85 protein-coding genes and 1 pseudogene (2 of these 86 cut by a window edge) are annotated in these 115,343 nt (G+C 67.9%); 35 read left to right on the top strand and 51 right to left on the bottom strand.

The window, feature by feature from the left end:
* From F4Y45_17820 to F4Y45_17830, 3 genes are all read right to left on the bottom strand, one after another.
* Nucleotides 1-3,063, bottom strand: the 5' portion of a protein-coding gene (locus F4Y45_17820; protein ID MXY26363.1) for a tandem-95 repeat protein. The gene continues 972 nt to the left of window position 1, outside the view; only the first 3,063 of its 4,035 coding nucleotides appear in the window; the start codon lies at nt 3,061-3,063; its stop codon lies off the left edge, out of view.
* 694 nt (nt 3,064-3,757) lie between these two features.
* Nucleotides 3,758-5,530 (bottom strand): PQQ-binding-like beta-propeller repeat protein, encoded by a 1,773-nt coding sequence (locus tag F4Y45_17825; GenBank protein ID MXY26364.1) that lies wholly within the window; start codon nt 5,528-5,530, stop codon nt 3,758-3,760.
* An 83-nt stretch (nt 5,531-5,613) separates the two neighbouring features.
* A complete protein-coding gene (locus F4Y45_17830; GenBank protein MXY26365.1) occupies nt 5,614-5,964 on the bottom strand; it encodes a type II toxin-antitoxin system PemK/MazF family toxin in 351 nt (116 codons plus the stop codon).
* Between the two features lie 350 nt (nt 5,965-6,314).
* Here F4Y45_17830 and F4Y45_17835 point away from each other — a divergent pair, with 350 nt between their 5' ends.
* The 3 genes from F4Y45_17835 (at nt 6,315) to F4Y45_17845 (ending at nt 10,204) form a co-directional block, all read left to right on the top strand.
* The gene (locus F4Y45_17835) at nt 6,315-8,726 is read left to right on the top strand and encodes a DUF305 domain-containing protein (GenBank protein MXY26366.1); all 2,412 of its coding nucleotides are present in this window, start codon (nt 6,315-6,317) and stop codon (nt 8,724-8,726) included.
* Between the two features lie 70 nt (nt 8,727-8,796).
* Nucleotides 8,797-9,735, top strand: coding sequence for a hypothetical protein (locus tag F4Y45_17840; GenBank protein ID MXY26367.1), 939 nt, complete (start codon nt 8,797-8,799; stop codon nt 9,733-9,735).
* Between the two features lie 19 nt (nt 9,736-9,754).
* Nucleotides 9,755-10,204 (top strand): hypothetical protein, encoded by a 450-nt coding sequence (locus F4Y45_17845; GenBank protein MXY26368.1) that lies wholly within the window; start codon nt 9,755-9,757, stop codon nt 10,202-10,204.
* On the opposite strand, the gene F4Y45_17850 is transcribed toward F4Y45_17845, so the two are convergent.
* From F4Y45_17850 to F4Y45_17880, 7 genes are read right to left on the bottom strand one after another with little or no spacing between them, the layout of a single operon-like run.
* A complete protein-coding gene (locus F4Y45_17850) occupies nt 10,205-12,085 on the bottom strand; it encodes a tetratricopeptide repeat protein (GenBank protein ID MXY26369.1) in 1,881 nt (626 codons plus the stop codon).
* Entirely contained in the window at nt 12,019-13,830 is a 1,812-nt protein-coding gene (locus tag F4Y45_17855) for a CRTAC1 family protein (protein ID MXY26370.1), read from the bottom strand. Before F4Y45_17855 ends, F4Y45_17850 begins: the two co-directional genes overlap by 67 nt.
* A gap of 10 nt (nt 13,831-13,840) precedes the next feature.
* The gene (locus F4Y45_17860; protein MXY26371.1) at nt 13,841-16,159 is read right to left on the bottom strand and encodes a CRTAC1 family protein; all 2,319 of its coding nucleotides are present in this window, start codon (nt 16,157-16,159) and stop codon (nt 13,841-13,843) included.
* A gap of 15 nt (nt 16,160-16,174) precedes the next feature.
* Complete coding sequence (locus F4Y45_17865; protein MXY26372.1) at nt 16,175-16,810, bottom strand: carboxypeptidase regulatory-like domain-containing protein; 636 nt, start codon at nt 16,808-16,810, stop codon at nt 16,175-16,177.
* A 24-nt stretch (nt 16,811-16,834) separates the two neighbouring features.
* Entirely contained in the window at nt 16,835-17,773 is a 939-nt protein-coding gene (locus F4Y45_17870; protein MXY26373.1) for a hypothetical protein, read from the bottom strand.
* Nucleotides 17,774-17,824: 51 nt separating this feature from the next.
* The gene (locus tag F4Y45_17875) at nt 17,825-19,030 is read right to left on the bottom strand and encodes a tetratricopeptide repeat protein (GenBank protein ID MXY26374.1); all 1,206 of its coding nucleotides are present in this window, start codon (nt 19,028-19,030) and stop codon (nt 17,825-17,827) included.
* A complete protein-coding gene (locus tag F4Y45_17880) occupies nt 18,934-21,882 on the bottom strand; it encodes a TonB-dependent receptor (GenBank protein MXY26375.1) in 2,949 nt (982 codons plus the stop codon). Before F4Y45_17880 ends, F4Y45_17875 begins: the two co-directional genes overlap by 97 nt.
* A gap of 220 nt (nt 21,883-22,102) precedes the next feature.
* Here F4Y45_17880 and F4Y45_17885 point away from each other — a divergent pair, with 220 nt between their 5' ends.
* Together F4Y45_17885 and F4Y45_17890 are read left to right on the top strand one after the other, a co-directional pair.
* Nucleotides 22,103-22,351, top strand: a complete 249-nt coding sequence (locus F4Y45_17885; GenBank protein ID MXY26376.1) for a CopG family transcriptional regulator — start codon at nt 22,103-22,105, stop codon at nt 22,349-22,351.
* Nucleotides 22,329-22,793, top strand: coding sequence for a PIN domain-containing protein (locus tag F4Y45_17890; GenBank protein MXY26377.1), 465 nt, complete (start codon nt 22,329-22,331; stop codon nt 22,791-22,793). Before F4Y45_17885 ends, F4Y45_17890 begins: the two co-directional genes overlap by 23 nt.
* 48 nt (nt 22,794-22,841) lie before the next feature.
* On the opposite strand, the gene F4Y45_17895 is transcribed toward F4Y45_17890, so the two are convergent.
* A complete protein-coding gene (locus F4Y45_17895) occupies nt 22,842-24,860 on the bottom strand; it encodes a hypothetical protein (GenBank protein MXY26378.1) in 2,019 nt (672 codons plus the stop codon).
* Between F4Y45_17895 and F4Y45_17900 the strand changes: the two genes are divergently transcribed.
* Entirely contained in the window at nt 24,835-25,596 is a 762-nt protein-coding gene (locus F4Y45_17900; GenBank protein ID MXY26379.1) for a hypothetical protein, read from the top strand. The genes F4Y45_17895 and F4Y45_17900 overlap by 26 nt on opposite strands.
* A 43-nt stretch (nt 25,597-25,639) precedes the next feature.
* Here the strand turns inward: F4Y45_17900 and F4Y45_17905 are convergent, their stop codons facing one another.
* Nucleotides 25,640-27,568 (bottom strand): hypothetical protein, encoded by a 1,929-nt coding sequence (locus F4Y45_17905; GenBank protein ID MXY26380.1) that lies wholly within the window; start codon nt 27,566-27,568, stop codon nt 25,640-25,642.
* A 185-nt stretch (nt 27,569-27,753) separates the two neighbouring features.
* Here F4Y45_17905 and F4Y45_17910 point away from each other — a divergent pair, with 185 nt between their 5' ends.
* The 4 genes from F4Y45_17910 to F4Y45_17925 all read left to right on the top strand — a co-directional run bounded on the left by F4Y45_17910 (nt 27,754) and on the right by F4Y45_17925 (nt 31,330).
* On the top strand, nt 27,754-28,251 hold the full coding sequence (locus F4Y45_17910) for a heme-binding protein (protein MXY26381.1): 498 nt from the start codon (nt 27,754-27,756) through the stop codon (nt 28,249-28,251).
* A gap of 88 nt (nt 28,252-28,339) precedes the next feature.
* Entirely contained in the window at nt 28,340-29,278 is a 939-nt protein-coding gene (locus F4Y45_17915) for an alpha/beta hydrolase (protein ID MXY26382.1), read from the top strand.
* Entirely contained in the window at nt 29,275-30,960 is a 1,686-nt protein-coding gene (locus F4Y45_17920) for a PDZ domain-containing protein (GenBank protein ID MXY26383.1), read from the top strand. Before F4Y45_17915 ends, F4Y45_17920 begins: the two co-directional genes overlap by 4 nt.
* Entirely contained in the window at nt 30,866-31,330 is a 465-nt protein-coding gene (locus tag F4Y45_17925) for a DUF2007 domain-containing protein (GenBank protein MXY26384.1), read from the top strand. The genes F4Y45_17920 and F4Y45_17925 overlap by 95 nt, the downstream gene beginning before the upstream one ends.
* A 62-nt stretch (nt 31,331-31,392) precedes the next feature.
* Here F4Y45_17925 and F4Y45_17930 read toward each other — a convergent pair whose 3' ends face one another.
* Together F4Y45_17930 and F4Y45_17935 are read right to left on the bottom strand one after the other, a co-directional pair.
* Nucleotides 31,393-32,433, bottom strand: coding sequence for a calcium/sodium antiporter (locus F4Y45_17930; protein MXY26385.1), 1,041 nt, complete (start codon nt 32,431-32,433; stop codon nt 31,393-31,395).
* A complete protein-coding gene (locus F4Y45_17935; protein ID MXY26386.1) occupies nt 32,372-33,058 on the bottom strand; it encodes a hypothetical protein in 687 nt (228 codons plus the stop codon). Before F4Y45_17935 ends, F4Y45_17930 begins: the two co-directional genes overlap by 62 nt.
* 98 nt (nt 33,059-33,156) lie before the next feature.
* Here F4Y45_17935 and larE point away from each other — a divergent pair, with 98 nt between their 5' ends.
* Entirely contained in the window at nt 33,157-34,071 is a 915-nt protein-coding gene (gene larE / locus F4Y45_17940) for an ATP-dependent sacrificial sulfur transferase LarE (GenBank protein MXY26387.1), read from the top strand.
* Between the two features lie 7 nt (nt 34,072-34,078).
* Here the strand turns inward: larE and F4Y45_17945 are convergent, their stop codons facing one another.
* From F4Y45_17945 to F4Y45_17960, 4 genes are all read right to left on the bottom strand, one after another.
* Nucleotides 34,079-35,698, bottom strand: a complete 1,620-nt coding sequence (locus F4Y45_17945; protein MXY26388.1) for an insulinase family protein — start codon at nt 35,696-35,698, stop codon at nt 34,079-34,081.
* Nucleotides 35,695-37,062 (bottom strand): insulinase family protein, encoded by a 1,368-nt coding sequence (locus F4Y45_17950; protein MXY26389.1) that lies wholly within the window; start codon nt 37,060-37,062, stop codon nt 35,695-35,697. Before F4Y45_17950 ends, F4Y45_17945 begins: the two co-directional genes overlap by 4 nt.
* A gap of 94 nt (nt 37,063-37,156) precedes the next feature.
* Nucleotides 37,157-38,512 (bottom strand): beta-lactamase family protein, encoded by a 1,356-nt coding sequence (locus F4Y45_17955; GenBank protein MXY26390.1) that lies wholly within the window; start codon nt 38,510-38,512, stop codon nt 37,157-37,159.
* Between the two features lie 51 nt (nt 38,513-38,563).
* A complete protein-coding gene (locus tag F4Y45_17960) occupies nt 38,564-40,144 on the bottom strand; it encodes a PQQ-binding-like beta-propeller repeat protein (GenBank protein ID MXY26391.1) in 1,581 nt (526 codons plus the stop codon).
* A 732-nt stretch (nt 40,145-40,876) separates the two neighbouring features.
* On the opposite strand from F4Y45_17960, the gene F4Y45_17965 reads away from it, so the two are divergent.
* The 5 genes from F4Y45_17965 (at nt 40,877) to F4Y45_17985 (ending at nt 47,655) form a co-directional block, all read left to right on the top strand.
* A complete protein-coding gene (locus F4Y45_17965) occupies nt 40,877-41,707 on the top strand; it encodes a PEGA domain-containing protein (protein ID MXY26392.1) in 831 nt (276 codons plus the stop codon).
* A gap of 48 nt (nt 41,708-41,755) precedes the next feature.
* Nucleotides 41,756-43,249: a hypothetical protein gene (locus tag F4Y45_17970; protein MXY26393.1), complete on the top strand. Its 1,494-nt coding sequence runs from the start codon at nt 41,756-41,758 to the stop codon at nt 43,247-43,249.
* A complete protein-coding gene (locus tag F4Y45_17975) occupies nt 43,246-44,520 on the top strand; it encodes a BamA/TamA family outer membrane protein (protein MXY26394.1) in 1,275 nt (424 codons plus the stop codon). Before F4Y45_17970 ends, F4Y45_17975 begins: the two co-directional genes overlap by 4 nt.
* 107 nt (nt 44,521-44,627) lie before the next feature.
* A complete protein-coding gene (locus F4Y45_17980; GenBank protein MXY26395.1) occupies nt 44,628-47,111 on the top strand; it encodes a DUF1592 domain-containing protein in 2,484 nt (827 codons plus the stop codon).
* Nucleotides 47,112-47,202: 91 nt separating this feature from the next.
* Complete coding sequence (locus tag F4Y45_17985) at nt 47,203-47,655, top strand: methylated-DNA--[protein]-cysteine S-methyltransferase (protein MXY26396.1); 453 nt, start codon at nt 47,203-47,205, stop codon at nt 47,653-47,655.
* A 189-nt stretch (nt 47,656-47,844) separates the two neighbouring features.
* Here F4Y45_17985 and F4Y45_17990 read toward each other — a convergent pair whose 3' ends face one another.
* The 8 genes from F4Y45_17990 to F4Y45_18025 form a co-directional block, all read right to left on the bottom strand.
* Complete coding sequence (locus F4Y45_17990; GenBank protein ID MXY26397.1) at nt 47,845-48,030, bottom strand: hypothetical protein; 186 nt, start codon at nt 48,028-48,030, stop codon at nt 47,845-47,847.
* A 158-nt stretch (nt 48,031-48,188) separates the two neighbouring features.
* Complete coding sequence (locus F4Y45_17995; protein MXY26398.1) at nt 48,189-48,620, bottom strand: helix-turn-helix domain-containing protein; 432 nt, start codon at nt 48,618-48,620, stop codon at nt 48,189-48,191.
* Nucleotides 48,621-49,014: 394 nt separating this feature from the next.
* Nucleotides 49,015-51,567 (bottom strand): ABC transporter permease, encoded by a 2,553-nt coding sequence (locus F4Y45_18000; protein MXY26399.1) that lies wholly within the window; start codon nt 51,565-51,567, stop codon nt 49,015-49,017.
* A 108-nt stretch (nt 51,568-51,675) separates the two neighbouring features.
* Complete coding sequence (locus F4Y45_18005) at nt 51,676-52,194, bottom strand: hypothetical protein (protein MXY26400.1); 519 nt, start codon at nt 52,192-52,194, stop codon at nt 51,676-51,678.
* Complete coding sequence (locus F4Y45_18010; GenBank protein ID MXY26401.1) at nt 52,181-52,393, bottom strand: hypothetical protein; 213 nt, start codon at nt 52,391-52,393, stop codon at nt 52,181-52,183. Before F4Y45_18010 ends, F4Y45_18005 begins: the two co-directional genes overlap by 14 nt.
* Nucleotides 52,394-52,410: 17 nt before the next feature.
* Nucleotides 52,411-54,390: a PQQ-binding-like beta-propeller repeat protein gene (locus tag F4Y45_18015; GenBank protein ID MXY26402.1), complete on the bottom strand. Its 1,980-nt coding sequence runs from the start codon at nt 54,388-54,390 to the stop codon at nt 52,411-52,413.
* Between the two features lie 37 nt (nt 54,391-54,427).
* A complete protein-coding gene (locus F4Y45_18020) occupies nt 54,428-55,096 on the bottom strand; it encodes a PaaI family thioesterase (GenBank protein ID MXY26403.1) in 669 nt (222 codons plus the stop codon).
* An 84-nt stretch (nt 55,097-55,180) separates the two neighbouring features.
* Nucleotides 55,181-56,842 carry a DUF222 domain-containing protein gene (locus F4Y45_18025; GenBank protein MXY26404.1) on the bottom strand — a complete coding sequence of 554 codons (1,662 nt, stop codon included), beginning with the start codon at nt 56,840-56,842 and terminating at the stop codon, nt 55,181-55,183.
* A gap of 291 nt (nt 56,843-57,133) precedes the next feature.
* On the opposite strand from F4Y45_18025, the gene F4Y45_18030 reads away from it, so the two are divergent.
* Complete coding sequence (locus F4Y45_18030; GenBank protein MXY26405.1) at nt 57,134-59,407, top strand: hypothetical protein; 2,274 nt, start codon at nt 57,134-57,136, stop codon at nt 59,405-59,407.
* Between the two features lie 18 nt (nt 59,408-59,425).
* Complete coding sequence (locus F4Y45_18035; GenBank protein ID MXY26406.1) at nt 59,426-63,247, top strand: AAA family ATPase; 3,822 nt, start codon at nt 59,426-59,428, stop codon at nt 63,245-63,247.
* A gap of 216 nt (nt 63,248-63,463) precedes the next feature.
* Here the strand turns inward: F4Y45_18035 and F4Y45_18040 are convergent, their stop codons facing one another.
* Entirely contained in the window at nt 63,464-64,669 is a 1,206-nt protein-coding gene (locus tag F4Y45_18040; GenBank protein ID MXY26407.1) for a patatin, read from the bottom strand.
* A 38-nt stretch (nt 64,670-64,707) separates the two neighbouring features.
* Here F4Y45_18040 and F4Y45_18045 point away from each other — a divergent pair, with 38 nt between their 5' ends.
* Complete coding sequence (locus F4Y45_18045) at nt 64,708-65,709, top strand: hypothetical protein (protein ID MXY26408.1); 1,002 nt, start codon at nt 64,708-64,710, stop codon at nt 65,707-65,709.
* Here the strand turns inward: F4Y45_18045 and F4Y45_18050 are convergent.
* From F4Y45_18050 to F4Y45_18060, 3 genes are read right to left on the bottom strand one after another with little or no spacing between them, the layout of a single operon-like run.
* Nucleotides 65,702-67,237: a hypothetical protein gene (locus F4Y45_18050; protein ID MXY26409.1), complete on the bottom strand. Its 1,536-nt coding sequence runs from the start codon at nt 67,235-67,237 to the stop codon at nt 65,702-65,704. The two genes, F4Y45_18045 and F4Y45_18050, sit on opposite strands and share 8 nt — an antisense overlap.
* A gap of 9 nt (nt 67,238-67,246) precedes the next feature.
* Entirely contained in the window at nt 67,247-68,272 is a 1,026-nt protein-coding gene (locus F4Y45_18055; protein MXY26410.1) for a cyclase family protein, read from the bottom strand.
* Nucleotide 68,273: 1 nt separating this feature from the next.
* Nucleotides 68,274-70,682, bottom strand: coding sequence for a hypothetical protein (locus F4Y45_18060; protein ID MXY26411.1), 2,409 nt, complete (start codon nt 70,680-70,682; stop codon nt 68,274-68,276).
* Between the two features lie 135 nt (nt 70,683-70,817).
* Between F4Y45_18060 and F4Y45_18065 the strand changes: the two genes are divergently transcribed.
* Genes F4Y45_18065 through F4Y45_18075 form a run of 3 tightly spaced genes read left to right on the top strand, consistent with a single transcriptional unit; the run spans nt 70,818 to nt 72,358 of the window.
* Nucleotides 70,818-71,051: a ribbon-helix-helix protein, CopG family gene (locus tag F4Y45_18065; protein MXY26412.1), complete on the top strand. Its 234-nt coding sequence runs from the start codon at nt 70,818-70,820 to the stop codon at nt 71,049-71,051.
* A gap of 3 nt (nt 71,052-71,054) precedes the next feature.
* Nucleotides 71,055-71,447, top strand: a complete 393-nt coding sequence (locus tag F4Y45_18070) for a type II toxin-antitoxin system VapC family toxin (protein MXY26413.1) — start codon at nt 71,055-71,057, stop codon at nt 71,445-71,447.
* Complete coding sequence (locus tag F4Y45_18075) at nt 71,444-72,358, top strand: SDR family NAD(P)-dependent oxidoreductase (GenBank protein MXY26414.1); 915 nt, start codon at nt 71,444-71,446, stop codon at nt 72,356-72,358. Before F4Y45_18070 ends, F4Y45_18075 begins: the two co-directional genes overlap by 4 nt.
* Here F4Y45_18075 and F4Y45_18080 read toward each other — a convergent pair.
* Complete coding sequence (locus F4Y45_18080; protein MXY26415.1) at nt 72,346-72,546, bottom strand: hypothetical protein; 201 nt, start codon at nt 72,544-72,546, stop codon at nt 72,346-72,348. The two genes, F4Y45_18075 and F4Y45_18080, sit on opposite strands and share 13 nt — an antisense overlap.
* A gap of 75 nt (nt 72,547-72,621) precedes the next feature.
* Here F4Y45_18080 and F4Y45_18085 point away from each other — a divergent pair, with 75 nt between their 5' ends.
* Together F4Y45_18085 and F4Y45_18090 are read left to right on the top strand one after the other, a co-directional pair.
* On the top strand, nt 72,622-72,825 hold the full coding sequence (locus F4Y45_18085; GenBank protein MXY26416.1) for a DUF2191 domain-containing protein: 204 nt from the start codon (nt 72,622-72,624) through the stop codon (nt 72,823-72,825).
* 6 nt (nt 72,826-72,831) lie between these two features.
* Entirely contained in the window at nt 72,832-73,206 is a 375-nt protein-coding gene (locus F4Y45_18090) for a PIN domain nuclease (protein ID MXY26417.1), read from the top strand.
* A 44-nt stretch (nt 73,207-73,250) separates the two neighbouring features.
* On the opposite strand, the gene F4Y45_18095 is transcribed toward F4Y45_18090, so the two are convergent.
* Together F4Y45_18095 and F4Y45_18100 are read right to left on the bottom strand one after the other, a co-directional pair.
* A complete protein-coding gene (locus F4Y45_18095) occupies nt 73,251-74,615 on the bottom strand; it encodes a DUF1552 domain-containing protein (GenBank protein MXY26418.1) in 1,365 nt (454 codons plus the stop codon).
* A 41-nt stretch (nt 74,616-74,656) separates the two neighbouring features.
* A complete protein-coding gene (locus F4Y45_18100) occupies nt 74,657-76,645 on the bottom strand; it encodes a DUF1592 domain-containing protein (GenBank protein ID MXY26419.1) in 1,989 nt (662 codons plus the stop codon).
* A gap of 208 nt (nt 76,646-76,853) precedes the next feature.
* Here F4Y45_18100 and F4Y45_18105 point away from each other — a divergent pair, with 208 nt between their 5' ends.
* The 3 genes from F4Y45_18105 (at nt 76,854) to F4Y45_18115 (ending at nt 82,170) form a co-directional block, all read left to right on the top strand.
* Nucleotides 76,854-79,253: a DUF1592 domain-containing protein gene (locus tag F4Y45_18105; GenBank protein MXY26420.1), complete on the top strand. Its 2,400-nt coding sequence runs from the start codon at nt 76,854-76,856 to the stop codon at nt 79,251-79,253.
* Nucleotides 79,250-80,596, top strand: coding sequence for a DUF1552 domain-containing protein (locus F4Y45_18110; GenBank protein ID MXY26421.1), 1,347 nt, complete (start codon nt 79,250-79,252; stop codon nt 80,594-80,596). The genes F4Y45_18105 and F4Y45_18110 overlap by 4 nt, the downstream gene beginning before the upstream one ends.
* Before the next feature lie 74 nt (nt 80,597-80,670).
* Nucleotides 80,671-82,170: a hypothetical protein gene (locus tag F4Y45_18115; GenBank protein MXY26422.1), complete on the top strand. Its 1,500-nt coding sequence runs from the start codon at nt 80,671-80,673 to the stop codon at nt 82,168-82,170.
* 50 nt (nt 82,171-82,220) lie between these two features.
* On the opposite strand, the gene F4Y45_18120 is transcribed toward F4Y45_18115, so the two are convergent.
* The 4 genes from F4Y45_18120 to F4Y45_18135 all read right to left on the bottom strand — a co-directional run bounded on the left by F4Y45_18120 (nt 82,221) and on the right by F4Y45_18135 (nt 85,799).
* Nucleotides 82,221-83,354, bottom strand: a complete 1,134-nt coding sequence (locus tag F4Y45_18120; protein MXY26423.1) for a lipocalin-like domain-containing protein — start codon at nt 83,352-83,354, stop codon at nt 82,221-82,223.
* Complete coding sequence (locus tag F4Y45_18125) at nt 83,281-84,060, bottom strand: cytochrome c (GenBank protein ID MXY26424.1); 780 nt, start codon at nt 84,058-84,060, stop codon at nt 83,281-83,283. The genes F4Y45_18120 and F4Y45_18125 overlap by 74 nt, the downstream gene beginning before the upstream one ends.
* The gene (locus F4Y45_18130; protein MXY26425.1) at nt 84,035-84,472 is read right to left on the bottom strand and encodes a cupin domain-containing protein; all 438 of its coding nucleotides are present in this window, start codon (nt 84,470-84,472) and stop codon (nt 84,035-84,037) included. The genes F4Y45_18125 and F4Y45_18130 overlap by 26 nt, the downstream gene beginning before the upstream one ends.
* Before the next feature lie 61 nt (nt 84,473-84,533).
* Nucleotides 84,534-85,799, bottom strand: coding sequence for a PQQ-like beta-propeller repeat protein (locus F4Y45_18135; protein ID MXY26426.1), 1,266 nt, complete (start codon nt 85,797-85,799; stop codon nt 84,534-84,536).
* Between the two features lie 217 nt (nt 85,800-86,016).
* Between F4Y45_18135 and F4Y45_18140 the strand changes: the two genes are divergently transcribed.
* The 5 genes from F4Y45_18140 to F4Y45_18160 all read left to right on the top strand — a co-directional run bounded on the left by F4Y45_18140 (nt 86,017) and on the right by F4Y45_18160 (nt 92,440).
* Nucleotides 86,017-88,215 (top strand): carboxypeptidase regulatory-like domain-containing protein, encoded by a 2,199-nt coding sequence (locus tag F4Y45_18140; protein ID MXY26427.1) that lies wholly within the window; start codon nt 86,017-86,019, stop codon nt 88,213-88,215.
* Nucleotides 88,216-88,247: 32 nt separating this feature from the next.
* Entirely contained in the window at nt 88,248-89,237 is a 990-nt protein-coding gene (locus tag F4Y45_18145; protein ID MXY26428.1) for a hypothetical protein, read from the top strand.
* Nucleotides 89,238-89,243: 6 nt separating this feature from the next.
* The gene (locus F4Y45_18150; protein MXY26429.1) at nt 89,244-90,587 is read left to right on the top strand and encodes an amidohydrolase family protein; all 1,344 of its coding nucleotides are present in this window, start codon (nt 89,244-89,246) and stop codon (nt 90,585-90,587) included.
* A 146-nt stretch (nt 90,588-90,733) separates the two neighbouring features.
* A complete protein-coding gene (locus F4Y45_18155; GenBank protein MXY26430.1) occupies nt 90,734-91,852 on the top strand; it encodes an amidohydrolase family protein in 1,119 nt (372 codons plus the stop codon).
* Between the two features lie 33 nt (nt 91,853-91,885).
* Complete coding sequence (locus F4Y45_18160) at nt 91,886-92,440, top strand: Uma2 family endonuclease (protein MXY26431.1); 555 nt, start codon at nt 91,886-91,888, stop codon at nt 92,438-92,440.
* Between the two features lie 72 nt (nt 92,441-92,512).
* Here the strand turns inward: F4Y45_18160 and F4Y45_18165 are convergent, their stop codons facing one another.
* Nucleotides 92,513-94,501 (bottom strand): PQQ-binding-like beta-propeller repeat protein, encoded by a 1,989-nt coding sequence (locus F4Y45_18165; protein MXY26432.1) that lies wholly within the window; start codon nt 94,499-94,501, stop codon nt 92,513-92,515.
* A 107-nt stretch (nt 94,502-94,608) separates the two neighbouring features.
* On the opposite strand from F4Y45_18165, the gene F4Y45_18170 reads away from it, so the two are divergent.
* Nucleotides 94,609-95,580: a cyclase family protein gene (locus tag F4Y45_18170; GenBank protein ID MXY26433.1), complete on the top strand. Its 972-nt coding sequence runs from the start codon at nt 94,609-94,611 to the stop codon at nt 95,578-95,580.
* 138 nt (nt 95,581-95,718) lie between these two features.
* Here F4Y45_18170 and F4Y45_18175 read toward each other — a convergent pair whose 3' ends face one another.
* From F4Y45_18175 to F4Y45_18225, 11 genes and pseudogenes are all read right to left on the bottom strand, one after another.
* Entirely contained in the window at nt 95,719-96,375 is a 657-nt protein-coding gene (locus tag F4Y45_18175; GenBank protein MXY26434.1) for a carboxymuconolactone decarboxylase family protein, read from the bottom strand.
* Between the two features lie 86 nt (nt 96,376-96,461).
* Complete coding sequence (locus tag F4Y45_18180) at nt 96,462-97,823, bottom strand: amidohydrolase (GenBank protein MXY26435.1); 1,362 nt, start codon at nt 97,821-97,823, stop codon at nt 96,462-96,464.
* The gene (locus F4Y45_18185; protein ID MXY26436.1) at nt 97,823-101,821 is read right to left on the bottom strand and encodes a hypothetical protein; all 3,999 of its coding nucleotides are present in this window, start codon (nt 101,819-101,821) and stop codon (nt 97,823-97,825) included. Before F4Y45_18185 ends, F4Y45_18180 begins: the two co-directional genes overlap by 1 nt.
* 185 nt (nt 101,822-102,006) lie before the next feature.
* Nucleotides 102,007-103,257 carry an ATP-binding protein gene (locus F4Y45_18190; protein MXY26437.1) on the bottom strand — a complete coding sequence of 417 codons (1,251 nt, stop codon included), beginning with the start codon at nt 103,255-103,257 and terminating at the stop codon, nt 102,007-102,009.
* A 70-nt stretch (nt 103,258-103,327) separates the two neighbouring features.
* Nucleotides 103,328-104,179, bottom strand: coding sequence for a methyltransferase domain-containing protein (locus F4Y45_18195; protein ID MXY26438.1), 852 nt, complete (start codon nt 104,177-104,179; stop codon nt 103,328-103,330).
* Nucleotides 104,180-104,242: 63 nt separating this feature from the next.
* Nucleotides 104,243-105,232: a hypothetical protein gene (locus F4Y45_18200; protein ID MXY26439.1), complete on the bottom strand. Its 990-nt coding sequence runs from the start codon at nt 105,230-105,232 to the stop codon at nt 104,243-104,245.
* Between the two features lie 115 nt (nt 105,233-105,347).
* A pseudogene (locus tag F4Y45_18205) lies at nt 105,348-105,704 on the bottom strand (hypothetical protein).
* 179 nt (nt 105,705-105,883) lie between these two features.
* The gene (locus tag F4Y45_18210) at nt 105,884-106,960 is read right to left on the bottom strand and encodes a hypothetical protein (protein MXY26440.1); all 1,077 of its coding nucleotides are present in this window, start codon (nt 106,958-106,960) and stop codon (nt 105,884-105,886) included.
* Nucleotides 106,961-107,014: 54 nt separating this feature from the next.
* On the bottom strand, nt 107,015-108,103 hold the full coding sequence (locus tag F4Y45_18215) for a hypothetical protein (protein ID MXY26441.1): 1,089 nt from the start codon (nt 108,101-108,103) through the stop codon (nt 107,015-107,017).
* A gap of 28 nt (nt 108,104-108,131) precedes the next feature.
* Nucleotides 108,132-108,998: a hypothetical protein gene (locus tag F4Y45_18220; GenBank protein ID MXY26442.1), complete on the bottom strand. Its 867-nt coding sequence runs from the start codon at nt 108,996-108,998 to the stop codon at nt 108,132-108,134.
* 88 nt (nt 108,999-109,086) lie between these two features.
* A complete protein-coding gene (locus tag F4Y45_18225; GenBank protein MXY26443.1) occupies nt 109,087-110,187 on the bottom strand; it encodes a hypothetical protein in 1,101 nt (366 codons plus the stop codon).
* A 214-nt stretch (nt 110,188-110,401) separates the two neighbouring features.
* On the opposite strand from F4Y45_18225, the gene F4Y45_18230 reads away from it, so the two are divergent.
* Nucleotides 110,402-111,295: an NAD(P)-dependent oxidoreductase gene (locus F4Y45_18230; GenBank protein ID MXY26444.1), complete on the top strand. Its 894-nt coding sequence runs from the start codon at nt 110,402-110,404 to the stop codon at nt 111,293-111,295.
* Nucleotides 111,296-111,331: 36 nt separating this feature from the next.
* On the opposite strand, the gene F4Y45_18235 is transcribed toward F4Y45_18230, so the two are convergent.
* Nucleotides 111,332-112,306, bottom strand: coding sequence for a hypothetical protein (locus F4Y45_18235; GenBank protein MXY26445.1), 975 nt, complete (start codon nt 112,304-112,306; stop codon nt 111,332-111,334).
* Between F4Y45_18235 and F4Y45_18240 the strand changes: the two genes are divergently transcribed.
* Complete coding sequence (locus tag F4Y45_18240; protein MXY26446.1) at nt 112,209-113,711, top strand: fumarylacetoacetate hydrolase family protein; 1,503 nt, start codon at nt 112,209-112,211, stop codon at nt 113,709-113,711. The genes F4Y45_18235 and F4Y45_18240 overlap by 98 nt on opposite strands.
* Before the next feature lie 66 nt (nt 113,712-113,777).
* Here F4Y45_18240 and F4Y45_18245 read toward each other — a convergent pair whose 3' ends face one another.
* Nucleotides 113,778-115,343: the 3' portion of a carbohydrate binding family 9 domain-containing protein gene (locus F4Y45_18245; GenBank protein ID MXY26447.1), read on the bottom strand. It continues 978 nt past the right edge of the window; 1,566 of the gene's 2,544 nt are visible here — the last part of the coding sequence; the start codon falls outside the window, past its right edge — the gene reads right to left on this strand; it ends in the stop codon at nt 113,778-113,780.

A 115,343-nucleotide genomic window follows, 5' to 3' on the forward strand; every position in this document is an offset into this window, starting at 1 on the left:
CCCGACAGCCACTTCCGCGCCAATGCCCGTCTCGCCCGCGCCGCCGTCCAGCCGCAGGTGCGCCTCGCCGAACGGTTCTATGGACAGCCCGCCAATCCACACCGGCCGCGACACCTCCACCCCGACTCGCTGCTGGTTCACCGCCGCCGCGAGACGGTCGACGGACTCCAGGCCGTCCCCGGTCCGAAGGCGCGCCCACGCCGCGTCTGCCCGGAACCTGAAGGCCGTGCCGCCCGCCCCCACGCCGGCTCTACGCCGCATGTCGACCAGACCGATACCCAGACCGAGGTCGGCGCCGCCCACCAGCCCCGTCGCATCCCGGACGTTCTCGGCAACCCCCCAGCCGCCGCCAGCCATCATCCACACCGACGTCGTCCCGTCCGACCACTGCAGGTACGGTTGCAGCGCCGTCAGCGTCGTCCGGAGCCGTCCGCTCGATGAGCCTACCCGCCAAGCGCCACGGCCGCCGCTGCGCGCCACCGCCACGCCAGCCAGCCAGCGCTCAGATAACCGCGCGTCTACACCCAGGTAACTGGTCCACACGTCGCCGTCGTACCCCGCGTCGTGCCCGAACACCGTCGGCGTGCCATCGAACGCCTGGACATCCCCCTGGCCCCACACGCCCCAGCGTCGACCCTTCCGGGCCTCGCCGGCTCCATCGCCGCCCAGAGCCAAGTGGAACTCCGTGCCGCGCAACAGCGCGTCGGGACCGACCCCGGAACCTCCGAAGCCGTACAAGCCACGGGCCATGCCGGACAGCCCACCTGCCAGCATCCGCTCGGCCGCCGCACGCGCCGCCGTCTTCCCTAGCGGCACCGGTCGGCCCATCACCGTCAGCCGCGAGCGTCCATCGACGCCCGCCGTCACCCGCCGGCCCATCGTCATCCGCGCGCTCGCCAGATGCGACCGCGCCATCGCCGCCAGCGTGTCACCCAGCACCGCCCGCACTAGCCGGTCGTCGACTCCCACCGCGAACGTCTGCGTCGCCGTCAACCCGCCTGGGTCCTCGGCAGTGACCGCCACGGCCGCCGACCCATACACCACTGGCGTCAGCGTCAGCAATGTCCCGGCGACCGACACCGTCACCACGTCCGCGTCGGACGACGCCGCGTGGTAAGTCAGCGCGTCCCCGTCGATATCGTCGAAGTACGGCGTCAGGTCCACTTCAGCCGTGCCGCCCCCCTCGTCGAGCACCTGGTCCGGGATCACACCGACCGCCACCGGCGCATCGTTGACCGGCAGCACCGTCACCTGCACGGTCGCACTGGCCGTCTCGCCGTCCGGGTTCGCGACCACGTAGGTGAATCGGTCGCGCCCGTGGTAGTCCGCCTCCGGCGTGTAGGTCACGCCACCGCCCGAGGCGACGACCACCGCCCCGTGCGCCGCCCCCGATGCCGTCTCCACCCGCAGCTCGGCGCCGCCCGGATCCGTGTCGTTCGCCAGCACGTCCACCGTCACCGCCTCGTCTTCCAGCGTCACAACCTCGTCGTCCGCCGCAGCCGGCAGCCGATTGGCGACTTCCACCGCGCAGGTGGCCGACGCCGAGCCGCCCCGCCCATCGGTTACTCGGACGCGGAACGTCACGCGCCCAGCTTCATCGGGCGCCGTCCACCTCGCGGCTGCGCCGTTGGTCGCGCCGCCGAAGCGGCCGGCCGGCGCGCTCCAGACGTGGGTCAGCGGGTCACCGTCCGGGTCCGACGCGGTCGCTGTCAGCCGCACCTCCCCGCCCTGAGACACTACGCGCGGATCGCATGAAGCCGACACCGTGGGCGCCTGGTTCGCTGGCGGATCTTCTTCATCGTCGGTAATGGTCAGCGCGACATCGGCGGGGCCCGCCACACCGACGGAATTGGTCGTCGTGCCGGACACCATCACCGCCTTGTCGGCCGCATACACCGCGTTGTCCACCGCGGTGATGGTCACCTCGCCCGTGCTCGCGGTGCTTCCCGCCGTGATGGTCAGCGTGCGGTTGGCCGAGAGCGTGGAGTCGTCAGCGACGGCTGGAGCCATCGGCGTCACGGCCACTTCGATCGTCGTCACCGCGTCCGATGCGATGTCCAGCGTCGCCGTCACCGTGGTGACGCCACCGTTCTCCGAGATGGTGGTTGAAGACAGGTCCAGCGCCACGACCGGCAGAACCGGCGTCGTTGCCGAGACCGGCGGCGGAGCCTTGCCCACGCCGCCGTTCAGCTTGCCGCTCCACACGCCACTCGGTGTCGTGGCCGCAACCAGTACTCCATCCGGAGTGGTGTCCGTTCCGCCCCACAGGTGGAATCCTTCCCGGTTCATTGACGCCGCTTCTATCTGGTAGGTCCTGCCGGGCGTTAGCCCGGTGAAGGTCAAATCCGTTGTGGAGCCGACGTTTCGCACCACGTAGTACCGATAGCCGCCGCTGGTCCCCTCCCGAATGCCCAGCCGCACCCACGGATGGGTTCCGCCCGATACCCGCACCGTGACTGCGTTGAATGTTGTTCCTTGCACAACCAACGGGTGCATCGGACGTGGCTGCCGCGGGGCGCGAATGTACAGATCGAATGGCTGATCCTCGGACACCGTCCCTTGCGTCGCCGTCACCGTGCACTGCGTGCGCTCCGTGGTGGAGTGCACGTGCCCCTCGGAGTTGGCGGTGACAACCAGCTTCCCGGCATCCTCCGTGCCGGCGGCGCCGACGGTCACCGACTCGTAGTAGTCGAGGTAATCCGCATCGCACGCCTTCAAGGCGAAGGTGACGCCGGTCCCGTCTCCAGACAGGTAATCAGTTAGCGTGAACTTCGTCCACGTGGCGTAGTACGTGACGAGGGGGAGATCGTCGTCGTCCACGTCCCAGATGGCGGTTTGGGCCGTTGCGTGCGCGCCGCCACCCAAGGCCACTGCGATAGCCGCTGCGCACCCCCACCCCACGGGGGCCGGGGGAGGCGACAAGTGATCTCGGAGGAACCGTCGCCGCTCTCGCATTCTCTCTACCAACGACGTCAAGTTGGCAACCAGAGCCATCAGCGCCTCTAACTCTGTCTTGCCAGTCTGGTGCCGTCTCGCCTTCGGGGGTGTAGAAGACGACGACATCGATCACCGACGCCGCGCTTGCGTCTGAGCCGGCGTCGGGATTGGAGTCGACACGGGCGATCCGAGGCGACCCGCCGTCCCGCTCCGCGCTGGGGTGGCTGGCTGGTTCTCCAGACGTGACGCCGCTCGGATAGCCGACGTGACCAGGCTGGATTCGGGCCGAGGCGCGTCCTTCGCCTGCAACCCCAGCAGCATGCGGCCCGGGCACGCGGCGCCATCGTGCTCGACGCGCCGGGTGTTCTCCGATCCGCGGGCGCCTCCTGGGCATGAATCGGTGTGCTGAATGCCAGGACACGCAACCATATAGAGGGCCAGTGGCCCTCTCATCGTGCCTTGCTCCTGCCGCAGCCTGTGACTTAGCATCCCGCGAAGGGAATGTTAGCCAACTTAGTGTGATTATTGGGTGATATAAAGCTTTGTGATAGTGATAAGATCGAGGTTATCGAGTCATGGCCCTTAAGTTGTTCCTCTGGAAGGGGGAGAGCCGCACTACTGCCCTCCGGCCGGCCTGGATCGCCGCCGCGGGGCGGGCAGTGATGCCGCAGCGATCAGCGCTGCGCCGGGCCGGCCGCGTGTCCGTCGAGATACGCCGCCCAGTCGTGCATGAGCCGCCGTGGGCGGTCGAACAGGTCCGACCGCCCTAGGCCGCTTCGACCTTGTTCTGCACCGCGTGACCCTGGTGGAACCACCCTGGTCATTCAGGAAGCGCGAATACGAAGATGTTGTTCCCTGCGCTGGGCCGAAGCTCCGGCGTCAGCCGGGCGAAGCCGGAGGCAGTGGCCGCCCAGCCGGTGCTGGCCACGACGTACTGCCGGCCATCGACAGCGTAACTGATGGGGAAGCCGGTGATCGGCGAACCAAGATTGATCTCCCACAGCACGTCGCCGGTTTCCTGATCGAACGCCCGGAACCGGCCGTTGACGTCGCCGCCGAAGACCAGGCCGCCTCCCGTGGTGACGAGCGACATGGTGCCGGCGCGCTGCTCGTGAATCCAGGCGGTCCGGCCGGTCTCGGCGGAGATCGCCTGGACGGTTCCCACCATCTCGGTTCCCGGTGCGATTTGCGTGCGGACGCCGAGGGCATAGGCCCGCTGGTTTCCCTCGTGCGTCGTCAGCATCCGCGCGCACGCGTTGCGGAGCGGCATGTACATCATGTTCGTCAGCGGGCTGTAGGCGCCCGCTTCCCAGTCCTTGCCGCCGATCAGCGTCGGACAGGCCAGTACTTCCTGACCCATCGCGCTGAAGACGACCTCGGCGTTCTCGGTGACGTCGCCGGTGGCGCCGTCGATGGCGCTGATGACGTTCTGGGCGACGGTGGGCGTGGCCCAAAGGAACTCGCCGGTCTCGCGGTCGAGGGTGTAGACGAGGCCCGTCTTGCCGGGGACACCGGTTATCACCTTGCGCACCTCGCCGCGCTCGATCCGCGGGTTGATCCAACTCACCGCATCCGGATCGGGAGCGACCGCGGTGTCGACGAGCAGCCGCTCGAAGGGGTGGTCGAGATCCCAGTGATCGTTCAGGTGCTGGTAGTACCAGACGATCTCGCCGGTGTCGGCGTCGAGGGCGAGCGTCGAGTTGTGGTAGAGGTGGGCCAGCTCGGCGCCCCCGAGCAGGAACTTCGGTGCGGGCGCGGTGACCGAGGTTCCTATGTAGATCAGGTTCAACTCGGGATCGTAGCTCGGCACCATCCAGGCGCCGACGTGCTTGCGATCCTCGAACGGCACGTCGCCCCAGGTCTCGTCGCCCGGTTCCCCGGGAGCTGGAATCGTGCGACGGCGCCAGAGTTCCTCGCCCGTCGTCGCGTCGTGGGCGACGATGACGCAGGCTTCCGGGCCGCCCCGCGGCGAGCAACTCCGTCCCGAGATCACCTTCCCGTTGGCAATGATCGGCCCCGAGCTCTGCAGCGCCGGGTTTGTCTCGTAGTCGAGGATCCGGGTTTCCCAGACCTGCTCGCCGGTTGCCGCGTCAAGCGCGAAGACATAGCCGTCCGCGCTGGTGTCGATGATGCGGTCGCCATAGATGGCGAGGTTCCGGTTCGTGGTGGCAAGTCCGCGCGTGGCGGTGTCCTCCGGCAGATTTCGGCGGTACTCCCAGAGGAGATCGCCGGTGGCGGCGTCGATCGCCTGAATGACGTCCCGCGGGTTCGGCAGATACATCACCCCGTCGTAGGCGAGCGGGGTCGCCTGCTGGCTGCCCTCTCCCATGCCGCGCGACCAGACCATGCGCAACGCGCCGACGTTCTCCCGGTCGATCTGGTCCAGCGGGCTGTAGCCCCAGCCGTCGAGCGTGCGGCGCCACATGAGCCAGTCCGCCGGCGCCGGATCCTGAAGCACCGCGTCGGTGACCGGCACGAAGTCGCTGCCCGACTGCGCCTCGACGCCTGGGAACGCCGGCGTAAGGAAGAGGGCGGCAAGTGCCGCAAAGGAGCGGCGTAGCGTGGATCGCTCGACGCGGGTCCGGTGCAACATGCGGGGCCTCCTCGCCAGACGGGCGCCGCCCGTAACCTGCCTGGACGACGCGCTCTACGGTATCAGCTTGCGCGCTCCCAGATTCAGACGGGGTCGAAGCCGAGTGTCACGCGGACTGCCGTTTCGACATCGCGAAGCTCCTCGACCGCGAGACGCGCGATACGAGTACGAAGCCGGCGCCGATCGAGCGAGCGGATCTGATCGCCGAGCGCCCGGGCCTCCCGGCCCTCGACCGACACGATTGCCTCTCCCGGGTACAACGACGCGACGTTGCTCGTCAGTGGTACGACTACCACTCGGGAACCGAAGCGGTTACACGCGTCGTTGGAGAGAACGACGGCCGGTCGCGTCTTGCGGATCTCGGTGCCCTGCGCCGGATCCAGCGACACCCAATAAACGTCGCCCCGGCGCGGGTGCCCTTCTACTGCGGCCAGTCTTCGACCTCCGTGGTCTTCCAAGTGTCCGCCAGCTCCGTTCGCCACGCTTCCCGAGACGCCGCCTTGTACCCGGCTTCGAGTGCCTTACGGTCGGGATGAAGCCGAGCGCGCACGGCTTCACTGATGAAGCGGCTGATGCCCTTGGGGGGGCAAGAGTCCTTCAACTGCTGATAGAGAGCTTCGTCCATGGTGATATTGAGCCTTACAGGCATGGCAATGCTCCTACCTCGCGCCCCGCGTGTATTACGTATTATATACAGGATCCAGTGGGTGCGAGACGGTCTTCAGGAGTTACCTCCGTTAGAATGCACCGGAACACGCGTGCCCAGTTCGGCGGGAGGCCATCCATGAATTGCCAGTATCTCCACAAGCCGTTCCCGGCCGCCGTCGCGGTGGCCGGCGTAGCGTTCCTGTCGCTCGGCGCGGCAGCGAGCCAGGCGCAACAGCCACCCATCGTGCAGCCCGGCGCGCCAGGTGAGCCGAGCCGCTCGATCTCGGCGGCCGAGGCTTCCGATCTCGCTGCCATTCGCTATAGCGAGGCCGACGTGAGGTTCATGCAGGGGATGATTCCCCACCACGCGCAGGCGCTGGAGATGACCGCGTTGCTCGAGACCCGCACCACGAGTGACGCGATGCGTCAGATGGCGCAGCGCATCGAGCTTTCCCAGGAAGACGAGATCGAGATGATGCAGGAGTGGCTGCGCGAGCGCGGCCAGACGGTTACGGCGACGGATGCGCATCACGCACCCGACTGGATGCCGATGCCGGGAATGCTGACGCCGGAGGAGATGGACCAGCTCGAGGCGGCGGAGGGAGTCGCGTTCGACCGTCTCTTCCTCGAACTGATGATCAAGCACCATCGCGGCGCTCTGACGATGGTCGAGAACCTTCTGGATCAGCGTGGCACGGCGCAGGACTCGCAGCTCTTCGCGTTCACCTCCGACGTAGAGGCGGACCAGAGCATGGAGATCGACCGAATGGACGCCATGCTCGCGCAGTTGACCGTCGATCCGCGGGTTGGTCTCGCGGCCGGCTTCGATGACGCCGGCGAAGCCATCTGGAACATGGCGCTCGTGGCGACGCGCCCGAAGCCAGACGGCTTCTTCGATCGCAACGCGGAGGCGGAGAGAGAAGAGGAAGACGAGGAAGACGACGCCGAAGAGGCGGAAGAGGAGGAGACGCCTCGGCGGCGCGGAATGCTCAACTTCGGCAACACCGACCTCGCCTTCGCCGGCGACCAGGTGTTCGTGGGGAGCCACCACGGGTTCAACACGTATCGCGTCGAGGTTCCCGCCTCGCCCCAACTCGTTACCTCCGTCGTCTGCCCCGGCGGTCAGGGCGACGTCTCGGTGGTGGGCAACCTGCTGATCATGTCGGTCGAGCAGACGCGCGGACGCGTCGACTGCGGCTTGCAGGGCGTCGCGGAGCCGGTGAGCGAAGAGCGCTTCCGTGGTATCCGGGTCTTCGACATCAGCGACATGCGGATGCCCCGGCAGGTGGCGGCGGTGCAGACGTGCCGCGGATCGCATACCCACACCGTGGTGACCGACCCGGACGACGAGGGTAACCTCTACGTCTACGGATCCGGCGCCGCGTCCGTTCGCTCCGGGGAGGAACTGGAGGGTTGCTCCGACGAGTTGCCGGCCGAGAACCCGGAGACCGCGCTATTCCGGATCGACGTCATCCGGATCCCGGTGGCGCGGCCGGAGGAGGCGGACGTTGTCAATCGGCCGTTCGTGTTCCGGGATCCCGAGACCGGCCGCGCCGCTGGCCTGTGGCGCGGCGGCGACCACGGGCCGGGCACGCAGAGCACCCGCGAAAGCAACCACTGCCACGACATCACGACCTTCCCGGAGTTGGGTCTGGCGGCCGGGGCCTGTGCCGGGAACGGCATCCTGCTGGACATCTCCGATCCGGTCAATCCGGTCCGGCTCGACGATGTCGTCGACCCCGGCTTCGCCTACTGGCACTCGGCAACGTTCAACAACGACGCCACCAAGGTGATCTTCACGGACGAATGGGGTGGTGGCGGGCGCCCGCGCTGCCGCGCGTCGGATCCCCGGAACTGGGGTGCGAACGCCATCTACGACGTGGTCGACGGCCGTCTGGAATACCGCAGCCACTACAAGCTGCCGGCGCCGCAGACCGAGCGTGAGAACTGCGTGGCGCACAATGGCTCCCTCGTCCCGGTGCCGGGGCGCGACATCATGGTGCAGGCCTGGTACCAGGGCGGCATCTCGGTCTTCGACTTCACAGACTCCGTGAATCCGGTCGAGATCGCCTACTTCGACCGTGGTCCGATCAACAGCGAGCGGCTCGCGATGGGTGGCTACTGGTCGTCGTACTGGTATCGCGGCTACATCTACGGCACGGAGATCGCCCGCGGGCTCGACGTGCTGGAGCTGTTGCCGAGCGAGTACCTGACGGAGAACGAGCTCGCGGCGGCCGCGTCGGTCGCGCCGGCCGAGTTCAACGCCCAGCAGCAGCGCGGCATCGACTGGTCGCCGCGGCCCGTGGTCGCCCGCGCCTACCTCGATCAGCTCGATCGCACCGACACGCTCTCCGCGGCGCGCCGCGCGGAGCTGTCGGGCCTCCTCGACCGCGCGGACGGAACGGACGCCGACGCAGGCCTGGCCGCAGAGCTGGTTGCCGCGGCAGACGAGGTCGACGGCGAGAGCGCCGGCGTGTCCGACCGCAGCCAGGAGCGGATCCGCGCCCTGGCCGAGACCCTGCGGGGCATCGCGGATCGCCTGCGATAGAGATCATCCACCGGCGGCTGGACCTGACGCCACTCTCGGTGACGTGCGGCCGCCGCGTTAAACTGGAGCTATGGTCACCCGGCCGCCGCGTACCGTGTTCTTCGGGGCGGCGCTTGCGTTCAGCCTGGTCGTGAGTGGCGCACCGTGGGGCATGCTCCAGGTAGCGTGGGCTCAGGACCAGACGCTCTTCATGGCGTTCACCGATGCCGACGGCGCGCCGGTCAGCGACATGACGCCCGAAGAGATCATCATTCGGTGGGACGAGATGCCGTCCGAGGTCCGCGAGATCGAGCCGATCAACTGGCCCGCCCGGGTGACCGTGTTCGTCGACAACGCGACGGAGAGTCAGACCGTTCTGTCGGACATGCGCGAGGGATTGACGCGTTTTCTGGGGGCGCTTCCCCCGGATATCGAAGTGGCGATCGCGACGATCGCGGGACGCCCCCAGTTTCGGGTCGAGCACACCACTGACCGCGGAGCCCTGGCCGACGCGGTCGGCGCGCTCGCGAGCGAGGGTGGCGCCGCGACGTTCTTTGACGCGTTGTATGAGGAAGCCGAGCGGCTGGATGACGATGACGACCGGGAGTATCTTCCGGTCATCGTGATGGTTGCTGTCGCTGGGTCCGAGGGGAGCGGCCGGGCTCGAGGGCAGAACCTTGAGCGAATGATGGACCGGCTGTACGACAACGCGGCCGTCGTTCATACGCTGTTGTTGCCGTCTCCGGTGAGTGGCGTTGCGGGCACCCAGGGGAGACCCCAGACGCGATGGGGAACCGACATCGCAGCCGCGACTCGGGGCTCGTTCGCGGACCTCGGCGTCGCGACCGACTATCGGACGCGGCTGCCGGAGCTTGTTGGCGACATTTCCCGCCGGCACAAGCTGACCAGTCATCAGTTCCGGGTGACCTACCGGCCGCCGGATGACGCATCCGACCAGCCTCGCGTTCAGGTGGGATCGGCGCGCCCCGGCATCACGGTGTGGCCGACCGATAACGGCAACATACCGTAGGCTCTGAGAGGAGGAGCCAATGAACGGCCGACACATCGCGCTCGTCGCGCTGGCCCTGCTGGTTGCGCCGGCCGTCTTTGCTGCCGACGTGCTGGAGTTCCGGAAGGTGGACGTGTTCATTGCCGACCAGAACGGTAACGAGCGCAAGCGGGATGCGCGGCTGGAGATAGACGCCGATGCCGGCGAGATCCGGCTTGTCGACGAGAGGCGGGGGGCTTCGCGCGCCACCTACGCGGTCATCCCCATCGACCAGCTTGCCGGCCTGTTCTACGAGGCCGAACTCGGCTCGCGCTGGGGCGGCGTCATCGGCGTCCGCCCCGCCAGACACTGGCTGGTCATCACGTCCGACGTGCTTCCGTCGGGGCAGATGCGGGTCCGGCTCGATGAGGACAACCAGCGGGAACTTCGCTTCGCCCTGCGGGCGGCCACCGGGATCATCGACGACCTGGGTCCGCAGCGGGCGCGGTGATCAGCGGTCGAGCAAACCCGGCTCGACCGGCGGCCCGGGCCGGTGCTCCGGGTCATCGTCTCGCCACGGCGTCCGGGAGGGCGTGGAACTCCGGTACAGTGCCAGGTTGGCCGCCATCCGCTGCGCGACGTCGGCTCGTCCTGCCGCCGCCGCGCCCGCCATCGCCCGGCGCTGCCACTCCATGGCTTCCGTGTAGCGACCCAGCTCCGCCAGCGCCATGGCCATCGTCTCGGCCAACGCCGTCGTGTCGTGCTGTTCCACGAGCGCCTGGGTCAGGTCGAGGGCTTCCTGGCCGCTGCGCACGCCGGGGTCGGAAGATGCCGCGAGCAGGCGCGCGGCGGCGAGCGGAAACGCCGGCTCGTCGGGGTAGAGGCCCGCAGCCGAACGCAAGCGCTCCAGCGCCTCTTGATGGCGCGCCAGACGTACGAGCGCCATCGCTTCGCCGAAGTGTGCTTCCCTGGACCTCGGTTCGAGGGCGAGCACCTGTTCGTACGACGCCAGCGCCGCATCGAGCCGGTCGGTGCGCCGCAGCACGTCGGCCAGCCTGAGGTGCGCCTCGCTGAGGTTGGGGTCGTGCGTCACGGCGGCGGTGTACCGGTCGATGGCTTCCTCGTAGCGGCCACTCCGCTCCAAGAGGGTGCCCATCGCAAAGTGCGCCCGCGCAAGTCCGGGATCCAGGCGGACGGCCTCCTCGAACTCGTCCATGGCGGCGCGCGCGTCCGCCGTGCGGTTCAGGGCCAGACCGAGGTTCAGGCGCATGGTCGGATCGCCGGGCGCCATCTCGACCGCGCTCCGGAACTGGCGGACGGCCTCGGGCCAGTCGCCGTTCGCTCCGGCGTAGAGTCCGAGATCCCAATAGACCTGCGGGCTCCGGAGCGCGGTTCCGACCTCCGCCATCAAGGGGTCGGGCACGGCGACGCCCGCCCCGTCGCCCGCGCCGCCCCCGCTCCGTTCCAGGTGGAATTGCGCTTGATCGAGGTCGCCGAGTCCGCGGTACGCGATGGCGAGAGGGTAGTGGACCGTAGTCGCGGCGGGGTTCAGGCTCAACGTCTCCTCAAGCAGTTCCACCGCGGTCGCGTAGTCCCGCTGGGCGACGGCGGCTCGGCCCAACTGGAACAGGATCGCCTGGGTGCCGGGGTGGAGCGAGCGGGCTCTCTCCAGAACCGGGACGGCCGCTTCCGGATGGCCGTCGTCGATGTAGACCAGAGCGAGCCACGTGAGGGTCGCGAGATCGTTGGGTTGCAGGCGGAGCGCCTGCTCGAAGTACTCGACCGCGGCCGGCAGCCGGCCCTTGCTCCGAGCCAGGTGCCCCAGATAATAGGGCCAGCGGAAGTCGTCCGGGGCGAGCCGTTGGGCGTTCCGAAAGCAGCGCTCCGCCTCGTCCAGATATTCGCTCGCCATCAGGAGCCGGCCCAGGTCGCCGTAGGTCCCGACAAGAGCTCCACTCCGAACTGCATCCGTTGTCCCGGCCGCGCCCTCCAACGCCAGCGCCGTCAGCGACGCGTGCGCCTCCCGCAACTGTTCCCGGACGGTCTCGTGAACGCGGCTCAGGTCGGGGAGCACCACTGGCAATAGAGCCCCCTCGGCTTCGGTGCCCTGTGATGCGGCGGCTGCTCCGATCGGGCCGCCAGCGGCCCACCCATCGCCGGCTCCGAAGAGCAGGCACACCGCCGCGACCCTGCCCACTAGCGCGCCAGCGGTGCGCCGGCGTCCACGCCGGCATTTGCTGTTCTCCTGCCGGCCTGGAGGCCGGCGGACCCCTGGCGCACCCTTGCGGGCGCGCCGGGCACGGCGCGCCCGACTTGCCGCGGCAGTCATTCCCGGCGCCGCCCGCGGCCCTCTTCGAGCGTCAGCCACTGGTTCACGGGGACGTCCGTCCATTCCTCCTCGCGACCGCTCGGCCAGATGACGCGAACACGCTCCACCGCGGACGCCGCGCCCAGGCCGACCAGGACTCTCGGATCGTTGGCCGACGCGTAGCTGCCGTCGCTTCTCGCGCGGCGCCACAACGCGGGGCCGGAGTCGCGGAAGACGCCGACTCTCGCGCCCAGCATGTCACGGGGGCCGTCGCCTCCGACCAGCCGCAGGCCGAGCCATCGGTTGCGGTGGCCCAGGTTGTTGATCAGCAGCCGCGCCGGCCCGTTGTTGTTGGTGATCAGCACGTCGTAGTCGCCGTCGTTGTCCACGTCCCCGAAGGCGGCCCCTCGGCTCACTTCGGACAGTGCGAAGACGGCGCCGGCCTGCTCGCCGACCTCCTCGAATCTCCCGTTACCCAGGTTGCGGAACAACTGGTTGGGTTGATCCAGCCGTAGCGGTTCCCCCGCTCCCGCCGGTGCGTCCGCGGTCCTGCCGGCGTAGCGCTGATGGCTGGCCTGGACCGCCCCGTTGACCGCCAGCAGGTCCAGCCAGCCATCGTTGTCGTAGTCGAACCACGCCGTGCCGAATCCCGTGTAGGCCACGCTGGGCGCCCCGAGCCCGGTCGTCGCGCTCCGATCCTCGAACAGGCCCGTACCGTCGTTGAGGTAGAGCGTATTGGTTTCCCGGGTGAGGTGGGTCATGAAGAGGTCGTCGTCGCCATCGCCGTCGAAGTCGCCGGCGTCGACGCCCATGCTCCCTTCGGTCCGGCCGTCGCCGTTGAGCGCCGCGCCCGCGAGCAGGGCGCCGTTCGCGAAGGTCCCGTCGTGCCGGTTCATCCACAACTGGTTCGGCTCGCCGTCGTTCGCAACGTAGATGTCCGGCCACCCGTCCGCGTCCAGGTCGGCGGCCACGATGCCGAGTGTTGCGCCGTAATCGGTCGCCACCTGCGCCTCGGCCGTGACGTCGACGAACGTTCCGTCTCCCCGATTGCGATAGAGGCGGTCAGGAACCGATGCAAACGCGCTCGGTCCGCAATAGTCCCGTTCCCCGGTTCGCGTGAAGCACTCAGGTTGCCGCGCATCGAGGCGGTGGTCGAGGTAGTTGCCGACGTAGAGGTCGAGCCAGCCGTCGCGGTCGACGTCAGCGAACGCGGCCGACACGCTCCACCGGGAGTCCCCCGTGCCGGTTTCGTGGGTGGCGTCGGTGAACGTCCCGTCGCCGTTGTTGAGGAACAACTGGTTCGCTCCCAGGCTGGTGCGGTACAGGTCCACCCAGCCGTCGTTGTTCACGTCGCCGGCCGCGACGCCCATGCCGTAGGAACTCGGCTCGAGGCCGCTTCCGTCGGTGACGTTCGTGAAACGGAGCGTGCGCGTGCCGTCCGGGTGTACCTCGAGGTCGTTCCGGTACAGGCGATCCGTTAGCGGTCCGGCTTCGGGCGGGGTCGTGGCGCCGCCCTGCGTATCGTCCGGGCCGAGCGCGCCGCCCTGCACGAGGTAGACGTCGAGGTCACCGTCATTGTCGAAGTCGAACAGCGCGGCGCCGGGACCCAGGATCTCGCTCACATAGAGCTTGCCGGAGCTCCCGTTGACGTGCACGAAGTCGATCCCCACCGCCTCCGCCCGATCCGTGAACCACGCCTCTTCAGCCGGAAGCGTCGAGGACTGGGGCGCCGCGTGGACGCCGTCGGAGGTCGCGGGGAGGGAACCAAGGCCCACAAGGAGCAGGCTGGCGGTTGCCCCGCAGCCGAGGTAGTGACGCCTCACGCGCACCCGGCGATTATCACACGCCGCCGAGTGTCAACATCCTCAATGGCAGGGTCGAGTAGGCCTCCTCGCCCTCCACGATGCGGATGGTCCGGTCAACCGGCAGATCGTCGAACGTCTGCGTGAGGCCGGTCGTGGGCCAGAGGACCTCGAGACGTTCGATGCGCGCCGCCGTCCCGAGCCCGATGGTCTGCCGGAGGGGATTGGCGCCGAAACTGCCGCCGCTGTTGACGTGGCGGTAGACCGAGCGCGTGACGCCAGTGTCCCCGTCGACGATGACGACGCGGATGCGCGCGCCGATCGCCGAACGGTTGGACCGGACGCCCTCGAGCTGCACCGTGATCCAGTGGTTCCCGAAGCCCGGATTCTCGTAGAGAGCGTTGCCGAACCGGTCGCCCGGGAACGCTCCGCCCATCTGCTGGAAGATGTCCTGATCGCCGTCGTTGTCGAGATCCGCGAACGCCACGCCGTGGCCCTTCTGGAGATGGCCGAAGCCCCCCGAATAGGTCACGTCGGCGAAAGCGCGCCCGCCCCGGTTCCGGTACATCACGTTCGGCATCACGCTTTGGTACGGCGGATAGCCGGTGCCCAGGTAGAAGTCCGGATAGCCGTCGCTGTCCAGGTCTCCGAAATTGGATCCCATGGGCGCGCTGGGTTCGGTCAGGCCGTATCGCCCAGAAACCTCTTCGAATGCGCCGCCGCCGGCGCCCCGATAGAGTTGCGCCGTCTCGATGTTCAGCGGCAGGCCCAGCGCGCTGGCCGCCAGGTGCTCGATGCGCGCGGTATACGCCGAGACGTACAGATCGAGGAAGCCGTCGTTGTCCACGTCCCAGAACCAGGCGGGAAAGCTCCAGGTCGGCCGTGCAACCCCAAGGCGCGGTGCTTCGTCGACGAACGTCCCGCGACCGGTATTCCGGTAGAGGCGATTCTCCGCGCCGAAGTTGGACACGTACAGGTCAGGCAGGCCGTCGGCGTCGTAGTCACCCCAGACCACCGCCTTGGCATACGCGTGGTTGGCCACCCCAGCCGCGTCGGCCACGTCGGTGAACGTGCCGTCGCCGTTGTTCCGAAAGAGCTGGCTCGGGGCGGGAAGGGACTCGGATGCCTCGTTGCCGACATACAGGTCGAGATCGCCGTCGTTGTCGTAATCACCCCAGGCCGCCGTCTGGCTCGGGTAGTGCGTTTCCCCGAGACCGGCCTCGAACGTCACATCCGCGAACGTGCCGTCGCCGCGGTTCCTGAGCAGCGAGTTCGGGTGGCGGCCGTCTGTGCCCAGCCACGCGCCGCGCAGTACCAGCAGGTCCAAATAGCCGTCGTTGTCATAGTCGGCCTGGACCATGTTCAGCCCACCGTACAGCCCGACGAGGCCCGCCTCTGCGGTGCGGTCCGTGAAGGTGCCATCCTGGTTGTTCCGGAAGAACCGGAGTTGTCCCTGTGCGTCCCACGTCGAGACGACGACGTCCAGGTAGCCGTCGTTGTCGAAGTCGTCGGCGATCACCCCGCCGCAAATGTCGAACGTGTCGAGGCCAAGGCCGGGCGCGATGTTGTCGAACCGGGGAATCTCCTCCGCCGACTGGAACGTCTCCGGCGGAAGCCGATACGGTTCGGGAACCTCGTCCGGGTAGCCGCCCACCGTCATGTAGGCGATGTTGAGCAGCCAGCGCGCCGCCAGGTGCTGCTGTGCGGGGCTGTCCAGGGTAGCCGGCGATGACCGGTCCGCCGTCCAGTTGCGGGCGCCCACCGCGGTCGGCGCGTCCTCCGGGATGGGCGAGCGTTCCAGCGCCTCGGTCAAGGCAGCGATCGCTTGCCGTGACGGGGCTTGTTGGGTGTGTACCGCACCTTCGCGAAGCGGCAGGATGCAGGCGTCCGGGTTAGGATGCTGTGCGCAATTCCGGGTCTCGGCGAGCCGCAGCCAGGCGATGCCGAGCCGGTAGGCGTTGTAGCCGAGAATGATCCGGTTCGCTTCGATTTCCGGCACCATGTCGCGGGCGTCGGTCAGGAGACGGATCGCCTCGGCTTCGTTCCCGAGGCGCAGCTCCTCATCGGCCAACCGCACCATCAGCCGCCAGCGGTTGGTGCTCAGTTCCGCCGGTGGAATGGCAGCCAGCCGTTCCCGGAGTTCCCGTGCCATCCGGTCGCCCAGGTAGGTGTTCGTCTCGGGAGTCTCGTCCGCCAGCCGTTCGAGCAGGTCCAGCATGCGCTGGTGGCCGGGGGACGGGGCCGGACGCGCCTCGCCGGTCGATGAGGCCGGCTGAGTCGCGGCGAGATCGGTCAGGTCGGGCACGGCCAGCGCCGCACCCGCGACGACGATGCCGAGCACGGCCCGAAGACGCATCCCGCGACGTTCCTGCTACTTCTTGTTCAGCGTCGTCTCGCCCCAGGCGAGAGTGAGGAACTGGTTGGTCTGCGCCGTGAGCGTAAGCGGCTCTCGGATCGTGTACTTGTCGTCGGGTCCGTCGTAGTCGCGCACGGTCAGGACGGCGTCGAGATCCTGAACGTAGTAGGTGCCTTCCCCTTCACCGTCCGCGTCCTCGAACTCGAACATGCCGTCCGGCGTGAGCGTGAGGCTGAAGACTCCGCCCTCGTCTTCGTACTCGAACTCGTCGTTCAGGACCTGCCCGAGGGGAAGCACGGCGAGCTCGATGGGCTCCTGGCGGCGGCCCAAGCGGCCGGGGGCGCCCCTTTGCGTGCGCATCTCGCGAAGCTGGCGGACGCCCTGGTAGCCCGCGAGGGTGTAGGTGAACTCGTACGCCGTCGTCTCGAGACCAAGGATCAGGTACTCGCCGTCCTCGTCGGTGACGGCCGAGAACGTGCTGCCGCCGCCGTCGGCCTGCCGGGCCTCTACCTGGACGCCTTCGAGGGCGTTGCCCCAGGCGTCGACGAGCCTGCCTTCCGCCCGTACCATCTGCGCATGTGCGTGAGGTGCGATGAGCGTGGCCAGAGCAACCGTCGCCGTTGCCGTCGCGAGTGCGCGAAACCGCATCATCTGTTTTCTTCCGGCGAGGGTACGCTACGGGACGTTACCGTCGCGGGTCGCCATCATGTTGACGTCCTGGCGCGATGTCAGCACCTGAATGGCCGACTGTTCGCTAGCTCCCTCCGGCGGCTCGTAGGTTATGCGGTACTGGTTGCTTACAAGCCGGTGCTTCCGGGCGACTTCCTCCGCCAACTCCGGCAGTTGCGTGCGGAAGCCGAGAGCGGAGCTCAGCCCTTCGTAGCTCCCTCCCGTTATCTGTCCTATGTCCATGCCCCAACGCATCTGGTCGCCGCCCTGCTTGACCCCGGTGACCGACGTGAAGGTGTACATCCGCGTGTGGAGCGTGGCGCTGTTGTCCATTAGACGCTCCATCATCTCGCGAAACGGTCTCTCGCGAACCCGCGAGCTCCCCTCGGGGCCGTTGGTTGCGACCATCACGATGACCGGAAAGTACTCCCCCTCCTCGTCCTCGTGCATCCGCTCCGCTTCTTCGTACAGCGCATCGAGAAAGCTGGCCGCGCCGTCCATTTCAGGCGCTATCACGCCGATCGCGTTTTCCAGCTCCGTCCGGTCGGTGGTGTGCTCGGACCAGAACTGCGGCCGACCGCCGATGGTCGCAATCGCCACCTCGATGTCCTGCGGAAGCGCCTCGAGGAAGAGCCGCAGGCCCTCGCGCATGTGGTCCAGAACCGGTGGACTCGCCAGTCCGTTGTCGACGAACACGGTTACCCGCACCGGCCAGTTGATCGGCTCCAGGCTGAGAGTCTCGCTCCGCTCGCCGTCGGTCTCCACGATCACCTCCTCCCGGGTCACGTCGGTAACCGGGACGCCGTTGGCGTCGGTGAAGCTGATGAAGAACGACTGGGTCTGGGCCGACGCGACCTGGCCGGTCCAGGGCGCGGCGACTGCGACTACGACGAGGGCGGCGAGTATGCCGGCGAAGGGCCGGCGCCGCGTGGATTCGGCAGCCATGTCAGGAACCTCCGTTGAGAACCGCCAACGCGTACCGATGCCCGATAGGCATCAGGGGAGCGCTGCGAGCATCCCCTGGGCCTGCGCCCCTTCCGCTGAGTCCGGGGCAAGGTCGACGACCTTCTGGAATAGTACCTTGGCGCCCTCGATGTCCCCCCGGTTCAACGCCAGCATGCCCAGCTTGAGCACGGGGGCCGGCCACTCGGGATCGGCGGCGGCGGACTTTTCGTACCAGCCGGCGGCGGCGTCGACGTCACCGGCCTCGAACGCCACTTCCCCCAGGTTGTATAGATCCTCACGCGACGCGTCACCCTCCGCCGCGGCAAGGTCTCCGGCGGCGTCGAGGTCGCCCATCAACAGCCTGGTCCGGGCGATCTTTCTCTCGATCGCCTCGTCGTCCGGTGTCGCCGCTTGATACCGCTCGTAGGCGGCGACCGCCGCGCCGAACTCCGCCATGGCCCGATGCGCGTCGCCGATGTCCTGATGCAGCGTGGTTATCTGCGGCCATCTCTCAAGCAGTTTCGTATAACCGTCGATGGCGGTCCGGTAGTCCTCGTTGTTGTAGGCGGCGTCGGCCGCGATGAGATCGGCCTTGGCCTGTTCGATTTCCGGATTCGCGGCATCCGCCAAACCGGCCAGGGCGCCCTCGACTTCCACCTCCGCGTCCACCTTGAGGGGCGCCATGTAGAACTCGATGGGCTGGAGGCAGTTCTGCATCTTGGTCGCCGTGCATGCGGCCGACCCGCGTTGCGTCACCTCGATCCGCATCAGGGAATCCTCGTAGCCCTCGGCCGACACCATCGTGTTCCAGATGCCGCTCTGCATCCAGGTCAGCGCGAAGCGTCCGTTCTCGTCCGTAAGCGTTTCGAGGGGATCGGCGGTCGTGAGCCGACTGCCGTCGGGCGAGAAGATCGGAGGGTCGGCCCGGACAAGGGCCCCCACGACCGGATCCCGCGTGCCTTCGATGTACACGCGGCCCTGAATCCGGCCCTCCTCCTGGGTAAGACCCTCTGACGGACCCAGCAGGAGGATCGCTGCGGCGGCGAGAAGGCAACGGCGCCGTCGGGAGACGCTCATGGCAGCTTCGACGGGAATGCGGCGGGGGCGGTCACGCGCACGAACTGAATGCGCTTGACCGCCCCCAACCGAAAAGCTCCGCCCTAGAAGTACATCTGGACGCCCCACGTCAACTGGCGGCCATCGATGATGCTGATGATGCGGTTGAAGTCGGGATTCTTGATGCCTCCGCCGCCCCATCCCCGGTTGCGGTCCGTGACCCGGGCCCGGTTGAAGAGGTTGCTGGCGTCCATGTAGACGCGCGTCCGAATATCGCCGGTGGTGAAGGTCTTCGAGAACCGGATGAGCAATTCCGTCGTGTAGTCCTCGAAAACGGTCCCCGGCTCGATCAACTCCACACCCAGGGTGGGATTCGCGTCGTCGACGTCACCGACAATGAGACCGGGGAAGTCAGTCGTGTTGATGGTGTAGCTGGCGCTGATGGGCCTCCCCGGGAATATCTGGAGGAGTCCCGAGACCATGAAGTCGCCCGGCAGCGGCAGGGCTCCCGACAACTTGCCCATCGGCCGGTACGGCATCCGCGTCTCACAGAATCGCATCCGGTTGGGATTCTCGAGTATCCCGTGCGCGCACCGGTGGTCTGTGGTCGTGCCCGCCGTGATGCTGCCGGTCATGAAGCCGCCGCGGGGAAGCTCCCCGTCGACAATCACCTCGAAACCGTTCCACGTTCGCCAGCGATGCGGATCGTTGGTCAGGCGGTCGTTGCCGGTCTGGATGTCGATGCCGGGGCGGGTGACATAGATCGGAATCCGGACGCCCTGGGCGTTCGGCGGCAGATCGGGGTCGGTCGGCCCGGTCCACGTTCCCGCCATCATCCAGTCGGCCACCGACGTGTTCAGGTTGTCCTCCCAATTGAAGTTGGCGTAGCTCCGGCGGTGGAACATCGCGCTCAGCGCCCAGCCGGCGCCCAGTTGGCGCTCGAGGCCGGCGGAGTACTCCCAGTTGGTGCCGCGCCGCAGCGTGTCGTCGTACTGGGTCTGGATGATCGACGTTCCATAGTTAGGGTTGTTCGAGGGGCCGACCTCGTTGACCTGCGGCGTTCCGTCAGGATTCAGCGCCGTGCCGTCGCCGTTGAGGTCCGTCCAGGGCCGCCAGTCCAGCATGTCGTAGGGGTAGATCGGATTGAACCCCTGGGTCAGGCCGGTCCCCTCGTTCGCCACGTAGCGCCCCGCAGAGGCCTTCACCGCCGTCGAGCCGTCACCGAACAGGTCGAACGCGAAGCCGAACCGCCCGCTGTAGTTCCGCCAGTTCGGGATGTTCTCCACGACGGGATCCGGCGTCGTGAGCTCCGGCGCGAAAAAGCCCGCTGCCCGGGTCCCTCCCGGCACCGAGTTCTGGAACCAGTCGAAGCGGAAGCCCGCGTTCACGGTCAGCCGCTCCATCGTCCAGGCATCCTGCACGTATACCCCGCAGTCGCAGTCCTGAATGATCCCCTGGCGCTCCGCCCCGTTGCCGCCCACGAGGATTCCGATGGGCCACCCGTTGAAGAAATAGCCCGCGAAGATGTCGCCCGGCGGCGAGTACGCAAGGGCCGTCCGGTTGTTCGCGAAGTTGATGCCCGCCTTGAAGTTATGCGAACCGGTCACGTACGAGATGGACGCGTTGATGCGCCGGTGGAAGTCGTGGTTGTGGTGGTTCTGGAACGAGCTGTTGTACTCGGTGTTCTGTGCGACATCGATTTTCGCCATGCGAGGCTCGCCATGATCCACCGGAGTGGTGTTGACGTCGGCCTGCATGAACGAACCATGCACCTCCACGAGCAGCCGGTTGGTTATCGGCGCCGTCCAGCGGCCGGTGGCCATTACTGTCGGATGCCCGTTGAAGGTGTACCAGGCCTCCGGACCGATCCGCCGCCCGCCTGTGTTGAACGCGGCGACCGACGACTTCGGCTCCTGGAAGTAGCTCCACGTCAGCTTGTTGCGCTGGGTGAGCTGGTGCGTTATCCGCACGTTGTAGTTGCCGTTGGCGCTCCCGGACCACGCCCGCAACTGCTCCGGCGAGCAGCTTCCGTCGCCGCACATCTCCCGGATGCTGTCCGGCGTAGACGGCTGGGCCGGATCCCAGAACTGGTCGAGGACGAAGCTCTTGTTCCGGTTTTCGATCATCGAGGCGAAGAACCAGAGCTTGTCCCGGATGATGGGACCGCCGGCCGCGGGGTTGAAGCTGTAGCGGTAGTCAACCGGCGCGAACTCGAAGCCGAGGTCCTTCAGCGCCTGGTTCTGGTTGTCCCATTCGAATCTCCCCGTCGTGCCCTGCAGGAAGAGGTTGTAGGCGTACTCGTTGCCGCCCGCCTTCGGAACGATGTTCGTCCGCACGCCGCTCTGGGCATATTCCGCAGACTGCGAAGAAGTGTCGAAGACGATCTCCGTAACCATCGCCTCGTTCGTGACCGTTCCGACGCCGGCCGACCACTCGTTCCGCCCCTGGAGCTGTCCTCCGGTCTTGATGCCGTCGACGGCGGGCTGGCCGTCCAGCGGGTCGGATCCGTGCAGGCTCGGCAGGTTGCTGCGGTTGTTGTCGCCCTCGCCAAGAACCGTTCCCGGCACGTAGGCGGCGGCGCTCCGGATGCCCGCCGCTCCCGGCAGCACGTTCACGCGCTCGGACGGCATCACCGATTGCTGCCGCGTGGTCCTCACGTCGACGAGCGGCGCCGTCCCGGCCACGGTCACGGTCTCTTCAACGCCGCCGACGTTCATCGAGGCGTCGACCTCGGCCACGAACGCGCCCGACAGGACAACGCCCTCGCGCACTATGGTGGAGAAGCCGGGAAGGGTGAAGGTCACCGAATAGGTGCCCGACGGCAGATTGATGAACTGGTAGTTCCCGGCGCCGTCCGAGAACACCGTGCGTACCTGCTCGATCAGCGCCGGGCTGCGCGCCTCGACGGTCACGCCGGGCAGGATGCCCCCGGTGTCGTCCTGGACGTTGCCGGCGATGCCCGCCTCGTCCTGCGCCAGGGCGACGGACGGGGCAAGCGCAAGGCTGACCAGGCAGACAAGAGTCAATGAAAGTAGCGATGCGCGGCTCTGCATGCTGTGCTCCCCCTCTAGTCGAAACTGAGCCGATGTAAGCAACTGCTCACTGCGACACTACGCCGACTATTCACGGGAGTCAAGCCCGTTGGAACCCGCCTTTACCACGCCGGGCCGGGCCGTGACGCTCACCCCGCGCACCTGGAGGCATCGCCGCGTCGCTGAGGCTGCTGGGTTGGTATCTCTTGGCACGAGCTTCGTGTTACACTGTTTTCGTGTCATGAAGAACGTCACGGTGACCCTGCCGGAAGATGTCGCGCTCTGGCTCAGGATCCAGGCGGCCAAGCATGACCGCAGTGTCTCCAGCTGGCTGGCCGACCTGCTTGAAGGGATGAGGCGTCAGGAAGACGAGTACGACGTGGCGATGGAGCGCTTCCTGACGAGAGCGAGACAGCCGCGCACGCTCAAGCGACCCGGCGACCGCTACCCGACACGGGACGAACTCCATGACCGCACCGGTCTTCGTTGACACCAACGTCTTCGTCTACCAGCACGACGACTCGGAGCCGGACAAGAAGCCCCGCGCCGATGACTGGATCGCGCTTCTCGTGCGCCACCGTGCCGGTCGGCTGAGCTTCCAGGTGTTGCAGGAGCTCTATGTAACGCTCACCCGCAAGCTGAAACCGGGCACACCCGCGGCGGAAGCTCAACTGATTGTCCGCGACCTCTACCTGTGGGAACCGGTCACCATCGATCGCGCCATCCTCGAGCGGGGCTGGCACTTGCAGGAGCGACACGCGCTGTCATGGTGGGACGCACTCATCGTGGCTGCCGCGCAATGGTCGGAGTGCCGTGTGCTTCTCAGCGAGGACATGCAGCACGGCCAGGTCTTCGGCTCCCTCCAGGTGATCGATCCGTTTGAGTCGCCGGACCGATCGCCGGCGGACATTCTCACCTTGCCGGATCGCTGACCACAGATACGGCTCCCAGCGTCCGGCCGGTTTACCGCACGGCCCGGGCTACCAGGCCGGCAGTTCCGGCGCCGCGATCCCGGTCGGGCTGAACTCGAGGGGTTCGCCGCTCTCGGAGGCGAGCACGCTCACGAGGAACGGATAGATGGCTTCCATCCGGAATTCCGTCGTCGCGGCCGCATCCCACGGCGCGTCCGCCCCTGGCGTAAAGCCGGCCCACGCCAGCGGTTCGGGAAGCGCGGCAACGTCGGTGACGACGTGCAGGGCGACGTCATTGTCGCCCCTGCCTCCGGCGATGAACGGCGGTTGGTGATCGCCAAGAATCAGCGCGATGAACCCCGGTTCGATCCGGTTCCGGAACGTGTCGAGCAGCAGTTCCCATTCGTAGGCCACGGTTACGAAGAAGTCGCGCTTCTGACCCTGCGGAACGGTCAGCGCCAGTTCGACGTAGTCCGGCCGGGTCTCGAGAAAGGCCGGTTGCGGCTTTGCCAGGTCTGCGACGTCCTCCGTAATGCGCGGTGGCGCCTCCCAGGCATAGTGGGTGGCGGTGGCGACGAAGTGAAAGAGCCGGGGACGCGGGTGCCGGCTCCAGTAGTTGTTGAATGCGTAATCGAGCGCCCACTGATCCGGCACGTGGCCGAATCCGTAGTCGAAAGCGTCGTAAGAGAAATCTTCCCGGATGATCACGTCGTCGTAGCCGTACAAGTCCTCGTTCCATGTCGCGCCCGGCTGAACGGACAGTGTGTAGTAGCCGTGCCGCTCCAGATAGGCGATCAGGTGGGGGTACCGGTGCGCGATGCGCTTCCAGGCCCAGTACGTCGAGTGGTTCTCGATGCGGATCCCGCTCAGCGCCGACGCCGTGCTCATCCACGATCCGCCGCCATAGACCGGCGACGTAACGAAGCGCGTGAATGTGGGCAGTTCAAGTTCGTCCAGCCCGTCCTGCACGCGACGCATCAGGCCCTGTCTCGCGGAGCGGTAGTCGTCGTCCGCCCACAGCGCCGCGCCGTACGACTCGATCGAGAACAGATAGACGTCGGGTTGTCGCACGGGAGCGGTGTCGTCGAGGCGGGCCGCGTCCGGCACGACGCTGCCGCTCAGCGCGTCAACGGTTTCCAGTACCGCCTGTGACCGCTGCAGGTTGAAAACTGCGTGTTTCGCCTGAAGCTGGACGAGCGGATCGTCCCGCTCCACCCCGAACCACGTGAGCGACAGCAGGCAGTACGCGTTGACGAGCACCCAGCCCGCCGCCACGTGCCGTGGTGGAAGGGTAGCTCCCCAGTGCCACGCCGCCTGGAGATAGCGCGCGACGAGCAGGCCCAGTCCGGTTGCCGCGGCCAGCAGGACGGCGGCATACAGGAAGTCCGTCAACCCCCAGGCGTCGCGCACGACAATCCAGGCGCTTTCGAGCATGAGGACATCGTCGAGCAACGTGCCGGGTCGGTCGAACAGGTAGTGGACAAAGCCGCTGTACGCCATGAACGCCAGGAGCCCCGCGTACGCGATTCCCGCGAGCGGTACCACCGCCCTGCGCCAGTTGCTCGCGAACCGGCTCACGAGAACGAGCGACGACACGATGAATACCCAGTCCGCGCTCACTCGGAAGATGTCCTTGTTGTGGCGTCGGACGAAGAGCTGCATGACGTACTCGTAGGTGCTGCGCCCGATGCCGGGCCATCCCCAGTCGTAGTCGCCCCGAGGATGTCCCAGGGGGAAAAAGGGCCAGAAGTTGTTTTCCTGGGAAAGGAGGAGATAGATCGGGACGAACAGCAGCAGATTGAACGCTGCGAACCCCGCCGCAAGGTAAGCGCCGGTAGGGAGTGACCGCGGGTCCAGCCACGCCGGAACCCGGAGCGTCAGGCGGACTTCAGGAATGATGGGCCTCCCGAGGGTGCAGCGTCGGACGGGGCCGACGCACTTCCGATGATCATAGACCGGCGAGGCGCGGCGAGCGGGGAACGCGCTGATCGCAAGGAGGATCGAGTTGGACGATAATGGGAGACGCCCAGTGTCTGTCCGGACGTCAACGGAGGTGGGACAGATGACACGTATTCTCGCCGTCGTCACCGGGTGGTCGGTCCTGGCGTGCGCGACGGCCGCCGCCCAGCCGCCAGCGACCACTGCCTCCGATTCTGCTCCGCCTTCCGTTCAGGCCGGTCCCCCTGATGCCCCGACAGCGCCCGTCACCGGACCGCTACGCTTCGAGGTCGGCCCGAAGTTCCTGACGGGGATTCCGGTAGGCACTTTCGGCGACCGGGTAGGCACTAGCCCGGGCGCTGCCGTCGACGTGACGGCCAGGGTCGGGCAGACTCCCTTCTTCGTGGGCGTGGCCGTCGACTACCTGCTCTACGGCACGGAGACTCGCCGCCTGGCGTTTACACCGTCCGTACCCGAGGTGCTGACCGACGTCGACACCACGAACAACGTCTTCCGGACGCACGCGATCGTGCGTGTCCGTCCGTCCGGCGGCCGGGTCAGGCCGTACGCCGAGGGCCTCCTCGGGTTCAGCTACGTGTTCACGCGAACGTCGATCGACCTGGGCTACGACAGTGGCGCGGCCACCACGCATCTCGGCGATTTCGCGCCGAGCGCCGGCGCGGGCGGCGGAGTCACGATCGAACTGCTCTCGCGACCCGAGGGCCGCCTGGGTCTCGACATCGGGTTGCGGTATCTCACGAGTGGAAACGTCGACTACCTGACGCGGGGGGATCTCCAGCGCAACGAGACCGGCGTGACATTCGAGCCGACGCGTTCGCCGGCCAGCCTGTTGGGGCTGCAGATCGGGATCGCGGTTGATTTCTAGCCGCCCGTGAGCGCGTGGCCCGGGGAAGCCAGTCGACGGGCTGCTAGTTGCTTCCCGCGGCCCGCGCCCGCTCGACGATGGCCTCCGCGTCATCCGGTAGCAGCAGCCGGCTCTCCACGAGCGCCCGGGCCGCCGCGGAAACGGCATCCACGTAAGCCGCGTGATCGGCGTACCGCGCTTCGAGCGACGGTCGTGGATCGCCCGCCGTCTCCCGGTCCGCTTCGGTGGCCGCGAACGGGATGAACGAGCCGGTCCCGCCGCACTGCGCCCCTTCCGCGAACCCGTCGCGCCGCAGGTTCCAGCCGGTGAAGGTTCCGACCGGCGCGGCCAGGCTGGGGTGTCGCACGCCGTCCACCATGTTGCCGTCCGCGTCGACGCGTCCGACGAGCACGGTGTAGGCGTCGCCGTACATCGGCGGCAGTGAGCGGTGGTCCGCCAGTCGTAGCGGATTGTAGGACCCGGAGTAGGTTACCCCGGGGATCTCGGGAAATCCGAGGCCGTCCGCCGGCACCAGGCCGCCGCCGCGAAGGGTTGGGAACTGGCTCGGCGGCGGCTCGACCCCGTTAGCCACCCACTCGTACAGGGCCACGCTCAGGGCGGCCCGAGTCTGCGCCATGGCCAGGGGATTGCTCAGGTTCTGGCACATTCCGCGGCTCGGCGGACGGGTGTGGACGCCCGGCCCGCCGCCGTGCTGGGTGCCGGACAGCAGATAGACGCGGACGTTATCGGGCAGTTCGATGTGATTGCCCTTCGGGTCCGTGACGATCAGCGACGCGCGCGCCTGCCACAGTTCGGCCTCACCATCGCTGTGCACGATCCTGGGACAGGTGTTCGAGGCGCGGCACCGCTCCTGGAGGCCGTCCGTCCGTCCGCTCAGCGGATCGGTCAGCGTGGCGTAGGTAAAGGGGAACTGATCGCCGGGGTACACGTGGTCTTCGTGCTGTTTCTGCCAGCGCCCGGGCTGACCGAACGGATAGTTGGTGAACGTCTTGCGCGATCCGGCGATGTTCGGGTGGATCCCGTCGAAGACGATCCGGCCCGAGACGTCCTCGTTGAACCCCTGGTAGAGGAAGTCCCGCAGCATCCGGCCGCTCTGGGAGATGCCGAGCGAGAGGGTGGTCGTCGCCAGCCCGCTCTCCGGGCCGAGGGGGTTCGCGTTGCCTGCCGCGTCGGCGGTCTCGTAGCGGAGGAACGAGATGGCGTCGCGCATCGCGACGAATCCGAGCCCGAGCACCAACGGGTCCTTCGCCTGGTAGATGAATTCGTAGATCGCCCCGCCGTCGAAGCCGGCCGGGCGTTCGATCGCGATTTCCCGGTCGCTGACGTAGCGCCACCGCAGGTCCGGCGGCGCCTCGCGCTTGCCGTTCTGCATCGCGCGGACCGAGAGCATCCCGCCGGCGGAGTCGAGTGAGGCGGCCGGATAGGTCAGCCGGCCCGACGACCGGGTCTCCCCATCGTTGAAGATGAACTCCTCGAGGGCCGGCCCGGCGATCGGCGAGCCGTCGGGTTCCGTCGCGACCGGCAGGTAGGCAACGATGTTGGAGTCGGTCGGTGTCAGGTCGCCCTGCCATCCCACCCGGACAAAGGCGAACCCGCGCTCCAGCAGCGCCGGTTCGGCTGCGCCCGCGCCGCCCCGGTTCGAGACGGTGTGGAAGATCGCCCGGTTCCACCGGCTCATGTCGACCGGGCGGTAGATCTCCACCGTGGCGCGATACGCCACGCGGCCCGCCGCGTTGCGCGGTGCGCGATCGAGGTTGACGATGTGCAGGTGCCGCCGGTCGGCGGGGTCGACCTCGCCCGCAACGATGCCCCGGAGCAGCTCGTACTGGCCGACGTCGCCAAAGCGCCGGCCGTCGAGGGCCGGCGACTCGACCACCGCCAGGTCGAATTCGGTGATCTGCGCCAGCCCGGGCGACGCCGCGAACAGGGCGATGGCTGCCGCAAGGAAGAATGTGCGAAATCGTCTATCCATGGCGTCTCCGGAAAGTGGCCATGATAGCCCGCCCGGGGGGGCGTTACAGCTATAATTGGCCCAGCCCGCCATGGCCCGGCCAGTTCGTGAAGAGCCGGCCGACTCGTGACGGGTCTGGCTAGTGCCGAGCCGCACGCACGATGTGCCGCGCTCGCGACGTACCGCGTTAACCTGGGAGGTTGATCATGTTCGTTCGATGTCTGCTCGCCGCCGTCACCGTTGTCGCTCTGACCGTTGCGCTCGCCCCGGGAGCCGAGGCGGCGGAAGATCGGCCAATCCTGACTGCTTCAGCCGCCATGAAGATGGTGCACGGCTGCCTCGCCAGGGCGGAGGCGGAAGGATGGCTGATGCATATCGCGATCATGGACAATCACGGCAACCTGAAGGCCTACCACCGGATGGACGATGCGCAGTTCCTGTCGCAGGAGATTGCGATGGGAAAGGCGCGCAGTTCCGCCGTCAGCCCGCGCTCGACGAAGCAGTGGGGCGATATGGCGTTTGCGGGCGGCAACCCCGGCGCGGCGGCGTTCGTCCCCGGCATCATCTACTTTGAGGGCGGCCTGCCGATCATGACGGCTGACGGCTATCACGTCGGCGGCATCGGGGTCAGCGGCGACACCGGCGCGAACGACGCGATCTGTGGGCAGGCGGGCATCGACGCCGCCGCGGAAGACCTGCAGTAGAGTTGACGGCGCGCCCCGGCGGGCGTGGGATCGGCGCTAGCTGTTCTATACTCTGCGGACAATCCGTCCGCAGAGAAAGGGAAGGGCCATGACCAGTCGATCTCTCGTCGTCGCCTGCGTGCTTGCCGTCGTCGCCCTGGCGGGAGCGCCATCCGACGCGGACGCCCAGCTCGGGCAGACCGAAACCTGGGCATCTCACGTTTCCAACGAGTACCGGGTGGTGCCGAACGTGACGTACCACGTCGCGAACGGCTTCGAGAACCGCGTCGATCTCTACCTCCCGCGCAACAGCCCGGGCCCGTCGCCGGTCCTGATGTACATCCATGGCGGCGGCTGGGTGGGCGGCAGCAAGGAGGCGAACGTGCTCCGGCTGCTTCCCTGGCTCGAGATGGGCTGGGCGGTGGTCAACGTGCAGTACCGCCTCGGCCGGGTCTCGCGCGCGCCGGCTGCCGTGGAGGACTGCCTCTGCGCCCTCCACTGGGTGAAGGCGAACGCTGACGACTACGGCTTCGACGCCAACCGCATCGTCGTCACCGGCAACTCGGCCGGCGGACACCTGGCGCTCACCACCGGGATGATTCCCGGTTCATCGGGTCTCGACCTGGAGTGCCAGCCGCGCGGCGAACTCGGCGTGGCCGCCATCATCAACTGGTATGGCATCACCGACGTGGGCGACCTCCTGGCCGGCGCCAACGAGAAGTCGTACGCCGTGCGCTGGATGGGAAGCCTCGCCGACCGGATGGACGTGGCGGAACGGGTTTCGCCGCTCTCCTATGTCCGTTCCGGCCTTCCGCCAACGCTGACGATCCACGGGGACGCCGACGGGATCGTTCCGCACCAGCATGCGGTTCGGCTGCACGAGGCACTGTCGGGCGCCGGCGTCTCGAACGAGCTGCATACCGTTCCGGGCGGCGGGCACGGCGGATTCAGCCGTGACGAGACTATCGCCATCTTCGAGACGATCCATCGCTTCCTGGGCCAGCATGGCCTGGGTGGCGCGCAGGCAACGACTGAAGGCCAGCCGTGACCCGGGTGACGCGCGTCGCGGTTGCGACGCGCGTGCGGCCTGCGCTCACTGTCGGGCGCGCCGGCGCCAGGCTTCTGGCGCTGGTCACCGGCGCGGCGGCAGTGTTCTGGCTGGCTGCCGTTCCCGTCGCGCTGGCCGGACAGTCGTCGAACGACAATGAGGCCCTGGACGCCGCGGTAGAGCGGTTCTGGGCGTCAGCGACCGACGCGGAGTTCGCTGCCGCGTCGTCCGGCATCTTTGCCCTCGATCCGGACATCGAGTCGGTCTGGCCCCGCCTCCGCGCCGGCCGCACCTACCGCGACGATGTCCCGACCGGCCGGCAACTGCTGGCCCGCGCCAACCGCGATGGGGTGGAGCACCCGTACATCGTCCGCGTGCCGGACAGCTACGACCCGGCGGTCCGCTACCCGCTGGTCGTCTACCTCCATGGAGGTGTGTCACGGCCGAAGCGGGACGACGGAAGCTGGTGGCGCCGGGAGGAGCGCCTGGCGCGCGACGACGCCATCGTCGTGGCGCCGCTCTCATGGGCGGAGTCGCTCTGGTGGGAGGGGAGCCAGGTCGAGAACCTGATCGGCGTCGTGCACGACCTGAAGCGGACCTACAACATCGACGAGAACCGGGTCCATATGATCGGCGTCTCGGACGGGGCGACGGGCGGCTACTACCAGGCGATGACGGCGACCACGCCATGGGCCGGCTTCATCCTGCTGATTGGCCATCCGGTAGTTCTCGCCAACCCCGCCTCCGAGGTGGATGCGGACCTGCACGTCACGAACCTCCGCAACAAGCCGCTCTTCGTCGTCAACGGCGGCCGCGACCGCCTCTATCCGGCGGCGACGGTCATTCCCTTCATGCGGCTTTTTCAGGATGCGGGAGTTTTTCTGGACTTCCGCGCCCGGCCAGAGGCAGGCCACAACACCGACTGGTGGGACGACGAGGCGGAGGCCATGACGGCGTTCATGGCCGAGCAGACGCGCCGCTCGCTGCCGCCACGGGTCTCCTGGGAGACGGGCTCGACGGACCGTTTCAACCGGGCCCACTGGCTGGTGATCGACGAGCTGGGCGGGGTAGACGGGGAGCCGGAACTCGACCCGTACAACACGATCCTGGATCCGAACCAGGGGATGCAGCTCGGCATCAACATGATCGGCGAGTTGCAGGACGGCACTGGCCTGCGCGTCCTGGAGGTGGGCGAGGATTCCATCGCGTCGGCCGGCGGGATGGTGGACAACGACACCATCGTCGCCGTCGACGGCCAGTTCAACCCGTCGGTCGACGACCTGAAGGAGGCGCTCATCGGCTTCGCGCCAGGGCAGCGGATCCCTCTCGTCATCGAGCGGTCGGGGGAGCGGCTCGACGTCGCGCTGGTCTATCCCGCCGATGCCGCTCCGCAGGGCCGGCAGGCGTTCCCGAGACGCAACCCGGCCGGCCGCGTCGAGCTGGATCAGCGCGGTAACCGGGTCAACGTCTACACCCGCGGCGTTCGCCGCTTCACCCTGCTGCTGTCGCCCGAGCAGTTCGACTTCACGCAGCCGATCATGGTCAGCGTCAATGGCGTGACCGCGTTCGACGGCATGGTCGAGCCGGATGTGGAGGCCCTGCTGCGCTGGGCCGCCATCGATCAGGATCGGACCGCCATGTTCGGCGCCGAGTTGCCGATCGACGTGCCGCCGGCGCCGTAGTCTCGGGGGGGGCGCGCACACCGGATCCTGGATGTCGGACCTCCGGAAGATCTACGTCGCCGATGATCAGGGCGACGCCCACCTGCTGCGCGGTCTGCTCGAGCGCGAGGGGATTGACGTCGTGATTCGCGGCGCCGACTTCGTGCCGCTCCAGGGCGGAACCCTCTTCGGCATGGAGACCCGTCCCTCGCTCTGGGTGCTCGCGGACGATGCGGTGCTCTACGCCCGCGCCGTCGAGATCGCCGAGGAGTACGCCGCCTCCAAGGGCGCGCCCGCCCCCACGGAGGCTGAGACGTGGCGTTGCCGCAGGTGCGGCGAGGAGATAGAAGCGCAGTTCACCGCGTGCTGGAGCTGCGGGGCGGAACGCTAGCTCTGGCCGGTGCGCCGGCCTCCAGGCCGGCAAGAACGGTGCGCCGTGTCTGGCGCGCGGCCTCAGCCGGCCGGAATCGACACCATCCCGAGCGCGATGCCGACGCCTATGCCGACCGCGTAGAGCGTGTAGAGGGAGAGCAGCACGATTCCCGCCGGCCGCCGAACGACGCCGTACTTCAGCACCACGGCGATCACCGTCAGGAAAAAGAGCGCCATCCAGGGCAGGCCGTAGCGCTGACTGAAGAGGTCGAGGTTGAGCGGCTCGATCGCGCCCGACATGCCGACGATCAGGAACAGGTTCAGGACATTCGCGCCGATGATGTTGCCGAGCGACAGGTCGGGCACGCCCTTGCGGGCCGCCGTCACGCCCGTGACCAGCTCAGGCACCGACGTGCCTATCGCGATGACCGTGAAGCCGATCACCGACGACGGAATGCCCGCCGCCAACGCAAGGTTCTGCCCGGAGGTAACAAGGAAGTAGCTGCCGGCGAGGACGCACCCGCCACCGATCGAGAACCAGCCGACAGCCCCGGACAGCCCCGCCCGGTCCTCGGCCGTGGCTTCCGACGCCCCGCCGTTGCGCTGCGACCGCAGGATGCCGAGCAGGTCCCAGCCGAGGTAGCCGAATGCTCCGGCCAGCAACAGGCCGCCGAAGACCCGTTCCATCGACAGGTCCCAGGAGAAAGCGATCACCAGCAGACCGCCCGACACCATCCACGTCGCCCGCCGGATGAAGTCGGATCGGTCGACGTCGACCGGCATGATCAGCGCCACCGCGCCGACAATCAGGCCGATGTTGCAGATGCAGGAGCCGACGGCGTTTCCGAGAGCCATTCCCGGATCGCCGCGCAACGCGGCGGTCGCCGATACGACCAGCTCCGGCGCCGTGGTCGCCAGGCTTACGAGGGTGCCGCCGATGACGATCCGCGGAACCCTGAGCGCCTTGCCGATCTTGATGCTCGAATCGACGAAAAGGTCGCCTCCCTTGGCGACCAGCGCAAACCCGACAGCGATGAGCAGGAGGTCAATCAGCATGGAACTAGATGCCGAGCACCAGCACCGCGGCGCCGCTGGCGGCAACGACCAGGCCGGCGGCCACATCCGCGTGGCGTTGAAGCAGACCGATCCCGCCCCGTCCCGGCCCGACGAGTGGCGCGGCGGCGAGCCAGCGGGCGCCGGAGTAGCCCGCCGCCACCGCGGCCAGCATCACCGCCACCGTGAGCAGGCCGAACACCGCCACGACGGCCAGCAGCGCGGCCCAGTCAGCGGCCATTCCGGGGACCATCATCAGCGGGATCAGCGGCTCGCAGGGACCGAGGAGGAAGACGACGAACAAAGCGCCCGGCGTGACCTGGCCGTCCGCGCCGGCGTGCCGGTGAGCGCCGCCCACGCCCCGGAAGCGGCGCCAGACGGCCCATGCCGCGTAAGCCAGGCCGAAACCGATCAGCAGGGCGGCGGCCAACTCGCCGCGCGCCGACTCGATCCACAGCAGGCGGTCGGTCGCCACGCCCAGGCCGACGCCGAACGCGCCGATGACGACCGAAGAAGCGACATGCCCGGCGCCGCATAGCGCGGTGATCGTGAGGGTCCGGCCGAGCGTCCAGCCCCGGGCGCGGGCCAGTGCCACGAACGGCAGCGAATGATCGATGCCGAGCAGGGTGTGGAGAATCGCCAGCGACGCGGCAGTGCCGAGCAGCAGCGTCGTGGTCTGAATCGGTTCGGGCATGGTAGAGCCGTGCGGTGGATTCCCGGGCCGGGAGCTTGGCGCCGGCGCGTCCGACATGGCGCGCGGCCGCCGCAAACGTGAAACGCTACACTATTTTCATGGCGCTGGTTGAGAATGCGGTACCCCGAGACACCTCCCGGAACGCCGGTCAGACCGCCGGTGCGGGTGCCGATTGGTGCGCCGGTCTCCAGACCGGCACCCTCGACGATCGCGTTGCCAGCCTCCGGCGGCTTCTGCGCGAGTTGAACCGTGTCGTCGTCTGCTTCTCCGGCGGCGTCGACTCCGGCTACCTGCTCGCCGAAGCGGTCGGCGTGCTGGGTGACCGGGCGGTTGCACTTACGGCCGTTTCCCCCAGCCTCGCCCCGGAGGAAGGCGCCGCCGCCCGCGAGCTGGCTGAGCAGCTCGGCGCGCGCCACCTGCTGATCGAGACGGCGGAGGTGGACGACCCCCGGTACGCGGCCAACCCCGTGAATCGCTGCTACTTCTGCAAAACCGAGGTGTACGGCCACGCGGTGGAGGAAGCGCAACGCCTGGGCATCCCCCGTGTCATCGACGGATTTAATGTCGACGACCGGGGCGACGTCCGTCCGGGGCGCCGCGCCGCGCAGGAGCTGGGCGTCCGCTCTCCTCTCGACGAGACCGGTTTCACCAAGGCGGATATCCGTGAGGCGGCACGGCGGATCGGCCTGCCGGTCTGGGACAAACCGGCCCTCGCGTGTCTGTCCAGCCGCTTTCCGTACGGAACGGAGATAACGCCCGAGCGCCTGACGCGCGTCGCCGAATGCGAACGCGTGCTGCGCGAGCACGGGTTCCGCGTTTGCCGGGTGCGCTACTTCGGCGAGCTGGCGCGCGTCGAGGTGGCGCCCGAAGAGGTGGCAAGACTCACCGAAGACGCGGCCCTGCTGCGCGACGTCACGGCCGGGTTCCGCGCCGCCGGGTTCGCGCGGGTGGAAGTCGACCCTGACGGCTACCGCTCCGGCGCCATGAACGAGCTACTGCAGTTGGCCCGCTAGTCTGGCGTCAGAGCGCGCCGACGGTGCGGAACATCTCGTCGACGGGAACGATGCGTGTGCGCTCCGTCGTGAACGGCAGCTCGAAGACCTCGATTTCGGCGTCCTCGGCGCGGATTGCCTCGGTCACGTCGGCGTTGTAGGTCGGAGGCGACGGCGTGTTCGAGAGCACGGCGTCCCGGAACGTCTCGGCGTCACGCGTGACGACGGCAACGGCCAGGTTGTCCGCCTGCAGGTGGCGGCTGATGGCGCCGTTGACGTCCTCCAGGGTCAGCGCCGGTAGTCGCGCGGCGATTTCCTCGATGAAGTCGCCGATGCCGTAGGCGGCGGAGTCCATCCGGTAGCCGAGCCGCCGGCCGGTGGTCTGGACGTAGAGGCGTGAGTAGTTCAGCAGGAACTCCCGCGTCGCCTCGAAGTCTTCCTGGCTGAGCCCGTCGTCCACCAGGCGGCGTAGCTCGCGAATCGCCTGGCGGAGCGCGAAGTGTGCGTTGTGGTGCGGCACGGGGCGGATCCAGATGCTGAAGAACTGGCGGCTGCGCGGGATGTTCGGGACCGGCAGGCGCGAGCCGCCGTCCTGGATGAAGTTCTCGATGTAGGAATAGTCGCCGTAGTTCAGCCCGCGAGCGCCGCGCATCACGTTCATCAACAGGCCGTTGAACGTCCGGTGCTCGCCGAAGTAGGAGTTCGCCACCATCAGCGCGAAGAAGTCGTCATCGGCGCGCGTGATGTCGATCGGAAAGCCGATCGATATGGCGGTGGCGATGGCCTCCTTCTCGACGATGAGTAGCTCGTAGCCGTTCGGGGTGGCGGGTGCGGCGATGGCCGCGCGCGGCCCCTCTCCCACCGGCAGTGCGTCGAGAATCTCCTCCCGCACGCGATCGGCAAACCCGTCGGGATAGCCGCCGCCGATGCCGACCAGCGCCCGGTCACGGGTGTAGTGCGACGCATGAAACGCGCGAACGTCATCAAGGGTGAGTGAGCCGAGCCCTTCCTCGGTGCCGATGGAGGGCGCCTCGTAGGCGTGCCCGGCATGCATCAGGGCGTTCAGCGCCTGTTTTCCCAGTTCCTCGTCGTTGCTGCCGCGGAGGCCGGCGGTGACGCTGTTCACGAGGAAGTCGCGGTTCCGGTCGAAGTCGGCCTGATCGAAGCGCGGGGCCGTCGCGAGGTCGCGCACGATGGCAAAGAACGGCTCCAGGTGATCGACGTGCACTTCACCGACGAGCACGGTCATTTCCTTGTCGGACTGCGCGCGGATGGCCGCGGACCAGGGGTACAGCGCCTCGGTGATTTCCTCGAAGGTCATCGACGAGGTGCCGCCGCGGCCGATCATGAGCGCGGTGAGGGCATTCAGCCCGTTCTTGCCGGGCGGGTCGTCCACCGAGCCGGTCTGGAACCCGATCCGGAAGGTGACGAGGGGCGAGTTCGCCACCGGCAGCTCGACGATGGCGGGGTCGCCGCCGGTGGAGTCGCTGCCGCTACCGGGGTCCGACGGACCGCACGCGGCAAGGGCGCCGGTCAGGAAGAGCGCCGCGACGATCGCCAGCGCCGGATGCCGGTCTGGAGACCGGCGCACCGGCCGGCGCACCGGCCGGCGTAGCATATGCTGCCGTGCCGTCCGGGCCGCGGTCACGGCCGTTCCTCCTGCGTCATGACGACGACAGTGCGGTTCGTCGGGGCGAAGTACTCGGTCGCCACCTGCTGCACGTCCTCCGCCGTCACCGCGTCGTAGAGCCGGTAGACGCGGTTGACGGTTTCCGGATCCTCCGTCAACTGCAGGTAATGCCCCAGCGTCCGGGCGATGCCGCCGGGGTTGTTGAGCCCCATCGCGAAGCCGTAGCGCATGTGCGACTTGGTCGCCGCGAGCACGTCCGCGTCGACCGGCTCGGTCTTCATCCGTTCGATCTCGGCGATGATCGCGTCGCGGACGAAATCGATCCGTTCGGGGTCCGTGATCCGCGCGATGATCGTGAACAGCGGCGGATCACGGCTGTCGAGCGCGCTCCCCTGGACGACGTCGACCACCTGCTCCTCCAGGTAGAGCTTCCGGAAGAGGGGAGAGGTCTCCGAGAAGAGCAACTGCGACAGGACGTCGAGGGCCGGCATGTCGATCCGCTCGTCCGAGAAGGCGGGCGCGTGGTAGCCCATCATCAGCCACGGCAACGTCGGGTTGGGCCAGGTGAGGCGGTCCTCGCGCGCCTCGGTCTGCGTCGGCTCCTGCGGAATCTCCGGCACGAAGCTGCCCCGCTCCCAGCCGCCGTAGTACTGCTGCACCAGCCGCACCAGCTCCGCCGTGTCGACGTCCCCCACGACCACGATGATGCAGTGCTCCGGCCGGTAGTACCGGTCGTAGAACTGCAGGCTGTAGTCGTAGTGGTTCGGCATGTTCCGGATGTCCTCCAGCAGGCCGATCGTCGTGTGCTTGTAGGGATGCGTCGTGTAGGCGAGGTCGAGGAGCCGCTCCCGCAGCAGGGCCACCGGGTTGGAGAAGTTGAGGTTGTACTCGCCCATGATGGCGCCCGCCTCGGTCCGGAAGTCCTCCTCGGTGTAGCGCAGGTTCATGAAGCGGTCCGACTCGAGATCGATGATGGTCTCGAGCGCGTCGGCCGCCGCGACGTAGTGGTAGGCCGTCCAGTCGCTCGTCGTGAAGGCGTTCGAGTCGGCCCCCATCACCTTCACCGCCTCGTTGTAGGCGGCGGTCGGATACTTCTCCGTGCCGCGGAACATCATGTGCTCGAAGAAGTGGGCGTAGCCGGAGAAGCCCGGCTCCACCTCGTTCCGCGAGCCGGTCCGGACCACCGTGTAGTAGGCGATGACGCCGGGGCTGTCGTAGTCGACGGCCACCACCTTCAGGCCGTTGTCCAACTCGAAGGTGGTGACCGGGAACGGAAATACGTCGCCGCGATCCTGACCGGCGGCCGGCGGCGCGGAAAGGACGGCCGCCAGAGCGACGGCCGCCGCCGCGGCGAGCACGCGCGCGCTCCGTCTGATCCCCATCACCTGCTCCCTCCGTGCGCTGCGCGTTCCGGAAATGCCGGCCTGGAGGCCGGCGGACCAAGCTCCGTGCGCGCGCGGCGCGATCCGCCTCGCGTCAGTGCGGTGTCGGTCGCCCCATGATCTTCGGCTTCTGATCCGCCAGGCTGTCGATGACCGCCTGCGACACCACGTTCGAGAACATCGGGCGGATGTTCAGGTGGTTGTAGGGCCGGATCTGGATCATCAACAGGCCGATCAGGTCCTCCACCGGGTCGGCCCAGTAGAGCGTCCCGTAGGCGCCGCCCCAAGTGTAGCTGCCGATCGACAGCGCGTCGGTCGCCCGCGCCGAATCGGTGAGGACGCCGAAGCCGAGTCCGAACCCGTAGCCGGGGCCGCGGACGTAGACGTCCTTGCCGGAACCGATGTGGTTGCTGATCATGTTGTCGACGGTCATCCGGCCGAGCAGCCGCACGCCGTTCAACTCGCCACCGTTCGCGATCATCTGCGCGAACTGGTAGTAGTCCGTGGTGGTGCCGGCAAGCCCCGCCACGCCCCGGAACATCGGCCGCGGCTCGACGTACTCCGGCTGCACCATCAGCTCGATCTTGCCGTCGGCGTCCGGCCGGTAGACCGAAGGCATGCGTTCCACCTTCTCCTGCGGCACGTAGTAGTAGGTGTCCGTCATGCCGAGCGGCTCGAAGATCCGCTCGCGCAGGAATTGATCGAGCGTCTGCCCGGAGATCTTCTCGACGAGAACGCCGACATAGTCGGTGGAGTCGCCGTACTGCCACTCGTCGCCCGGATGGAACGCGCCCGGGATGATGGCGGCCGCGGCGACCCGCTCGGCGAGCGTCGGCCAACCCTTGCCGTCGTTCGTCACCTTCGCGATCTGCGCGTCGGTCAGCCCCTTGCCGGCCGGGTTCATCGTCAGGCCCGACGTGTGGGTCAGGACATGCCGTATCGTGACGGGCCGTGTCTCCGGCACGGTGACCGGGCGGACGCCGTCGGCGTTGATCCGGACGCTATGGTTCTCGTACTCCGGGATCCACTTGGCGATCGGATCATCGAGCAGGAACTTTCCTTCCTCGAACAGCATCATCAGCGCCGACGAGACAACGGGCTTCGTCATCGACATCAGCACGAAGATGTCGTCCGTCGTCATCGGGATCTGGTTCGCCGCGTCGCGCCAGCCCTGCGCCTCGAAGTGGACCACCCTTCCCTTGCGCGCCACCAGGGTCACCGCCCCCGCGATCTGGTCGCTGTCGATGTACTCCTGAATGAATGTGTTGATCCGCTTCAGCCGCTCGGACGACATGCCGACCGACTCCGCCTCGGCCACGACGATGTCTTCCGCCGCGCCTGCGGCGAACGGCGCGGCCCCGTACCCGCCCGATGCCAGCAACGCCGCCGCCAGTACGCCCGCCGCCGCCATGGCCGGCCAGCGCCGGCCCCAGATCGTTCTGCTCTTCATCGCATTGCCCTCCGCGAATTGCCCGCGTTCCTGCCCTCGCTCCTGCCCGCGTTACTGGTAATCCTCAGCCGCCAGCGAGACGCGGATGATCTCCTCGTCGTTCCGCGTCACGAGATGGCGATTGGCATACGCCGGGTGCGTCCAGTTGACTCCCCGATCCTCGAAGCGCCGTGGCCCGTAGCCGGCCTGCGAGGTCGCCTCAATCAGCCTCGTCCGATCGATCTCGACGTAGCCCTCCGGCGTGAACTGCGCGATGATCAGGTCGCCGGCGTCGTTGTTCACGAAGTACCGGTCGCCGTGGCGCACCATGAAGGCGGCGCCCCACCGGCGCTGCACGGTCATCTCGTCCGACGTCCAGAGCCGGTCCCCGGTCCGCGCGTCGAGGCCGCGCAGCTCGCCGTAGCTGTCGACCCCGTAGATGTAGTCGCCATCGACAATCGGTGTCGTGATGAGCGAATGGAGGGCCAGGGTGTCCTCCGGCATCTCGCTCGTGCCGTTGATCTGCCAGGCGAGCTCGGCGGCGGGGCGGTCCGTGGCCAGGCGGAGCATCATCGAACCGCCGTAGAACTGCGTCACGAAGAGCTGGTTGCCGCTACGCACCGGCGTCGTCACCGTCATGCTGGAGCGGACGTCCCACGGCTCGGACCAGTAGATCGCACCGGTCTCCGGATTGAGCGAGCTGAGCGCGGTGGGGTGCCAGACGATCAACTGGCGGACGCCGCCGGCCTCGTAGATGACCGGCTGGCCGTAGCCCATCTCGTTCGTCACGTTGATGGCGCGCCAGACTTCCTCGCCGGTCATCTTGTCGAACGCCATCACCAGGCCGTCCGGCTCGGCGCCGACGACGTGGATCAGCAGATCGCCGTCGACGAGAGGCGAGCTGGCCGTCCCCCAGACCGGTACGGTCGTGTCGTACTCGTTCACCGTGTCGTGCTGCCAGACCACTTCGCCCGTCTCGGCCTGCAGGCAGAGCAGCATGCCGGCTCCGCCGGCGACGTAGACCCGGTCGTCGTCGACGGTCGGTGTCGCGCGCGGTCCCGTCGCGTACGAAAGCTGCAGATTGCGGTACGCCGTCGGCCACTCGTACGTCCACAGGATGTCGCCCGTTTCCTCATCGAGGGCGAGCACGCGCTCCGTGCCATCCATCACCCGAGTTTCCGGCAGGAACTCGAAGTCGACGACGAACACGCGTCCGTCGGCCACCGCCGGCCCGGCGAAACCCCCGTTGATCGGCCTGCGCCAGGTGACATCCAGCCCGTCGGCCGGGAAGCGGTCGATGATGCCATCTTCGGTCCAGACCGCCTGACGGCCGGAGCCGCGCCATTCCGGCCAGTCGACCGCGTTGAGTCCCGGCGCCACGAGCGCCAGCCCGAGCGCGGTTGCAATCCATCCCCCTACCGTCCGTTCACTCCGTCGCTGTGCAGTTCGCATCAAGAATCTCTCCGTTATCGGGAAGCGGTCCGACTGCCGCCCGCGCGGCCTGGATGTGCAGCGCCTATTGTCGCGTAATTCCGGCAGCGGGCAAAGCGCGCACGGCTGACATCGACGGAATAACTGCCCGTACCCTGTCGAGGACAGGTTCGTCCGCTCCAGAGGCAGATGGTTACGCCGTCGGCAGATCGACATCTTCACGGAAGCCCCGTTTCCAGCGCTCCAAGGCTTGGCAGTTAAGTTGGCATGCCGTATGCATGCATCTCGATCGTGCGTGCTCGATTCCCGGATTGGGACTACGGTAATCAAAGAGCACGGAGGAGATGGACCATGTCACGCCTCATGCCGCGCTTCACGTCGTCCTTGTCGACGGCGCTTCTGGTGTTAGTGCTCGGCGCGCCCGTCGTCGCGATTTCGGCCGAGACAGCGGAGGCGCAGCGGGCGCGTCCCCGCGGCGGCCGGCAGGCGTCGCCTCCTGCCCGGTCCGCGCCGCCGCCCCGCGCTCAGGCGCCGCGCCGGAGTGCGCCCAGCGCGCAGGCTCCATCCCGACGCGCACCCCGCGCCCAGGCGCCGTCTCGACGCGCACCGGCGGCACGGCCCTCGGCGCCACGCGCCCAGGCGCCCCGTACCCGTGCGCCACGGCCTCGTGCCCAGGCGCCACGCGCGCAGGCTCCGTCGCAGCGCACGCCGCGTGCGCAGGCGCCGTCCCGGCGGGCGCCGGCCGCCCGTCCTTCAGCGCCGCGAGCACAGGCCCCGTCGCGGCGCGCACCGGAGGCTGCCGCACCGTCGGCGCCACCGCCGAGCCGTCCCGGCCGGACGGGTGAGGCGCGGCCGAACCGTCCGTCTGCGCCTGCTCCCGGGGTAGATGCCCCTCGCCCTGGTCGCCCCGATGGCGGAACGCGCACCGCGCAGCCGCGCCAGCGCGCGCCGGAGGTGGCCGGCCGGGGCCGCGCGACGCCACGCCGTGCTCCGGGGGCGGCACCCGCGCCTGACCGTCCCGGCCGAACCGGCGGTGTTCGGTCCGGTCGTCCGGCGGCGCCCTCCCCGGGGATCGACACCAGCCGTACCGGTCGCCGCGGCGGAGGCTCACGCACCGCCACGCCGCGGCAGCGCGCGCCGCAGGTCGTCGACCGGGGCCGCGCCGTACCACGGGTTGGTGGCGGCCGGGGCCGCGGCGGCGGTCGCGGCGTCATCGACACGAGCCGGCCCCGACTCCGGGGCGACCGCCACGACAATCGAGGCGGCCGACGCGGCTACCGCTACGGCTACAACTACAGGACCGGCTACGGCTATTACCGTCCGTGGCGGTCCCCCGTGCGGTACCGCTACGTGCCGCTTCACGGTTACCGGTGGCCGCGGGTCCATGGCTCCTGGTTCTACTTCCCCGGCTTCCACCTTGGCGTGCACGTCGGCCACCGTCCCTACGGCGGTGGCGTCTGGTCCACCGTCTACGATCCGTACGGGGGTTGGTACGACCCCTACGGGTACGGCGGATACGGTTACGGCTATCGCTACAACTACAGCGACTTCTACACCGGCTTCCTGCGTCTGAAAGTGCGGCCACGCGACGCGCAGGTATACGTTGACGGTTACTTCGTCGGTCTCGTCGACGACTTCGACGGGTTCTTCCAGCGGGTGCGTCTCGAGGAAGGGCCACACACGGTCGAAGTGCGCCACCCGTACTACGAGACGCTCACGCTCGACGTGCTGATCGTTGCGGGTGAGAAGGTAACCTACGAGGGCGACCTGATCCCCCGGCCATGACCGTGCGCTCCATGGCCGGGGGCAGCAAGGCTGGATGAACCGCTTCCGATGAACCTGACGCGTGCGACGCGAGGCCGGTCCGCCGCCGCGGCCGGCATGGCGCTGGCGATTGCGCTGTGGCTGGGGTCCGTCGCCGCGCCACGCGCCGGCCAGCAGGAGACCGACAACGAGCTCGACCGCTTCATGGAGCGGGTCCTGGAGAAGCGGGAGGAGAACGCCGCGGCGCGCCTGCAGTACATCCTCGACGAGACGGCCGAGGGCCAGTTGAGCGGACCCGGCGGCGTTTCGCTCTGGGGGAGGCGCGGCGATTACACGTGGTACGAGCGCGATGGCATCTTCGTCCGCAGCCCGGTTCGGATCGATGGCGTCACTATCGGTGAGGCCGCGCGGCGTGAGTACGAGGCGGACTGGTTGCGGCAGGAGGAGCGGCGCTCGCGGCGCCGGCTGCGCGAACGGGAGTCCCCGGCGCGCTGGTCGCGCCGGACGGCGCGCGAGAATGTCCGCATCGCGATCGAAAGGGAGTGGGGCGGCAGCGTCGACTTCGAGTTGCTCGACACGATCGCGCGACAGGCGCGTGACTGGAACGACGGCCAGGCCGCGATGATCGGCGCGGCGGATTGGATCCTGGAGGAGCGCGGGGGCGTTGACTCGGTCGGATTCGGCCGCGCGGTCGCCAAGGTTCGGGACGGCTTTTCGATGCTGGAAGCGGACCGCCTGATGCGCGACGAGCTGCGGGCGATGCTCGACGGGGCGCTTCCGCAGATCGCGCCCGCCGCGGGGTCGGCCACCGACGAGGAGTTCGCACAGTTTCTCGAGTTGTTCGAGCTGGCGGTGCGTGACGGCGTGCGGATCGCGCCGGTGGATGCCGCGGTGGTGGACGGGGTCGAAGCGGCGCCGGCGGACGGCGTAGACGGTCGCCAGCGGGCCGAGAGGTTGCGGGAGGCGAACCGCGCGCTGCTCGCCCTGCCTGAGGTGTCCGACACCGGTGGCCCGGCAGCCGGTTCGGATCGTGTCATGGACGGGTTGGAGCCGGGCTTCGTCTCCGACTCCTTCTTCCTTGACTTCCAGTTCGAACCGGGGCGCTACTACCTGGTGGGGCGCGAGACGCTCGACGGCCATGAGGTCGTCCGAATCGAGTACTACCCGGAACAGATGTTCAGCGACGACGACGCCGGCCCGTCCGATGCCGAGGACCGGGACGATGACGAAAGGGCGCGCGAGATCGAGAGCGACCTCGACAAGACGGCGCTGGTCACCCTCTGGATCGATCCCAACGAGCATCAGATCGTCCGGTACACGTTCGACAATCTCGGCTTCGAGTTCCTGCCTGGACGCTGGCTGTTCCGGGTCGAAGAGCTCACGGCCTCGATGACCATGCAGCAGCCGTTCGCCGGCGTCTGGTTGCCGTCGGAGGTGGAGATGCGGGCCGCGTTCTCACTCGCCACCGGCCGGTACGAGGCGCACAACATCCGCCGGTACACCAACTACCGCGAGGCGGAGAGCGGCGGCCGGATCCGTTCGTTCGGTCCACCCGTGCGATGAGTTCGCGCCGCCTTGGGGGCATCCTCGTCGCGCTAGCGGCGGCCCTGGCTCTCCCGCCAGCAGTGGCGGCGCAGCCGCAGTCGCCACCGACCACAGAGACGGTCGCCGAAGTGCGCGTCCACGGCAACCACTCGATTCCGGATGCCGAAATGCTGGAGTTGGTGGGAGTCGCTCTCGGTGACGCGGTCACGCCAGACCTGCTCGAGACGGTGACGGATCGCCTGCTCGCCAGTGGCCGGTTCGCCACGGTGGAAGTGCGGAAGCGGTACCGATCGCTAACCGCCACGGACCGCGTCGCGCTGGTCATCGTCGTCCGCGAAGAGCCGGCTGCATCGGTGCGGAACGACCTGCTGCGCGCCCTGACCCGTCTCGCCGGTCAGCCGATGTTCATGCCGGTCCTGCGCTACGAGGAAGGCTACGGCCTGACCTACGGTGCGCGGTTCAGCCTGCTGGACGTCGCGGGGGAGGGGAGCCGCGTGTCGGTCCCGGCCACCTGGGGCGGTGAGCGGGGGGTAGAGATGGAGCTGGACGTTCCACTGCCCGGTCGCATCGTCGATCGCCTGCTGGCTGGCGGGTCGCGCGCCCGTCGGCAGCATCCCGCGCTCGGACTGGTGGACGACCGCACCCGCGTCCGCGTGGGCGCCGACCGCCGCTTCTCGTCCGGTGTGCGGTTTCACGCCGCACTGACGCGGGACGAGGTGCGGTTCGGGGGTGGCGTCGACCGGCTGACGCGCACCGAGGTGGGAGTGGATTACCGCCCGGCCGCGGCCGCGAGCTTCCCGCGCAACACGGCGGGGCTGGCGGCGTCGGTCGAACGGATCGCCATTGATGGCCGTGGGCCAATTGTGCGGCCGCGGCTCGACGCGCGGGCATTCGTCGGCGTGACCGGGCAGTCCGTCGTTGCCGCGCGGCTGTCGTACGAAGGCGCGTCCGGCCCCCTTCCGCTCTACGAACAGCCACTTCTGGGGGGCGGCGCGACACTTCGCGGCTGGCCGGTCGGCGTGCGGATGGGCGACCGCCTGCTCGCCGGCTCGCTCGAATGGCGGGTGCCGGTGACCTCACCGCTGTCGGTCGGCAGTGCCGGCTTGCGCTTCTTCTATGACCGCGCCGCGGTCTGGGACGCCGGCCAACCGCTCCGGGGCGCGGAGTTCCTCGACGGGGCCGGCGTCGGCGTCTTCTTCGCCCCGCAGTTCTTCCAGGTCCATGTCGATGTCGCGCACGATCTCGTCGGGTCGGTGCGCGTCCACGTTGGCGCTGGGATTCAGTTCTGATTGCCGGCGCACCCATGTCCGCCCCCGCCCGGCATGGCGCCGGGCATGTCGGTTGAGGGAAATCCAGAGGCGCTAAACTACCGGGAGACACGAGGCGAAGAACTCCGATGCTCACGCTCTCGACCACGCGGCTGGCAACGCTGATTCTCGTGCTCGCGACGCTAACCGCGCCCGGCGCCGCGGCCGCCCAGACGTTCGCAGCCGACGTCGCGCCGCTCGTCGAGTCGTCCTGCCTTCAGTGTCACAGCGCGCGCACCGTCACGCCGCTCAATCTCGAACGCCTCGGGTTTGACCTGACCGACCCGGAGACCCTCAAGGTCTGGGAGCGGGTCTACGAGCGGCTAGAGAAAGGCGAGATGCCGCCGGCCGCGGCCCCACGACCCGACGCGGCCGTGGTCGCGACCGCCCTCGGGTCGTTGAAGCAGGCGCTGGTCGACGCGAGCCGGGCCGCCCGCGGCGAGCAGCGGACCCCGCTTCGCCGGCTCACGCGACTCGAGTACGCGTACACGATGCAGGACCTGCTGGGAATCGACGAGGTGGTCGCCTCCAACCTGATTCCGCTGCTGCCGGCGGAGGCCGATTCCGGGGGATTCGACACGGTCGCGGCGTACCAGAGCATGTCGCCCATTCACGTGCGGAGCTACCTGGAGGCGGCCGACCGGGCGCTCGATGGGGTTCTTCTTGTCGGGCCCGCTCCCGAGACCGACACCTACGTCATCGAGTACGCGAAGTCGGAGTATCTCCACCGCGTCGCCAACAACACGGGACTGGGGCAGGGGATCGTCAAGCAACTCGACGATGCCTACGTTGCCTTCATCGACGCCGCATCCACCTACACCGTCAACAGCCAGAGCGAGGGGCACCGGGTTACCGTCCCCGGCCGGTACCGGGTCGCGGTGGAGGCCTATCCCCACCAGGCGGTCAGCCCCGTGACGCTGTCCCTTTACCGGGGGCACCGGTCGGGGGGCGGAGTCCCGGCGCTGGAAGAGCTGCTGGGCGAGTTCGACCTGATTGGCGAGGGGATCCGGACCGTTGAGGTCACGCCGTATCTCCGCCCCGGTGACCTCATCGCGCCCGTGCCCGCGGATCTCGACGGCCCGCGACCCACGCACGCGGTTCCTGGGGACCCGCACAGCGGGTTCGGTGGGCTGAAGCACCATCCGGGTGAAGGCGTCGCGCTCAAGACGATGACGATCGAGGGGCCGCTCCTGACGGATGGCGTATGGCCTCCCCGGAGCACGCGGCGGCTGTTGACCGGCGTCGAGTTCGACGCGGACGGCGAGATCCGGCTGACGAAGGACCCCTACGGTCACATCGTCGACATCGTCGCGGCCCTTGCCCCGCGCGCGTTCCGGCGACCGCTGGCCGACGGGGAGATCGAGGCTTACGCGAGTCTGGCCCGTCCGCTGCTCGACGACGGCCAGCCGTTTCTGGACGCGGTCCGTCTGCCGCTTCGGGCGATCCTGAGCGCGCCGGCGTTTCTGTATCACGCCAGTTCGTCCGATCCCAACGTCGCCGCTTCCACCCTGGATGGCTTCGGCCTGGCCACGCGCCTGTCGTACTTCCTCTGGCGCAGCATGCCGGACGCCGAGCTTCTCGACCTTGCGGGCGAAGGAAGGCTGTCCGCCCCCGACGTGCTCGCACGGCAGGTCGACCGGCTGCTCGACGATCCGAAGCGCGAGCGCTTCGTCAAGGACTTCGTCGGGCAGGCGTTCCGGCTCAACGAGCTGAAGGCGACCACTCCCGATCGGGGCATGTACCCCGAGTTCGACGATCGGCTGGGGCAGGCGATGGTGCGAGAGACCGAGCTCTTCCTGGCCGAGTTGATCGCCGGGGACCTCAGCGCGGGGTCGCTCGTCGACGCCGACTTCACCTTCGTGAACCGCCAGCTCGCCGGGCACTACGGCATCCCCGGCATTACGGGCGAACACATGCGAAAGGTGATGCTGCCGGCCGACAGCCCGCGCGGCGGGCTGCTCACGCAGGCCAGCATTCACAAGGTCACGGCGAACGGGACGACGACGTCGCCGATTCCCCGGGGGAACTTCGTGCTCGCGAACCTCCTGGGCCGGCCGGCGCCACCGCCGCCCGCCGAAGTCGGCGCTCTCGAGCCCGACACCCGCGGCACGACGACCGTTCGGGAACAACTCGAGGCGCATCGCTCCAGCCCCGTGTGCGCCAATTGCCACCGTGTGATCGATCCACCGGGATTCGCGATGGAGTCGTTCGATCCCATCGGCGGCTTCCGGACGCGGTACCGCCTGTCGGGCGGCGAGATCGACGTCGGCGGCGGCCTGCGCTACCCGGCCCCGTACACCGAGGGACCGGCGGTCGACCCGAGCGGGGTGACGCCGGAGGGCGAGGCGTTTGCCGACATCCGGGACTACAAGCGGCTTCTGCTCGAGCAGGAGCTCGACCAGGTCGCGCGTCACCTCGCGTCGAACCTGCTGGTCTTCTCGACCGGCGCCGAGATCGAGTTCGCGGATCGTGACGCGGTCGAGCAGATTGTCGAACGAGGACGAAGCGACGGACATCCCGTCCGCCAGATGATTCACCGGGTCGTGCAGAGCGACCTGTTCAGAACGCGCTAGCAACAGGACGAAGGAGGATCACACGTTGCCGAACGCCAGCACGCCACCTGCCGCCAAGCTGTACCACGACTTCCCGACGCCGATCGGCACGATGCGCATCGTTGGAGACGACACGCAGATCGATCAGGTGAACCTCCCGAAGGAGGCGTCAAACGCGCCCGACCCGGCCTGGTGCTGCTGTAACGACGATCTGCCGGCCCCCATCGCCCAGGCGAAGGAGCAGTTGGCGGAGTACTTCGCCGGCGCCCGTTCGACGTTCGACCTGCCCCTCGGACTGAATGTCGGCACGCCGTTCCGGCGCCGGGTGTGGCGGGAGCTGCAGCGGATCCCGTACGGCGAGACCATCTCCTACGGCGAGCTGGCGCGTCGTATCGGAAAGCCCACTGCGTCACGCGCCGTCGGCGGCGCCAACCACCACAACCCGATTGCCATCATCGTCCCGTGCCACCGCGTGATCGGGGCCGACGGAACGCTCGTGGGGTACGGGGGCGGCCTGCCGACCAAGGAACGGCTGCTGGCGCACGAACGGAGCCACGCAACCTAGACCGGCATTCGAGCGACCACCGGCCAGTCGCTCTTGGGGACAAGCTCGCTCGCAACAGTTGTTCACGCTCCCGTGTCTGTGGTTTCGAGGCCGTTGCACGGAAAGTGATTGCACGCAATCATGGAGCTGGCGCGGTCGTTGGAGGAATCTGTCGTGGCTAGCATCACGATTCGCAACCTGTCGGCAGAGTCAAAGGAGCGGCTTCGACAACACGCCGAACAGCGCGGGTGCAGCCTCGAAGCGCTGGCGCGAATGGTCCTGGATCAGGCTGCCGAGGAATCCGTGTCGTCGACAGAATTCCCACACGATCTGATCGCGGTCGTCGAGCCGGGTGCAGATATCGAACCGTTCCTCCGCGACCATGATCAGCGTCAAGCGCCCGTCGACCTACCGTGAACGTGCCGCCGCGGTCTACGGAGACGTGGCGGCCAGGGCCGAACAGGACGGCGCGCGGCTCAACGTCGCCGACGGGCAGATAGCCGCTATTGCTCTCGTCCAAGGCATGCGAGTCGCAACGCGCGACATCGGGGACTTCAAGGTATCGGGCGTATCGGCGCGGGCGGAGCCCATTCGAGCGCGGCGAGTCGATGAAGGCCCGCCCGGCGCAGGACGCGGCTGACGGTGGCGGGTGAGACGCCCACGGTCCGGGCAATCTGGACGCCCGTCTGCCGCTGGCGTCGCAGCGCCGTGATGCGGGAGACGATGGCTGCCGGCGTGGCTCGGGGCTGTCGATGGGGCCGCGAACTGCGGTCCGCCAAGCCCTCTCGGCCTTCGGCCGGGTACCGGGCGACCCACTTGCGCACGGTGCGGGGACAGACGCCCGCCGCCGCCGCGACGAGGCTCACGGGCAGGTGGTCGTCGAGCACGCGAGCCACCAGTTCGGCTCGACTCGCAGGGGTGGTTCTGGCATTCTGATGGATGTCTACTCGGCCCTCTGGGGTGAGACTTTGGTTTTCTTCACCCATCAGTCTCGCCTATGGGGGTCGAGCGGACAACCTGCTGAAAGGTCACAGTTCGTAACGGAAATGCTGCAAGCTATTCACAATTAATGCCTTACTGCTAGCGTGCCGACCACGCTTGCCTCGTTGATTCCCACTTTCTAACCAGCACTCGACCCGACACTCGAAGCCAGACGTAGACCGTACTGGCTTCATCGTCAATTCTGCGTTCGAGGCCCAAGTGGACCGCGACTGCCCCGCAAAAGACACCCCGGTTGGCTTGGAAGCGTCGGGAAGTGGCAAGAGGCCGAGCGGCGTGAGCGGAGCCAGGCGGGGTTTCAGGATCGCACGGACCGACCACCGTGGAGTTCAACCGCGTGCCGCGCGGGGCCAATGCGCCCAGGCTCCTGCAAGCGCGCCCTTACGTGTTCTCACGTAAGGCCTCGATCGGTCGAATACGGGCAGCCTGCCGCGCTGGCAACCAGCAGGCAAACAGCGCCACCGCAATGAGGACCGTCATCCCTGCGGCCAGGGTCAGCGGATCCAGAGGGGTCACCCCGAACAGCACGCTCTCGATCAGATGCGTCGTTGCGACGGTGCCGCACAGGCCCAGGACAGCCCCGACGGCCACGAGTGCAGTTCCCTCCCGCACGACCAACCGGAGCACATCACCGCGTGTGGCTCCCAACGCCCTCCGGACACCGATTTCGCGTTGGCGCTGAGAGAAGGCATAGCTTAGTGCGCCATAGAGCCCGAACGCGGCCAACAGCAAAGCCACCGCCCCGAAGATCAGGGCGCACATAGCGAAAAAGCGCGGCTGCGCGGCGCGTGCCGCGAGCTGCGTTTCAAGCGTTCCCATGGTGATCCTTCCTCTCGGATCGACGTCAGCGACGACCTCACGTAGGAAGGGAACGACGGGTTCCGGGTCGTCGGCGGTACGCACAACAATGGTCGGCGTCCCTAGGGCAGGCAGTCGGTTCATACTTGGCTGGAGAATGGATGAGTAGACCACGCTGCTGGACGCTTCGGCGAGCGCTGACCCCGGCGGACCTGTCACGTCAGCCACTACGCCAACGACCTCCCACGTCTCGTCTGTGCGCGCGCCGTCACCGGGCGCGAATCCCGGGAATCCGAGCCCCGCTGTCGCCAACCGCTGACCGACCGCTGGCTCGCCACCGAACGCTTGTCGGGCAAACGACTCACTGACGACCGCCACGAGCGGGCTGCCAGCCGTATCCCGATCGGTAAAGAACCGGCCGGCTTGCACCCGAAGTCGCATCACCTCGGCATATTCGGCGCTCACGGTTCGCGTAGAAGCCAGTAGTTGGTCCCGTGCGTCGATCGGTGGAGGTTGGCCCGCAACCACTATCGCCTGGGTCGAATTTGCAGGAGACATCGGCGCGCTGGAGGCTAAGGCCACAGCGTTCACCTGCGGCAGGCCGGCGACACGGTCCATCCGCAGAAGAAGCCTCTCCGCGGTACTCCGTAGCGCGACGTCCATCTCGGCGAATGCCTCCGGTCCGATCTGACCCCCGGCGCCACTGAAGACGCGGTCCACCGCTTGTGTGTGCACCTGCGCTACAACGACATTCGTCGGATCGAAACCGAGATCGAGCGTGACGCGCGCCACAAAACTACGCAGTAGCAAACCGGCAGTGCTCACTACCACTAACGCCAACGCCACCTGCACGACAGCCAACCCGGCCTGCACCCGACTCGGCCGGAAACGGCCGAAGCCACCGACAGCCAACAGGCTGCCGCGACCGAGAGTCTGCCACGGATCGACGCGTGAGCAGACCATCGCCGGCGCTGCTCCGGACAGCCCACCCGCCACCAGCGAGAGACCGGCCGCGAATGTCAGCATTAAACCGTCGAGTCCGATTTCCGCGAGCCCGGGAATATGGCTTGGTGACAGTGCCGGAACGGCGCGGACAAGACCTGCCGCCACGGCTAGACCGAGCGCGCCGCCAGCGACGCTCAGAACGACACTCTCGACGAGCAAGAGACGAACGATCCTGCCCCGCCCCGCGCCGAGTGCATCCCGGATGGCGAGTTCCCTCCGCCGCACGATGCCGCGGGCGAGCAACAGGCCACCGACATTGGCGCAGGCCATCAGCAACACGAGGGCAGTCGCCAAGGCGAACATCAAGAGTGCTCGCCGATACGGACGCACTTGTTCTTCGCGGAACGGAACAACGCGCGTCTCGAATTGGACGCCCGGCATCAGCGGGAGGCTGGCGTCCGGCCTATCGAGAATGGTGCTCACCTCCGTCTCAGCTCGCTCTGCTGACACGCCCTCCCGCAAGCGTCCAACTCCGATGTACGTGCTGTGAATGGTCGCGCTGCCAACCGGTGGTTCATCCGCCCGCACGACAAGCGGCTTCCAGAAGTCCACATCACGTTCGAAGAAGTCGAAACTCTCAGGAAGCACTGCGATCACTACGTGTGGTTCGCCATTCAACGAAATCGGTGCGCCGAGAATCGCTTGATCCGAACCGAACCGTCTCGTCCAAATCTGGTGGCTCAACGCTACGACCCGGTCCGCCCCTTCGACCGCGTGCCGCTCAGTGAAGAGCGTGCCCAGCGACGGCGATGTTCGCAAGAGCGTGAACAACGAGGGAGTAACAACGGCGCCATAGAGTGGAACGGGACCATCCGGACTCTCCCAGACGACGCCAAGCGAGGTGAAGGCGCCAAGCTGCTCGAACGAGTGCGCGCCGTCCCACAACCGTTGCAACGCAACGCTCGACACACTCGGAGGGGCGGAACGGTCTGGAGACCACTGCCCCACGCTGACGATCCGCTGTGCTTCCGGGTAGGGTAGTGGTCGCGCCAGCAAGCCGTTGACAACGCTGAAGATCGCCGTATTTGCGCCGATGGCGAGTGCGAGAACGAGTAGCGTTGCCAGCGTGAAGCGGGGACGTGCGACAAGTTGGCGCACAACCCCAGCTAAGTCACTGAAGAGCGACTCCATATCCCAAATTTCATGCTATTCCGTTTCTCCCGGCAGCCGCGAGAGTATAGCCGAGCATGCGGCGTACGCGGTTCTCACGGGCCACCCGAGACCGTGCCAAGGGCGAGACTACCGTTCCTGGTCGCGTGCCGGAAGTTGGGGCAGGCGCGGGTGGCGGGCGCGCCCCGGCTCGCGGAGATAGTCGCGGAAGCTGCGTAGCCGCGGCAGGGTTTCGCGATCCTTGGCACGGTTGGAGGCCCGCTTGCTCGCAATGATGTCGTCTATCGAGCAGACCGGGTAGCCGTCGATGTCGGCGCCGCGGCGCCAGGCGTCCTCGAACCGTTCAATGCCGTCCGGCGCAAAGACCAGGTCAACGTCGAAGGGTCCGTTCTTTAGTTGCACAAAGTCCTTGCCGCGCCGGATCTCGGCGATCTGTTGGGGGGTCAACTCGAAGCCGAGTTCCTGGAGGGCGTTGACGGCGGCCTGGCCGTTGCGGGCGGTCTTGTGCACGAACACATCTGCGTCCTGCGTGGTATCGGGAAAGCCGTGGAGGAGGGCTCCCGTCTTGCCGATGAAGAGGTACTGCACGCTGTGGCGCTGGAGGGCGTCGCGCAGTTCCTCGACCTGGCTGTGGCTAATCGGTCCCATAGCCCAACCAGTCCGGCAGGTTCTCGTTGCACCAGCGCCGGTATTCCGCCGTGCTCTCCCAGGAGCGGTACGGCTCGTCATCCATTACCGGCTTGTAAGTGTGGACGAACGCGTACCGGAGGCGGAGGCGGAGCGGCCGCGCGGCCGCGGCGTCAAACTCCTCTCGCCATTCCTTCGGGATAGGCGGTCGGTCGTCCATGGTGATGGACGCCGCGGTTACGGCAGACTGAGCGCGACCCACTGGCCGGGAACGTCCAGGCCGCCGATCGGCACCACGATGTACTGCTTGCCCTCGTGCAGGTAGGTCATCGGCACGCCGGTGGTCCCCGCTTCGAGCTCCGTCTCCCAGACGAGGTCGCCGGTCTGCTTGTCGTAGGCCCGGAACCACGGCTCGCCGTAGTTCGTGACGATCGAGTGCGGCATTCCCTCCGGAACGCGGCCGCCGGTCCGGATGCCGACGTTCGACCCTTCGCCCAAGAAGAACAGCGTTTTCGTCAGCAGCGGTCCGGGACGGCCCGGACTGCCGAGGCGGTCGAGGTTGAGATGGCGGATCGCCGGATGGTTGCGCGGCCCGTGGCCGTTCGGGACCTGCCAGACGATCTCGCCGCGGTTCATGTCGATCGCCGTGACCCGGCCGTAGGGTGGCTTGAAGAGCGGCAGGCCGCGCGGCCCCCCGATCCACTCGCGCGTTCCCTTGATGAACGCCAGGTTGGTCCGGTCCGGGTTCCCCTCCAGGATGTCGGCGACGAAGGGCGACGTGATCGACGGGATGTAGAGGATGTTGGTCTCCGGATCGAACGACGCGCCCTGTATATCGGCGCCCCCCTGCGATCCGGGCAACTGAATCGTCCCCTGGTTGTCGTTCGGCCCGGACCCGCGCACCGTCGGCGGCGTGAACATCGGGCCGATGGTGTAGCGCTCCACGATGTCCAGCGCCTCTTCGCGCAGCTCCGGCGTGAAGTCGATCAGGTTCTCGACCGTCGCGCCCTGCCGGTCGAATGCCGGCGGCTTTGTCGGGAACGGTTGCGTCGGCGCCGTAACCTCACCCGGCGTGGTCGACTGCGGGACCGGGCGTTCCTCGATCGGCCAGACCGGCTCGCCCGTCACCCGGTCAAAAACGAATGCGAACGCCTGCTTCGTGATCTGGATGACGGCCGGGATGTCGCGGCCGTCCACCGTGATGTCGGCCAGGATCGGCGCGGCCGGGATGTCGTAGTCCCACAGCCCGTGGTGGACGAGCTGATAGTGCCAGACCCGCTCGCCGGTCTCCGCGTCGACGCAGACGATCGACTGCGTGTAGAGGTTGTCGCCCGGCCGGTGGCCACCGTACATGTCGTTCGTCGACGACGACGTCGGCATGTAGACGTAGCCCAGCTTCTCGTCCGCCGCGAAGAGCGACCAGACCGGCGCGTGACCGGTGAACTCCCAGGCGCCATCGGTCCAGCTCTCCGTCGCCGGGTCGCCGGCCTGCGGAATGGTGTGGAAGACCCAGCGGAGCTCGCCGGTCCGGACATCGAACGCGCGCACGTCGCCCCGCAGGTCTTCCTTCGTGACGAACGTGTCGGCCATGGACTGGCCCATGACGATGACGTCACGCACGACGGTCGGCGCGCCGCCCCAGCGATACCGGGCGCCCTCCTGCAGGCCGGTTGTCAGATTGACCCGGCCGTCGTCGCCGAAGCCCGGGATCTTGTCGCCGGTGGCCAGATCGAGCGCATAAAGCCACTCGCCCCGGTGCGCGATCAGGCGGCGTTCGTTGCCGTCGGTCCAGTAGGCGATGCCGCGGTGGCCAGCGCCGCGGTAGCCGGCGGGCGTTTCCTCGTCGGGGCGCTGCACCCAGATGGTCTCGCCGGTTGCGGGATTCCACGCTTCGACCAGGCCGACCGCGTTCGGGGCATAGAGAACGCCGTCGATCATCAGCGGCGTCGCCCGGTTGGCGTTGCCGTAGCCCAGATCCGGGACCACATCGAGGATCGACTGATCGACGGTTGGCCGCGACCAGGCCACGCGCAGCCGATCAACGTTGCTTGCGTCGATCTGATCGAGCGGCGAGTACTTCGTCGCGCCGTCGTCGGCGCCGTACGCATGCCACTCGCCATCCACCGCCCCCTGCTGGGCGGTGGCGGGCAGGGCAGTCGCCAGCACGGCGACGATGCAGACCGTAAGCCGAGCCGACAGATCTCGATGCAGCTTCATCTCGTTCCTCCGTAACGCCACGCGCGGCAAGGGGCGATTATAGCGACCCGGCGGCGGTTTCCGGCCGCGCGCCGGGCAGTCGCCGGACGATGGCGCTGTAACTCAGCAGCACGCGGTCGCCTTCCCATATCTCGCCCCGGACGAATGCCAGCGTGCGGGTTCGGCGGACCACCTCGCCGGACGCCTCGATGACTGCTCCCGGGGTTCCCGGCGCGACGAAGTGGCAGTCGCACGAAACCGTCACGCATTTCTCGCCGGGTTGATCCCAGACCGCAGCCAGACAGAGCGCGTAGTCCGCGAACGTCATCAGCATGCCGCCGTGGAGCGTGCCGCCGGTGTTGGCGTGCCGGCCGTCCGACTGGAAGGCCAGGCGGATGCCGTCGCCTTCCAGCCGGTAACCGAACGGTCCGACATAGTCCTCGAACGGATCCTCGTAGGGGAACGGTCGGAACCCGTCCGGCAACCGAGGTGCGTCTGCTGTGTCGATAGCCATAGCGGCAGATCGTAGCGGACGGACGCGTGGGATGGTGCGATGCGAAGCAGTGACGCTGGCGGGGTTCTCCCTGGGCTCCCGTTCTGACGTGGATTCAATGCGCGGAACAACCTCGCCCCGGATGGCAAGCCAGGTGGCCAGTAGTTGGTGGGCCTGCGTTGCGTGCCATTGACGGTGGCGGCCCATGCCCGGCGGGCATTTCGGAAGCGCCATAACCGGTTGCGCCTTGAAGGCAGTCGCGAACGTTCGGCCATCGAGGTCGGCACGCCGGTCGCGGCGCCACCGCAACCGATGCGGTCACGCAGTCTCCTCCGCGCCCGGAGTATCCCCCGGCCTCCACGCGACGCCGATCACGTAGGGCAGGTCCAGCCGTTCGCCGTACCAGTGGGGAATCGACGTGCCGGAGTCGATCTCGATTCCGTCCTCGGCCAGCTTCGCGTCGGTCGGTGCGAGCGGAACGCCCGTCCAGACGGGAGGCGCCGGCGCCGTCGGCAGGGGCGCACCGTCCGGCTGCGTGAACCGCGGCCGGCCCTCCGCGTCGAGCGTGAGGCCGAAACCCTCCTCGTGCACCGCGCGATGATGCCGCCGGCAGAGCAGCACGAGGTTGTCCAGCTTCGTCGCGCCCCCGTCCGCCCAGTGCTTCACATGGTGGGCGTCGCAGCGCCGCGCCTCGCAGCCCGGGAAGCGGCAGTGTTGGTCGCGTGAGGCCAGCGCCCGGCGGAGGGCGGGAGGAATCGTCCGGGTCTTGCGGCCGACGTCCAGCACCTTGCCGGCGGTATCGTGGCCCATCACCACCTTGCCGGCGTCGCAGGCAAGCCGCCGCGACGTTTCCGCGGAAACGCGGATGCCGCCCGCTTCCTCCAGGGCCGCCTGCCCGGCACGTGGCGACGCTTCGACCGAGACACTCTCGCCCGCACCGTCGGTAGCGTGTGACGTTTCCGCGGAAACGTCGTCCCGCAGCGTCTCCGGATCCACATGCACGACCACCTGGTAGCGGTCGCCCGCCGTTCCCGTGTCGAGCTTCGCGGCGAGCGCGCTCTCCGCAATCAGCCCCAGCGCATCCGCCCGCCGGCAGGCCGACGATTCCGCCTCGACGTGCTTCGGCTCCGCGTCCTTGGCTTCCTGGTGGAGCTGTTCGGACGCCGCCTCGATGGCCCGGCGCACCACCGCGCCCACCTCCGGCGTCAGCAGGCCCCGGACGACGAACATGCCGTCGATGTCGGGATAGATGCTGAGACCCTGGTTCCGCCGCCGCTTCCGATCCTCCCGCCCCTCGTGCTGGCGGTCGCACCGCCGCCACGCCCGGACGATACGCTCGAGGTCGGCCGCCGTCGCCTGGCGGGCGAGATGCAGCAGGCGGTCCTCGGTCGCCGGCGTCGCGACCCGGGTGATGGCGCGGACCTTCGAGTAGGAGACGCGGCCCCGCCGCAGGGCGTCGGAGGTTTTCGGCAACTTGGCCAGGGCATGCGCGACGCGCACGTACTCCCGCGCGGTGCCGGGGGCCAGGCTGGCCCGCCAGCTCAGCCACTGGGGGTAGGACGTGGCGCCGGACCAGCCTCCCAGTTCATCGAAGCGTCGGATGCGGACGAGCAGCTCGTAGACGGCGGCGTCGATGCGAGCGGAGAGTTCGGCGATCTCGTTTTCGAGCCGGTTGCGCTCTTCGCGGTTGCGGCGGAGTTCGTCGGGAGAAGGAAACGGATTGGTATCGGAAGTCGTGGGCGTGTCCATACTTCGATGGTAAACCCCCACATTTCGACCCTTCAGGTGGGGCTGTGCCGCCCTCCGCGCCGTCCATATGAAGGTTTTCGTCGGAAAGTCCGGCGACGTGGCTGACCGGCCCAGCGGGGTCGCTGGAACGGCGGGTTCGCGGGCCGGTTGGGAAGTTCCGCAGGGGGGTGTGGAAAAACGTGTCAAGCAGAATTTTTCATTGACGCGCCTGTTCCGGTGCGAGCGCCGCATCGGCGACGTCGGGACACCGCGCGGCGAAGTGTGGCGTGGTCTGCTGACGTCAATGGCACGCAGTGCGGCGTCGACTGGCAGATGAAGGACGACAATGCGTAGCGACCGAAGACCTTTGCTGTCACGGGAACGGGAGCGATCCTCTGTTTCCAGGTGCCGCCGAGCACTCGACTTCGGCTCCTAGCGGCATTCTACCTGGCGTTGTTCCTGTGTTGTTCCGGAAATGCTTGACAAGCCCCGACGGCACCGCGTATCCTGCTTGGGAACAACGCAGGAACAACGGAGGTGGGTATGGTAGATCGTAAGTACTCGGCGAGTCTCAGCCAGACCCAAGGCCGGTCGGGATTCTCGGTTATCTTCAGGCACCCGGCAAGGCGGGATGATGCGACCGGCAAGCTAGGCGTTCGTGTGCGGCGCGGCCTTGGTACACGGGACGAGGCGGAGGCGATGCGGCTGCGGGACGAACTGAATGGCCTTCTGGGTGACACAAAGTACCACGATCCGGGCGCTCGAAATGAGGCCGAGCGGCGATTTGATCCCCGCGTCGTCGACATCTTCTTCGACAAGATGGTGCCCGAGGAGACAGACTTCGCGGCGCTACGCGAGGACGCCATCGCGTTGCCCGAGTCGGAACCGGACGGCTATCGGCGGGTGCTCTTTCTTGGGACGACGGGGGCTGGCAAGACGACGCTTGTGCGCCAACTGATCGGGACGGATCCACTGACGGAGCGCTTTCCCTCGACCTCGACGGCCAAGACGACCATTCACGACACCGAGATCATTCTCGCCCAAGGTGGCTGGCGAGCGGTCGTGACTTTCGTCCCGAGCGATGAAGTGCGCGAGTACCTGAACGAGTGCATCTCTGCAGCGGTGCTGGCCGCCGCCAAGGGTGCGGAGGCCGAGGTGCTCCGGCGCCTCCTGAACCATGTCAATCAACGTTTTCGCTTCAGCTACGTGCTTGGCAATGGCCCGACCGTCATGCCGAGCAGTTCCGACTTTGACGATGACGAGGAGGAAGCGGACGAGTTGGATCTCCTCTCCGGAGAGGAGCGCGATGTGATCGACATGGCGAGTACGGTGAAGCTGCTTGAACAGACGGTTGCAACGCTGCGCGAGCTCGCTCGCCGTCTCGGTGACAAGCTGCACACCGAACTCGATGTTCGAGGGGATGACGACGAGCGTGTGGCCGACGAGCTCTTTGAGGAGGAACTGGACAATCTGGTGCGGGACGAGGAGGAGTTCCACCGAGTAGCCGATGCACTAATGGAGGAGATCGAAAAGCGCTTCGACCTGCTGCCACTAGGCGAAGTCCGGAAGACGCGGCAGGGCTGGCCTCTGACTTGGAGCGGAGAGTGGCCGGTTGAGGAGCGCGCCGCGTTTCTTCGGGCGATTTCTCGGTTTTCCAGCAACTACGCCCCCCTCTTCGGGCGGCTACTGACACCCCTCGTGAACGGCGTGCGCGTCGCCGGTCCCTTCACACCGACCTGGAACGGAAGTGAAGTTCCCAAGCTCGTGCTTCTCGACGGCGAGGGGCTCGGCCACACGCCCAAGTCGTCATCAGCGGTCTCGACCGCAGTGAGTCGCCGCATCGAGGCCGCAGATGCGGTACTTCTTGTGGACAGCGCCACCCAGCCGATGCAAGCGGCACCGCTCGCCGCCATGCGGGAGGTCGTGGCGACCGGGAACTCTCGCAAGCTAGTCATTGCATTTACGCACTTCGACGAGGTCAAGGGTGACAACCTGCCGAACGCGTCTGCGAAGGCGCAGCACGTTCTAGCATCTGCGGAGAACGTGCTGGCGGCCTTCGGAGAGGATCTCGGACCGTACGCCGAGCGGGCATTGCGCCAGCGACTGGATAGCGCTCGCTTCTTCTTGGAGAAAATCCACGAACCGCTGAGCGAGGGCACCGCATCGGGAAAGCGCACGGTCTTGCAGATCCGTAAGCTCCTTACTGCAATCGATGCAGTGATCGAGCGGCCGGAACCTCCAGAGGCGCACCCGGTCTACGACCGGATGAACTTGGTGCTCGCGATTCGCGCCGCGGCCGACGCCTTCCATGAGGCGTGGCGACCGCGCCTCGGCCTTGAGTTCAAGCCGGGTTTCGCGAAAGAGCACTGGACGCGGGTGAGGGCCCTGAGCCGACGTCTCGCAGAGGGATGGGACGACGAGTACGACACGTTGCGTCCGATCGCTGACCTGCGCAAGGAGCTGGTGGAGCGCATCTACGTGTTCGTGCAGAAACCCCTTGGATGGGAGGAGTTCCAACCGGCCGACGACCAGAAACAGGCCTGCTTCGACGCTCTGGCCGACAACCTCGGTCCGCGGCTGCTACAGGTGTGCACTCGCAGGATGTGGCACGAACGTGCGGAGCAGTGGCGGGACGCATACGTCAAGCACGGAACCGGTTCGACGTTCGTACGTGCCCGGATCATCGGTGATGAGATTTACGAGCCGGCGGCGCCGATTCCTGACGTCACGCCCTCTCCCGAGCGAAACAAGTTCATGCACGAGATCATCACCGAGGTCGAGAAGGCAGCCGACGAGACGGGCTCCGTACTCAAATAGGCGGTAGAGAATACTGCGATGAATGCCGTTTCTGCTGACGCCCGCCGCTTGCCGCTCCATCACGTCACCGTCCGTGTCCCGTGGCACGACGGAGGTTGGACGGGAAGCGTTTGTGCCCGCCCCCTCGACAACACGAGCTGCCTCATTCTGCCCCGCATCGGCGAGGGGCGGCGCGACGAAGTGGAAGCACGTTGCGCCGGCCAAAGGCTTGATGAGCTTGGCCCCGCCGATCTCCCGCCCTGTGTGAGTGAACGCGTTTCGATCATGGCGCCGTTCGCGCTCACACGGACAATCACGCACCCGTACACGGAGTTATTCCCGGAGACCCACGGCCACTTCGCACCCACGCGCTTCGTACAACCTGCGTACTCCGCTGCCTGCGTGCCCTACCGCTGGATGCTGCGCGAGAAGGTCGAGGGGAACGCGAAGGATGGCGAGATCGGGCTCGCCGAGCGTCTGAAGATTGGCTGGGTACCAGACCGCGAGCCCGACATCCGCAATCACCAGGGCAAGCAGATCGAGACGGATTGGGTTCAGGAGCGCGAGAACCAACTTGCTCTGCTCGACACCTTCTTCAGTGGGCTCCGGCCGAATGAGTCCCTCTGCTTCTTCTACGCCAAGCGCACCCCGCTCTCCGAGCAGTCGCGGCGCGTGATCGTCGGCGTGGGCCGCGTGCTTTCCGTGGGCGAAGCCACCGAGTATGCGCACAGGGGCCAGAACCCGTCGCTTCGTTGCGTGCTCTGGGAACGCAACGTAGGCCATTCGGTCCGGCCTGGATTCGCGGACGGCTTCCTCTTTCCCTACCGGGAGGCACTGGCGCTCGCAGAGAGCGAGGGCGTCGCCCCAGAGGAGTTCGTGGCCTTCGCTCCCGACGAGCACTTCGACGCCTACTCCTATGGCTCGGAGCTGTTGAGCCACGATGGCGCTGTGGCCTCCCTTGTGGCCTGTGCCGCGGCGCTGCACCGGATCCGCGGTCGTATTGAGGGACCGTGGGAACAGGCGCTCGCCTGGATCGACACGCAGCTCAACCGCCTGTGGAAGGCGCGGGGCGCGTTCCCCGGCCTCGGCTCGGCGCTCTCCGCGTTCGGCTACGAGTGGGGTTTCCAGCACGGAAGCCTGCTCGCCTACGAGATCGAACTGCTGCGCGAGCGCGAAGGCGGTGGCGATCCGTGGTCGCTCGTGGACACCGTGATGGACAATCCCGCCAAGCTCGGCGGGCCCTTGGCGAAGCTCCTCACGGACGGACTGCGCAAGGGTTGGAAGCGCCTCGCTGACGATCGTCGAGCCCTGCTCTGGCTCCTCGGCCGCTGTGCTGTCTCGGAGGATCAGGCGTTCCGTATGTACGACACCACGGCGCGGATGGAGGCAAGTATCGAAGCGACCGACGCGGAGCTGCTGCGCAATCCGTACCTGCTTTTCGAGCGCGACCGCCGCGCCGTCGCCCCGATCGCCTTCGGCGCGGTGGACCGGGGCCTGTTCCCGGACGAGGCAGTGCGGGAAGAGTTCCCCGTGCCGGAACCGAGCCTTATTGAGGATCCGGCGGACCCTCGGCGCGTGCGCGCATTGGTCGTGGATCTGCTCGAGGAGGCGGCGAATGAAGGGCACACGTTGCTTCCCCGGAGCTGGGTCATCCGCAGGGCGCGGGAGCGCTCGCTCCAGCCCCCGTGCCCGCTCGGCGAGAATGTGCTCGATGCCTGCCAGGAGAGCTTCACGCCGGTCGTCGCGGGGGCGGTGACCCGTGCGGGCGAGCCTGCCTACCAAGTGGACCGGCTCAGCGAATGCCGCAGGATCATCCGCCGCGAGGTACTCGGCCGAAAGAAGGGCAGGCCGCACGTGGCCGAGTTCGACTGGCGCGGCCGCGTGGACGCGGGAATCGACGAGGCGCTGCCTCCCGATCCGGAAGAGCGCGAGTTGGAGGAGCGGGCGCGGCGTGAGAAGGCGGCGGCGCTTGAGCAGCTCTTTCGGTCGCGGCTCTCCGTGCTGATCGGCCCCGCCGGCACGGGCAAGACGACCCTGTTGCGGATGCTGTGCGCGCTGCCCGCTCTCGCCGAGAAAGGGCTGCTTCTCCTCGCACCCACGGGCAAGGCCCGTGTGCGCCTGGAGGAGCAAACCAAGATGCGTGGTGCCGGGCAGACGCTCGCGCAGTTCCTCATCCGGCAGCAGCGCTACGATGGGGCGACCGGCGCCTACTTTCCCAAACCCAGGGCGCCTCGCTGTGGCGACTACCGGACGGTGATCGTGGACGAGTGCTCGATGCTGACCGACGAGCAACTCGCGGCGCTGATCGACTCGCTCAGCAACGTCGAGCGGCTCGTGCTCGTCGGGGACCCGCGCCAGCTCCCGCCGATAGGGGCCGGTCGTCCGTTCGTGGACATCGTTCGGGAGCTCGAACCCGAGAACGTCGAAACGCTCCCCTTGCGTTGCAGGCCGGGCTATGCCGAGCTCACGATCCCGCGACGCCAGCAGGGGGAGGCCCGGGCCGACCTGCTTCTGGCATCGCACTTCAGCGGCCGGCCGCTCGACCCCGGAGCGGACGCCCTGCTGGACGAGACTGAGGAAGTGAAGGACGGACGCCTTCGTCGCATCCGGTGGGACCACCCGCAGGAGCTTCAGGAGAAGCTCGTCGCGGAACTCGTCGAGGCGCTCGAACTCGCCGGACCCGACGACGAACTGGGCTTCGAGGAATCCCTGGGCGGCGCGCGGCACGGGGACATCCCATGGGCCTTCTTCTGGAACCGTTTCGGTGACAAGCCGGGGGCAGCCAAGCGGGCAGAAATGTGGCAGATGCTCTCGCCCGTGCGCGCCGGGCTCGTGGGCGTGGACGCGCTGAACCGCATGGTCCAGGCGCGGTTCCGGGCGAAGGTGCGCGAGCTTGCCGAGGCGGAGGGCTGGAGCCGCAAGGTGCCGCGTCCCATCGGCCGGCAGACGCTCCTGTACGGCGACAAGGTCATCAACGTCATCAACCAACGCCGACGCGACGTCTGGCCGAAGCCCGACGGCGAGGCCTACCTCGCCAACGGCGACATCGGCATCGTCGTCGGACAGTACAAGGGCAAGAAGAGCAAGTTCAAGGGCATGCCCTGGAAGCTCGAGGTCGAGTTCGCGGGGCAACTCGGCCCCAAGTACGGGTTCTACCCAGGCGAGTTCGGCGACGAAGGCCGAAATCCACTCGAGCTGGCCTACTGCCTCACTGTGCACAAGACCCAAGGCAGCGAGTTCGGCGTCACCTTGGTCGTGCTCACCAACCCTTGCTGGCTGCTATCCCGGGAGCTCTTGTACACGGCGCTGACCCGCCATCAGGACCGGCTGGTCATCCTGCACCAGGGCCCGCTTGTCGAGTATCGCCACTATGCAGGCGACGAGCACTCGGAGATCGCACGGCGCATGACGAACCTTTTTGTGGATCCATTGCCGTGCGAAGTAACCGTTAACACCCAGCAACGCTTCCTCGAAGAGGGGCTCATTCATCGAACCGAGCGCGGTGACCTCGTACGTTCGAAGTCGGAGGTGGTAATCGCCGACAAGCTTTACGCCCGCGGGATCGACTACGCCTACGAGCAGCCTCTCGTACTGCCCAATGGTCGCACCCGCTATCCTGATTTCACGATCGCGGATCACGCACGGGGGGTGACCTTCTACTGGGAGCATCTCGGCATGCTCCACGATCCGACGTACAGAACCCGATGGGAAAGGAAGCGCGCGGAGTACGTGGAGTGCGGGATCGGGCCTCATGAGGACGGCGGAGGCTTGGAAGGAACACTGATCGAGACTCGCGACGAGCCGGACGGGGGGCTGGATGCAGCCGCGTTAGCATCGTTGATCGATGAAGTCCTGGGTTGACCGCCGTTCGCCAAGCCGCCGAACAGGGTGATCACATGACGCCTGACATGCTGGACGCCCGTCTTGCAGCGCTTGAGCTGCGGTTGATCAAGTGGACCGTCGGGACAGGGATCGCCGTCGCTGGCATCGTGGTCGCCTTCCTGCGCCTCGTGGGCTGAACCTGCGGCCCGCACCTGGGCGAGAAAGACTTGTGACGGGTCGCGCGTAGCCGGGCGCTCACGCCGTCGTCGCGCAGACGGCATCGGCCGGCGCGGGGGCTCCGGCGCCGGCGCCCAGCAAGGCCCGCAACTCGTTGGCGTGCGCGGCGGCGTCGCGTTCACCCAGTTCGAGGAGTTGCTCCAGGTACTCCGGGTGGAACGCCAGCAGGCTCAGCAGGTCGGGCGAGCGGACCTCCCGCGAGCCGAGCCCGCGCAGCAGGTATCGGAAGGTCTTGGGGAGCACGGGCTCGAACTTCGCCGACAGCCGGCCGACGTCGGCGGAAGGGCGCACGACGAGCAGGTCGACCTCGCGCAGGCCGCGCCGCTTCTCGGGTGGGAGTTCGCGCAGCAGGCGGTTCACGCGCTGCAGCTCCCGCGCGTCGCGGTCGAGGTCGTCCAGGAAGATCGCGTTCATGAGCTGGCCGCCGATCTGGAGCGGCGGGGGATAGGGCGAGCCGTCGGGCGTCTCCTCGGATGGGCTGGATCCCGTGAATCGGGTGGAAATCGCCAGGATCCGGTTCGCCCCGAAACGGAGCGCGGGTGAGAAGGGGTCCGTGAGGCGGATCCCGCCGTCGCCATGCCAGCCATCGTCGAGACGGATGGCGGGGAAGAAGAAGGGCAGGGCGGCCGACGCGAGGACGTGTTCGACGTTGAGGCGCGTATTGCGGCTCCGCCGTTCCGGGCGGCGCCATTCCGGAAGGTCGCGCCCCTGGGTCCAGATGACCGACTGGCCGCTGGCGTAGTGACTGGTGATCAGGGCGAGAGCCCAGAGCCTCCCGTCGGCGATGTTCTCGCGAAGGCCCCCGATAGTCCCGTCCGGCTCCAGCTCGAGGAGGCCGTCGAGCGTACCGCGTAGTGGCGAGGCGTCGAGCAGGCCGCGCACGGGCCGCGAGAACCTGGCGCCGCCGCCGAGCAGTCGGCCCGCCCATCGCGCGACATGGCCGGCAAGCGATCCGCGGTCCGTCCGGAAGACTTCGTCGACGGTCAGGCGCCGCCAGCGTTCGTGAAGCCCGGCGATCGTCTCGGCGTGGGTGCCGCGGCTGGCCGCAAGGCAGGCGGCGTTGATCGCGCCGGCCGAGACGCCGGTGACGATCGGGAAGTGGATCTCCGGAAACGCCCGCGCGATCCAGTGCAGGAAGCCGACCTGGTAGGCGGCGCGGGCCCCGCCGCCGGTCAACACGATCGCCAGGTCGTCGGGGCCCCGTTTCGGAACGGGACTGCTCACGGTGCCTCCCTCCTCAGTATAGTCGTCGCGGCCAGACCATGACGGATGCTTCCCGCGACCTCTCGATGGCACTGCGCGGTGCGATCGACCGGCTGCTGCAGGGCGTGCCGATGGCGGCGCTGCAGCGGGCGGCTGGCCGCCTGACGGGCGCGTATCGGGATGGCGGCGCCGGTGCGGCCATGGCCGAAGACATCGACCGGCTGGCCTATGCCGCGGTCCGCGCGCCCGCTACGTTCGCTGCGATGCGCGCCGTCCTCGCCGAGCTGTGCCGCCGTGCGCCCGGCTTCGATCCGCGCAGCCTGCTGGACCTGGGCTCGGGACCGGGGACGGCGCTCTGGTCGACCTGGGAGACGTGCGAAGGGCTGGAGGCCGCGACGCATGTCGATCGTGACGCTGCGATGGGACATCTCGGGGAGCGTCTGCTGGAGGGATCGACGGTGGCTCGGCAGGTCCGGTCCACATGGCGGACCCTCGACCTCGGTGCGCGCGGCGCCAAGACGCAGCTTGGCGCCCTGGGCGCCCACGATCTCGTGCTCTTCGGCTACGTGCTGGGCGAACTCCCGGAGGAGCGTCGCGCGGAAACGGTCGATGCGGCGTGGGACGTCACGGCCGGTGCGCTGGTGATCGTCGAACCGGGCACGCCGGCCGGCACGGCGCGCGTCCTTTCCGCACGCGAGCAACTGCTGGCGCGTGGCGCAATGGTCGCGGCGCCCTGCCCGCACGGCGCGGACTGTCCGCTTCCGGCCGGCGACTGGTGCCACTTCGGCGCGCGGCTGAACCGCTCGGCGGTGCAGCGGCGGCTCAAGGGGGCATCGCTCGGCTACGAGGACGAGAAGTACGCGTACGTCGCGCTCACGCGGGAGGCGGCGGACCCGTGCGCGGCGCGCGTGCTGCGCCGGCCACGCATCGAGAAGGGACACGTCAGACTCCACCTGTGCGAGCGCGACGGACTGCGGACCACTGTTGTCGCGCGGCGCGACCGCGAAGGCTTCCGGGCGGCGCGGAAGGTCGGGTGGGGCGGCGCGTGGAGCCCTACCTGAGGATCCGGATCCGGTGCGCTTCGCTGTCGCCGACGTAGAGGGCGCCGGCCTCGTCGGTCCAGATGCCGTGCGGGCGGTTCATCCGGCACCGGCGCGGTTCCGGCTCCGGCCCGTCGCCCCGCTCGCCGGTGCCGATCGCGGTGGAGATGACGCCCGTCGTGACGTTGAGCCGGCGGATGACGTGGTTCTCGGTATCGGCGATATAGAGGGTGCCGCCGGCCGCGTAGGCCAGGCCCTTGGGGCCGGCCAGCGTCGCCTCGCGGGCCGGTCCGCCGTCACCGGTGTAGCCCTGCTCGCCGGTGCCGGCGACATGGTGGATGGTCTCGGCGGCCAGATCGATCCGGTAGATGGCGTTCCCCTCGCGCAGGGCCAGATAGAGGTTGCCGTCCGGATCGAGCGCCATCGCCCGCGGACCGTTGAGCGGCGTCCCGGCCAGCGGGGCGCCGTCCGGGGTCGGCTCGCGCTCGCCGGTGCCGGCCCAGGTCTCGATCACGCCGGTCGCGGGATCGACCCGGCGGATCCGGTGGTTGCCGATGTCGCAGATCAGGAGTTGGCCGTCCGGCGTGAAGACGATGCTGTGCGGGGCTCGCAGCAGCGCCTGGTTGGCCGGCCCGCCGTCGCCCGAGAAGCCCGCCTCGCCGGTGCCGGCGACGGTGGTGATGACGCCGGTTTGCATGTCTACTTTGCGGACCGCGTGGTTGTCGCGCTCGACGATGTAGAGGTCGCCGCGCGCATCGAACTGGATCTCGTGCGGCATGTTCAGCATGGCGTCGGTGGCGGGACCGCCGTCGCCACCGTAGCCGCGCTCGCCGTTCCCCGCGATCGTCTCGGTCGCGCCGGTCGCGAGATCGAGCCGCCGGATGAGCTGGTTGTCGAGATCGCAGAAGTAGAGGAGGCCGTCCGGACCGATGACGACGCCGTACGGGTTGTTCACCTGCGTTTCGGAGAGCCCCGGCGTTCCGTCACCGATGACCGTGGTGACGGTTCCGAAGAGCTCGATTTCCTGCTCGAGCGTGAGTGTGATCCCGGCCACTTCCTCGCGCACGACGGCGCGGACCAGGTAGCGGCCGAGCGGGTCGTCGTCGCCGACCTCAATCTCCGCGTAGCCGACGGCGAGCCCGAGCGTCCCCTCGGCCGGTGTCGGCTTCCGCTCCCACAGCTCCAGATCCGGAGTGCGGAACAGCGTCGTTCCGTCCGGCTTGATCACTTCGAGATCGAAACGGGCATGGCATCCGCCCCGATCGTCCTCCTGACAGCCGATGAAGAGGATGAACGGCGCGAGCGGTTCGCCGCGGCGGGCGATTCGCGTGGTGCTGATCCGGACCCCTGGCGTCCGTTGCACCCAATTGTCGAGGAACTCGTCCGGTTCGTTCGACAGGAGCAGCATCGCGCCGAAGTTGCCCTCGGACTTGCTCCAGGATTGATCCGGGGCGCGGACGCCGTCACGGAACCACTGTGCGTCGGCGGGCGGCGGGACCGCAATCGCGATGGCCGCGGCGAGCGCCAGTGTCGTCGTTTTCACGTGCACCGCGGATTCCTAGAACGTCGCGATCGGGTTGAGCGGCGAGCCCATCCCTTTCTCGATCCGGAGCGGCGCCGCGGTGAAGAGGAACTCGTAGCGGCCCAGCTCGCGCGCGGTGGCGGCCACGCCGTCGAGATCGAGGTTGTCGAAGATGCTGACGCCGAGCGAAACGAGCGCGAGGCGGTGGATGGGCAGCCGGACCGCATCCGAGAACTCGTGCGGGAAAGCGTCGTTCCACATGTCGGCGCCGATGAACGACACGCCGCGGTCCTTCAGGAAGTAGGCGACGTCGGCATGGTAACCGGCGACTCCCTCCTCGTTGGGATCCCATGGCCCGAGCGCGGCGCGGCGCGCCCACCGTCCGGTGTGCAGCAGGATGACGTCGCCTTCCTCGACGGTGACGCCCTGGATCCGCTCCAGCTCCTCCAGGTCGGCGTAGCGGATCGCCGTGCCCGGTTCCACCCAGCCGTTGCCGTCCTCGTCGAGACCGGGGAGCAGCGTCGCGTCGAACAGCACGCCGCGGGTGAAGATCCCGTCACGCAGCTCGTGGATGCTTCCCTGCGGGCAGCCATCGGCCGCCTTGACGTCCTCGGCGGTGATGCCGTTGTAGCCCACGCCCTCGAACATGACGTGGCAGGCGACCGAATCGAGGTGGCTGTGGATGACGCCGTGGTAGGTGCCCGTGTACTGGAGCCGGTCCGATGCTCCGGTCTCGCTGACATTCACGACCTGGCGGTCGAGGTACCACTGGCCCTCGAGGGCCGGCTCCTGAATGATGTCGTGCGCGAGGGAGACGCTGATTCCCTCCGTGACCAGGGCGGCTGCCGCCTTCCGCTTGGCGGGCGTGATGAAGTTGGCGGCGCCCAGGCCATCGCCCTCGCCCCAGCGCCCGTGGTTGGAGAGCTGCTCCATCGCGTGCAGGAAGTCCTCCTCGGTCGTCATGGCGCGGCGCGTCTGGCTGTCGACGGAGGTCATGCCGCACCCGGCGGCGGCAAGCAACAGCGCGGTCCCGGCAACGGCGGCGGTCAGCGTGCGTGTCATGTCAGTAGCCCTCCAGAACCGGGAAGCGCTCGTCGTCGTCGAGCGGCTGCACACCGAAGGCGTTGAGCGACAGTGAGACCATCCGGTAGCGCGCGGCGGTCACCGCCACGCTCATCATCTGGTGCGTGTCGTACTGCCCGGACAGCGCGGCCCACGTCTCGTCCGAGATCATCGAATCCCGGAACATCTCGTTGGCGGCATCGATCAGGGCGAGCTCGTGCGCATTCCAGCCCGACTGGTCGCGTCCCTGGGCAATCCAGAGGGGTTCGAGCCCGTGGTCGCGCGCCCGGCCGACGCTGCCCACGTGCTTCGCCCATTCGTAGACGGCCTCCGAGTTCCAGCCCATCCGCAGGATCACGAGCTCCCGATCGTGCGGGGTCAGGCGCGACTGCTCCGGGTCGAGGATGTAGCGCGCATACCGGCTGCGCGCCTCGACCATGTCGGGGCTGCGCGCGAAGGTCCGCGAGACGCGGAGGCCGTCGCCGTCCAGCGGCTCGATCCGGGGCGTCGTGAGGGGCGGCTCCGGATCCGGCACGACGACGCTGTAGCCGACGTCGTTCGTCGGCATGAGGGCGTCGTCCGGCGCGTCGGCGTCCGGCTGCATGCCAAGCGAGTTGTACAGAATCGCGGCCTGCACCGTGTCGCCCACGGTGATCACGGCATCGATCAACTGCGGGATGTCATAGCGCGCGGCCAACGCTTCCCACGTGCCGTCGGTGACGGATGCGTTCCGGAACAGTTGATCCGCCAGCCCGACGAGGATTGCCTCGAACTCGCTCCATTGGTCGCCCGGTCCCTGCGCGACGCGCCGCACTTCCTCCGGACTCAGGCCGGCGTCGGCGGCCCGGCGCGCGACGTTCGCCCAGATGTTCCCGCTCTGGGTCAGCCAGGCCGTCCGCAGCATCAGGATGGCGCGGTCCCGTTCCGGGAGCGTCGATCGGTTGGCGACGTAATCTCGCAAGGGAAAGACGCGATCGGCCATTGCCGGGATCCGCGCGAGCGTGCGGAGCGCATTCTCCGAGTGCCCCTGGTCCGCGTAGCGGTCGACGATGACCCGCTGCGCATCGGTCAGCTCGTCATCGGTGAGTGGGGCGACGCGCGCTTCGGCGGCCCGGACCGCCGGAATGATGGTGCCCGGCGCCTCGGTGATGGCGCGCGCCGGCTCGATCCGGAGCAGGGCGCCGTTGTCCTCCTCGGTCAGGACGTAGAGGTACCCATCCGGTCCCTGCTGCACGTCGCGGACCCGCTGCTTCAGCTCCATCAGCAGCCACTCGCGGCGGATTTCCTGACCCTGGCGGTTGAAGACGATCCGCTCCAGGTGGCCTGTGTGCTGCATCCGGCCCACCATCATCGAGCCGACGAAGAGGTTGCCGCGCCAGGCGGGGAAGTGCTCGCCGGTGTAGAACGTCAGGCCCGACGGGGCAATCGACGGCCACCACATCACCTCGGGCCCGGTGAACTCCGCGCTCCACGGCGTGTCAGTGATCGGCCGGCCGCCGTACGTGCGGCTGTAGGAGGCGAGCGGCCAGCCGTAGTTGCCGCCCGGCTGAATGATGTTCGCTTCGTCGCCTCCCTGGACGCCATGTTCGGTGGCCCAGAGTTCGCCCGTCTCGGGATGGAAGGCGAGGCCGATCTGGTTGCGGTGGCCCATCGACCAGATCTCGGGGTGGTAGTCCGCCTGGCCGACGAACGGATTGTCGTCGGGAGCCGTGCCGTCGTCGTTCAGCCGGAGCAGCTTCCCGAAGTGGGTGGAGCCGTCCTGCGCGTACTCGCCAGTGCCGGCGAACTCGAACGCGCCTCCGACCGTCATGAAGAGCTTGTTGTCAGACCCCCAGTGCAGCCGCGAGGCCGCGATCCCGCCGCCCCAGCCGTCCGCCACGAAGATGTCGCGCACTTCGGTCAGCGCGCCGGCCCCCGCATCGAGCCGGCCGCGGGCCAGCGCGACGGTCGCTCCCTGCCGGCCATCGCGCTCCTCACCCTTGGAATAGGTGAGATAGACCAGCGTGTCGTCCTCCGGGTGGACGACGACGTCCATCAGTCCCGCGAGCCGGACGCCGGTGAACACCTCCGGCACTCCCGGAATGTCATCGTCGAGCAGTTGCCCGTTACGGATGACGCGCAGCGTGCCGCGATCGCGCTCCGTCACCAGGATGTCGCCATTGCGCCGGAACGCCATGCCCCACGGGTGGTCGAGGCCGGTGACGATCGGCACCACGCGGATGCGGGGCTGCTCGGCCGTGTAGAGCACCACCGGGCGCTCGGGCGGCGGGAGCGCCGGGACACCGCGCAGGGAGGAAGCGCCGGCGCGGTTCTGCGCCGTGACGCCGGCATGAAGTCCGAGGGCGACGGCCCCGGTGACGAGAAGGAGGCCGACGCCGGCGCTCCGGTGAAACGGGCGGATCCAACCCATTGCTACCTCCCGGATGATGCGTCACAACTCTATCGGAACGAACCGGGGCGACGCTAGGAAGGCGCCTCGAGAAGTAAAGACGAGCAGCCTGGATGGTGTATATTGTTGGTGTATATCTCAGTCTGGAATGCCGACATGGTAAGAACGCAGATTTACCTCACCGAGGACCAGCGCGCCGAGATCGCCACCATCGCCAACCGGAGCGGCAAGCGTCGCAGCGAGGTAATCCGCGAGGCTCTCGATCGCTTCATCGAGCAGAAGAGCCGTCACCGACGCGAGGCGGTCCTCCGGGAGGCAGCCGGGATCTGGCGCGGCCGAACGGACCTTCCTGACCTCGACGCACTTCGCCGTGAATGGGATCGGTCCTGAGCGGTGTCAAGGCCGATCCTGGTTGATACGGACGTACTGATCGACTTCCTGCGCGGCTACGAAGAGGCGATGTCGCTGGTTTCCGTGAACTCGGAGAGCATCGTCGTATCGACGATCAATGTCGCGGAGCTCTACGCGGGCGTGAGGGGCGGCGCGGACGGCGCTGAGCAGAGCGCGCTGGACAGGCTTCTGGCGCTGTTCCGCGTGATTCCCGTCGGCAGCGGCATCGCGCGGCTCGGCGGGCTCTACAAGCGTGACTACGGCAGGTCGCACGGCGTGGGTCTGGCCGACGCCATTGTTGCGGCTACCGCAACCGTAGAGGACGCGGCGCTGATGACCATCAACGTGAAGCACTATCCGATGTTCAGCGGTATCCAACCCGCGTACCGGAAATGACGGTGAGCTCCTGGACGGCTGACCGCGTTCCCGACCAGACCGGCGCTGCGGTCTTCATAACCGGGGCCACCGGCGGCATCGGCTTCGAGGCGGCGAAACTGCTGGCGGCGAAGGGAGCCCGCGTACTGCTCGGTTGCCGGTCGCGCGCGAAGGGTGAGGCGGCCGCGGCCCGGATCCGCGACACGCACGCCGAGGCGGATCTGGATCTCGTTGAAATGGACCTTGGGATCCTCGCCTCGGTGCGCCGCGCCGCGGAGCGGGTCGCAAAGGAACCGCGTCTCGACCGGTTGATCAACAACGCGGGCATTCTGTGTCCTCGCAGGACGTTGACGGCGGATGGTTTCGAGTCGCAGTTCGGCGTGAATCACCTGGGCCACTTCGCGCTGACGGGGCACCTGCTCCCGAAGCTGCTCGCAACGCCGGGGGCCCGGGTGGTGACGGTGAGCAGTCTCGCGCACCGGTCGGGCCGTATCGCGTTCGACGATCTCGACGCCTCAGGGCACTACGGCCGCATGGACCGCTACGCGATGAGCAAGCTCGCCAACCTGCTGTTCACGTATGAGTTGCAGAGGCGGCTGGCGGCGTCGGCCGCCGACACCATCGCCGTCGCCTGCCACCCGGGTGTCACACCGACCGACATAGGCCGGAACTTCCCGTGGTGGTTGATGGGCCTTTTCATGCTGGCCATCAGTTGGAGGACCCATCCGCCCTCGTCGGGCGCACTCCCGACCGTCCGCGCCGCGACCGATCCCGAAGTCGCCGGCGGCGACTACTACGGCCCGTCCAGCCGCAGCGAGTATGCCGGTCCCCCCGTCCTCGTCCAGTCGACGGCGGCGAGCCATGACGAGGAGGTCGCCGGGCGGCTCTGGAGCGTCTCCGAGGAACTCACCGGCGTTCGCTACGCCTTGTAGGCATCGCCGGCAGGCCGCTGGCGGCGAGCCTCTCTTGCTGCATCGATCTCCGTGTTGATCTCGTCGCGGGTCAGGCGATCGGTGCCGGCCGCCAGCGAGGCTCGCTGCATCAGCGAAACCGCGAGCTGTGCACGCATGCGCCGGAGGATCTTCAGCAATTCCTCAAGCGGTCGGCGGTCATTATTCATGGTAGGTGCTCACGCACGCGTACGGATATTCTATACTCACCTTGTTGGGAATTTTCCCGCCATAGAGATGGAAGCATGAAAACGACCGTAGATATTCCCCAAGACGAACTGAAAGATGCCATGCGGTTTACGCAGGCCCGTACCAAGCGGGAAGCCGTCGTGGCCGCCATCGTGGACTTCAACCAGCGACGCCGGATGGCGGAGCTATTGAAGCACGCGGGAACGTGTACGGACCTCTTCACGGTGGACGAACTGCAGGAGCAGCGTCGCCGCGGATGACGACCGTTGATCCTCGTTGACACGTCGTCGTGGATCCACCTGCTCCGCGACGACGGCGATCCGGTTGTTCGCGCTCGGGTTGAGGCAGCTCTGCGTTCGGGCGAAGCATGCTGGTGTCCGATCGTTCAGCTCGAGTTGTGGAATGGAGCGCGGGGCTCCCGGGAGAAGCGTGCCCTGGAGGACTTCAGGCGCGTCTTGCCGACTTTGGCGATTGACGATTCGGTGTGGCGTGATGCGTACGAGATTGCTCGCCGAGCACGTCGGAGCGGCATCACTATTCCCTCCACGGACATAGTGATCGCGGCTTGTGCGAGGCGGCACGGAGCTCTTATGGAATCCGCGGACTCTGACTTCCAACTGCTCCGGTCGGTTGTGGGCTGATAGCCCGCTCCAGAACCGGTTGATTCGAGCCGCCGAGCCGCGAATCAGGCGTCGATCTCGTGCATCGGCGTGGAGCTGTTGCCGAAGCGTTCGGTGTCGACGCCCATGCGGTGCAGGAGCGAGAGGTGCAGGTTGGCGAGGTCGGTCTGCTCCGCGAAACCGATGGCGCGGCCTGACGCGATGGTGCCTCCGCCGCGGCCCGCGAGCAGGGTCGGGAGATCTTCCGGATCGTGCTCGTTCCCGTCGCCCAGCGCGGCGCCGTAGACGATCATGCTGTTGTCGAGCAGGGAGCGGCCGTCGGGCTCCTCGATCGACCGTAGGCGGCCGAGCAGGTAGGCGACCTGCCGGTGGTGCCAGCGGACCACTTCCGAGTACATCCGCTGCTTCTCCTCCGGCGAGCTCCAGCTCGTGACCCCGTCGTCATCCTCGGTCTTGCCGGAGGCGTTCCGGTAGTGCGACAGGGCGTGCCAGGTTCCCGTCACCCCCGGGATGAAGTTGAAGTAGCGGTTCGACTGGCCATGGTCGAGCATGAACGTGACGACGCGCGTCGCATCCGACTGGAACGCCGCCACCATCAGGTCCAGCATCAGCCGGACGTACTCCTGATGGTCGGCCGGGATGCCCGGCTCGGGCGGCGCCAGCGTGTCGGTCAGCGCGCGGTCGCTCTTCAGGGCCTGGCTGCGCGCCTCGGAGAACTCGATGCGGCGCTCCAGAGCGCGGATCGACTCGAAGTACTCGTCCAGGCGAACCTGGTCGGTCGAGCTCGCGGTTCGGCGCAGCGCCTTCGCATCCTCCAGCACCGCATCCATTACCGAGCGGTTGGTGGCGCCGCCGGAAGGCGGACGGAACATCCGGTCGAAGACGGCGCGCGGCTCCACCTCGCGCGGCAGCGGCCGGTCCGGTGCGGACCAGGAGATGCTGTTGCGCGGCAGCGAGTTCGAGAAGAAGCCCTCGCCCTTGGTGGAAAGCTCCAGCGAGGGCAGCAGCGTCTCCTGACCGGTGCGGCGCGCGACGATCTGGTCGACCGACATCCCTCCCGCGCTCACCGCCTGCCGGTCGTAGTCGAACCCGGTCAGCCAGGTCGGGGTGCCTCCGACGTGACCGTTGCCGAGCGGCGTCCAGACGTTCTCGGGGATGATCAGGTCATCCTTGAACGGCTCGAGCGGGCTCATCCACTCGTTAAGCTGCAGCAGCCGGCCGTCCGCGCCGATCTTCGCGGGATGCCACGACCCGCGCGCGATGCCGTTCGGGAAGTAGAGGTACGCCAGCCGCCGGGCGCTTGCCGCGGCGCCTGCCGCCTGCGTGGCCGCCCCGGCGGCCACCGGGCGCATCACGTCGAGCAACGGCAGGGCGATCGTCGCGCCGAGTCCGCGCAGCAGGGTCCGTCGGAAAATGCGGCGTGCCGTCATGAGCCTGGGTTTCTTCTGTTGCTGCGATCGTATCCCCGATGTCAATTTGCCAGCGACGCCGGCTGCCGCTTGTACTGGAACGGGTAGCTGGCGACGATCTCGTGGATCAGCGTCCGGAAGCGGAAGTCGTCCGCTTCGAGCGCGGCGATGATCTTCCGGACGGCCGGCTCGTCGTAGTACTCGAGCTGCCGGCCGAGGGCGTAGGCGAGCATCTTCGACGCCGTCTGCCGGACCAGATCGTCGTGACGCTCCGCCAACAGGGCGCGCTTCAATCCGACGGGGCCTTCGAACGACGGGCCGTCGGGCAGCGATCCGGCGGTATTTATCGGCGTGTAGGTGTTCCGGTAGAAGCGCCGTTCCTCGAAGACGTTCGTGTCCTCGACGACGCGGATCTCGTCCGCTTCTTCCTCGGTCTCCACCCGTTCCCGGAAGTGGTACGCGTCGCGCCACCGGCCGAAGTAATCGAAGGTCTCGAGGCTGAAGCCGATCGGATCGATCCGGCTGTGGCAGGCGCGGCAGGTCTCGTTGCTCGAGTGCATCTCCAGCTTCTCGCGGAAGCTGAGCTTGCGGAGATCGGCCACGTCTTCCGAGAGCACGCCGGCTCCGGGCGGCGGGGGAGGGGGCGGCGTGCCGAGCAGGACGTCCAGGATGTAGTGGCCCCGCTTCACGGGACTCGTGTCCTTGTAGTTCGACGTGACCGCGAGGATGCTGCCGTGGCCCAGGATGCCGCCGCGGTTCGGGTCGGTCACCGGGACGCGCCGCATCTCGTCGCCGGTGATTCCCTCCATGCCGTAGAGCGTCGTCGCCAGCTCCTGGTTGACGAACGTGTAGTCGGCGTCGATCAGCGTGCGGATCGGCCGGTTGTCGCGGATGAGCGACATGAAGAACATCGACGATTCGTCGCGCATCGCCGTCATCAGCGTGGCCGTGCACCACGGGTTGTCGATAGGGTCGAGCCAGATACGCGTGCCGACGTGCTGGAAGCCGAGCCACTGCGCCGCGAAGCTGGTGCCGAGGGCGTCGGCGCGCGGGTCCGCCAGCATCCGGTCCACCTGCCCGGCCAGCGCGTCCGGGTCGCGCAGCTCGCCGCGCCGGGCGAGGTCGCGCAGCTCGTCGTCGGGCATGGACGACCAGAGGAAGTACGAGAGGCGCGAGGCGAGGTCCCAGTCGCTGATGCGGTACGGCCCGGTGGCGTCGCCGGCCGCGCCGGACGGCGCCGGCGCCTCGATCCGGAGCAGGAAGTTGGGAGAAATGAGGGCGGACTGAAGCGCCGCCTTTACCGAAACCTCGAACCCGGCGTTCGACCGGCGCGCTTCGCGGTACTGATCGAAAGTCCGCTCCAGTTCCTCCGCCGTCGGGGGGCGCCGCCAGGCACGCTCCAGGAAGCGGCGCAGCACCTGCTCGGCCGCCTCCTCGTCGCTCACGCTGCCGCCGGGCTCGGCGACGAAGACCAGTTCATGGGCGCGCCGCTCCGCCTCGGTCGCCGGCGCGTCCGGCAGCGTCAGCTCGACCACGCGTTCGGCCGCCGCGATGTAGCGCTCCATCAGGGTCGACTCAAGGAAGAGCGTGTTCGCGGAGTTGTCGAAGCCGCTGGCGCCGGTCAGTTCCGCGGGGAAGCGCTCGGTGACCGGGAAGGTGGCGCCCAGCAGATCGCGCAGCGTGAGATCGAGCTCGCGGTGGGTCAGGCGGCGGACCGGCTCGAAACCGGGGTTGTCGACCGTCGAATAGTCGAAGTTGTCAATCGAGTCGGTGAGCAGGGCAGTCAGCGCCGCCCGGTCGGCGTCGGTGGGCTGCGGCGCGCCGGCGGGCGGCATCTTGCCCACCTCGAGCGCGTCGATGACGCGAGTCCACGTCTCGCGGTTGCGGACGAGCGGCTGCTGTCCGGCGAGCGAGGTCAGGTTGAGCCCTGCCGTCTGGGTCTGCGGTCCGTGGCAGCCGGCGCAGTAACGATCGATGAGCGGCGCGGCGGGATGCGGTTCGTCCGTCTCGGCGCCGGCCGCGCGCGGCGCCTGCACTGCCTGGGCTGACATGCCGGTGGTCCCCGGGCCGGCCACCCCGACGGCGACCGCGATCACCGGTGCGAAGAGCAGGAGTCTTGAGCCTGGTAGGCGCAATTTTCTGACCTGTCGGATGGCTCCAATACCGTAGCACAGCGTTGCGGACAGGTAACGTCACGTGTAGAATGTGCTGGAACAGATCCGCCGTAAAAACGGGGCTTCAGCCCCAGGGGCCCGGAACATGACGACGCGTCGTCGGCCAGTGCGCTGGACCGCATATTTCGCGTTCGTGCTGCTCGGCACGCTCGCAGCCGGGACCGCCTCCGCCCAGGGGGGTGGTCAGGACCCGGAAACGCAGCAGGCTCTTCTGGATCGCTACTGCGTGACCTGCCACAACGACCGGCTCCAGACAGGCAATCTCTCGCTCGAAGGCGTGGATGTCGTAAATCCGGAAACGGACCCGGCGCTCTGGGAGGCGGTGCTCCGCAAGCTGCGCGCCGGCGCCATGCCGCCCCAGCCGCGCCCGCGGCCTGACGCCGCCGGTTACGCCGGGCTGATCGGCTACCTGGAGGGGGCGCTCGATCGCGCCGCCGACGCTTCGCCCGACCCGGGACGTACGCCTACGTTCCGCCGGCTCAGCCGGACCGATTACCAGAACGCCATCCGTGACCTGATTGATCTCGACGTCGACGTCACGGCGCTCCTGCCGCGCGACGACGTGACGTTCGGGTTCGACAACGTGAACGCCGGCGGGCTGTCGCCGACGCTCATGGAACGCTATCTCGCCGCCGCGCAGAAGGTGAGCGAGCTGGCGGTGGGGAGTCGGCTGCCGGCGCCCGGCAGCCGCGTGGTGATAATCCCGCCCGACCGGACGCAGGAACGGCACGTCGACGGTCTTCCTTTCGGAACGCGCGGCGGCACGATCGTCGACCACACGTTCCCGGCGGACGGGGAGTACGAGATTCAGGTGCGGCTGCAGCGCAACCGCAACGAGAACGTCGAGGGCCTGACCGAACCCCACGACATGGAGATCACGCTTGACGGCGTGCGGCTCGACCTCTTCACCATGCACCCGAGCGAGAACATGGTGATGCAGGCGAACGCGGCGTACTACGCGGACGTCGGCATAGACAACCACCTGAACGTGCGCCTGGCCGTTACGGCGGGGCCGCACGAGGTCGGGGCGGCGTTCATCCAGAAGAACTCGGCCCTGATGGAGACGACGCGGCAACCCTACGACGCCGCGTTCAACATGGACCGGCACCCGCGCCAGCAGCCGGCCGTCCGATCGATTTCGATCGTCGGGCCGTTCGATGCGACGGGAGTGGGAGAGACGCCGAGCCGCGACCGGATCTTCGCGTGCCGCCCCGAGACCGCCGACGCGGCCGAGGCGGAGGAATGCGCCACGTCGATCATCGCGACGCTCGCGCGCCGCGCCTACCGGCGCCCCGTTACGGTGAACGATCTCGATCAGCTCGTCTCGTTCTATCAGGAGGGTTACGCGTCGGACGGTTTCGAGGCAGGCGTCGAGAGGGCGCTCCGCGCGCTGCTGGCCAGCCCGGAGTTCCTGTTCCGGATCGAGCGTGATCCGGCCGGAGTCGACCCGGAGACACCGTACCGAGTCAGTGACCTCGAGCTGGCGTCGCGACTGTCGTTCTTCCTCTGGAGCAGCGTTCCTGACGAGGAGCTCCTGGCGGCGGCCGAGACGGGGCAGTTGAGCGATCGCGAGACCCTTCACGCCCAGGTCCGCCGCATGCTGGCCGATCCGCGCGCCGAGATGCTCACCACGAACTTCGCGGGGCAGTGGCTGCATCTCCGGAACCTGGACGCCGTCCGGCCCGACGCGCGGCTGTTCCCCGACTTCGACGACAACCTGCGGCAAGGCTTCCGCCGCGAGACCGAGCTGCTCTTCCAGAGCGTTCTGCAGGAGAACCGGAGCGTTGTCGACCTGCTGACGGCTGACTACACGTTCGTCAACGAGCGCGTGGCGCGGCACTACGGCTTCCCCGGCATTTACGGCGACCACTTCCGGCGAATCGACTTGCCGGAGGGCAGCCCGCGCGCGGGCCTGCTGGGCCATGGAAGTATCCTGACGGTCACTTCCTACGCCACGCGCACGTCACCGGTGCTGCGCGGCAAGTGGGTCCTCGAGACGCTGCTCGGCACGCCGCCGCCGCCGCCGCCGCCGAACGTGCCGCCCCTCGACGAGACCCGGTCCAACACGCGGGTGGTCTCCATGCGGGAGAAGATGGCGGCGCACCGGCAGAACCCGCAGTGCGCGGTCTGCCACCAGATCATGGATCCGGCCGGCCTCTCGATGGAGAACTTCGACGCGATCGGGCGCTGGCGCGACGCCGAGGGAGGCGCTCCGATCGACGCCGCGGGCAGCCTGCCGGGCGGGGAAGACTTCGATGGCGTCGCCGGCCTTCGCGCCGCGCTGCTCGAGCGCCCCGAGCTCTTTGCCAGCGTTGCGGTGGAGAAGCTGCTCACGTATGCGCTCGGCCGTTCCGTCGATCCCGGCGACCAGCCGGCCGTCCGGGCCATCGTCCGATCGGCGGAGGCGGACGGTTATCGCCTTTCGTCCCTGATTCTTGGTATTGTTGACAGTCCTGCGTTCCAGATGAGGAGAGCCCAGTCATGATGATCACGAAGATGGCGCTTCCCCGGCGGACGTTCCTGCGCGGCGTTGGCGCCACCCTGGCCCTGCCGCTGCTCGACGCGATGGTCCCGGCCGCCTCCGCGATGACCAGGACCGCCGCTGCCGCGCCCCGGCGTTTCGGCGTGGTCTACATGCCGATGGGGAAGCATCCGGATCCGTGGATCCCAGCCGAAGTGGGACGGATGACCGGACTCTCCGAGTCGCTCGCGCCGCTGGCGCCGCACATCGATGACATCACGGTAGTGACGAATCTGGAGATCAGCGAGGCGCACACCACGGGGAACCACGCGTCGGCGAACTCGTCGTTCCTGACCTGCGTGAAGCCGAAGCGGACCGAGGGCAGCGACTACGTCAACAGCATCTCGGTCGACCAGGTCGCAGCCAAGCAGATTGGTGGCGACACGCCGCTCCCGTCGCTCGAAATCGGCACCGACCTCATTGCGCAGGTGGGCAACTGCGACAACGGCTACGCCTGCGTCTACATGAACAGCCTGTCGTGGGCGTCGCCCACCGCGCCGAATCCGACCGAAGCGGACCCGCGGATCGTCTTCGAGCGGCTGTTCGGGGACGGCGGGACGCCGGAGCAGCGCAAGGCCCAGCTTCGGCAGAACCGGAGCATTCTCGACTGGGTGCTCGACGACATGGCGAGCCTGCAGAAGCAGCTCGGCGGAGGCGACAAGCTTCGCGTCGACGAGTATCTCGACACCGTGCGTGAAGTGGAGCGTCGCATCCAGCGCGCGGAGACGGCGGCGGCGCAGTCTCCGCTCAGCGACCTGAACCGGCCGACGAGCGTCCCCGACGAGTGGGAAGAGCACGTCAAGCTGATGTACGACCTGCAGGTGCTGGCGCTGCGCGCCGACCTGACCCGCGTGATCACGTTCCAGATGGCGCGCGAGGCGAGCACGCGGACCTACCCGCAGATCGGCGTGCCGGAGCCGCACCACCCGGTGTCCCATCACACGGACGATCCGGAGAAGCTGGCCAAGCTGGCAAAGATCAACCAGTACCACGTCTCGCTCTTCGCCTACCTGGTGGATCAGCTGAAGTCGACCGAGGACGGCGACGGGACGCTGCTCGACCACACGACGTACCTGCTCGGCAGCGGCCTGGGCAACCCGAACGTCCACGATCACCGCGACCTGCCGATCGTGATCGCGCGTGGCGCCGGGTCGAAGATCGCGGGCGGGCAGCACGTCAAGTACGACGAGATGACGCCGCTGGCGAACCTCCACCTGACGCTGCTCGACGACGTGGGCGTCCGGCTCGAGGAGTTTGCCGACAGCACCGGCCACGCCGGCGAGGTGTTGGAGCCGCTCTCGCTCTGATCACCTGGTCGCGCGACGGTTCGGATGTCGCTCGCAACGGGGGCGTGCGCGGTGCTCGCCCCGGGGAGTCACCGATGCAGACCCTGCGTGAAGTGATCAGATGGTCCGCCGCGGGCTTGGCGGCGGTTGCCTGTCTGGCTGCGCTTCCGGGCGCCGGACAGGCGGCGGAAGCGGACGCTGGCCTGATCGACGCCATCAAGGCGGTCGATGTCGATGGCGTCCGCGCGGCGCTCGCGCGCGGCGCCGACGTCACGGCGGCGGAGGCGGACGGTACGACGCCGCTCCATTGGGCCGCCTACACCAACGAGTCGGCGATCGTGGAGTCGCTGCTCGAGGCCGGAGCCGATGCGTCGGCCGTCAACCGCTACGGCGTGCGCCCCATTTCACTTGCCAGCATCAACGGCAACGCGGTGATCGCGGAGCAGTTGCTCGACGCGGGCGCTGACCCGAACACCGCCGCGGCGGAAGGCGAGACGGCGCTGATGACCGCGGCGCGGACTGGTTCGCACGAGCTCGTGGAACTGCTCCTGGACCGGGGCGCGGACGTCAACGCGACCGAGACGTGGCGGGGGCAGACGGCGCTGATGTGGGCCGCGGCCGAGGGGCATTCGCGGCTCATCCCGACGATGCTGTCGTACGGCGCCGACGTGAGCGCGCGCTCCGAGAAGGGCTGGACGCCGCTGCTGTTCGCCGTGCGGCAGGGGCACATCGGCGTGGTTCAGACGTTGCTCGAAGCGGGCGTCGACGTCGAGGAGTCACTGCCGGTCCGGGAGGAGACGCGCCGCGGCGGCACCAGCGCGGAACGCGCCGCCACCGGCCTCAACGCGTTCCTGCTCGCGGCCGCGAACGCGCACTACGAGCTGGCTGCGCTGTTGATCGATCGCGGCGCGGACGTGAACGTCGCGCCGCGCGGCTGGACCGCCCTGCACCAGGTGTCGTGGGTGCGCAAGGCGGGCGTCGCCGGCAGCAACAACCCGGCGCCGAAGGGCTCCGGAGACACAACGAGCCTGGACTTCGTCCGGAAGCTGGTGGAAGAGGGTGCGGACGTGAACGCGCTCGTCACGAGGCGTCCGCCGGCCGGCATCACGCGGCTCAACTTCATCGGCGGTACGCCGTTCCTGCTCGCCGCGCGGACCGGCGACGCGGACCTGATGCGGCTGCTCGCCGAACTGGGCGCCGATCCCCTCCTGCCGAACGAGGACAATACGACCCCGATCATGGTGGCGTCCGGTGTCGGCACGTCGGCTCCCGGTGAGGATCCCGGCACGGAGCCGGAGGTGTACGAAGCGGTCCAGGTGGCGCTGGAGCTGGGCGGCAACGTGAACGACGTCGATGACAACGGCGAGACCGTCATGCACGGGGCCGCCTACAAGCACCTGCCGTCGGTCGTCGAGCTGCTCGCCGAGTCGGGCGCCGACGTCAACGTCTGGAATCAGCCGAACGCCAAGGGCTGGACGCCGCTCGACATCGTCCGTGGCGTCCACATCGGCATGAACATCCAGAGCAGCCCGGTCACCGCCGACGCCATCCGCGGCGTCATGCTCGCGGCCGGCGTCGAGCCGGCGGAAGAATAGCGCTCGCGCTCCCGGACCGGCGTGCTGGAAGTTCCGCTGGCGCGGAACTTCTACGGTAGCCGCGCCCAGCGGAATGCCGTGATGACCTCGCGCCCCTCTTCGTCCATGTGTCGGGGCGGCCGCAGCGTGAGATCGGTGTCGGTCAGCTCGTAGTAGCGCCGCACCTCAGCCGGGGGCGTCTGGGAAGATCCTGCACTTCCGGCGGGATGATGGATCAGGTAGCCCTGGTCGCGCGGGCCGGGACAGGTTATGCATCCCGCAACCTCATTCAGCACGAACGGGCCGAAGTAGTGCGTGGTCCGGAGAAGGGTCTCGTCGACCGCCGGCTGATCGGCGTCGTACGGCGCACGGCCCGGCGCCAGCAGATGCACCGACATTTGCCCGGAGGGTGTGTAGAAAAGGTAGCCGTCGTCGTACTGATCGATGTCCACTTCGTAGGCGTCGGTGGTGTGACGGGAGACCGACTCGATCCGGTACGCCCCGAACAGTTGCCGGTGGGCGTCGCTCAGGTTCTCGGCCGGAAGATCGGGCTCTCGCACCCAGGTCAGCGATGCCGTCGATCCGTCCGGTGCGGGAGGCCACCGCAGCGTCAGGCTGTCCTCGCTCAACGTGTAGGGATGCCGGTATTCGGCGGCGGCCCCAACGCCCGGTTGCAGGTTCCCCGCCACGTGATGCGTGACGACTCCCGCGGCCTCGTCCACGGTGAACCGCCCGAAGTACGAGAGGTGACCGATAGACGGAGTGGACGCCTCATCGGCGTCGTCGTCGGCCGGCGCGACGGCCTCGTCCGGTCCCAGGATCGTGAGGCCCAGGTAGCCGGTTGCGTCGTAGACGAGGGATCCGAGACGGCCTTCGACCGGGGCCGCCACCGGCTCGCCGCCCGCACCGAGTTGCTCGATTCGAGCCAGCGACCACGCCCCTGCCAGCGCTTGCTGCGCGGGCGGTATGGACGCCTCGTCGGTAGGGGACGAACCCTCGGGACCGGAGGATCCGCCGCAGGCAAGGGTAGCGGCCAGTCCGACGGCGCCGAGGAGAACCACGCCGCCGCGTTCCGACGAGCACGCGTGCCCCGACGGGCACGCGCGCCCCGATAGGCGTGCGAGCAGGCGCCTACGGCTGGCAGGTTGCGTCCAGGCTCGCCACCACGGTGACGTTGAGGGCGTCGACGGCACCTGGTTCCTCACGGCGGATCAGGAATCCCTTCGCCTCGACCCGGTGGCCGCGGTACGAGGCCGGATCGGGAAAGACGTACATCAATTCAAACGAATTGTCGCCAAGCGGTGTCGCCTGCGTGATCATGAGCAGGTCGTCCTTGGAGGCTTCCGGGTCGCGCGTCCGGATCGGCTCGCTCGCGCTGGTGACAATCCACCCGCGGTCTTCAGCATCCCGGGCAAGGCAGCCGACCACCTGCACCAGGGCAAAGTTGGGGACGGCGTCCGGACCGTCCGGGCCGTGGACCAGAACGTCCGCGGCGTGCGCCATCGTCAGATCCCCGGCGCCCACGGGGAAGGCGTTCACTTCGAGGATGTAGGCCATGATCGCGAGGTAGCCTTCTTCGCCGAGGCTGCCGGCCCCGCCCGGCGGCATCGTGCGGGCGCGCGTGAGGACGCTGTCGAGGGTCAGGCCGCCCCAGTCGCGGATGAATGCCTCGCCCGCCAGCGGCCGCGCATTGGCGCCGGAAAGATCCTCGCCGTGACAGCGGGCGCAGCTCTCGCGGTACAACGCCTGTCCCCGCTTCGCCTGGTCGGCGGAATAGACGCCGTCCCAGACCGAGGGGGCGGCGTCGTCCTGCGCACTGGCGACGGTGGAGCCGGCCGCCACGACGAGGGCCGCGACCGCGCACGCGCCGACGGCGGCCGTAACTCTACCGGCCCAGGTAGTCGTCGTCACTAACGGGACCCTCCCAGTCCGTCTGGCCACTGACGAACGTGAGCTGCACCATGTACTGATCCGGCGCGGCGCCGTGCCAGTGGACCACGCCGGGTCCGGCGTAGACGGGGGTTCCCGGGGTCAACTCCTGCAGCGCCTCACCGCGGACCTGGGTCCGTCCGCGTCCTTCCTCGGCCATGATGATCTGCCAGTTCGAATGGCTGTGCCAGTTCGAACGCGCGCCCGCCTCGAAGCGGAGCCGCACGGCCCGGATGTCGGACGAGTCGGGCCGGGTCGGGTCGCCGCCGACGAAGTTGCTCTGGGCCGCCGTAGCGTCGGGCTGATAGCTGACCGCCACCCCCGCGACGGTGACTGCCGTCACTACCGCCAGTGCCAACCGGATTCCTGATCGCGTGCGTTGCGTCATCACCATGTCCTCCCAGCTTGCGCCGCGGCGCCCCCCAAGGGCTTAGGGCGTCCAGGTTACGAACCGGTCAGTCGAGCGTCCAGAGCGTGAGCGTCGAGACGTCCTTGACGAAGAGGCGGTTGCCCGACAGCGTCGGCGCCGTCCATGTCTCGCTTTCCGCCACCTCGTAGCGCTGCACCGGGTTGAACCGCGTCCGGTCGTGGTCAATCACCACCAGCTCGGCGTCGTCCTCGAGCGAGAGGATCGTGCTGCCCGACCGCGCGATCGATGCATGGTCCGCCTGGCGCGGATCGCTCGTCCAGAGCACCTCGCCGGTGTCGAGATCGAGGCCGAAGTACTGTCCGCTGTTGAGGTGCGAAAGACCGATCAGGACGTCGCCGTCCACTACGCCGTTCACCATGTGGAGCGACACGTCGTCGGTGTGCCAGACATCCTCGGTCGTCCACGCTCCGCCGCTCTCCGCAACCCGGAACGCGGTAACGCCGTTGCCGCGGCCGAGCTGAATCACCATGTCGTTGTAGAGGATCGGCGTCTGCGACGTGGTGTCGGACGACGTGGTGAACGGCCGGCTCCAGAGCAGCGCTCCGGTCTCGAGGGAAACGCCGACGAAATGGCGGTGCGTGAAGACGACCACCTGCCGCGTGCCGCCCAGATCGAACAGCATCGGCGAGCCGTACGCCGGGCCGTCCCCGTCCCATGTCCAGCGGACGTCGCCGCTGGCGACGTCGAAGGCGTTCAGCCGGCCGTTGTTGTCTCCGCCGACGTGCAGGATCACGAGATCGTCGACGACCAGTGCCGACTGCGACGTGTGGAAGGCGGGTGCGCCGGTGTCGGGGACCTGCCACAACTGCCGTCCGTCGGAGGCATCGAACGCGGTGACGGTCCCGGTCATGCCCAGCGTGAAGAGGCGGCCGTCGGCGTACGTCGGCGTCGACTTCGGACCCGCACGGTGGCGCGCCGTCGACGGATTCATGTTGAACGGAGCGGGATAGGCGGTTCGCCAGAGGGTTTCCCCCGTGCCGGCGTCGAGGGCGGCCATCACCTCGTCGTCTCCCTGGCGGCTGAACTGGTAGATACGGTCGCCGATCAGCACCGGCGTGGCGTAGCCCAACCCCACCTCGACCGACCATTGCTGGTTCAGCGCGCTCGGCCATTGCGACGGAACGTCGAACCCGCTGGCTACGCCGTCCCTCGCCGGGCCGCGCCATTGGGGCCAGTCCTGGGCGGCCGTGTCGGCGACGCCCAACGGGATCATTGCGATGGCCATCGCGGCCACCCACAGTCGCTGCTGATTGGTCATGATTCTTGCTCCGGGTCGCGGTGGCGGCCCCATTCGGCCCCCCGTACGGTCGCGACTCTATTCTACGGCGATTCCCGCGGCCCGCAACTGGCAGTCCGTGCTTGGATCAGGCGGCGCAGTCGTTGCAGAATGGCGCAAGCGCGCCCTTGCGGGCGCGCTGGAAGTTCCGCTGGCGCGGAACTTCTGCGGCGAGAGCTCAGCGAGGTACGGCAGAAGCGCGCAGTGGAGCGACGCCCGGAGGGGGAAACAGATGAGGCGCCAGAAGAGGATCGGACGGTTCATGGTTGGTGGATTGGGAGCGGCTGCCGCTGCCGTCCTAGCCTTTGCCGCCACGCCCGGCGCGGTCCAGCCGCCGGACCTGACGGCCGACGGTGAAGACCTGGCTGGTGTCGTGCAGAGCCCCGCCGGTCCGGAGGCGGGCATCTGGGTGATCGCCGAGACCGACGACCTCGACACCCGGTTCCGCAAGATCGTCGTGACCGGCGACGACGGTCGGTTTCTCGTTCCCGACCTGCCGGCCGCGTCCTACCGCGTCTGGGTGCGGGGCTACGGTCTGGTCGACTCCGAGCCGGTGACCGCCCAGCCCGGCGAGACGCTCACGCTGCAGGCGACACCCGCGGCGACGCCGGCGGAAGCGGCGCAGGTCTATCCCGCGAACTACTGGTACTCGTTGCTCGAGCCGCCGCCGCCGAGCGAGTTCCCCGGAACCGGCCCGGAAGGGAACGGCATCGCGGAGAATCTCCGCAGCCAGGCCGCGTGGGTCGACCTCACGAAGCAGGGGTGCCAGCTCTGCCACCAGATGGGCAATCGCTTCACGTTCGACACCAGCCACCTGACGGACTTCGATTCGACCGTCGCGGCATGGGATCACCGGTTGCTGTTCGGCCAGCGCGGCCGGCAGATGAGCGCGGTGATGAACCGGTTCGGCCGCCAGCGCGGCCTGGAGATGTATGCGGACTGGAGCGACCGGATCGCCGCCGGCGAGGTGCCCCCGGCCCCGCCGCGTCCGCGGGGTGTCGAGCGCAACCTGGTGCTCACGATGTGGGAGTGGGGCGGCGAGACGTCCTACATCCATGACGAGATTACGACCGACAAGCGCGATCCGACCGTCAACGGCAACGGCTTGCTGTATGGCGTGTCGATCACGCACGACACGCTCGTGGTCACCGATCCGGCCCGCCACCAGTCGATGGAGCTGAAGATCCCGCTGCGCGAGCCCGAGGCAATGGTCCCGTCGTTCTTCCCGACCGAGCCGGGCTTCGAGCCGTCGCCGACGTGGGCGGACGAGGTGATCTTCAATGCTCCGGCCAACCCGCACAACCCGATGATGGACGCCGACGGAAGGGTCTGGATGACCTCGACGGTGCGCCGGCGCGACAATCCGGACTGGTGCAAGCAGGGGTCGATGCACCCCTCGGCGCAGTATTTCCCGGTCGACCGGAGCGGGCGGCAGATCTCGTACTACGATCCGTCCTCCGAGTCGTTCACGCTTATCGACAGTTGCTACGGCACCCACCACCTGCAGTTCGGCGAGGACGAGCAGGATACGCTCTGGCTGAGTGGCGACCCGAACGTCGTCGGATGGCTCGACACCAAACTGTACGACGAGACGGGTGACGAGCGCGCGTCCCAGGGCTGGTGTCCGACCGTGATCGACACCAACGGCGACGGCCGGATTACGCGTCCCTGGAACGAACCCAACGAGCCGGTCGACGCCTCGCGCGACACGCGCATCGCCGGATTCGCCTATGGGATCATTGCCAGTCCCGTGGACGATTCCGCCTGGATCGCGCGGACGGGTCCATTCCCGGGCCGCCTCGTCCGCCTCGACCGGGGCGATAATCCTCCCGAGACCTGCATCGCGGAGGTATTCGAGCCGCCGTCGATCGAGAACCCGGCGGTCGATCCGGCCCAGACCGGGCACGCGCCACGCGGCGTCGACGTCGACCGGAACGGTCTCATCTGGACGGCGCTCTCGGGCAGCGGCCACATGGCCAGCTTCGACCGCGGCAAGTGCGCGGTGCTGAACGGTCCGGAGGCGACCGGCCAGCACTGTCCGGAGGGTTGGACGCTCTACCCGTCGCCCGGTCCCCAGATGAAGGGGGTGGCCGATCCGGGGAGCGCGGACTACCACTACTACAACTGGGTCGATCAGTTCGACACGCTGGGCCTCGGCCCGAACGTGCCGATGGCGCCCGGATCCGGGTCGGATTCGGTTCTGGCGTTGCTGCCCGAGACGGGGGAGTGGGTAGTGCTGCGCGTACCCTACCCGCTGGGGTTCTACTCGCGTGGTCTCGACGGGCGGATTGACGATCCGGACGCCGGCTGGAAGGGCCGCGGCCTCTGGGCCAACTACGGCTCGAACCTGAACTGGCACATCGAGGGCGGCAAGGGCACGCGGAGCTCGATTATTCACTTCCAGCTCCGGCCCCACCCGCTCGCGGAGTAGCCGCTGGACATCGTGGAAGAGGAGGCGAAGCCATGACGACCTATCGACTGACGGCGTTGGCGGTTGCGATCGGTGTGGCGTTGATCGCCGCGCCCGTCGCCGCGCAGGACGACGTGCCCCGAACGGCCTGGGGCCAGCCGGACCTGACCGGCGTCTGGGACTACCGCAGCATCACGCGCATGGAGCGTCCCGAGCAGTTCGCTGACCAGGAGTTCCTGACCGAAGAGGAGGTGGCCGACCTCGAGCAGCAGGCGCTCGACCGGCTGAACAACTTCCTGAACCTGCCGGCGCAGCGGACGGTGGCGGGCGAGAACGTCGACCGCCGGCCGGACGGCGGCAACGGTTCCTACAACCACACTTGGCTCGATCAGGGACTCGAAGCGGTGACTACGGGGCGGACGTCGCTGATCGTCGATCCGCCGACCGGACGCTACCCGCCGCGCACGGCGGAGGGACAGGCGCGGGCGGAGGCCTATTCCGAACACCGGCGCAACCAGCCGGCCGATTCCTGGCTCGATTTCAGCACCTACGACCGCTGCATCCTCGGCTTCAACGCCGGACCGCCGATGACGCCGAGCGCCTACAACAACAACATGCAGTTGTTCCAGACACCCGACACGGTGGCCCTCGTCACCGAGATGGTCAACACGGTGCGGGTCGTCCCGCTCGACGGGCGGCCCATGCACGACCTGCTGCAGTGGTCCGGTGAATCGCGCGGGCACTGGGACGGGGACACGCTCGTCATCGAGACCGCGAACTTCGATGCGCGCCGGCAGTGGCGTACGACCAGCGGCGCGATGCGCCTTACCGAGCGCCTCACGCGCGTCGACGCGGAGACACTGCTCTACGAGGCGACCATCGACGACCCGGAGACCTGGACCGCCCCGTGGACCTTCGAGGTTCCGATGAAGTTCCTCGACGGCGAAAAGTGGGAGTACGCCTGCCACGAGGGACACGTCTCGATGCCCATCATGCTGGGCGGCGCACGCGTCCTTGAAGCGGCAGCCGGCGGCGGGCAGTAGCCCGCCATGCAGCAACGCTTCCCTACGCGCGTCCTGGCCCTGGCCCTGGCCCTGGCGCTGGTCGTCCTGGCGCTGCCGCCGCCCGCGGCGGCGCAGGACGAGGTGCAGGTCTTCCGTGGGGCCTACGTCGTTCCGATTGCGGTTCCGCCCATCGAATCGGGAGTCGTGGTCGTCCGCGACGGGTCCATTGTCGAGGTCGGCGGGCCGGAAGTGGCGACGCCGGCAGGGGCGGTAGAGCACGACCTGTCGGGCCAGTGGCTGATGCCCGGCATCGTCGACAGCCATTCCCACGTCGGTTCCGCGTCGGGCGGCGACCGATCATCGCCGCTGCACCCCGACGTACGGTCGCTGGACTCCATCGACATCGCCTCCGACGGTTTCTGGCGCGCCCGGGCCGGCGGCATCACGACCGTGAACGTGATGCCCGGCTCGGGTCACCTGATGTCAGGCCAAACGACTTATCTCAAGCTCCGTGACGGAGGCCGCACGATAGAGGACTGGCTGTTCTGCGACGACCCGGCGACCGACGTGTGCGGCGGCATGAAGATGGCGAACGGCACGAACTCGATGAGCGGACCGCCGTTTCCGGGCACACGGGCGAGGTCCGCGGCGCTCGTGCGTGGCCTCTACCACGAGGCCCAGGCCTGGCTGGAACGGGAGGGCGCCGGAGCGGATCGCGACGAGCCGGACTCGCGCGACCTGCGCATGGAGGGACTGGCCGAGGTGCTGGCCGGCGAGCGCATCGTCCAGCACCATACGCACCGCCACAACGACATCGCCACGGTGTTGCGCCTGCGGGAGGAGTTCGGCTTCCGCGTCGTGATCCAGCATGGCACCGAGTCGTGGAAGCTGGCTGACGAGATCGCCGCGGCCGGCGTGCCGGTTTCGATCACCTTCATCGACGCGCCGGGCGGCAAGGAGGAGACGCTCGACTGGTCGTTGGAGATCGGTGCGATCCTGGAGCAGGCCGGCGTCGACGTGGCGTTCAACACGGACGACTTCATTACCGACTCCCGGCTCCTCCTGCGCGGCGCGGCCATCGCGGTTCGCAACGGCATGTCGCGTGACGCGGCTCTGGAGGCATTGACCCTGGCGCCGGCGCGCATGCTCGGCCTCGAGGACCGCATCGGCTCCCTCGAAGCGGGCAAGGACGCCGACTTGGTGGTGCTGTCGGGCGATCCGTTCAGCGTCTATACCAAGGTGGAGCAGACCTGGGTCGAGGGCCGGCAGATCTTCGACCGGTCGAATCCGGAGCATCGCCGCTACGCGGTGGGCGGGCACAACGTCTACCGCCTGTCGGCGGAAGAAGAAGCAGCGCTTCGGGAGCTGCTGGCGGGAGAGGGGTTGTGAGCCGCCGGCGGACGCGACAGGCGCGCGCGCCGCTGCCGGCTCTGGTCGTGGCGTTGGCCGTGGCCCTCGTGGGCAGCCTCGCGCCGGCGGCATCCGGCCAGGTGGCGGTCCGGGCCGAGACGCTGCACACGGTCTCCGGGCCGGTGATGGAGGACGCCGTCGTCATTGCCGGCGCCGACGGCGCCATCGACTGGGTGGGCCCGGCCGCCGACGCGGATATTCCGGCCGGGGTCGAAGTGCTGGAAGCCGCGGTCGTAACCCCCGGCCTGGTCGACGCCCACTCCGTGGTCGGCCTGGCCGGCGCCCTGAACAGCAACGTCGGGCCGGTGCGCGACCAGGATCAACTGGATCGGTCGGCGCCGATTCAGCCCGAGCTGCGCGCCATCGACGCGTACGACGCGGCCGAGACCCTGGTCGAGTGGGTGCGGTCTTACGGCGTCACGACGCTCCATACCGGCCATGGCCCCGGAGCCCTGATCAGCGGGCAGACGATGATCGTCAAGCCCCGCGGCAGCAACACGGATGAGGCGGTCATCGTGCCGGCGCGCATGCTGGCGGCGACCCTGGGCAACGCGGTGACGTCGAACTTCGACTCGCCGGGGACTTCCTCCAAGGGGGTGGCCATGCTGCGCGGCGCCCTGATCGGCGCCCAGGCCTACCAGGAACAGGCCCGCCGGGCGGCGTCGGGCGGGCCGGACGACCCGCAGCCGCCGGCTCCCGATCTGGCCAAGGAGGCCCTGGTTCGCGTGCTCGACGGCGAGTTGTCCCTGCTCGTCACCGCCAACACCGCCACCGAGATCGCGGCGGCGCTCCGCCTGCAGCGCGAGTTCGGCTTCGATCTCGTGCTCGACGGGGCCGCCGAGTCGTACCTGCTGCTGGACGAGATCCGCGAGGCGGGCGTGCCGGTCGTGGTCCACCCGCCGATGAGCCGCGTCCGCAACGCGTCGTTCGAGACGGCCGGCATGCTCGCCGAGGCCGGCATCCCGTTCGCGATCCAGACCGGCTTCGAGGACTACGTGCCCAAGACCCGCGTGCTGCTCTGGGAAGCCGCCATCGCCGCCGCCAACGGCCTGGGCCGGGAAGGGGCGCTGGAGGCGGTCACTCTGGGAGCCGCCCGAATCCTCGGAATCGACGACCGGGTCGGCTCCATCGAAGTGGGCAAGGACGCCGATCTCGTTCTCTACGACGGCGATCCGTTCGAGTACACCAGCCACGTCTGCGGGGTGGTGATCGAGTCTGAGGTGTTCTCCCGCGAGTGTCGCTAACCCGCTATCATCGAAGAACCGGAGAACACCGACTTGGCCACCGCACAACCCGTCGCCAGGTTCACGTACGAGGACTACCGCGCCACACCGGAGGACGAGCGCTACGAGCTCCTCGGCGGGGATCTGATCATGGTTCCAGCCCCGAACATCAGGCACCAGGAGGTGCAAGGGCGGTTGTACTACAAGCTGACCCAGTTCATCCTCGACCACGAACTGGGGAAGCTCTTGCTCGCTCCCTGCGATGTTGTGCTGTCCGACACCGACGTCGTACAGCCGGATCTGCTGTTCGTTTCCCGGGAACGCGAGCATCTCCTGAGCGGGGGCGAAAACGTGCAGGGTGCGCCTGACCTCTTGATCGAGATTCTGTCGCCGTCGACCGCCGACAGGGACCGGGGAGTCAAGCGCGAGCTCTACGACCGACACGGCGTGACGGAGTACTGGCTGGTCGACCCGATGGCCGAGATCGTCTCCATCCATCACCGAAAGGCGGGCCGGCTGGCGCTCAGCCGGACCTTCGGCCGGCGAGACACACTCCGGTCGCCGCTGCTCGTCGGCCTCGAGCTCCACCTCGACGACGTGTTTCGGTAGATCGCCTGACAGACCGCGCCGATCGACGCTGCGACGTCGGGGTAGGTGGAGATGCGCCCGATGGGGCGCCGATCAGGCCTCGGGCAGACGCAGGGCGACCAGCGAGCCGGGATATCGATCCGGCCCGCCGGCGATCGGGATGACGATGTACTGGCGCCCCTCGTGCATGTAGCTCATCGGGATGCTGGTGGCCGGCGCCGGGATCCCGACGGCGCCGAGCTGGTCGCCGGTCCGCTTGTCGACCGCGTAGAGCAGCGGGCGGCCGCCCCTTCCCTCCGAGTACATCAACAATGACCGGGTGACGATCGAGAGCGACTGGCTCCGCACGCCGGTGTTCGGCAGGTCCACGCCGGCAAGCGCCGGGTGATTCCGGATCGCGTCGGGCGTATCGCCGTTGGGGATCATCCACAGCGTCTCCCCGGTGTTCATGTCGATGGCGGTGATCCGGCCGTAGGGCGGCTTGAAGAGGGGCAGGCCCTGCGGCCCCTGCAGGAACCCGTTGTCGGTCGCGTACTTCGCGATGGTCCGGCCGACGGGATTCGGATCCGCCGCGTCACCCTCTTCGCCGGGCGTCAGGATGGGGGCCGCGCACAAGGTCATCGACGAGGCGTAAAGGACGCCGGTCTCCGGGTCGGCCGACGTGCCACCGGTGATGTTGGTTCCCCCGCCCGGACCGGGGCAGTGGATCGCGCCGCGCTTCCCGAGGTCGTTGTCGGGATGGAGCGGCGGCATGAACATCGACCCGTACTGGTACTGGTTCAGGATCTCGAGCGCCTGCTGCCGCAGCTCCGGCGTGAAGTCGATCAGATCGTCCTCGGTCACCTCCTGCAGGTCGTAGGCGGGCGGCTTGGTCGGAAACGGCTGGGTCGGCGAATACCACTCCCCCGGTACATGGCCGCGCGGCACCGGGCGCTCCTCGATGGGCCAGATCGGCTCGCCCGTCTCCCGGTTGAACGTGTAGGCGAACGCCTGTTTCGTCGTCTGCACGAGGATCGGCGTCCGCCGGCCGTCGATGGTGACGTCGAGCAGGTTCGGCGCGGTCGGATTGTCCCGGTTCCAGATATCGTGATGCACCGTCTGGAAGTGCCACTGCCGCTCGCCGGTCCGGACGTCGAGGGCCAGGATGCTGGTGGCGAACAGGTTGTCGCCCGGATGGAACCCGCCCCAGTAGTCGTTGGTCGGCGGGTCGGTCACGACGTAGACCAGCCCGAGCTCCGAGTCGGCCGACAGCGGCGCCCACGCCGACACGTTGCCGGTCCACTGCCACGCGTCGTTCTCCCACGTGTCGAAGCCGAACTCGCTCTCCGACTGCGGGATCACGTTGAACTTCCACAGGTGCTCTCCGGTCGCCGCGTCGTACGCCAGCACGTGTCCCGGAACGTTCTCGTGGCGCGTCTGGCGGTAGCCCTGTTCGTGCGAGTTCCCCACCACGACGACGCCGTTCACGACGATGGGTGGTGACGAATTGGTGATGTAGCCCACCTCGGACGGCAGGCCGTTCGTCGGGTGGTACTCGTAGCCGAAGTCGGCGAGCAGATCGACGGTCCCGTTGTTGCCGAAGCCGGAGATCAGCTTACCGGTGTCGGGATCGAGCGCGTGCAGGAAGAAGCCGGGGGTGACGACGTAGATGCGCCCCTCCCCGTTCACCTGATCGTAGGCGACGCCCTTGCCGTAGTTCTTGCGCATCGAATCCGCCCAGCGCTTCGTCGGCGGCTCGCGGAAGGTCCAGAGGGTCTCGCCCGTCTCCGGGTCCATGGCGATCACCTGGCGCCGGTAGCCGGCGACGCCGAACAGCTTGCCTTCGGCGTAGATCGGCGTCGAACGCATGACGTTGTCGACCTGCGGGCCGTAGTTGTCGCCACGCCAGACCCACGCCACCTCGAGGTCCTCGAAGTTCCCCGCGTTGATCTGATCGAACGGCGCGTAGCGCGAGCTCCCTTCGTCGCCGCCCCAGTGGGTCCAGCCGCCGTCGCCCTGCGCGGACAGCGTGCCCGTGGCCAACAGGGCCAGCACGCCCAACGCTCCGAGGAGCTTGGTTCCCGCCAATCGCCGTCGTGTCATGGTGTCGATCTCCCTCAGCCGAGTCGCGTGATTATGTCCGATCCGGCCCGTTGACGCCGTCGCCGCCGCGTGGCAGAGTCGGAACCCACGTCTCCAGGAGGAACGCCGTGCGACTTCACCTTGCCCCGATCGCCTTCTTGCCACTGCTCACCCTGTTCGCCGGCGCACTCGCTCTCGCGCCGGCCGCGCATGCGCAGTCGTGGTCGCTGCCCTCCGAGGCGGAACGCTGCCCGTCGAAGTGGGGCGCCAACGACACGCGCGGCGCCGCCAACCATATGGGCCCCGAGTCGGTGCTGCGCGCGGCGGGCCTGATCCGGGAGGGGCGTGTGATCGAGTTGGGACAGGTGCTGCATAGTGGGATGCCGCTCGGCGCCCGGCATTTCGACGTCTACATGAAACCGACGACGATGAACCCGCAAAGCAACCGGCGCGGATCGAACGAGGAGCTGGTGGTGGCGGAAATGGGTCAGGTCGGGACGCAGTTCGACGCCTTCCCACACCAGACCATCGGCGACAGCCTCTACAACTGCGTCGACATGAACGAGGTGATTACCCGGACCGGCTTCACGCGGCTCGGCGTCGAGGGCGTCGGCACATTGATGACGCGAGGCGTCCTGATCGACGTCGCCGCGCTCAAGGGCGTCGACATGCTGCCGGACACCTACGAGATCACGGTCGACGACCTGCAGCAGGCGCTGGACCGCCAGGGCGTGTCGCTGGAAACAGGTGACGCAGTGCTGATTCACACCGGATGGGGCGTGCTCTGGGAGACCGACGGCGAGCGTTTCATGGCGACGAACCCCGGCATTGGAGTCGCTGCGGCCGAATGGCTCATCGAGCACGACCCGATGATCCTCGGCGCCGACAATCAGCCGGTGGAGGTCTCTCCCAACCCCGACCCGAACCTGTCGCTACCGATCCATCAACTGGCCCTGGTCGTCCACGGCATCCACCTCGTCGAGCGGATGAAGCTGGACGAGCTGGCCGCCGCCGGCGTCTACGAGTTCGCCTTCGTCGTCCAGCCCCTCAAGCTTCAGGGCGCAACCGGATCGACCGTCGTCCCGGTCGCCATCTACTGACGGACCCAGGGTAGCCCCTGTTTCCCGCGCATTGACGCTGTCCTAGCGTCATGGATGCACGCGTTCGCGACATCCGGCACGCGGTGCGCACGCTCGCAAGCAGCGAGCCTTCACGCTTGTTACGAGCGGACTCGAACGCTAGCGCGGGAACGCCGGCAGCGGCGGCTCCACTCCCTCGGGGAGCGGGGTCCGGGCGGTGTTCATCACCATCGCGAGGAGCTGGTAGTAGCCCATGATGCCGATGGTGTCGATGACGCCGCGCTCGCCCAGATGGTCGACGAGCCGGGCGTAGGTGGGATCGCTCACACCCTGGGTGCGGAACAGCTCCCGCACGAAGTCGTAGACCGCCGCTTCGTCATCCGCCATGTCGATGGGGCGGCGTCCGTCGGCGACAGCGTCGATGATGGCGCGGTCGAGTCCCTCGCGCTCGGCGATCGGCGCGTGGACGTACCATTCGTACTGCTGCGTCCAGTGACGCGCGGTCAGCAGGATGACGAACTCGCTCAGCCGGGGCGGGAGCGCCGTCTGGTAGCGGGCGTAGTCGCCCACGTTGCGGGCGCGGCTCATCACCTCGGGGCTCCGCAACAGGGGAACGAACGGACCGCCGACGCTGGTGCGGTTGCGGACGGTCTTGAACTCCTCGACGGCGGCACGCTGGGCCTCGGTCATCTCCGCTTCCGGAATCGGCGGCATGCGGTCCTGTGCGGTGACGGTCATGGCGTACGTCGGCGCCAGAATGATGATGGCCGCGAGCCTCCCGGCAACCGCGGTGGGGAAGTGACGATTCGTTCTCATCTGACGCCCCTCCTCGCGGCGGATCCTAGCAGGCAGCTCTGGGATGCATCGCCGCTCGAACGTAGCCGGGATTTCACCACGGGCTGCTACGGGCCGCTCCGCTCGTGCAGATAGTCCCAGAGCAAGTAGGCCATCGACCGCATGCCCATCGGCAGGGCGCTGTCGTCGGCGCGGAACGTGGGTGAGTGGTGATCGCCGGACGTCGTGCCCGGCGCGAGCGTTCCCAGCAGGTAGAAGAAGCCCGGCACCTCGTTCGCGAACAGTGAGAAGTCCTCCCCTGCCATCCAGGGGTCGGCCACGGCGACGTTGTCCGCGCCCAGGGCATCCCGGAGACTCGGCACGGACCGTTCGGTCAGCGTCAGGTCGTTGATCGTCACCGGCGTAATGCGGTCGTAGTCGAGCTCGAACGATCCGCCGCCGGCGCGGGTAACGCCATCCAGGATCTCCCGCATCCGGCGCTCCACGGTGTTCTGAACCTCGGGGTCATAGGTGCGCACCGTCCCCTCGAGGCGGACTTCGCCCGGGATGATGTTGAAACGGGTGCCGCCCCGGATCATTCCGACAGTCACCACACTCGGCGCCAGCGGCGGCAGGTTGCGTGACCGAATCGTCTGCAGCGTGGAGACCGCCTGGGCCGCCATCACCACCGGGTCGACGCCCAGGTGGGGCGCCGCGCCATGCGACTGGCGGCCCCGGATGGTGACCCGGAAGTGGTCGACCGCCGCCAGCGCGCCGCCCGGCGTGTAGACCGCCTTGCCGACATCGAGATGGGCGCTGGCGTGCAGCCCGAAGATCGCCTCCGGGCGAAGTTCGTCGAAGACCCCTTCCTCGAGCATCAGCGCCGCGCCGCCCTTTTCGCCCGGCGGGGGCCCTTCCTCGGCCGGCTGAAAGATGAACATCACCGTGCCCGGCAGGTCGTCCTGAAGCGCCTTGAGGATCGAGGCCACGCCCAACTGCACCGCGGTATGGACGTCGTGGCCACAGGCATGCATGACCCCCACTTCCTGTCCGAGATAGGTCGTGCGGCGGGTCGACCGGAACGGCAGATCGGTCTCCTCGGTAACCGGGAGGGCATCCATGTCGGCGCGGACCGCGATGACCGGCCCGGGCCTGCCCCCGCGCAGGATCCCCACCACGCCGGTGTGCGCGATCCCGGTCCGCACGTCGTCGAACCCCAGCTCTCGCAGGTGGTCGGCCACCAGCGCCGCCGTTTCCACTTCGCGGTTGCCGAGCTCGGGATGCTCGTGAATGTGGTGCCGAATCTCGGTGATCTGCGGTACGAGACGCTCCACTTCCCGGTCGATGTCGGGATGCTGCGCGCCGGCCGGACCCGCGGCCCCAAGGAGCAGACAGGATGCGGTGATGACGGGTGCGATACGCATAGGCAATTCTACGACGGCAAGGGATTGCGCCAAGGAACCGGCGGCCTCGCGCGGTTCCGATGGCATCACGGGGCGGAGGGCGTCGAACCGCGGCCGCCGGGACTGGCGTCCATCACGCAAACCGCGATCTTGCGCTTCTCGTCCCGCGTGAGCGTGGCCTCCAGGCGTTCCTTCAGCTCACTTGGACTTCGCGGGCTAGTACCGGATGGCGGTGGCGGCGTTCGTAGTCGCCCGCGCTCGTCGTCGCCAAAACAGAGCACCAGATAGATGCCGTAGCCGTCCGTCTCGGGATCGCGTACGTAATGTGCGACCAACTGATCGCGAAGGGCACTCCACAACGTGGGATGCGCGTCTTTCTTTATCTCCACCGGCACCTGGTAGCCCCCGCACGAGATGCGGATGTCCGCCCGCTTGTCGTTCGCGTAGTGCCCCTCGGGCTGGGCGTCCACATCCTCCGGCAGGCGCTGCCGCAGGTCCGATAGCAGCGCATCGCGGCACGAGTTCTCGGGTTTCGGTTCTGTGGGCCGACCGTGCGGATCTTCGTTCCAGTACTGCCGCCAGTCGTCGGTGTTGCCGTTCCTGATCTGCACACCGATTTCCTCCAGTCGGTCCGCGACGAGCGCCGCCAGGTCACCGGCGTTCGCCGGCGACGCGTCGTTCAACGTGCGGCAGATCTGCCCGATGTCCGGATGCCGGTAGGCGGCGTCCCTGTAGACCACGTGCTGTTCGTCGCATGCCCGGATCAGCGCTGGACGCCAGCGCGACAGAGCCGGATCGGACGCCAGCGCGTCCAGGGCCGCGCCTGCCTCCGGGCCGGACCGTGTGGCCAATTCTCCAATGAAACTGCCTACACCGCGAGATGCATCCATGACAGGTGTGACAAAGCCGGCGCCAGACCGATCTTCAGGGCCGCACCAACTTCCAAGAAGACTCACCAGGAGTTGCAACGCCGACGTGCCCAGGCCACCATCCGAGAATCGTCCGGGATGATCCGGACACATGAAGGCGGCCACCTGTCGGATTCTCCGCTCTCGCCCATGTGCATAGTCCCACAACTGTTGCTCGTACCTGCCCGGCACAACAATGACACCACACATCAACCAACGGGCGCGCTGAGCGGCGTTCATGCTCTTGCGGGCCAGTTTCTCCACAATCAGATCCTGCAGACTTCGTCCGTCAGCGTGCTGAATTGCCGCCCACAGCAGCTCGTCCAGCGCGTCGAGCTGCTTGAGGGTGCAGCGCGTCGGGAATGCGCGCAGTAGCGGCAAGCAAGCGATTCTGGCGACATCTGCGTGCCGGACATCGTGTGCGAGCTCGTAAGCGCCTGGAACATGCTTGCCGCCGTTCCGAATCCTCGCTGACGCACATTTCACCAGCACGTCGGCCACCACATCGGGCCGCGTGGCCAGGAAACGCCGGTACCACATGGATGCGCCGTCGGACACGCCGAAGGTGCGGAACGCCAGCGCTATCCCGACCTGCCTGTCGTTCAGATTCGAGAGGGCCTCGGTCGCCGCGCGGTCCGTTTCCGCAAGGCCGGCAAGGACCGGCAGCGCCAGGTAGTGCAGCTTGCCCTGAGCATCCAGACGAATGATCTCGGCAACGTCTGGCAGATCATCGCGGTGTATTGCCCGTCGGAAAGCCGACAGCGCCACTTCAATCAGGCGCCGGTCATTGCCAAGGCAGCCGGCCAGCCGCGCCATCGGATCGTCGCCGATTGCGTCCACTGCGATTCCGAAGTAGGCGAGCGCGATTCCATGAAGCAGCGCCGGGGAACCCCGATTTGCGCGCAATGCGGCTTCCTGGGAGCGAAAGTGCTCGATCCACTCCCGGCGTTCACGTTCGACCTTTTCCTGGTCCGGCTGCTTGTCGCGGATGCGGGCCACTAGCTCAAGATGCCCGTCGAGTGGCCACGTCCCCAACTTGTTGACGATGTCTGCCAGATCTAGACGGCCTTTCGTACGTTCGAACAGGACTTCCAAAGAAAGTCCCTCATCGCCGGTCCGGTCGGCCAGGGCGGCAAGGGAACGCTCAAGGTACATTCTCGAGACGCGCTCGTCAGTCGCTGCAATCGCCTGGTCCAGGCACCACGCGCCGAAGTCTGCCGGAAGCGTCGCGCCATACAGGTGGCGCAACACCCCGTGCAACGCGACCGCCCATTCACGGTTGTCCGTTGCGGCGTACCGCTTGACACCTTCGGCAAACACGGCCTTCTGGATTTCGGCGTGCTGCTCGAACCAGACCCGAATCTGCCGCGCCCCTTTACTCGTACTCGGACAGCCAAGTTCTGTGGCAGGCAGTCCGACTCCGAGCCAATCGTACAGACGCCTCGTTGCGATCCGAGAGCCGTGCGCGTGCAGTGCACGCGCCAGAAGCGCCAGGGGTGTCTCTCCCAACACCCGGTGCTGCATATCCGGCCGCAGCTCGTCAAGCTTCGCCGCCAGCGTGTCGAGATGCTCTGCAGCCTCGGTGTCCGAACACTTGTCCAGAAGGTCCCAGCACCAGAACGACCTGTACGCGCCAAAGAGTTCCTGTTCCGAAGGTGTGAAGAAATGGTCCCAGACTTCCGACGGCGGCAAATCGTCGGGGTAGAGCCGCCCGAGGAGGGTTCCGAGAAGCTCGTCGTCAGGGTCTCTCACGCGGCCCGACCGCACGTCGACGAGAAGCTCCTTGAGCGCGGCGGTCTTCCCTCGCTCGTCCGCCTGGCTACGGATGAATGCATCGAGACCTGCCTCGTTGACTCCGGGCCATCGTGTCTCGTCGCGGACAACGTCGACGAGAATCCCGGAGAGTCCGGGCATGGATTTGCCCTTGGCTAGAATCCGCAATACGAAATACACGAATTCCTGGTGATCGTCGGATCGACTGGGATCCGTCAAGATCTCGCGGAAGACTGGCTCCATGCCGGTGCCGGCGAGCGTACTGAAGGACCCGGTTGCGTCGAAAACCGAAGTCAGACGGGACGCTTGGACCCGCAGGGATTCCAGAAGCGCGCGTTTCTCTTCTGCTGAGAATCGGTGCAGGTCCCCGTACAGCCCGACGCCAATGGGATCCCGCTCGATGAGATCGCTGCGGGCGAACCGCGAGTGCGCCGCGATCCACGCGGACAGACCTCTGAGCTCCGTCACGACGACGCCGTCGTGGCCCGTCAACAACGAAAGGACACGCCCGCACGGGAGGCCGCCTCCGACGTTTCGTCGGTCGGCACTGCTTCCACCGATCAACCGCGCGAGGTACCGGGCGCCGAGAAACTCGGCGACGTGACGGTGTACCGGACGGAAGTGCCCGGATGCGTGCGCGCTGAACAACTTCGTCGCGAGCACGCGCCGCAGCTCCCCCAGGCGGCAGCCGACATCGTGAACGGGGGCGCTCGTACCGTCCCGTTCAGGAGTGCATTCGTCGACTGCGGGATAGTCGACGTCCGCCGCTACTGGCGTCACCGCATAACCCGCGATGCCGGCAATGAGCTGAACCGCGCACAGACGTCCCGCGGCGTCGAGCAGGGCCTCCTCCGTCGGCTGCGGCGTGGCAACCTGCGCGCCCGGACTGGACTGCGTCGCGGCGAGGTGTTCATCGTTGTGTTCGCGAACCAACTTACGGCAGGCAGCCTCGAATAGATCCAGACGGCTCGCGGGCCAGCCCCTCCCGTCCCCGACCACCTCTGCAAACATGGCCAGGCACTGAGGATTCCTGAGCAGTCCATCGACTCCCTTCTCGCGCGCCACTGCCATGAATTCCCCGGCATCGTCCACCAGAGATTCCAGAATCAGCTCGATGTCGTCGTCCGTGAGCGGATCGAGGCGCAGTACCGTCACGTGGGTGTCGGGAGATACCGTGCTCAGGTTGGCCCGATCGTTCGCACCGAGCCAGTCCGCCTCGCGGCAGGACAGGCGGAAGCGGGGTGTCCCCAGCCTGTCCAACTTCCTACGGATCGCGTCGAATGGCGTACGTACGTCATGTGCGCCGGTCCGCACCTCATCAAGTCCGTCGATGAAGAGGATCTTTCCTCCCCATTCGGGATGGTCAGACAGGTCGAAGGTCAGAAAATCGCGCGCCGTCACCAAGCAGGCCTGACTACCGTGGGCCGCGCACTCGGTCTCGAACGCTACGCTCTTGCCTGCCCCGGGATCTCCAAGCAACACGTAGGCTGCGTTCTCTCGGTAGGACTCCAGAAGCCGGGACGCACGGCCGTCACTCCGCTGGCTCTCGTCGTCAGTAATCTCCGTGCAGGAGCGGGGAACAACCACGGTCATGGCTCTTCCAGCCAACTGGCGGCAGGTGCTGCCAGGAACTCATTGAGCGGTATGCCGCCTACGCCCACCACCAGGATCCGCTGGGGCTCGAAGCGTTCCTCGAACATCGCCAGTCCGCGCGGTGCTGCCCGGTGCGGCCCGCTCTTCACCTCGATGGCCACAAGGCGCGGTCCACGCTTGAGCACAAAGTCGACCTCGTGGAGACCGTCCCGCCAGTAGTAGACGTCCATGTCCGGCGTGGCCGTGTTGCATAGGTGCGCACCCGCCGCGCTCTCGACTATGCGCCCCCAGAAGGTGCGGTCGGCCCTGGCCTCGTTGAACTCGTAGCCCGAGCCGGCCGTCATCAACGCGGTGTTGAGCACGTTCAGCTTCGGGCTCGATCCGCGCCTGTGCGGTCGGCTGGCGTACTTGGGCAGACCGGCGAGAAGCCCGGCGCTGGCGAGCAGGTCGATGTAGCGCGCCAGGGTGGTCGTGTTGCCGGCGTCCTGAAGCTGCCCCAGCAGCTTCGTGTACGACAGGATCTGTCCAGAAGCCGCCGCGCCTACCTCGAACAGCCGCTTCAATAGGGCCGGCTTGTCCACGCGCGTCATGGAGAGCAGGTCGCGCTCGATATTCGGTTCGACGAGTGCGCGCAGAATGTACTCGCGCCACCGCGGCGGGTCCCGGACCATAGCGGCCCCGCCGGGGTAGCCTCCGAAGTAGAGGTACGAGGGCAGGTCGAAGCCGAACGCGTCGGCCATTTCCGGAAATGACCAGTGCGTGACCGGGATAGGCTCGAAGCGTCCGGCCAGGCTCTCGGTCAGTCCGGACTGCATCAGTAGCGGCGACGATCCCAGGATGACAACGTGCAGAAAGCGGCCTCTCGCGCGGTCCGCATCCCACAGTCCCTTGACCGTGTCGGACCAGCGTGGCACCTTCTGGACCTCATCCAGAACGAGAACGAATCCATTGGGAGAACGCTCCGCGGCGCGGCGGGCTTCCTGCCAGGTGCGCACAAGCCACTCCGAATCTCGCGCTTCCGGGTATCGGATAGCCGTTTGCGATGCAGGTGGAGGGAGGCGGAACGTGGGTGAATCCGGCTCGTCGACGGCGACGTAGTGGCCAAGCCGCTCAGTCTGCCGCAGCGCCTGACGGACGATGGTCGTCTTGCCCGTTTGGCGCGGGCCGAACAGCGCGATGATACGGCTGGGCTCCTCGGCCAGCCGACGGACGAGCGTGGCGACCTGGGCACGCTGGAAGGTAGCCATCCTTCCAACTTTACTCTATTGAGTAAAACTACTCATTATAGTAATACGCTGTTCGTTTCCTGCCTGGGTGCTAGCGCCCCGCGCGGGTTACGGTCCAAACGGCCTGCCTTCCGCCGGTCGTCGCCGTGCCCGTGATCGTGTCTCCGTCCGCGACGCCCCGGTAAAGGGCGTCACCGGCGCGGAACGTCAGCACGTCGCCGGTGAGGGCAACGTCGTCCAGCGTCAACGGGTTGCCGTTCTGCCGGCGGAGCGTGCCGGTCGCCACCTGGAACTGCTGATCGAATCTGAACGTGTCCTCACCGTCCTCCGTCGTCCACGCCCCGGCAATCCGGGCGGGGACGACCCACAGGAGCGCCGTGCAGAAGCCCGGGCAGGGGTCGAGCTGAATCGTCTCGTCCGCCGTCCAGTCCCCCATGTCCCACGTGTTCGAGACGATGCGCGTGCCCGGGGCCAGATCGAGGAGCGTCGGGCGGAGCCGCAGATTCAGATCCGGCAGCAGGAAGAGCGTGATGACAGTGGCCTCGGTGAGATCGATCTGAAACAGGTCGGCCTGCAGGAACGTGACCTGCCCGGACAACCCGGCGTCGGCGGCCCGCTCGCGCGACAGTGCGACGAGTCGGGCGTCGTACTCCACGCCGATGGCGCGCGCGCCCCGCCTTGCCGCCTCGATAACCAGGCGCCCGTCGCCGGAGCCGAGGTCCATCAGGACGTCGTCCGGTCCGAGCGCCGCCATGTCGAGCATCGTTTCGATCAGCGCTTCCGCCGTCGGCACCCACTCGACGTCCTTGCCGTCCTGGCCGACCGCGGGCGGATCCTGGGCGGTGCGTCCGGCGTGGTTCGCGCCGTACAACACGACAGCCCCGGCCGCCGCGGCAACCAGCAGGGCTGCGACGGCGGCGCGGGGCCGCGAAACTAGAGGCATCGTCAGCCGAGGCGTGGAACGGCGCGGGAGCGCAATCCTGCGCCGGCCTGGACTGTCTAATGTCTAGCGGCTCTCGACGTGACGGGCGCCGCTGAGGGTCCCTTCCATGCCGTAGTTGCCCTCGTGGCAGGCGTACTCGAAGATCGGCAGGTCACTGCGCCGCATCGGCAGTTCCACCGTCCAGGGCGCCGTCCACGTCGTCGGATCCTCCACCGTGAAGCCGTAGACCAGCGTGTCGTCGTCAAGCCGCCGGAATCGTTCGGTCAGCATCAGGTTCTGGCTCGAGTCTCGGAAGCTCGTCTCCCGGAGGAAGTTCTTCGTCTCCACCACGAGCGTGTCGCCCTCCCAGCGGCCGGTCGACATGCCGGTCCAGAGCGGCACGTCATGCGTCGATCCGTCGAGGGGGATGATCCGGGCGTTGTGCACCATCTCGTTCAGCAGCACGACATGGTCTTTCGTCTGGAAGATCTGCACGTTCATGTTGTAGGCGGCCGGCAACATCGGCGGGCCCGAATTGAATCCGGTGATGCACCGCTCGGCGAGCGACCGGTCTTCAGGGCCTTCCGACGGCCGCTGGCTGATGCGGACCCGCTCGTCGCGGCGGGCTTGCGCCGCCTCGGTCAACGATGGGATCCGGCCGTTTGGGGGATCGACGACGAGGGACGTGCGGCGTGTCTCGACCGCGGTGGTTCCGCGGTCCCACCAGAAGTCGTTGTAGGCCAGTCGAAGGTCGGCGCTCTCCCGCGTGCCGTTCACGACGGCGCGGTCGGTGGTCGTGTCTTCCCGGTTCAGGTCGGCGTTGTTCGCGAGGACGCGTTCCTGCTCGTAGGCGGCCGCCTCCTCCTCGGTCAGGAACTCCTTGTCGGCGAACTGTTCGGGCCGCTCCAGGGGCGTGACCGTCCGGAAGTCCCAGACGCCGCTGATGTCAGGATGGCCGTCCGGGGTCCGGGGGGTTTCGCCACCGTTGCCCGACTGGGCCAGGGCAGCCGGAGCCAGCGCCAGCAGCAACGCGGCGCAGACGATGGGGCCGTGCCAGGAAAAACGCATTGTCATTGGATCACCTCGTCGGAATCAGGATCCCCTGACTCTAGCACGAACCCGAGGCGGCGGCCGGGCGCTAGCGGGCCCGTGCGACCTGATGGTCGCGGGCCGGTCCCGGTCTAACCGGTCAGCGGTTCCGGTTCTGCGGGTTGTCGTACGGCGCGCCGGTGCCGGACGACCCCATGAAGAACTTCCGGCCGTCCTCGAACGTGACGTCGCGGCCGTTGGCGCGAGCGGTCCGGTCCTTGCTCTGGTAGCCATCCACCACGATGACCGTGCCGGGCTGGATGTAGTCGCGCCGCAGGCCGCGCCGCAGCAGCGTGTTGGGCGTGCCGCCCTCGACCATCCACACTTCCGTGGTGCCGTCCTCGTTGGTCACCTCCATGTGGATCCAGGTGTGGGGGTTGACCCACTCCACCCTTACCACCGGCCCGCGCAGGAGCACCGGGCGGTTCGGATCGAATTCCGCGCCGAAGGCGTGGTGGGCATCCACCGGCGTGCCGGGCGCGACTAGCGCGATCAGACCGGCGGCGGCCAGCAGGCCAAGCAGGAAGGGCGCGACGCGCCGCGAATCGTGTGACAGTTTGTGCATTGCGGTTCCCCTGTGGCTTCTCTCTGCAGTTTCCCTGCTGCGTCGTATGGCAGCTCCCGCCAGCATCCAGCCTACTGTGGCGGATCCGGCACCCGGCCCTCGCGAACGTCCTGTTCCAGGATGCGCGCCCCGCCGAGGATGCCGCGGAAGGAGTAGTTCGCTTCGTGGCAGGCATACTCGTAGACACGCGTGTCGCTGGTCGGCCAGATGTACTCTCCGCTCCACGGCGCGGTCCAGACGTTCGGATCCTCCACCGTGAACTGATAGAGCAGGTTGTCGGCATCTATCCGCGTGAAACGCTCCACTACGTGGAGGTCGCGCGTTGCGCCGCGCAAGGCCGGCGTGTCGTTGAAGTTCGTCGTGTCGATGACCAGCGTGTCGCCCTCCCAGTGCCCGACCGAGTCACCCAGCCAGTTCCGGATCTCGGGCGGGGCATGGTCCTGGTTCATCCGGACGATGCGGGCATCGTGAACCATCTCGACCAGGATCATCACGTAATCGTCGGTCTGAATGATGCGCTTCAGGTTGTTGTAGAGGACCGGGAGCATCGGCGGCCCGGCCGTCGAGCCGAAGCCGAGCAGGCAGCGCTCCGCGAGCGGGCGGATCTCCGGGTCGTCGTAGGGGCCAGGAGCGTCGAGGCCGTTCTCGATCATCCACCACGCGGTTCCGGTGTTCGGCCTGAAGGATGCGGCCCGCTCCGCCGCCCGCGCCCGCGCTTCCGCCGTTCGCGGCGGCTGCCGGCCGTTGGGCGGGTCGGTGATGATTGACGTGCGCCACTGGCCGTCGATCTGGAAGGCGCCCGCGCCCCGATCGATCCAGAAGGTGTTGTAGCCCCCGACGTTGCCGGCCGCGCCAGGCGATCCGTCGCCGCCGACGGGCGGCGCCTCGCGGTTCGGATCGCTCGCCTCGTTGCGCTGAGCGTTGCGCTCGAACTCCTGCCGCGCGACGGCCGCCGCCTCTTCGTCCGACAGCTCCAGGGTGTCGCCGAAGCGCTCCGGCCGCTGCAGCGGGGTCAACGTGGCGATGTCGTAGGTGCCCGAGAGATCGGGCCGCCCGCTCGGCGTCCGCGGGATCTCCTGCGCCTGGATAAGCGCGGATGTCCCGAGAGCCAGCACCGCCGTCGCTACGATCGCTCGGGCTGCCAGCATCATCACCTCCATGCCCCGGCAATACGACGTCTTCCGGGCGCCGCCACTAGCCGTCTACCGACCTTCGCGCACGTCCTGTTCCAGGATGCGCGCTCCGCCCAGAATACCCCGGAAAGAGTAGTTCGCTTCGTGGCAGGCGTACTCGTAGACCCGGTCGTTCGTGGCCGGCCAGACGTACTCGCCGCTCCAGGGCGCAGTCCAGATGGTCGGGTCATTCACCGTGAACTGGTAGAGCAGGTTGTCGGCGTCGATTCGCGTGAAACGCTCCACCACGTGGAGGTTGCGCGAGGCCCCGCTGAGGGCCGGCTGGTCGGTGAAGTTGGTGGTGTCCACCACCAGCGTGTCGCCTTCCCAGTGCCCCACCGAGTCGCCCAGCCAGTTCCGGATCTCGGGCGGCGCATGCTCCTGATTCATGCGGACGACGCGCGCATCGTGGACCATCTCGACCAGGATCATCACGTAATCATCCGTCTGCACGATCCGCTTCAGGTTGTTGTAGAGGACCGGAAGCATGGGCGGCCCGGCGGTCGAGCCGAAGCCAAGCAGGCAGCGCTCGGCGAGCGGGCGGATCTCCGGATCGTCATACGGGCCAGGGGCGTCGAGGCCGTTCTCGACAAGCCACCAGGCGGTGCCGGTATTGGGCCGGAAGAAGGCAGCCAACTGAGCGGCGCCGGCCCGGGCCTCGGGCGTAAGGGGCGGCCGCCGGCCGTTGGGCGGATCGGTGATGATCGACGTGCGCCACTGGCCGTCGATCTGAAACGCCGAGGTTCCGCGGTCCATCCAGAAGGTGTTGTAACCGCCGACTCCGCCGGCCGCGCCGGTTGATCCGTCGCCTCCGACGGGCGGCGCCGCGGTCGGCGGAGCCGATTCGATGTTGCGCTCGGCCGGGATGCCGAACGCCGCGGCCAGGGCCACCGGCTCGCCTGACGCTATCGCGGCAGCCTCTTCTTCGCTCAGCGTCAGCCGGTCGCCGAATTCTTCGGGCCGCTGCAGCGGTGTCAGCGTCGCCGTGTCATAGGTGCCCGACAGGTCGGGACGTCCGCTCGCGGTTCGGGGGACGTCCTGTCCCGCCGCAGCAACGACCGCCGCGCACGCGATGCCGAGGGCGATCGCGATCCGAAGCGCGTTGTTCATGCCTGCCATGTTGCCTACCTCCTGCGGAGGCCGGTTGCTATCGGGGCAACGGCGTCCGGCGAAACTCGCCATAGATCAGTTCCTCGACGAACTCCACGCACTTGAAGTCCATCAGGCGCGCCCCTTCCTCGATCCGGCGGTAGAGCGGCATTCGGATCGTCCACGGGCGGGTGAAGACGTTCGGGTCTTCCATCGTCGCTTCGTACTGGATGTGGTTCGGACTGATGAGGGTGAAGCGTTCGGTCACGACGAGCTGATTGGTGTGATGGCTGCCGGCCCGGTCGAACCAGGTCTGGTCACTCTGGCCCGTCACCTCCACGACCAGCGTGTCGCCCTCCCACCGTCCGACCGACTGCCCCATCCAGGAATCGGTTTCCGCCGGACCGACATCCTCCAGGTAGACTTCGCGGACCGCCCCGGCGAATTCGTAGGCGATCAGGATGTTGCCCTCGTTCTGGAAGATCTGGAACGGAAAGGGCATGTACGTGGCGCGCGGGATGCCCGGCATGTAGCACTTGATCTCCGGGTCCCGGTCGAGCCAGTTCGCGCGATTCTCCTCCTTCAGCGCGCGGGCCTCGTCGGTATACGGAATCTGGCCGCCGCCGACCAGGAACCCCATGCTCCCGGGGACGGCGCCGACCGCGCCGAGGCGCAGCACCGGCACGTCCGGCAACGGGCCTTGCGGCCCTTCCCGCAGCTGCATCGCATGGCGCGCGTTGTGCGGCTCGAGGTCGTAGTGCGCGGCGTTCAGCGCTTGCCAGATGCCGTTGAGGTCCGGGTTGCCGTTGGAAAGCCGGGGCGGTTCGAAGTCCGCCGGTTGAGCCGCCGCGGGAGTCGCCACCAGCACGGCGGCGATGGCCAGCGCGGCGGCAATCCAGGGGGGCGAGCGTCGTATCGTCAGCATACGCGAATCATAGCAGGGCGCCGCCCGGCAGCTTGCGCCGCAGACGTTCCGCGCCAGCGAGACTCTCCAACGCGCCCGCGGGGGGGCACTACCGGCGGACGAAACGTTGCACCCGCTTCCCCTCGAGTGTTTCGCCGACGTAGATATTCCCGCTCGAGTCGACGGCCAGACTGTGCGCCGCCGTGAAGCCGCCCGCCTGGTGGCCGCCGAAGCCGAACGAGTCGACGATCGAGAGATCCGCGCGCGAGATGACCCAAATCTTCGCGTTCATGCCGTCGATGTTGTAGAGGAACTCCTGATCCGGGTCGGGGGAGAAGTCCACATCGAACGCCGAGCCGAAATCGAGCGTTCGCGGCGCCATGACGACTTCGTCGATGTACGTGCCGTCCCTATCGAATACCTGGATCCGGTTGTTCACGCGGTCGCAGACGTAGAGGCGGCCGTCGTCCGAAAGGGTGGCGCAGTGCACCGGACGTCCGAACTGCGGTGACGGCGGCGCGTCCGGATCGTAGGTGTAGGGATCGTCCGTCGGCACGTTGCCGTAGGCGCCCCAGTGCCTCACGTAGTCGCCCGTGTCGCCGTCGAAGACCGCGACGCGCCGGTTGCCGTAGCCGTCGGCGACGAACACCTCGTTCGTTTCGGGGTCGACGTCGATCTCCGCCGGTTGCCCGAAGTTGGCGGTGTCGTTGCTTCCCTGGCCCTCGCCCAGCGCGCCGATCTGCAGCAGGAACTGGCCGTCGCGCGTGAACTTCAGGATGTGCGCGTCGTCGCCGCCGTTGCCGCCCAGCCAGACGTTGTCCATGTGATCGATGAAGATCCCGTGCTCCGACTGCGGCCATTCGTAGCCGTCGCCCGGCCCACCCCAGGCTTCGACCAGGTCGCCCTCCTGGTTGAAGACGACCACCGGCGGGGCCGGCCGGCAGCATTCGGCGAGCGGCGGATCGTCGTCCGCTCCGCCCTCCTGCTGCGACAGGCTGCCGGGGCGGTGAAGGACCCAGATGAAGTCGCGCGAGTCGACGGCGACGCCGACGACGTTGCCCAGCGTCTGATTGTCGGGCAGCGGCTTCGGCCAGGTGGGATCGAAGACGAATCCGGCCCCGCCCGGCAGCCCCGCGAAGGGATCCGGCGGCGGGTCGGCATCCGGGGAGTCGCTCGTTGCCGGACCCGATCCGCCGCAGGCGAGCGTCATCGCGACGGTGACAAGGAACAGCCCGTATCCGAGGTGTCGACAGCTCATCGTTCTCCTCCCTGCCCTGGCAGCGCGTGGTGAAACGCCCGTTACATTCGAGCGGCGATGCATCCCGTCTGAACGGCGTCGCTCCCATTCTAGGGCAGTTCGGTGGCTGCACCGCCGGTCATGTACGCTCACGCGAGAGTTCCCCGAACTGCGGAAGGAGCATCGCATGCGCGTTGGATTCATCGGCCTGGGCGTGATGGGGCGCCCGATGGCGCTCAACCTGCTGCACGCCCGCCACGACGTGACCGTCTGGGCGCGCCGGCCGGAGACGGCGGAACCGCTCGTCGAGCGGGGTGCGGCGGCCGCCGCGTCACCCGCCGCGCTGGCGGCGCGGTGCGATGTCGTCTTCACGATGCTGACCGGGACGGCCGACGTCGAGCAGGTGCTGCTAGGGGACGACGGTGTCGCTGGCGGCGCGGAGGCGGGCTTGGTCGTCATTGACACCAGCACGATCGATCCGTTGGCCACCCGGAAGCTCGCCGCCGCCCTGGCCGAACGGCGGATCGACATGCTCGACGCGCCCGTCTCGGGCGGCCCGCACGGCGCGCGCGATGCGACGCTGTCGATCATGGTGGGGGGCGATGCGGCGGTACTGGAGCGCGTCCGCCCCCTGCTCGACGTCGTCGGCGCGAAGGTGCGCCACATGGGCGGTCACGGTGCGGGGCAGGCGACGAAGGCCTGCCACCAGTTGTTGCTTCTCGTGACCGCGCAGGGCGTGGCGGAATCGCTCGCTCTGGCACGGCGCGCGGGCCTTGACGTCGGGCAGGTGCGCGAGGCGATGCTGGACGGGATGGCCTCGAGCCGGGTCCTCGATTTCTTCGGCGACCGCATGGCGCGGCGCGACTTCGCGGCCGGCATCGAGAGCCGCCTCTATCACAAGGACCTCGACATCGTGCTGGGCCTGGCGCACACCCTGGGGGTGTCGCTGCCGGCCGGCGCCGTGACGATGCAGTTCATCAACGGCCTGCACGGCCGGGGGCTCGGCCGCGACGATCTCTCTTCGCTGCTTCGGCTGGTGGAGGAGCAGGGAGGGGGCGCCGCCCAGGAACACGCGCCGTAGAAGTTCTGCGCCAGCGGTGCGCCGGCTGTTACGTTCCTACTGTCCTTCGGCTTCCTCCGCCCGCGACCCGGCCATCATGTTGAACATGCCGTAGTTGCCCTCGTGGCAGGCGAACTCGAATATCGGCCCGTCGGTCCGGGTCATCGGCAGGGCGCCCTCCCACGGCTCCACCCACGTGCCGGGATCCTCGACCGTGAAGGTGACGTCCAGCGTGTCAGGACCCACCCGGGTGAACCGTTCGACGACGCGGGTCGCGTCGGTCATGTCACCGCGCGAGAGCGAGTGCTCCGGGCGGGCCCACCGCCGGATGAAGGGCTGCCGCAGATTGGTCGTCTCCACCACCAGGGTGTCTCCCTCCCAGTGGCCGCGCGAGCTGCCGGCGAACTGCCGGATCGCCTCCGGCAGGTGCGGGCGGCCGTCGAGGGCGATGATCCGCAGGTCGTGGATGTGCTCCTGCAGGATGATGACCATCTCCGGCGTCTGGAAGAAGTGGAAGTTGTTGTTGTAGCCGGTCGGGATCGTCGGGATCCCGCGGTACCAGAGGCAGCGCTCGCTCAGGCCCATGTCTTCCGGTCCGTCCGCGGGGACGCGGCCGTCGCGCGCGTCGGCCAGGCGCCGCGTCTCGGCTGACGCGATCCGCTCGCGCGCCGCGTCCGTCAGCACCGGCAGCCGGCCATTCTCGGGGTAGGTGATGATGGAAGTCCGCTGTGTGCCGACGACCGATGTCCGCTGGTCGGTCCAGAAGCTGTTGTAGGCGCCCACATTACCGCCAACCGGCAACGGCTCGGTGCGCACTTCGCTGGGGGCGTTCGCCTGGTTCACCCGCTCGACGGCGAGCCGCTCCAGCTCCGCCGCTTCCTCGTCGCTCAGGAACGCCTGGTCCGCCAGCGCTCCCGGCCGTTCCAGCGGCGTGATGGTGGCGTTGTTCCAGATCGCCCGCAGGTCCGGGTCGCCCCAGGGCGTCCGAGGGACCGTCCAGCCATCGGGCGCCTCCTGCTGCGCCCGGGCCACGGCCGGGGCGAGCGAAGCGGTGACGGCCAGGGCCGCAAATCCAATTGCCACCGCGCGCAGCCATCCGGAATTCCGCTGGTGCATCGTCTTCCTCCTGGGTCGGCGCCTCGTTGCAGGATACACCCGCAGGGCGTCCGGAGCGGGTTGTTTCTTGACAGCCCTACGGGGCGGGAGTACAACCGCACTGCGCCGCGTGACGGCGCCCATGTACAGTAGCGTTATGATTCGGATCCCGCTACAGAGGAGCATCATGCGACGCATTCTGACCATCGCGACACTCTTGGCCCTGGCGGCCCCCGGCGCGGCGCTCGCGCAGGGGCCCGAGGTCGAACCGGTCGAGCCGTTCCACGTGGGAACGTTCGACATCCACGGGGTACCCCATGTCGTTCTCGTCCTTCGCGACAGCCTCATTATTGACATCGAGGTGGCCGCCATGGCGCTCGAGGCGGATCCCGCCTACAGCCATGTGCCGATGCCGGAGGACATGCTCGAGCTGATCGGGCGCTGGGACTACGGCCTGAAGTACCGCCTGTTCGAGATCGTGAACCACGTCGTCGGCAACGACCTGCTGACCGGTGCCAACCAGGCCGACTACGTGTACGCCGTGACGGACCTTCGGGCCCGCCCGCCGATCATGTATCCGGGCAAGATCCTGAACGCCGCAGTCAACTTCTACAGCCACGTCAGCGAGGGCGCCACCCCCGAGGAGCGGGCGGCGGAGCAGCGCCGGCGGCGCGAGGAGCGCGGCGTGCCGTATCTCTTCCTGAAGCCGAGCCGCGGCGCGGTCATCGGCAACGGCGATCCGATCGTGATTCCCTACGGGCGCGACCGGACCGACTGGGAAGTGGAGCTGGGCGCGGTCATCGGCCGCACCGCGAAGTACGTCTCGGCCACCAGCGCGCAGGACCACGTCTTCGGCTACATCGTGTCGATCGACGTCTCCGACCGCGGGGGCCGTCCGCCGGGCGGCAACGCGACCCGCTCCGACTGGTTCGTCGGCAAGGGACATGACACCTTCGCGCCGCAGGGCCCGTGGATCGCGCCGAAGGAGTTCTACGGCGACCCGATGGCGAATCTCCGCCAGACGCTGACGGTCGGGGGCCAGGTGCTTCAGGACGCCCAGGCCGGCGACATGATCCACTCCCTCTGGGAGATCATCGAGTACGCCTCGTCGATCATCACGCTCTACCCGGGCGATGTGATCAACAACGGAACGTCGGGGGGCACGGCGGCAGGCGCCGCGGACACCCGCGGCCCGGAGGATCGCTACCTCAAGCCGGGCGAGGTGGTCGAGGCCAGCATCGACGGCATCGGCACCCTTCGCATGCCGGTGGTGGCGGGCGAGGAGCCGCCGGCCGATCTGACCGGCGCGCAGTTGCCGCCGGTCAGCAACTACCGCGACTGAGCATCAAGTCGCATCGTGCGTTCGGGACGGGCGGGGTTTGCACGAGCAGCCCCGCCCGTTCGTCCGTCAGAACCGGAACAGCCGCGTGAACTTGATGACGAACGCGCGGTTCTCGAGAAGCGGCCACCGCGCGTCACGGAACGAGAAGTCCGCGACGTCCCGCTGATCGTTGTACACGATGAACATCTCGCTGCCGGGCTGGTATTCCCAGCGCAGCCGGAGGTTGGCGCTGAGCGAGTTGGACACCGAGTTGTACTGCACGAGTCCCCCGAAGAACATCCGCGGCGTGAACGTGTAGGTGATGCGGCTCGTGACGAGCGGCGCGGTGTAGTCCTTCTCGTCGAGGCGGATCATGTTGACGGAGATGCTCGGCTCGAGGGAGAACTGCGGCGTCAGTTCGACCCGGCCCCGCGAGTACCCGATCGCGGTGATGTCGCCGTTGTAGTAGCCGCCCTTCCAGAGTGAAAGCGTGCCCGCGACACGTCGCTGCTGCCCCATGGCGTACGACATGAAGACGCTCCGGTAGTCGTAGTTGCCCACCGGAATGGGCACGACGCCGGCCGCATTGAACTCGTACGGGACGTAGTCGTAGCGTTGCTCCATGTCGATCCCGATGACGTCGCTGTTCTCCAACTGGGTCGAGAAGGCGCCGAGGTGGATGCGTGTCTCGACCAGGCCGGCGGGATTCTCGATGTAGTCCACGCTCCCTTCCCACCGGAACTGCCGGACGGCCCGGATCGACCTGGGCCGCGGGCTGAAGCGGGCCAGCGCGTACGTGCGCTGGAAGCCCTCGTCGCGCCGCTTGAAGCCTACCTCCGGATTGAAGTTGTCCCCCACGAACAGCCGGTCCACCTGCAGGCCGAAAAGATCGCCGGTGTAGTTGAACGCCGCCTGGTAGCTCTGGTCGTCGCCCACCATGTCGGGCGTGCGGGTCTGCGCCCAGTACCCGTAGAAGTTGACGTTGTCGAAGAACGAGAATGCGGCGTCCAGCCCGTAGGCTTCGTTGGAGCCATTGCCGTCGATGGCAATCGATCGGCCGGTGAAGATGCCCCCGATCCGGCTGCGGCGCAGAATGTCACGCTTGACGCGGAGCACGGTGAAATTGGTGGAGACCGCGCCGTCCGAGATGTCGGAATCGTCAGTCTGGATGTTCAGGGCGCCGATAGTGAAGGCGCCCGCCTTGCCGGTCAATCGCCCGCCGCCCAGGATGGGTTCGGTCAGTCCGATCCGCCGGCTGAAGAAGATCTGCGGCGTGTCCCCCCTGCCGAAGGGCCCTCCCGTCCCGAGCCGCGAGGCGCGGAATACTCCGCCAGTCAGGCCGGCCGAGCGTCCGAAGTCGAAGATTCCCCGTCCCTCCAGAAAGAACTCGCGCTTCTCGGGGAAGAAGAGGTTGAAGCGCGACAGGTTCACCTGCGCCTCGTCCGCCTCGACCTGGGCGAAGTCGGTGTTGTAGGTAAAGTCGGCGGTCAGGTTCTGCGTTATGCCGACCTTGACGTCGAGCCCGCCGGTGCCGTCCCCCCGGTTCGTGAACGGCGTGTCACTAGTCAGGTTGGTCTCCAGGGAACCGATCCCGTAAGGCTTCAGCTCGAACACCCGGTTGCCGGAAGGCGCTTCGAGCCCCGTCATCGTCGC

It is taken from the genome of Acidobacteriota bacterium, from assembly GCA_009838525.1.
In the GTDB taxonomy this organism is placed as follows: Bacteria; Acidobacteriota; Vicinamibacteria; order Vicinamibacterales; family UBA8438; genus VXRJ01.

Bases quoted from the DNA above. Each gene is read 5' to 3' on its own strand.
- F4Y45_17825 (MXY26364.1), bottom strand. From the start codon at position 5,530: ATGTTGCACCGGACCCGCGTCGAGCGATCCACGCTACGCCGCTCCTTT.
- F4Y45_17835 (MXY26366.1), top strand. From the start codon at position 6,315: ATGAATTGCCAGTATCTCCACAAGCCGTTCCCGGCCGCCGTCGCGGTG.
- F4Y45_17840 (MXY26367.1), top strand. From the start codon at position 8,797: ATGGTCACCCGGCCGCCGCGTACCGTGTTCTTCGGGGCGGCGCTTGCG.
- F4Y45_17845 (MXY26368.1), top strand. From the start codon at position 9,755: ATGAACGGCCGACACATCGCGCTCGTCGCGCTGGCCCTGCTGGTTGCG.
- F4Y45_17850 (MXY26369.1), bottom strand. From the start codon at position 12,085: ATGGACGGACGTCCCCGTGAACCAGTGGCTGACGCTCGAAGAGGGCCG.
- F4Y45_17860 (MXY26371.1), bottom strand. From the start codon at position 16,159: ATGCGTCTTCGGGCCGTGCTCGGCATCGTCGTCGCGGGTGCGGCGCTG.
- F4Y45_17865 (MXY26372.1), bottom strand. From the start codon at position 16,810: ATGATGCGGTTTCGCGCACTCGCGACGGCAACGGCGACGGTTGCTCTG.
- F4Y45_17870 (MXY26373.1), bottom strand. From the start codon at position 17,773: ATGGCTGCCGAATCCACGCGGCGCCGGCCCTTCGCCGGCATACTCGCC.
- F4Y45_17875 (MXY26374.1), bottom strand. From the start codon at position 19,030: ATGGGGCGGCGGAGGCATCAAGAATCCCGACTTCAACCGCATCATCAG.
- F4Y45_17880 (MXY26375.1), bottom strand. From the start codon at position 21,882: ATGCAGAGCCGCGCATCGCTACTTTCATTGACTCTTGTCTGCCTGGTC.
- F4Y45_17885 (MXY26376.1), top strand. From the start codon at position 22,103: ATGAAGAACGTCACGGTGACCCTGCCGGAAGATGTCGCGCTCTGGCTC.
- F4Y45_17890 (MXY26377.1), top strand. From the start codon at position 22,329: ATGACCGCACCGGTCTTCGTTGACACCAACGTCTTCGTCTACCAGCAC.
- F4Y45_17900 (MXY26379.1), top strand. From the start codon at position 24,835: ATGACACGTATTCTCGCCGTCGTCACCGGGTGGTCGGTCCTGGCGTGC.
- F4Y45_17905 (MXY26380.1), bottom strand. From the start codon at position 27,568: ATGGATAGACGATTTCGCACATTCTTCCTTGCGGCAGCCATCGCCCTG.
- F4Y45_17910 (MXY26381.1), top strand. From the start codon at position 27,754: ATGTTCGTTCGATGTCTGCTCGCCGCCGTCACCGTTGTCGCTCTGACC.
- F4Y45_17915 (MXY26382.1), top strand. From the start codon at position 28,340: ATGACCAGTCGATCTCTCGTCGTCGCCTGCGTGCTTGCCGTCGTCGCC.
- F4Y45_17925 (MXY26384.1), top strand. From the start codon at position 30,866: ATGTGGAGGCCCTGCTGCGCTGGGCCGCCATCGATCAGGATCGGACCG.
- F4Y45_17930 (MXY26385.1), bottom strand. From the start codon at position 32,433: ATGTGGCCGCCGGCCTGGTCGTTGCCGCCAGCGGCGCCGCGGTGCTGG.
- F4Y45_17935 (MXY26386.1), bottom strand. From the start codon at position 33,058: ATGCCCGAACCGATTCAGACCACGACGCTGCTGCTCGGCACTGCCGCG.
- larE (MXY26387.1), top strand. From the start codon at position 33,157: ATGGCGCTGGTTGAGAATGCGGTACCCCGAGACACCTCCCGGAACGCC.
- F4Y45_17950 (MXY26389.1), bottom strand. From the start codon at position 37,062: ATGGGGATCAGACGGAGCGCGCGCGTGCTCGCCGCGGCGGCGGCCGTC.
- F4Y45_17955 (MXY26390.1), bottom strand. From the start codon at position 38,512: ATGAAGAGCAGAACGATCTGGGGCCGGCGCTGGCCGGCCATGGCGGCG.
- F4Y45_17970 (MXY26393.1), top strand. From the start codon at position 41,756: ATGAACCTGACGCGTGCGACGCGAGGCCGGTCCGCCGCCGCGGCCGGC.
- F4Y45_17975 (MXY26394.1), top strand. From the start codon at position 43,246: ATGAGTTCGCGCCGCCTTGGGGGCATCCTCGTCGCGCTAGCGGCGGCC.
- F4Y45_17980 (MXY26395.1), top strand. From the start codon at position 44,628: ATGCTCACGCTCTCGACCACGCGGCTGGCAACGCTGATTCTCGTGCTC.
- F4Y45_17985 (MXY26396.1), top strand. From the start codon at position 47,203: ATGCGCATCGTTGGAGACGACACGCAGATCGATCAGGTGAACCTCCCG.
- F4Y45_17995 (MXY26398.1), bottom strand. From the start codon at position 48,620: ATGGGTGAAGAAAACCAAAGTCTCACCCCAGAGGGCCGAGTAGACATC.
- F4Y45_18000 (MXY26399.1), bottom strand. From the start codon at position 51,567: ATGGAGTCGCTCTTCAGTGACTTAGCTGGGGTTGTGCGCCAACTTGTC.
- F4Y45_18005 (MXY26400.1), bottom strand. From the start codon at position 52,194: ATGGGACCGATTAGCCACAGCCAGGTCGAGGAACTGCGCGACGCCCTC.
- F4Y45_18010 (MXY26401.1), bottom strand. From the start codon at position 52,393: ATGGACGACCGACCGCCTATCCCGAAGGAATGGCGAGAGGAGTTTGAC.
- F4Y45_18015 (MXY26402.1), bottom strand. From the start codon at position 54,390: ATGAAGCTGCATCGAGATCTGTCGGCTCGGCTTACGGTCTGCATCGTC.
- F4Y45_18020 (MXY26403.1), bottom strand. From the start codon at position 55,096: ATGGCGCTTCCGAAATGCCCGCCGGGCATGGGCCGCCACCGTCAATGG.
- F4Y45_18025 (MXY26404.1), bottom strand. From the start codon at position 56,842: ATGCGGCGCTCGCACCGGAACAGGCGCGTCAATGAAAAATTCTGCTTG.
- F4Y45_18030 (MXY26405.1), top strand. From the start codon at position 57,134: ATGGTAGATCGTAAGTACTCGGCGAGTCTCAGCCAGACCCAAGGCCGG.
- F4Y45_18035 (MXY26406.1), top strand. From the start codon at position 59,426: ATGAATGCCGTTTCTGCTGACGCCCGCCGCTTGCCGCTCCATCACGTC.
- F4Y45_18045 (MXY26408.1), top strand. From the start codon at position 64,708: ATGACGGATGCTTCCCGCGACCTCTCGATGGCACTGCGCGGTGCGATC.
- F4Y45_18055 (MXY26410.1), bottom strand. From the start codon at position 68,272: ATGACACGCACGCTGACCGCCGCCGTTGCCGGGACCGCGCTGTTGCTT.
- F4Y45_18060 (MXY26411.1), bottom strand. From the start codon at position 70,682: ATGGGTTGGATCCGCCCGTTTCACCGGAGCGCCGGCGTCGGCCTCCTT.
- F4Y45_18065 (MXY26412.1), top strand. From the start codon at position 70,818: ATGGTAAGAACGCAGATTTACCTCACCGAGGACCAGCGCGCCGAGATC.
- F4Y45_18075 (MXY26414.1), top strand. From the start codon at position 71,444: ATGACGGTGAGCTCCTGGACGGCTGACCGCGTTCCCGACCAGACCGGC.
- F4Y45_18080 (MXY26415.1), bottom strand. From the start codon at position 72,546: ATGAATAATGACCGCCGACCGCTTGAGGAATTGCTGAAGATCCTCCGG.
- F4Y45_18085 (MXY26416.1), top strand. From the start codon at position 72,622: ATGAAAACGACCGTAGATATTCCCCAAGACGAACTGAAAGATGCCATG.
- F4Y45_18095 (MXY26418.1), bottom strand. From the start codon at position 74,615: ATGACGGCACGCCGCATTTTCCGACGGACCCTGCTGCGCGGACTCGGC.
- F4Y45_18100 (MXY26419.1), bottom strand. From the start codon at position 76,645: ATGTCAGCCCAGGCAGTGCAGGCGCCGCGCGCGGCCGGCGCCGAGACG.
- F4Y45_18105 (MXY26420.1), top strand. From the start codon at position 76,854: ATGACGACGCGTCGTCGGCCAGTGCGCTGGACCGCATATTTCGCGTTC.
- F4Y45_18110 (MXY26421.1), top strand. From the start codon at position 79,250: ATGATGATCACGAAGATGGCGCTTCCCCGGCGGACGTTCCTGCGCGGC.
- F4Y45_18115 (MXY26422.1), top strand. From the start codon at position 80,671: ATGCAGACCCTGCGTGAAGTGATCAGATGGTCCGCCGCGGGCTTGGCG.
- F4Y45_18130 (MXY26425.1), bottom strand. From the start codon at position 84,472: ATGGTGATGACGCAACGCACGCGATCAGGAATCCGGTTGGCACTGGCG.
- F4Y45_18135 (MXY26426.1), bottom strand. From the start codon at position 85,799: ATGGGGCCGCCACCGCGACCCGGAGCAAGAATCATGACCAATCAGCAG.
- F4Y45_18140 (MXY26427.1), top strand. From the start codon at position 86,017: ATGAGGCGCCAGAAGAGGATCGGACGGTTCATGGTTGGTGGATTGGGA.
- F4Y45_18145 (MXY26428.1), top strand. From the start codon at position 88,248: ATGACGACCTATCGACTGACGGCGTTGGCGGTTGCGATCGGTGTGGCG.
- F4Y45_18150 (MXY26429.1), top strand. From the start codon at position 89,244: ATGCAGCAACGCTTCCCTACGCGCGTCCTGGCCCTGGCCCTGGCCCTG.
- F4Y45_18155 (MXY26430.1), top strand. From the start codon at position 90,734: ATGGAGGACGCCGTCGTCATTGCCGGCGCCGACGGCGCCATCGACTGG.
- F4Y45_18165 (MXY26432.1), bottom strand. From the start codon at position 94,501: ATGACACGACGGCGATTGGCGGGAACCAAGCTCCTCGGAGCGTTGGGC.
- F4Y45_18175 (MXY26434.1), bottom strand. From the start codon at position 96,375: ATGAGAACGAATCGTCACTTCCCCACCGCGGTTGCCGGGAGGCTCGCG.
- F4Y45_18180 (MXY26435.1), bottom strand. From the start codon at position 97,823: ATGCCATCGGAACCGCGCGAGGCCGCCGGTTCCTTGGCGCAATCCCTT.
- F4Y45_18190 (MXY26437.1), bottom strand. From the start codon at position 103,257: ATGGCTACCTTCCAGCGTGCCCAGGTCGCCACGCTCGTCCGTCGGCTG.
- F4Y45_18195 (MXY26438.1), bottom strand. From the start codon at position 104,179: ATGCCTCTAGTTTCGCGGCCCCGCGCCGCCGTCGCAGCCCTGCTGGTT.
- F4Y45_18200 (MXY26439.1), bottom strand. From the start codon at position 105,232: ATGACAATGCGTTTTTCCTGGCACGGCCCCATCGTCTGCGCCGCGTTG.
- F4Y45_18210 (MXY26440.1), bottom strand. From the start codon at position 106,960: ATGCTGGCAGCCCGAGCGATCGTAGCGACGGCGGTGCTGGCTCTCGGG.
- F4Y45_18215 (MXY26441.1), bottom strand. From the start codon at position 108,103: ATGGCAGGCATGAACAACGCGCTTCGGATCGCGATCGCCCTCGGCATC.
- F4Y45_18220 (MXY26442.1), bottom strand. From the start codon at position 108,998: ATGCTGACGATACGACGCTCGCCCCCCTGGATTGCCGCCGCGCTGGCC.
- F4Y45_18225 (MXY26443.1), bottom strand. From the start codon at position 110,187: ATGACGCTCGCCTGCGGCGGATCGGGTCCGGCAACGAGCGACTCCCCG.
- F4Y45_18230 (MXY26444.1), top strand. From the start codon at position 110,402: ATGCGCGTTGGATTCATCGGCCTGGGCGTGATGGGGCGCCCGATGGCG.
- F4Y45_18240 (MXY26446.1), top strand. From the start codon at position 112,209: ATGGTGGCGTTGTTCCAGATCGCCCGCAGGTCCGGGTCGCCCCAGGGC.